Source organism: Kaistella carnis, from assembly GCF_003860585.1.
Lineage (GTDB): Bacteria > Bacteroidota > Bacteroidia > Flavobacteriales > Weeksellaceae > Kaistella > Kaistella carnis.
This window is the reverse complement of sequence record NZ_CP034159.1, coordinates 288,358-403,700: the sequence shown is the minus strand read 5'-3', so window position 1 is coordinate 403,700 and position 115,343 is coordinate 288,358. Positions and strand designations below refer to the sequence as shown.

Sequence of the window (115,343 nt, the reverse complement as noted above, 5' to 3'; positions counted from 1 at the left end):
GGAGGTTCCGGATGAAGGGTGTTTTAAAGATATCCGCGTTATGAAAGTTGATGACGAACAAAAAGCCTTGGAACGCGTGTTCAGCATTGGGGGAAAAACAGGTTGGTATTACGCCGATTTTCTTTGGAGAATTCGGGGATTTCTCGATAAACTTTTCGGAGGCGTGGGATTACGACGAGGCCGTAGAAATATGAATAATCTGGAAGCAGGCGATTCAGTCGATTTTTGGCGCGTACTCTATGCAAACAAAGAAGAAAAACGTCTTTTACTTTTTGCAGAAATGAAACTACCAGGTGAGGCGTGGCTGGAATTTAAAATAAAAAATGGCGTCCTTCATCAGGAAGCCACTTTTCGTCCGCTTGGTTTATCGGGTCGGTTGTATTGGTATTCAGTCTTGCCTTTTCACGGTTTAATTTTCAACGGAATGTTGAAAAAACTGTCCGGAAAATAATTATTCGACAGCTACAGAATCATCTCCTCTCCCATCGGCTACTGCAACTGCATTTCCATCTTCATTGATGAGAATTAATTCGGAACGACCAATTTGGGAATCCCTTTCAACCTTATAATTCTTTTTTTCTAAGTCAGAAATGGTCGATTCAGGAAAGTTCTTTTCAAAAAGAATACTTTCAGGAAGCCACTGATGATGGAATTTAGGAGAATTTACAGCCATATTGGGATTTAATTTAAAATCTATAATATTCACAATTGACTGATAAACAGAAGTTGGAATTGTAGTTCCGCCGGGCGTTCCTACAATAATATAAGGTTTCGAATTCTTCATCACAATTGTTGGCGTCATTGAACTCAACATTCTTTTTCCGGGTTGAATGGAATTGGCTTCACCTCCAACGGCACCAAACATATTGGGAACGCCTGGTTTTACAGAGAAATCATCCATTTCATTATTTAAGAAAAATCCCGCGCCAGAAACGACAACTTTACTTCCGTAAAGCCCATTTAATGTCGTAGTTACTGCAACTGCATTTCCTTCTTTATCAACAATAGAAATATGCGTAGTTTCTGTGGATTCTTTAGGCTGAGGAATAATTTTTCCCACTTCGGAACTTGGTGTCGCACGGTCAAAACTAAAACTTTTCCAACGGTTTTTTAAATATTCGTCAGAGATCAACATCGCTGTTTGATCTTTTATAAATGCAGGATCACCCATATATTCTGCACGATCGGCAAAAGAACGACGTTCCGCTTCTACCATAATTTGTACCGCATTTGTAGAGTTTTGCTGATATTTTTCCAAATTTTCAAAAGCACTCATTTTCAGCATCTGAGCCAGAAGAATTCCGCCGCTTGACGGCAAAGGCATGGAAACGATTTCAGTTCCTTTATAATTAAAGGTAATGGGTTTTCTTTCGACTACTTTATAAGTTTTTAAATCATTTAAAGTTATAATTCCATTACCACGTTTCATTTCCTGTACGATAAGACCCGCGGTTTTGCCTTCGTAGAAACCTTTGGCACCATTTTTCTGAATTAGTCTTAAAGTTTCTGCAAGTTCTTTCTGAATTAAAAGATCACCTTGTTTCCAGGGGATTGCTTTTTGAAAAACCGTTTTACTTTTGTTGTGCTGATGAAAATAATCCATTTGATTATTTAGCAAGTTTGCTTCTTTTTGAGTAAGGGCAAAACCCTGTTCAGCCAAATCAATTGCAGGTTGAATGAGTTTTTCCATCGGAAGTTTTGCATGTTTAAGCGTCGCATAAAATCCCGCAATAGAACCTGGAACTCCCACCGCCAATCTGCCGTTTTGCGAAAGATCGGTGTTGGCTTTTCCGTTTTTATCGAGGTACATATCTCGACTCGCTTTCTGTGGTGCAGTTTCCCGAAAATCGATGGTAAATTTCTCTCCGTTCTTTTTTACACCAACCAAAAAACCACCACCTCCAATATTCCCGGCTTGCGGATAAACCACTGCCAACGCATATTGTGTAGCAATTACAGCGTCGTAAGCGTTGCCACCCATTTTCAAAATTTTAGCGCCGGCTTCACTGGCTAACGGGTGTGCAGAAACAACCAAACCTTTATCTTTGGTGTGTATTTCCTTTACAATATTGATGTCGGTGAATTGCGCAAAGGCAAATTGCGAAAGGAAAAGAAATGATAAAAGTATTTTCTTCATGACGGTATATTTCCTCAAAAATAAGGAAAATGAATAAACATTTGCAGTTTTTTAAAGTAATAAAAACTAAGATCTAAAATAATTTTAAGTTAAAAAATGCATTTGAGATTTATGTAATTCCTAAAATAACAGAATTACGAAGATTTATACACACATTATTAAAAACTATTCAATAAATAAGATTATAGCTTGACAAAACATTAACACATCTAAATAATTTATATATATTTGATAATAAATTAATAAATTATGAAGAAAAATTACTTTCAAGCCTTAATTCTGGGCTCACTCTTAACAATTACGTCTGGCTATGCTTACGGTCAGGAAAAAGACACCATCCGCTCTCAATCCATTGACGAAGTGAATTTAACCGTGGGATCACGAAATAAAAACCGTGTAGCAACAGACACTCCCGTTCCCATCGATGTAATTAATATTGCAGCACAGGGAATTCTAAGCCCGCAAACGGATCTAAACCAAATTTTAAATTTCGCCGCACCTTCTTTTACGTCGAATACAACAACGGTTGCTGATGGAACTGACCATATCGATCCTGCACAATTAAGAGGTTTAGGACCCGATCAGGTTTTGGTACTTTTAAATGGAAAAAGACGGCACACAACTGCTTTAGTCAACATTAACGGAACGCCGGGAAGAGGTTCAGTTGGAACGGATTTAAATGCAATTCCCGCTTTTGCGATCGAACGTTTGGAAGTTTTGAGAGATGGCGCTTCTGCGCAATATGGTTCCGATGCCATCGCAGGGGTGATAAACGTCGTAATGAAACGTGCGACTAATAATTTAACCGCAGCGCTTACTTTAGGAAGTTTTAACTCCAAAGCTGCAAATGATCACAACGGCGGCTGGGATGGTGGAAAATATCAGGTGGATTTAAATTATGGGACAAAAATTGGGTCCAATGGATTTATCAATTTCACAGGAAGTTTAATGTCCCGCGATGATACGCAACGTGCAAAACCTAGAACAGGAACTATTTTCAATGCATATAATGCGATAGAACAACGCGCTTTGCAAAATGGTGTTAATATTTCTTCTTTATTTGAAAACATTAATAATACTCCAAATTCGCAGCAAATTATTGATTACATTCATCAATATGCAGCTGGAGTTGACTATTTCACGGCTCAGCAACAACTTGACATACAAAATGCTACAACGATTGGTGGTCCAAATGGTCTTCAGGCTAAACTTGGTTTTGATGTTACAGAAAATGAACTTGCTTATCGCGGTTTATCCAGAGAGGATTTTAACATGCGAGTTGGTCAATCTAAATTAACAAGTGGGCAATTGTATATGAATTCAGAATTTGATTTAACCGATAAAATTAAAGGATACGCTTTCGGAGGATATTCCTACAGAGATGGAAATGCTGCAGGATTTTACAGATTGCCAAATCAATCCAGAACATCAACTTCTATCTATCCGAATGGATTCTTACCAGAAATTGCCTCAGATGTTATTGATCTTTCTTTCGCTGCAGGATTTAAAGGAAAAATGGGAAGATTTAATTATGATGTGAGCAATACTTTCGGTAGAAACTCTTTCGATTACACCATTAAAAATACAGCGAATACCAGTATGGCATATCCGAGCAAAACGGAATTTGACGCGGGAGCACTTGCTTTTTCGCAAAATACCATCAATGCAGATTTTGATACTCAAGTTGATGTTTTGCAGGGATTAAATTTAGCATTTGGTGCGGAAGGAAGATTTGAAAATTTCAAAATTACGCAAGGCGAAGATTCTTCTTACGCATTGTATGATATCAACGGAAATATTCAAGGTCCTACAACACCAGGAAACTTAAAACCCACCGATTTTTTTGGCAGTACAAGGCCAGGAGGAGCACAAGTTTTCCCAGGATTTAGACCAGAAAATGCTTTAACTAAAGACCGAACTTCTTTTGCTTTATATTCTGACAATGAGTTAGACGTTACAGAAAAATGGTTGGTAAGTGCGGCGCTTCGGTATGAGAATTTCTCTGATTTTGGATCAACTTTTAATTACAAATTAGCGACGAGATACAAAATTACCGATAATATTAATCTTCGTGGTGCGCATTCTACCGGATTCAGAGCTCCTTCACTTCATCAAATCTCCTTTAATTCTACGTCCACACAATTTGTAGGCGGAACTGCTTTTGAAGTTGGAATTTTTACCAATGATTCTGCGCTTGCGAAATTATTAGGAATCACCAAATTGAAACAGGAAAAATCCACCAGTTATTCCGCCGGTTTTACTGCCAAAATCCCAGCTGCAAAGTTATCTTTAACGGTCGATGGATACTACATTAAAATTAAAGACCGTATTACGCTAACCGATCAATTCTCCCCTACTGCAACGACAAAACCTCTTTTCGATGCAGCCGGAGCAACTGCAGCGGCATTTTTCGCGAACTCAATTGATACGCAAACCAGAGGAATTGAGGGTGTTATTTCCCAAAAACTTGTCTTTACTAAATTTAAATTAAGCAACGATTTAGCTTTAACCGTCTCTAAAACAAGCAGAATTGGAGATATTCACTCCTCTGATATTCTAAAAAATTCCGGACAGGAATCCAGATATTTTTCCGAAACAAGTCGCGTTTACCTTCAGGAAGCAGTGCCAAGATTTAAGGCTTCATTAATTAATACTCTTGAATTTGACAAGCTAAGTTTCTTAATGAAGAATGTGTATTTCGGGAAAGTTACGGACCCGAATACGGTTGATGTTAATGGTAACGGACAAATTGATGCGATTGTTGTTAATGGACAGGCGGTAGAAAATGAACATCCTATCTGGTCCGGAAAATTAATCACGGATTTTTCAGTGGCTTATAAATTCACGAAGCAAGTTAGTTTGACTTTGGGAGCAAATAATTTATTTGATATTTATCCGGATCTAAATTACGGACCGATTTCCGCAAAAAGACCAACAAATGTTGATGCGAACGGAAATGTAGTTTACAGCGCAAATCCATCCATTGTGGATTTATCTAATGCCAACCAGTTTGTTTATTCCAGAAATACATCTCAATTCGGAATGAACGGAAGATTTCTTTTCGCACGTGTAAATCTTAGTTTCTAAATTCTTAATAGCCTTTTTTTACAGTGCTGTCTGCACGGACAGCACTTTTTTTATATTTAGACCAATGTTCATGATGATAACCAATTTGCGACCCGACTTGAATGAAGCTCTTTTTAACTGATGGCGAAGCCAGCACTTAAAAAAGCGGGAATGGAAGGCGGAAATGTTCGCCCAAAAAATATTTAATGAAACCTATTTCTTTTGCTAACCTATTTTCTTAAATTTGTGCGAATCTAAAACGTAAAAATGGAATCCAAAACGGAAAAAATATTAATTACAGGTGCCCTGGGACAAATCGGTACCGAATTGACCAATAAGTTAGTTGAAATACATGGCGCCGAAAATGTAGTTGCCTCCGGCCTGGACCGTTGGGACAAAAATCTGACCTCTGCGGGTTACTACGAAAGAATGGATGTGACCAATACGCAGCTGGTTCGCCAGGTGATTAAAGATTATCAAATCACCACGGTTTATCACTTAGCTTCACTCCTTTCGGGAACTTCGGAAAAACAACCATTGTTTGCCTGGAAACTAAACATTGAACCGTTACTTCAGTTTTGCGAAATGGCAAAAGAAGGTTTGATTCAGAAAATTTTCTGGCCCAGTTCTATCGCCGTCTTTGGAACAGGAATTCCGAAAGAAAATGTAGGTCAGGATGTTGTTCTAAATCCGACAACCGTGTACGGAATCTCTAAAATGGCAGGCGAAAAATGGTGTGAATATTACCATACCAAATTTGGAGTTGATGTTCGAAGCATCCGTTATCCCGGTTTGATTTCCTGGAAAACACCTGCGGGTGGCGGAACCACAGATTATGCAGTAGAGATTTTCTATGAAGCGATTGAGGAAGGGAAATACACGAGCTTTATTTCGGAGAATACGGGAATGCCAATGTTATATATGGATGATGCGATTAAAGCAACCTTAGCTTTAATGGAAGCACCAAAAGAAGATTTAACCGTGCATACTTCTTACAATTTGGGAGGAATGTCTTTTACTCCAAAAGAATTAGCGGAAGAAATCAAGAAAGAAATTCCTGAGTTTACGATTGATTACAAACCCGATTTCCGACAGGAAATTGCCGACTCCTGGCCCGCTTCCATTGATGATTCTGTGGCGAAAAAAGATTGGGGACTTTCCTACGACTTTGGAATCACAGAAATGACAAAAGATATGCTAAAGAACCTGAAGGTAAAATTGGGAAAAAACTAATCTTGTCCGAAACAGTTTAAGATTCATTCGTGAATTAGAATACTTCTTCAATTAAAACAATCTGCAACTTCAAAAGGATATTCCTGAAGATTTTGCAGATTTTTTTTATACATTCACCTCCTATCAAATTCCAAAAATGATTTTATTGACATTTAACATTGTTGATTCTGATTCTTCTTTTAAAAAAAGAGAGGCTTTTAGTGCTGCAGAAAAGTTAGAAATAACCATACAGAATACGAATTCGATCTTACGAAGTCTGGAAAACGCAGAAATTCTGGCGACCTTTTTTATCGAAATTTCTTTGGTATCCCGATTAGAAAAACTAATCAAAAAGATCGTGACGAAGGGTCATGAAATCGCTTTGTTAAGCATTGATTCGCCAATAGAAAAAATTGAGGAGGCTAAAATGATGACCGAAGACTGGATTGGCAAACAAATACGTGGCATCAGACTTCCCGATCATATGATCAGTTTTAGTGACTTACACCATTTGCGTTTTACCTACGCTTCTCTGAACGAAGACACCGCACTGATTTTTCCCCTTCGCCGTTTTGAAAGGAAAGCGCCTTTTACAGAACAGAGTGGTTTAACTATTTTTCACGAAAGTATTTCAAGATATTCACAAATTCCGTACAGTGATTATATTTTTCAGATCATGCCACTCGCCTTCTATCAAACGATGGTCATTGAAACCATTAAAAAAGATGAGTTTGTTCTTATTTATCTGAATTCATGGCAGTTCACCGATTTTGAAAAATATAATTTCGCACTTCCTTTTCATAAAAAATACAAAACCGGTAAAAAACTTCATGACCGTCTGGAGCATTTTCTGGATTGGATGAATGAACAGGAAATTGCGTTTTCCCGAATTAAAGATTTTGCGCTGTAACCGCATCTATCAAACATTTCCTAATATTCTAATTTTACATTATATTCAGTGATATTATATATTAAATAAAGAATATTAAATATTTATACGTTTTCTTTGTTTAATTCATTTCGATTTTCTAATTTTGAGGTAAGTTTAATTAAAAACCTTATCATTATGAAAAAAATTTTACTGGTTGCCTCATTTTTGGCAATACCCCTGTTTGGAACCGCTCAGGTTTTCCAAGAAAATTTTGATGGAGCCAGCCCCGGATTCGCGGCCTGGACTTTAATTGATGTAGACGGTCTTACTCACGATCCTACTGTGGGAGAGTTTAACGCAGGAGCCTAGATTAGAAAAGATCGCGGTGGTGCCATTCCAAACTATGGCGGGCCCGACGGCAATTTTGCCGCAATGAGCTCTTCCTGGTACAGTCCTGCCGGAACATCAAATGACTGGCTAATTTCTCCCCAGATTACTTTACCCGCCGATAACACATTTATTCAGTGGGATGCTAAAGCACAAGATCCCGATTTCAGCGATGGCTACAAAGTAATGTTATCGCCTAACGGCGGAAATGCTGTTTCAGATTTCACCGTTGAACTTTATAATACCGCGTCTGAAAATTCTACATGGGTTACGAGAGAAGCAAATCTGAACGCCTATGCCGGGACTACGGTCCGTATCGCTTTCGTTAATAATTCAAGTGACAAATTTGTCTTATTAATCGATAATATCCTTGTTAACCTTGCGCCTACTGCACCACCTGAATGCCCTACTCTTGTCGCACCAGCAAATGCAGCAACCGCAGTTCCCTATTTAACTCCGGTAACTTTATCTTGGACTGTAGCAGCAACAGGAACTGCAGCAAGCAGTTACGATGTATATTTAGACACTTCTGCAAATCCTACCACCTTAATAGGAAACGTAACAGGACTTAGCACTACCGCTACAGGCTTATTACCTTTAACAACCTATTACTGGAAAGTAGTTGCGAAAAATGGCGCAGGTGAAGCCACCGGCTGCAGTGTATTTTCATTTACAACGGAGGCAAATCCGTACGCTCCATACTGTGGACCGCTTGTAATGTCACTTACTACAGAACCAATTACCTCTGTTAAGTTCGCAGGAATAAACAATACAAGTCCGGCCAGCACAACTGGCACTCCAGGTCATGAAAACTTTATTTCCACTACGGGAACTGTAAATCAGGGCGGCTCTTACCTCATGGAGTTACAAGGAAACACCAGTGGACCTTATACCAACAGATTTGTGGTATTCATTGACTGGAATCAAAACGGAGTATTGAATGACGCCGGTGAAGTTTATGAAATTACAGAATTGCTGATTAATTCAACTGGAACAGATGGTAAAACAGTATCACAAACGCTTGCAGTACCTGCCGATGCTTTACTTGGAACTACCAGAATGAGAGTGAAAAAGATCTTCGGATCCACAAACTTTCTTGATCCTTGTGCAGGCGCTTCATTCGGTCAGGCAGAAGATTACTCTATTTCTGTAGGTGGATTAGCAGTTTCAGATGTGAAAAGATCTGAAGTTAAAGTTTATCCTAATCCTGTTGTAGATATCGTGAATATCGAAGCAGCTGATAAAGTAAAATCTGTTCAGGTATATGATCTTACAGGTAAAGTAGTTGCTTCTCAAACTTTGAATGCCGTTAAAAACCAAGTTAATTTAAGCAAATTAACTCCTGGAGTTTATGTAGTAAACATTCAAACTGAAAAAGGAACACAATCTGTGAAAATTGTTAAAAAATAATCATTTCAAATTTTTTATAAAAAGAAAGGTCTGCAGATTTGCAGGCCTTTTTTGATGATTAAAAATAACGTCAAATTACCATCATTTCTTTTTAAAAATGATAATTTTGCAAAATGCACCGACTTTATCTTTTACTTCGTGGATCAATCAAAGCTTCTTTCGATAACATACGAAACGAAAAACTGAAACTTAATCTACTTCAGGCAATCCCATTTTGGATCGGTTCATTTATAACCGGGATTTTCGCAGTCCTTTATGCGCAGATCTTTCAATGGGGAGAAAACCTCATGCACGCTATGATGAAGTGGCACAGCTGGCTGATTTTTATCGTAGCACCTGTCGCATTTGTTCTGTCCTGGTGGTTGGTCAAAAGATTTTCTCCTTATGCTAAAGGTAGCGGAATACCGCAGGTAATGGCCGCTGTAGAATTAGCAAATCCTAAAGAACACCGCAAAATATCTCATTTGCTCAGTATTAAAATAATGATTTTCAAAGTCCTTTCCTCCGTAATCCTCGTTATCGGTGGTGGTGCAGTCGGGCGCGAAGGTCCAACCATACAGATCGCAGGTTCGGTTTTTAGAAAAGTGAACGAATTTCTGCCGGAATGGTGGCCTAAAATCTCAAAGAAAAACATGATTATGACAGGTGCTGCCGCGGGACTCTCCGCTGCATTTAATACCCCGCTGGGCGGAATTGTATTTGCCGTGGAAGAACTTTCAAAAACTCATATCAACTATTTTAAGACTGCTTTGTTTACGGCGGTTATTATTGCGGGATTAACAGCCCAAACGTTTGCCGGATCCTATTTATATCTGGGCTATCCGAAAACCAGCGACATTAGCATTCTGATTATCTTTCCTGTGATTCTGGTTTCTGCTGTTTCCGGAATTTTCGCCAGTCAACTCTCCCGAATAATGCTTTCCATCAGTGCCTGGAAAAAAAATCTAAAAACAGATCGCGCCAATATTATCTTTCTCGTCATTTCAGCTTTGATTATTGCTTTTTTAGCATACTTCATCAACGAGGAAATTTTGGGTTCCGGAAAAGGAATTATGGAACGCATTCTCTTTAGCGACAATAAAAATGAAGACTGGTATATGCCACTTTTCAGAATGTTGGGTCCGGCACTTTCCTTTACCTCAGGTGGCGCAGGTGGAATTTTTGCGCCTGCACTTTCTGCCGGTGCAAGTATCGGTTCGGTAATTGCGGGCTGGATCAGTTTGACACCTCACGAAACCAACGTCGTCATCTTAACGGGCATGGTCGCCTTTCTTACGGGGATCACGCGCGCACCTTTCACCTCGTCTATCATTGTGCTGGAAATGACCGATCGCCACAGTCTGATTTTTTATCTGATGCTGGCCGGAATGGTATCCTCCTTAATTTCCCTTTTGGTGAGCCGTCACTCCCTATATGACCAGCTAAAAGACCTATATTTGGAAGAGGTTCGAAAAGAATAAGGAGCACGAAAACCTGATTTTCTGCCACACGCAGACCCGTTTTCCGCTATATCCCCGACCAGTCGGGGGATGCCGCTTCAACCGTGGCTAAAATAAAGTTCCCGATTTATTTTCACTTATTCTTGAAATAATCTTAAAAAAGAGGCTTTAATAGGTTCATTATCTTGCATGTTACAAAAAGAAGTTATATTTTTGCACCTCGAAATAATTAACAAAATTCATTAACATTATGAACAATTACGAAACTGTTTTCATTTTAACTCCCGTTCTATCTGATGCTCAGGTGGAGGAAGCAGTGAAAAAATTTGAAGATTTACTAAAATCTAACAATTGCGAAATCGTTGCCAAAGAAAATTGGGGACTGAAAAAATTAGCTTATCCTATTCAATTAAAAAAGAATGGATTTTACACTTTGATCGAATTCAAAGGTGAAGGAACTGTAGTTGCAGATTTAGAACTTGCGTACAAGCGTGACGAGAGAGTGATCCGTTACCTTACTACAAAACTTGACAAACATGCGATCGAGTATGCAGTAACAAGAAGAACAAAAGTGAAAACTGCGAAAGTTTAATTTTTAACCCTAAAAAACAAAAAAAGTTATGGCAATAGATGATATGGCTAAACAAGCCTCAGCAGGTGGAGAATCAGAAGTAAGATTCTTAACTCCAGTAGACATCAATACAAAATCTGACAAAAAATACTGTCGATTCAAAAAATACGGAATTAAGCATGTTGATTATAAAGATGCTAACTTCCTTCTTCAGTTCGTAAACGAACAAGGTAAAATTTTACCAAGAAGATACACCGGAACTTCTTTAAAGTACCAAAGAAAAGTTTCTGCTGCAATCAAAAGAGCAAGACACTTGGCAATGATGCCTTATGTTGCGGATCTTTTAAAATAAAAATGCGGTAAGCAATAAGCTTTGTGCCTGTGCAGATCGCTATAACAGTTGCTGAATAATTATTAATTCTAACGATTTTTAGAGAACAGATCAATCATCTTTTTTCTGAAATTAAAAACGGACAACAACAATGGATATTATCTTAAAAAAAGACGTAGAGAACTTAGGACTTGAGTTCGACGTAGTAAGTGTAAAACCTGGATACGCAAGAAACTACTTGTTACCAAAAGGAATTGCACTTTTGGCTACGCCAAAAAATAAAGCAAACTTAGCGGAGACTTTAGAAGCTAGAAAAGAGGAAGAAGCTAAATTAGTTGCTGCTGCAAATGCGGTAGTTGATCAATTGAAGAAAACAAACATTACTATTGCAACCAAAGTTGGTTCAGGTGATAAATTGTTTGGTTCTATCAACAATGCAAACCTTTCTGAAGAACTATCTAAAGTAGGAGTACAAGTTGATAAAAAATACATCAAAATTCCTGGAAACAATATCAAAAGAACTGGTAAGTTTTCAGCTTTGGTTAGACTTCACAGAGATGTTGAGTATAACTATGAGTTCGAAATCGTTTCTGATGCACCACCGGTTGTAGAAGCTCCTAAACCAGCTCCAAAACCAAAAGCAGTTGAAGAAACTGAAACTCCGGCTGAAGAAGCATAATAGTTTTTCAATTATAATAAATCCGATATCATTTAGTTGATATTGGATTTTTTTTGCGCAGTTCTCTCCTGGTAATATCATTAAAGGGAAATTTAGAGTTGTTATTTTGTACGTTTCAACAGACTTCCATTCCTTTTATTCTCTCGGGCTTAAGTAATGCTTTAAACGTCACATTTTAAGATAATAGAACTAGATGTGAACTATCGAAGTTATAATAGAAATATGTTATATCATTAACGCTGTCCAGATCTAAAACCTTGACACGATTTTTCAAAGCAAAGACATCCGAATAAGACCCTCTAAAGTTTTTTAGCAACCATGAATTCCGTTTTCCCGGATTGGAACACGTTCATCGTCAGACAAGAAAGATAACGTCAAATACACCGATCAAAAAAATTAAGATCAATTCAATTTTGCACGGAAATAAATTCCATTCGATAACGAGAAAGGATGTCGTCTAAATAATGCTACAAAAAGCTAAAATTAAATTTCCTTCCAGCGAAATTATAACTCGCTTAATTAAGGGAAAAGAAGAGTTCAAAAACGAGTCACAAAAAAAAGAACTTCAGGAATCTCCTGAAGTTCTTTTCAAATAATCTAAAAATTTTAATAGCGACTTGCCGGTGTTTTTACATTTCCTAAAATGTCTGGGAAATAAAAATCAGCCAAGTGTTCAAATTCATCACCACGCATAAACATACTCGCGTCAACTTCATCATAAGAAGATCTTCCTGCAGCTGCAATAAGCTCATTACACGTACGCAAAGTATTCTTGTGGAAATGATATACTCTTTCACTCTTATCGGTCACATCCAGTCCTTTAATCAGCATTTTATCCTGTGTTGCTACACCGGTTGGACATGTATTGGTATTACAACGCAAAGCCTGAATACAACCCAGTGCAAACATAAATCCTCTCGCATTATTACACATATCTGCTCCCATTGAAATAGCACGCAGAATATCTAAGGACGTAAGGACTTTACCACTTGCGATCACTTTCAGTTTGTCACGCACATTGAAATTAAGCAAAGTTCTGTTCACAAAAATCAATGCAGGTTCCAAAGGCATTCCTACTCCATCAGAAAACTCTGGTGGCGCAGCTCCGGTTCCCCCTTCCGCACCATCTACGGTAATAAAATCCGGATAGATTTTCAACACATTCATTTGCGCACAGATATCTTCAAACTCTTTTGTATCTCCAATACATAATTTAAAACCAACAGGTTTCCCATCAGATAATTCACGTAATTGCTGTACAAACTTCAGTAAACCTGCAGCATCTGAAAAAGCAGAATGTGAAGGCGGCGAAATAATCGTCAGTCCTGGTTGTACGTGTCGGATAGCAGCAATCTCCGGGGTGTTTTTAGAGGCAGGTAAAACTCCACCATGACCAGGTTTTGCACCTTGTGAAACTTTAATCTCGATCATCTTTACACTTGGTAAAGCCACATTCTTTTTAAAGATCTCGGGAGAAAAGAATCCGTGGTCATCTCGACAACCAAAATATCCAGTCCCAATCTGCCAGCACAGATCACCACCCTGCAAGTGATACGGTGAAATTCCACCCTCGCCGGTATTGTGATAGAAACCTCCTTTTTTAGCTCCTTTGTTTAAAGCAATTTGAGCGCGGTCACTTAATGATCCGAAACTCATCGCGGAGATATTAAATAAAGAAGCTTCATACTTTTGCGTACATTGATGGTTCCCCACCAATACTTTTGGCAAATGCTCAGAAGGCGATTTCGCATAGATTGAATGCTTAATTCCTTCATATCTTCTGTTATTGATATCTAATTGTGTCCCAAAAGGCACAGTGTCGCTCAGGTTTTTTGCACGTCTGTAAGCTGCAGATCTTTCGTTTCTTGGAAAAGGCTTACCATCTGTTTCTCTTTCAATAAAATACTGCTGCATTTCTGGAGAAATCTCTTCGAAAAAATAACGGAAATAACCCAATACCGGAAAATTCCGAAGAATGGCATGTTTCGTTTGAAAAGTGTTGTAGAGGCCAAGCGCGTAAATACAACTTAATAAAATAGGGATCCAATAATGGGTCTTGATTAATATCGAAATCGCCCATGTAACTACCAAAAGTACGATTCCCCAACTAATGAATTTTTCTCTCATTATAAAATATATTATTTACGCACAAAATTAGCGATAATAAACCGACAAAAAAAACCACTTTCGAGGGAAAATGGTTTTTTATAGATCTTTTTTTTGAAGCTTTCAATTGTACCAAAATTCATCATTTTTCTACCTTTCTTTTGTCAAAGGATTTAATATAACTATAGGTTTTAATTTTTATGTCCTATAACCACACCAAAATTTTTGGCGTACAATTTGACTACATAAAAAATATCCAAATAATTTAAGAATGAGAACAAATACTATATTATTGGCAACCATGGCGGTTGCAACCATCGGGACTACAGCACAATCATGCGTTGCACTTGCAACTTCAACCGTTGGAATTGCTGTTTTAAAACAGGTTTTGCTTGGTGGAATCAATAAAGGACTCAATATTTTTAGCAACAAAGACAGTTTTTTAGCAAATCAACTGATTGATGCTGCACTACCGAAACAACTGCGTGACATCAACAGCACTTTACAAAAGGTGGGTTTAAATAATTTAGTGGTAAAAGAAAAAGAATATATTGCGCAGGCAGCAGCCTTTACGGTCGATACGTCGCGTCCTATATTAATAAATGCAGTTAATTCTTTGACCGCAGAAGATGCAGCGAGAATAGTACAAGGCGGTTCCGGAGTTGCCACTCAAATTTTAAGAGAGAAAACTTCTACCCAATTGATGGCAGCAATTGCGCCGAAAGTTGATGCTAAACTAAATGAGTTTGGACTGGTTCAATCTTTAAATTCTGCTTTATCCGGTACTAATCTTTTAGGATCCATTTTAGGAAATCAAAATACAGCAAATATTGCAACGAATGGAATCAGTAAATTTGCCGCACAACAAATGGTGGACGGTCTTTTTAATATTATTGAAAATCATGAACAGCAAAATGCAAACACCATTATGAATTCATTAAAAGCAGCAAAATAAAAAAGTTATTTTTAACTATATTTGAATTCGGATTTCTGATCCGAATTTTTTTAATTTAAATATTACCCCATGTTAAATATTATAGGACAGGAAGACAATAAAAATCCGGAAGAATTTTACGCTTCATTAAAAGAGAAATTAGATAACACTCACAATTTTCCGGAAGAATATCTCTTTAAATTCATTCTTACCACTGAAGAATCAAAACTTACAGAAATCTATCGGGTTTTCGATGATATCAAATTTACCCTTACGACACGTGACAGCAAAAAAGGAAAATATACGGCACTAAGCATCAATGCTTTTGTTTTGGATGCTGATCAAGTGGTGAGTATCTATAAAAAAGTGGGCGCAATCGAAGGAGTAATGATGCTATAAATTTAACGAATGACTATTTTAATAACCGGCGGAACAGGACTTGTTGGACAACTTTTAGTTGAAAAGCTGAGGGAAAGAAGGCATGAAGTTCGAATTCTAACACGCAAAAAGAGTGATGATCCAAAGGAATTTTACTGGAATATTGCAGAAAAGGAGATTGATGACAAGGCTTTTCAAAAACTCGACGCCATTATTCACTTAGCAGGTGCCACCATCAGTGAACGCTGGAGCGACGCGTACAAAAAAGAAATGTATTCCAGTCGTGTCGATACGGCGAATTTGCTATTGGAACGGTGTAAAAAAAATAACGTTCATTTAGAGTCATTTATTTCCGCGTCAGGCATTAATTATTATGGAACTTTTACTTCAGATCAAATACTGAAAGAAAGCGATGGTGTTGTGCAGAAAGATTTTTTAGCAGAATTGTGTGTATCTTGGGAAAATGCAGCAAACAAGTTCTCCACTGTTGCAGACAGGGTTGTTTGTTTGAGAACGGCTATGGTTTTGGCAAAAAATGGTGGTGCTTTTCCTTTATTAAAGAAATTGGTCAATTTAAATATGGGTTCCGGTGTAGGTTCAGGCAATCAGTGGATGAACTGGATCCATGTGGATGATTTGGTCAATATGTACGTTTTTGCAATCGAAAACCAAAAGATGAATGGAATTTACAATGCTGTGGCAGATGATGTTCCGACGAATAAAACCTTTATGAAAGATTTAGCGAACGCTTCAGACAAATTTTTTCTTCCCTTTAATGTTCCGAAATTTGTTTTAAAATCGGTCTTGGGAGAAATGAGTTCCATCATTTTGGAAGGGACACGAGCAAATAACAAAAAAATCAAATCGCTGGGATTTGATTTTAAATATAATCATGTGAAAGAAGCTTTTAAATCGCTTATTTAACTTTCAATAAAAAACTTAGCAACTTCGACCGGGCGACCAATCATAGCAACTGAATCCTTAATTAAAATCGGACGCTGTATCAGCGATGGATTTTTTAGCATCACCTGAATCCATTCATCTTCGCTATATTCTTTGTCATAATAGAGATCTTTGAATTTTTTTTCATTCTTGCGGATCAGATCTTTCGCGGCCATTCTAAGTTTTTTCAGAACTGTTCTCAATTCCATTTCACTTAACGGGTTCTGAATAAAATCAATGATTTCAAAGGGCACCCCATTTTCATCAAGATATTCCAGAATTCCGCGACTTTTGGAACACGAATTATTATAAAGAATTTTAATCATTTTTTTTGAACTAAAGAAGTTAGAGGTGAATATGTTTCATTCATTGGACTATTTTTTTCACCACTCTTTAATGGTAAATTTTAAAATAATCCGTGCAGTTCTGTTTCAATTCTTTCCAGAATTAATCCGAAATCTTCCGGTCTTTCCACGAAATCTAAATCATCAACTTCTATGATTAAAAGTTTTCCCTCATTATAATCTGAGATCCACTTTTCGTACTTCTGATTGAGTTTAGAGAGGTATTCGATGGAAATCGAAGCTTCGTAATCACGTCCGCGTTTGTAAATTTTCTTCACTAAATTGGGAACATCTGATTTTAAATAGATGAGCAAATCCGGTGCCGAAACAAAACTCTTCATCAGATTAAAAACGGAAGAATAATTCTGAAAATCCCGGTCCGTCAGCAAACTCATATCATTTAAATTCTCTGCAAAAATATGAGCATCTTCATAAATAGTACGATCCTGAATAATATTTTTGCCACTTTCACGGATCTCTTTTACCTGTTTAAAACGGCTTCCCAAAAAATAAATCTGCAAGGCAAAACTCCATTTGCCCATGTCGGCATAAAAATCTTCTAAATAAGGGTTATGATCTACATCTTCAAACTGCGCTTCCCAACCGTAATGTTTTGATAACATTTTAGTTAGAGTTGTTTTGCCAGCGCCAATATTTCCTGTAACAGCAATATGCATTCTTAAAAGTGAATTATAAAGTGAATGAATAAAAGGTAATTAAAAAGGAACTTGTCCGCCTTTAATCAATCTTTTTTTGAATGGGGTAAAGATAAAGTTTGTTGTCTTTGATAACAAAATAAGCAGCCGAGTTTTTATCCACAATTTGGGAATTATCTTCCTTAAATATTGTTTCTAATTTATTTTCTGAAATTTTCTGAATTTGATTTAAGGAAATAACCATAACAATACCGTTCTCACGACGAAGCTTTCGCACATTTTCAAGAATAAGATCGACCTTTTTTTCCGCATTTAAATTATAGATGAGCAGCTGATTTCTGTAGAGTAAGTAGACGTTTTTTTCATATACCAAAAGATCCAGGAGCTGATCAACATCTACTCTAAAAGGGAAAGAATTTACTATTTTATCATCCCGAAAATTATATTGAATTAGATTTTTCGTACTTTCATCCAACAACCAGGCTTGCTGTAAATCTTCTACATACGCGGCCTTAATAAATCCAAACTTCTGGCGAAAATTTATGGTTTGTATTTCATTTAGATTTTGATCAAAAAACCGAAGCTCTTGCGCATTTTGAGAAAATGACGGAACATTTAAAGGATTTTGAACATTCTGAATCTTAAACGGCAAAGGGAGCATCAACTTGGCTTTTTGATGACCAAGTGAATCATATTTCGCAAAACTGAAATCCTTCTTTTGCTGCAGGTAAATGTTACCGTAATCGTCTGCAAACAAATCATTAGCCGTTCCTAACTTTAAGGTATCAAATGGGAGAACCTTCTGCGCAGAAGCCGTACAGAAAATGAATAAGACTAAAATATTAAATAAATTTTTCAATGACTTACATATTTTTCAAATGACCGGCTCGGCTATATAAAAATTAATACTATTTCTAAAAATACTCCATTTTTAGTACGAAACAATATTTCTCCCCACCCTTTTAACTTAAAATTATTTTATAGCCACTTCGTAAATTTTTGGCCATAACTTCCCGGTGATGAGCATATTTTCTCCTTTAAAGGCAATTCCGTTTAAAACATCATCGTTATCAGTGGTATGTAGTTTTGCAATTTCGGTAAAATCAAATTTGCCAACTACTTCACCATTAGCAGGATTAATTTTTAAGATAATTGGTTTCTGCCACACATTGGCATAAATAAATCCGTTGTGATATTCCAGTTCGTTCAATTGATCATAAGCTTCTGTATTTCCTGCAACCGAAATATAACGCACCATTTTCGAAGGATTGTTCGGATCTAAGAAATAAATGTTCTTTGTTCCATCAGATGCGATCAAATTTTTACCATCATAAGTTAAACCCCAGCCTTCACCCATTACGTTCGGGTAATCAAACTGTCTAAGAAGTTTCAAAGTGCTTTTATCATAAACAAAACCGATCTTATTTTGCCAGGTTAACTGATAAATTTTATCACCAACTATGGCGCAACCCTCAGAAAAAATATCTCCTCCCTGTGGCGTTTCTGCAACCGGAGTTGTGGTTCCCAATTGATATTTCATAATTCGGGACTGGCCGATCTGACCTTCAGATTCATAAATCATATTCCCTTCAATTTGAAATCCTTGCACGAAATTTTTGGGATCATGTGGGTACTCTTTTATAATTTCATAAGTTAAATTGGCTTCTGGATTTTTTGCAAATACATTAATGGTCGCATCCTGCGTTAAAATTTCGCCGCCTTTTTTCTTGATATTAAAAGTAACTGCATTATCTCCCAACGTGAAAAACTGGGGATCAACAACTAACTTGGAAGTCTCTTTGTCGCCAAAACTAATGGTGATACTTTCTGCATTGTCCATCACTTCTTTCGGAAGTTCTAAGGCATCGCCGAAATGATACCCTTTACTTTCCATAGAAAGATTGTAGTCATTTAAGGTATTAAGAATTTCTTTGTCTTTATTACATGAAATAAGTAAAACAAAGCAAAAAAGCGTGGAAATAATTCTGAGTTTCATTCAATAAATTTTGTCAAAAATACTGAATTTTAATAATACCTCACGAGTGGAATTTTAAAGAGAAAAAATGTGAGGTAAATAATAATTATATTTGTTTCTCTTATTCTATATAATATGAAAAAAACAATAGCTGCCTTCCTGTTAATTTCAGGATTTTACTCTGCCCAGGTTTTTACAAAAGCCGACACCCTGAAAGGAGCCAATACAAACTATAGGAATTTTTGGGATGTAAAAAAATATGAAATTTCAGTGGAGGCAAAGTTTGAAGATCAATCGGTTTCCGGGAGTAATAAAATCACCTTTGAAATTACAAAGAACGTCACAAATCCAGTTTTTCAAATTGATTTGCAGCAACCCATGACTTACCATATCGTCGATTCTGACGAAAAACTGTGTTCTTCAAAACGCGACGGCGATTTCATCTTTATTGAAACAAACAGGACCTACAAAAAAGGCGAAATTCATCATTTTACGGTTCAGTTTTCCGGAACACCTATCATTGCTAAGAATGCACCGTGGGATGGTGGATGGGTTTTCAAGAAAGATAAAAACGGGAATCCCTGGATGTCTGTCGCACAAGAAGGAATTGGCGCCTCGGTTTGGTTGCCAATTAAAGATATTTGGAGTGATGAACCCGATAATGGAATGATCATGAAAATTATTACGCCAAAAGATTTAGTAGGTATCGCAAACGGTCGATTGATCGATGAGGCTTTTATTAACGACAAAAAAATCTATACTTGGGAAGTTAAAAACCCCATTAATGCCTACTCTATTGTTCCTAATGTGGGGAAATATGTCAATTTTAAAGAAACATATGAGGGTGAAAAAGGACCCTTGGATTTAGATTACTGGGTTTTAGATTACAATTTAGAGAAAGCTAAAAAGCAATTTCAGCAAGTTAAACCGATGATCAAAGCTTTTGAATATTGGTTTGGGCCTTATCCTTTTTATGAAGATTCTTATAAACTTGTTGAAAGTCCTTATCTCGGCATGGAACACCAAAGCTCAGTGGCTTACGGTAACAATTTCGAAAACGGGTATTTAGGTCGGGATCTTTCCGGAACAGGTGTCGGCCTGAACTGGGATTTCATCATTATCCATGAAAGTGGTCATGAATGGTTTGCCAATAATGTTACCGCGAAGGATCAAGCTGATATGTGGATTCATGAAAGTTTTACCAATTATTCCGAAACATTGTTCACCGAGAATTACATGGATAAAAATTCAGCTGAAAAATACGTTATTGGTATCAGAAACAACATTGAAAATAAAAGTCCGATTATTGGTAAATATGGTGTGAGAAACGAAGGAAGCGGTGACATGTATTATAAAGGCGCAAACATGATTCATACCATCCGCCAGATTATCAATAATGATGAAAAATTTCGACAGATCCTAAGGGGTTTGAACAAAGAATTTTATCACAAAACCGTTACCACAAAACAAATTGAGAATTATATCAGCGAAAAATCTGGAATTGATTTTTCCACTGTTTTTGATCAATACTTAAGAACCATTCAAATCCCGACTTTAGAATATTCTCAAACAGGAAAAATTTTTAAATATCGATATGCCAATGGTGTAAAAAACTTAAAACTACCAATCAGAATTAATGGAAATCAGGAAATTAGTCCGACAGAAAAGTGGCAAACTGCTACTCTTTCTTCCGAACAACCCGTTCAGTTTGATGCAAATTATTATATCTTTTATTCTGAAAAATAAGTTGTAGATCCGCTTTATTTGCTATTTAAAAGCCACTTTAATTGAAGTGGCTTTTTGAGTAGATTTCTAGTTACAATTCAGAACATCTGAAACCTTTAATCTCTGACTTCCCGTATTTGCAGGGACTGCGACATCATCAGACGGGATATAAGATACAGAGGTCATGGTATTTGGAACATATATTCTCACGGTCATCTGTCGGTAACCGTGCGGTTGGTATGAAGTCCAATATCCCTTTGGATGTAGACCCCAAGTTCCGTAAGAAATTTCAGAAGTTATAGGATTTACGCCGGTTAACAAGGCTAATTTTTAAAACTCTGAATAACTTGAAGAAGAAGAAGAAGAACTGAAAAAACTTCTGATCTTATTTTCTGCCTCCAGAACCATTTGAACCGATTGTGGTAAGTTACTTTTGGCTTTATACATTACGCTTGCAGGAACAAAATCTAAACCCATTTTTGATAAGCTAAGCAACTCACTTTTACTTAAAAGTCTGGTGGCAGCTAACTGTAGATCCGGACTCATATTTTTAAAGCTTGATTTTGCGATAATGCCCCAAACCAAGGCCTGTACTTTTTCCTGAGGAATATCCTGATTTTGATACCAGTTTTTGATTAAAGAAGCAACAAGGTCTTTTTTCTGACCTTTCAGCGGTGCATACAAATAGCCATCTCCTTTACTGGGCGCGTACGTTCCCGCGTGTAAACAAAAACTTTTAAGTTCAATGGTATAAAAGCCAGGTTTTAAAAGATAACCTTCCGAGGGAGAAAAGGCAACATTACAAAGCTTGGTATAATTTTCATTCTTCCCGAAGTCAGGACTTTTAATGTCGACTTTATTGCAATCTTTAAAATTGGTGGTAATTGCTTCTGTCGTTATGGCTCCGATTGCTTTGTCACCTATCAGATGTGTGGCTTGATCTTTTACTTTATCTTTTAAAATATCAAAAATTTGGGCGTTGGTAAAAGAAGTGCTGAGCAAAAAAAGAAAGACTAAATTCTTCATGATCAATTGGTTATTAGTTATTGAAGACTAAATTATGCAATAAAATCAAGAATAATTAAAAATACTAACCCGTATTTTCACCCAAAAACCAAAGCACTCTCATCAAATACTGCTAATCTTAAGAACTTCTCATCGAGATACGAAAAGTAGTTCCCGCGCCGACTTCTGTAAGTGCAATCTTAATATCGCCTTTATGATATTCCTTTATCACGCGTTTCGCCAAAGACAAACCTAATCCCCAACCTCTTTTCTTGGTAGAATATCCAGCTTTGAAAGCATTTCGTGCTTGATAATTCGTCATACCGGAACCCGAATCTTTAATATCGATAATAATATTTTTATTCTTTTCGTAGAGTTCTATTTCAAGTCTGCCTTCACCTTTCATCGCGTCTACAGCATTTTTAACAATATTTTCAATAACCCAACTTAAAAGAATTCTACTGTGCGGAATCAAAACCTGCTCTTTCGGTAAAACCAACATAAATTTTACCTTTTTAGAAATTCTTGATTTAAGGTAATCATAATTTTGCTGCACCGTTTCATTGATATTTAAATCATTGAGTTCGGGAACAGAGCCTATTTTCGAAAAACGTTCAGAAATCGTTTTGAGGCGGTTAATGTCATTTTCAATTTCCTTTACGCCTTCACTGTTTTCATTTTCCATCCGCAGAATTTCGATCCAGCCGATCATTGATGATAAAGGAGTTCCGATCTGGTGGGCGGTTTCTTTTGCCAGCCCGGCCCAAACATAACCTTCATCTGTCTTTTTAATGGTCCGCAGAAACCAGAATGAAAAGGAAATATACGCCAGAATCAGCAATCCTAAAATATAGGGCGAATACCGCAAATTATTAAGTAAATTGGAGTTGGTATAATAAACATACTGGTTATTGTCATCGGGCATTTGTAACTCAATAGGCTTATAAGAATTTTCCATTTTTCTCAGAAGCGCCTGCATTTTTTTTGGATCATTCTGAATATGTTCGGGAATATTTCGTTGAAAATCGTACCCCAGCGGTTTTTTGTTTTTGTCTGTAACGATAACCGGAATGGTATTATTGGTATTGTTGATCTGGAGGATTAAATCCCAGGTCATAGGATCGTTAATCACTTCTTCCTGTTGATATTTCATGGCCGTTGCGAAAAGTTCAATCCTTTTGATCTCCTCTTTACGCAAATAATCAATTAAAACAATCGAGGCTATCACAACGCCGGCCACTGCTGCAGTAAGCAAAAAATAAATGATCCAGTTATTGAGTTTGGAGAAAACGCTTCTTCTTTTCATACAGTTTAATCCGGAATTATTTTAATTCGTTCAACACTTCGAATAAAGCATTGCTGATATTTCCCCCCTGATAATTATTGATGATAATCGCAAAAACATATTTTTTACCATTTTTTGCCGTATGATATCCCGCGAAAGATTTTGTGTCTTTCATGGTGCCACTCTTCATTTTCATGCCGTTTGCCTGGGTAGGAAAACCCTCAAAAAACTCTTTGAACCAAGGCTGTTTTTGGCTCCACAACAGCGATTGAACTTCGGCTCTGGCGGCGACATAATTCTGCGGAGACAATCCGCTTCCATCTGCAAAATTAATCATCGCAGCGTTGATTCCTCTGGACTTCCAGAATTCTTTTAGATAAGAAATTCCTGCTTCAAAACTCCCTTCATTTTTCTTTTCCTTGCCTAAAGTTTTAATTAAAGTCTCGCCATATAAATTCACACTTTTTCGCATAAACCAAAACACAATCTTATCTAAAGTTGGGGATTTATATTCCATAAGGAGATTGTTTTTCGGAGAAAAGGTGATCTTTTGTCCTTCAATTTTCTGCTGAGAAGTAGCCGTGATTTTCCCCTTGAATTCTATTCCTGCTTCTTTCAGCCATATCTTTATTTCTTCTCCCAAAGTTAATGGTGGATTAGGTGTGGCTCCCGAAACCGTTACTGCTTTTGAAGGCAAAGTACCATTAATAAGCGCCACATCGGAATGCGGTGCGGTAAAGATGAGACTCTGATCAGAACTTCCGCCGGTTCTCACTTCATTTACCCATTTCACATTTGGCAAATCGATATTCGATTTTTTAATATCTCCATTTGCCATCTGCAAATCGAATTGGTTCTCTCGCCAATTTACTCCCCAAACTCCAGCTCCGTAATAGTTTCCAAGGTCATTCCACGGCCATCCACCGGGAACGGTTTGAAAATCAAAATATAAATCGTCAATAATTAAATCCCCCGATATTGAAGAAATTCCTCTGTCCTTTAAAGATTTAATAAGTTTCTGCTTGAAATTTTCCGGCTTATAACCTTCATATCTCCAACTCCCCAAAGTAGGATCACCCGTGGAAGTAATGAACAAATCACCGTTTAAATTCCCGCCGGACAGTGTTCCGGAAAAATTCACAGTTGTTACGTATTGAAAGTCTTTTCCTAAAGTTTCCAAAGCCGCAGCGGCGGTAAAAATCTTCTGAGTTGAAGCCGTAGACAATCCTTTGTTTCCATTATTTTCATAGACAAAATTTCCATTTTCATCTGCCACATAAATCGAGACGTTTGAAGAATATGCAGGACTTGAAGACAGCAACTTTTTAGTGGCAGTTTCTAAACTTTGAGCCACATTTTGAGCAAAATATAATTGAGAAAACAATAGGATAAAGGGAATCAACTTCTTCATAAAAAAAATTTGTTTTCAAATATAAAGAAATATAATTTTTAAAAAGTTAAAAAATTTAACGGTAAAACCACCCAATTTAAAAGAACTGATAAGTAGTTGCCATTTCTCTTGCTTATTTCACAAAAATTTAGTAAACTTTGTACAACTACTTTAAAATACAAACCTATGGCATCTATTATCACCGGTTTATTTAAAAACCAAAGTCAATCAAAAGCAATCGCGCAGGACTTGGAAAGTAAAGGTTTTCAAGACTCCGATTACATAATTTATCTTCACGACGAAAAAATTAGCAAAGAAGTAAAAACTTCCATCTGGCAATCATTCTTTAAAGACAAAACAAAATTGGAAGATGAGAGTTTGGTGGTCAGCGTAAAAGTAAAATCTCCCGAACAAATTGAAATTGTAAATGAGGTTTTTACGAAAAACAATTCTATTCATCAAAATTACTTTGAAAACATAAAATTTCGGGATGCCAAATCCCTACATTATTTAAAAAGAATTGTTTCATTACGCGCAAAATCAGAGATTTATAACTCTCCAAATATGAAGCACCGAGAGTCATTAACAGGAATTAACTCTGAAGTTCTGTTTGGCAAATCCTAAACCGCGAATCTCTGGTGTTACCAAAACAAAGATCCGCACTTTATTATTTCTCTTTTTAGGAAAATATTCGCCGTTTTTTTCTTATTTTCGTGTCTTAATTGGCTCACGCAAATGGTTTACGATTTAGAACAGGAAAATAAAGAGATTCTCGCGAGGTATAAAGATTTAATTACCAATACCTATCGCAATCTGGATGAAGAACAGAACAAACTCATCCGGAAAGCTTTTGATATAGCGCTTGATGCTCACAAAGATCAGCGTAGAAAAACGGGTGAACCTTATATCTATCACCCCATCGAAGTGGCAAAAATTGTTGCCAATGAAATTGGATTGGGTGCAACCTCCATCGCATGTGCACTGTTACATGATGTAATTGAAGATTCTGACTACACTTACGAAGATTTAAATAAAATTTTTGGAAAAAAAATTGCAGATATTGTTAATGGTTTGACCAAAATATCGGTCATGAACCATCAAAACATTTCCATTCAATCTGAAAATTACCGTAAACTCCTCCTAACTTTATCTGAAGATTTCCGGGTTATTTTAATAAAAATTGCAGACCGGCTGCATAACATGCGAACGCTAGACAGCATGACACCGGAAAAACAGAAAAAAATCGCCTCGGAAACGGTTTACATTTACGCTCCACTCGCCCATCGTTTGGGATTATATAACATAAAATCAGAGCTGGAAGACCTTTCGTTAAAATTTAATAATCCCGAAGTCTATTTCGATATTTCAGAAAAATTGAAACTGGCCAAAGAAAGCAGGGAAATCTATATTGAAGAATTTAAAAAAGAAGTTTCGGAACAACTTGAAGACGAAGGTCTCAATTTTTCCATAAAAGGCCGGGCGAAAGCCATTTCTTCCATTTACAGAAAGATGCTGAAACAAGGCGTGACTTTCGATGAAGTTTTTGATAACTATGCCATCCGGATTATTTATAAATCCGACGCCAAAAACGAAAAATTTCTTGCCTGGAAGATTTATTCTATTGTGACTGACCTTTATCACAGTAATCCGCAGAGGATGCGCGACTGGATTTCGCAACCACGTTCTACAGGGTACGAAAGTTTACATCTCACGATTTTAGGACCAGATAAAAAATGGATCGAAGTTCAGATCAGATCAGAGAGAATGGATGATATTGCCGAAAAAGGCGTTGCTGCTCATTATAAATACAAGGAAGGTTTCAGGCAAAACTCAGATGAAAAGAACTTTGAAAACTGGGTAACTGAGATTCGGGAAGTGTTGGAAAATCAGCAATCTTTGACCACAACGGAACTTTTAGATGATATTAAACTTAATCTTTACTCTAAAGAAGTTTTCGTTTTTACGCCAAAAGGAGAAATAAAAATTCTGCCGATTGGTTCTACAGCGCTTGATTTTGCATTTTCTGTGCATTCCGATCTGGGTATGAAATGTTTAGGGGCTAAAGTTAACGGGAAACTGGTTCCGATTTCTTACGTGCTACAGAATGGTGATCAGGTCGATATTCTTTCTTCGCAAAACCAAAAACCAAAAACCGACTGGCTGGATTTCGTTGTTACTTCCAAGGCGAAATCAAAAATTAAAGGAATTCTGAATTCTGAAAAAAATAATTTGGCAGAAGAAGGAAAAGAAATTCTACAGCGAAAAATGCGACATGCTAAACTTAATTTCAACGACGAAGAAATTAATAAGATGCAAAAGTTTTTCGGCTTAAAAACTTCACAGGAGCTATTTCTTAAATTTCAAAACGGCCAGCTTGACATCAGCGACATTAAAAAATATACGGAAGGAAAAGGAATCTTAGGAAATATTCTTCAGCGTTTCCGCAAATCACCCCTGAAAAACGACGTATTTACAGAAGCACCGGAAACGAATCTGGATATGATTGTTTTTGGAAAAGATGAAGAAAAATTAAATTATACTTATGCTAAATGCTGCACCGTGATTCCAGGTGACCGAATTTTTGGATTTATCACCATTTCAGACGGTATAAAAGTTCATAATGATGGCTGCCCGAACGCCATCAATTTGAGAGCACAATATGATTATCGCGTTTTACCTGCTAAATGGGTGAATGAGGAAAGCTTCAAAAACAGAATCAAAATTGAAATCGAAGGTCTTGACCGTATGGGAATGATCAACGATATCACTGCAGTTATCAGTAATAATATGAATATGGACATGAAAAGCATGTCGATTGAATCAAACAATGGAATATTTATCGGCAATATCAATCTGGAAGTAAGAAATCGTACCCAGCTTGATGAAACCTTTAAACAACTAAAAAATATTAATGGTGTTTCGCGCATTAAGCGTCTTTAACCTCTACTTATTAAAAAAAAAACTATGCTCATTACCGACTATTTTAAAAAATTTCTAAACAGTTCTCAGTCTTCCGGAATCGTCCTTATCGTTTGTGTTTTGATTTCGCTTCTTGTTGCGAACTCTTCTGCCGGAGCGGCTTTCCAAAATTTACTGGATACTAAAATAGGAACAGAACTCTTTCATCTTAATTACTCCGTAAGTATTTGGATTAATGATGGATTGATGGCTATTTTCTTTTTATTGGTCGGTCTGGAAATTAAACGTGAAATCGTAGAAGGAGAACTTTCCTCTTTTAAATCTGCCTCCCTCCCAATTGTTGCGGCAGTTGGTGGAATGGTCGTCCCGGGCCTTATTTATTTCTTCTTTAACCACGGCTCAGAATACGCAGGAGGTTGGGCTATTCCCATGGCGACAGATATTGCATTTTCGTTAGCTATTATTTCCATGTTGGGGAAACGAGCGCCTCTTTCTCTAAAGATATTTTTAGCAGCTTTGGCAATTGTTGATGATTTAGGAGCTATTCTCGTCATCGCTATTTTTTACACCGACCAAATTGAATGGGTTTATTTAGGTTTAAGCGCATTGATGGTTGCTATTTTAGTTACTTTCAACCTGTTAAAATTCACCAAACATATCTGGTACATTATCCCGGGAATTTTCCTTTGGTATTTCATGCATCATTCCGGTATTCACGCTACAATTGCGGGCGTATTGCTGGCACTTACTATTCCGACTAATATCTCAACTACAGAGATTTCTCCTTTAGAAAAAATGGAGCAGAAATTACATTTGCCGGTCAACTTTTTAATCATGCCAATTTTTGCTTTGGCAAACACCAATATTTTATTTAAAGAAGGAATGGTCGATGACCTGTTCAGCAATTTTGGTTATGGAATTATCTTCGGACTGGTCTTGGGGAAAGTAATTGGGATCAACTTGTTTTCCTATATTTTTATTAAGTTAAAAATAAGCAGCTTACCCGATCAGGTTTCTTGGTCACAAATGTTGGGAGCCGGTCTTTTGGCGGGAATTGGTTTTACCATGTCCATCTTCATCGCTTTACTGTCCTTCAAAGGTCACCCGGAAATACAGGATGAGGCGAAATTTGCCATTTTAATAGCGTCTGTAATATCAGGTTTTGCTGGTTTTTCTTTATTAAAATATATAGGAAAAAAACGGGAACATTCTGAAGATTAATCAATAATATTTTTCTTTATTCTTCATATTTAATGTGATGATCTTCATTGCGGTCATCATTAGAAGAATCATGTTCGTTCCCAAATTCTAAGTTACTTGCGGTCATTTCATCGGCGATCATTTTCTCCACGCGAACTTTCTTGATGGCTATATTCAATTCATTTCCTAACAGGATGAGAATGATATTAATATTAACCCAAACCATAACCAGAATTATGGTGCCAATGGACCCGTAAAGAACATTATACCGCGCAAAATTACGCACATAAATCGCAAAGAAGTAAGTGACGAGAACGAATAAAATTGTGGTCAGAATTGCCCCGGGAATGGCTTGTTTAAAGGTGGTGATTTTTAAACATCCAACCCAATAGAACAGCGCCAATAATATAAAATAGAAGATAGGAAAAGAAATAAAACCAATGATCTTCGACATATTATCGACGAGCCAGGAAATATTAATTTCGGGGGTAAAAAGTTTCAAAACCACCTCACTATAATAAATACCCAATAAAGAAGCGATAATTAGGAAGATAAATGCAATCGTAATGACGAAGGCGACCAGATATTCTTTTATAACACCGCGTCGGAGATTCGTATTAATATTAAAGCCGTTAATTAAAGAGTGTGTTCCGTTGATGGCAACAATCATGGCAAAAGCAATAGTCATGGTGCTGATATTCTTCATATTCGGAATAATAAAAGTCTGAATATATCCGGTAACATCTTTTTGTATATGAGACGGGAAAATATTGTACATGAGCACCTCGAAGATGTAAAACTGCAGTTTATCGTAATGTGGCAGGTACGGAAGAAGCGATAAGAGGAACAGAACAAAAGGGAAAAGACTTAGGAAAAAACTCCAGGAAATGCTGGCTGCGCTGCGGCCAATCTGCATTTTGAAAACGCCTTGTCCATAAACTTCAAACATTTTCCAAAGAGAAATTCCTAAAAAAGGAATATGAATCTTATCCAGAAAATCTTTTATTTTGATGATGAATTGAGGAGTTTTAATACCCATTAATTTATATTTGCAAAACAAAGATAAGAAATGCGAATTAATTTAGTCTGTATGGGCAAAACCGATGATAAGGGAATTACAAATCTTATTACTTATTATCAAAAACGACTTCCTAAATACTGGAATTTTGAAATCATCGAAATTCCGGATGTTAAAAATGCTAAAAACCTAAGTCCAGATTTATTGAAAAAAGAGGAAGGAAAGTTATTTCTGAATCACATCGATAATTCTGACACTGTTGTTTTAATGGATGAAAAAGGAAAACAGTTTACCAGCCGCGAATTTGCCCATAAAATTGAAAACTGGATGAGCAGTTCGGTTAAAAGAGTTTCTTTTATTATTGGGGGCGCTTATGGTTTTTCAGATGAAATATATGAAAGAGCCAATGAAAAAATGTCTCTTTCAAAAATGACTTTTACCCATCAAATGATTCGTTTATTTTTTATTGAACAGATTTATCGCTCAGACCAAATCTTGCAGGGAAAACCCTATCACAATGATTAAATTTGTTTGATGGTTGATATTTGATATTTGATATTTGATCAAATTAAAAGTATTAATTATCAAATCAACACCTTATCAAATTATCACCTAAATTTTTATGTATTTTTGCAATATGGATCAAGATTTATCACTTCGAACAGTTACGGTCATGCGGTATATTCTGCCCTTAAGAGAAGGCGGTTCTTTGCCTGCGCTTGCAGAAGCCGACGATGATTTTAAATATGTTTTAAAATTTCGAGGCGCAGGTCACGGTGTGAAAATGTTGATTTCAGAACTTTTAGGTGGACTGATCGCAAAGGTTTTAGAATTGCCAATTCCGGAGTTGGTTTTCGCTAATCTGGATGTCGATTTCGGCAGAACAGAAGCTGATGAAGAAATTCAGGATCTACTGAAGTTTTCTGAAGGTCTTAATTTAGGACTCCACTTTTTATCCGGTGCAATTGCGTACGATCCCTCTGTTAAAGTTGATCCACTTTTGGCTTCAAAAATTGTTTGGTTAGATGGTTATATTACCAATATCGACCGTACTTTTAAGAACACCAATCTTCTCATGTGGAAGAAGGAATTGTGGCTCATTGACAATGGTGCATCTTTATATTTCCACCATTCCTGGATGAATTTTGATAAACATGCTTTAAGTCCATTTTCTTATATAAAAGACCACGTTTTGCTTTCCCAAGCCACAATGCTCCACGAAGCAGATCAGTTTGCAAAAACCGTTCTGAATGATGAAATTCTAAAAAAAATAGTTGAAATGATTCCGTTGGAATGGCTTAACTGGAACGATACCGACGATTCTCCGGAGCAAATTAAAGAGGTGTATTTCAATTTCCTGAAAACACGCCGCGATCATTCTGTTAACTTTGTAAAAGAAGCTCAAAATGCAAGAGGATAAAATTTACGAATACGCGGTGATTCGCCTTGTTCCAAAGGTCGAAAGAGAAGAATTCTTCAATATCGGACTTATTATGTTTTCGAAAAGGGAAAAATATATCCGTTTTGAGTTTCATCTTTGTAACGAAAAATTTCAGTCTATGAAAAGCAAACTCGATTACGAAGATATCGCTCAAAATCTGGAGAATTTTAAAAATGTAGCAAATGGCCAGAAAGAAGGCGGACCGATTGCTGTGCTGGAAATTCCGGAACGGTTTCGTTGGTTAACGGCAGTTCGAAGTTCTGTAATTCAAACATCGCGACCCCATCCTGGGAAAACAAAAGATCTGGATGCAACTTTTGACCGGTTGTTTGATGAGTTGGTGAAATAAGTATTTTAAATTTTCCGTCATAAATATACCTCGATGAATAATCATCGAAGCTTAATATTTTAGTTTGTTTTAAAATATTTCGGAAATTTAAATCTTGGTCAGTTTCGCAAACTTCAGGATCAAATTCTTTTCACCTTCATGCTGAAATTTCACCTTCGCTTTGATGTTCTGCGGATCAGTTCCGTCCAGGAATATGACTTCTCCAACGCCGAAACGGTCATGACGCACGCGATCTCCCACTTCGATATCCTGAGACGAATTTCCACTTGGATTAATAATTCTCGCAGTAGCAACAGGTTTTAAATTTTGCGGGATAGGAAGCGGCTCATCTCTTTGAATGGTTTTCTTCGGATCTTTCTTTTTAAAGAATCTTGGTTCAGCAGGTTCATCATCAAATATATTTGATTTTAAACCGGAGTGATTTACGAAACGGCTTTCTGTAGCCGGATTGATGAATTCTAAATATTGGGAATCGACCTCACTTAAAAACCTAGAAGGTTCTGCATCCGTGATTTTCCCCCACTGAAAACGCGAAATAGCATACGTAAAATATGCTTCTTTTTCCGCGCGGGTTAAAGCCACATAGAACAAACGGCGTTCTTCCTCTAATTCCTCCCGCGTAGATGAACTCATAAAGCTCGGGAATAAATTTTCTTCCAGACCAACAACATGAACTACAGGAAATTCGAGTCCTTTTGAAAGGTGAATGGTCATTAATGAAACTTTATCGGTATCATCATTTTTATCAGTTTGCGTATCAGCCGAAAGCGCAATATTCTCCAGGAAGTTGGCCAAAGACGGATCGCCATCATCCAGCTGTTGCTGTTCCTCTATAAAACCTTGCATGGAGTTCATCAATTCCTGTACGTTTTCAACCCGTGAAATTCCTTCCGGGGTCTGATCATCTTTCAGAAATTTAATCATGCCGGTTCGTTTCGCAACTTCCATCGCTACATTGTACGCATTTTCAGTTTTTAGCATGACCTGAAAAGCTTTGATCATGGACCAAAAATCGGAAAGCTTCGTTAGAATTCCGTTATTTAAACCCAAATTTGGTGCATAAAAGCCCAGATTATCCAGAACCTGACTCACTGTAATATTTTGACTGTCCGCAAAAACAATTAGTTTATTTTGGGTGGTTTCTCCAATACCTCTTGCCGGATAATTGATAATTCTTGATAAAGCTTCAGAATCACTTTCATTAATTAAAAGACGAAGATAACCCACAAGATCTTTTACTTCCTTTCTTTGGTAAAAGGATAAGCCACCAAAGACACGATAAGGAATATTCTTTCTTCTTAAAGCATCCTCAAAGGCCCGTGTTTGAGAATTTGTTCGGTATAAAATGGCAAAATCCGTAAATTTTCTCTGTAATGAATTATGCTGTTCCCAAATATTAGACGCGACAAAATTGGCTTCGTCGGCATCAGATAAAGCGCGGTAAACTTTAATCTTCTCCCCTTCTTCATTATCACTGAAGACATTTTTCTTAAACTGTTGCACGTTTTTTGAAATGACAACATTTGCGGCATTCACGATATTTTGAGTAGACCGATAATTCTGTTCCAAAGAGACCGTCACCGCCTCCGGATAATCTTTTTTGAAATTTAAAATATTGTAAATATTTGCACCCCGGAAAGAGTAAATAGATTGCGCATCATCTCCTACTACACAGATATTTTCAAATTTTGAAGCCAGGGCTTTTACAATTAAATACTGTGAGTGATTCGTATCCTGATACTCATCAACCAAAATATAACGGAAGCGATCCTGATACTTTGCAAGAACTTCCGGGAATCTCGTTAATAATTCATTGGTTCTTAAAAGCAAATCATCAAAATCCATAGCACCGTTTCGGAAACAGACATCCACATATTTCTGATAAATCGCTCCGATATGTTTCATATTGGCACGCTCATCCGCTTCAAGCAGTTCGGGATTATTGAAATAGGCTTTTACCGTGATCAGATTATTTTTATAGGAAGAAATTCGGGCCTGAACTTTTTTGGGTTTGTACAAATCCCCGTCGATATTCAGTTCTTTAATGACCTTTCTAATGACATTTAAAGAATCCTGAGAATCGTAAATTGTGAAATTGGACGGATACCCGAGATAATGCGCTTCAGAACGTAGAATTCGCGCAAAAACGGAGTGAAATGTTCCCATCCAAAGAGATCGGGCTTCACTTTGTCCGACGACTTTTGCAATACGCTCTTTCATTTCTTTGGCGGCTTTATTGGTAAAGGTCAAAGCCAGAATATTAAAAGGATCCACCAAATTGATAATCAAATGTGCGATACGCATTGTGAGCACACGAGTTTTACCGGAACCGGCACCGGCAAGAACCATCAGTGGTCCTTCCAGGGTAGTTACAGCTTCATATTGCGGTTCATTCAATCCTTTTAAATACTCCATTTTCATAAAAATTTGACAGACAAAGGTACGTTTTTTATAGCCTTTTTAAAAGTATGAAAAGTTGAATTTACAAAAATGACACTTCCTTAAAAGGTGTAATATGTTTTAATAATCTTAACCTATTTTTAAAAAATTAATAGTTCAAGTATTCTGTTATCTTATCATTTAAAATAAAATACACGATTATTCCGCACTACTGTGCATTATTTATAAAAAAACACTTATATTTGCACACTAAATTTCAGGACAAAAAATGAGCACAATATTTACATTATTCATGATTCTCATCATGATTTTAAGTATCTTACTTATCATTATCGTTATGGCGCAGAACCCAAAAGGAGGCGGTCTTTCCGGTACTTTTGGAGGAACATCTTCCGCACAGTTTGGCGTACAGCGTACCAATGATTTCATGGAAAAAGCAACATGGTCTTTGGGGATTATGATTGTTGTTTTAATTTTGTTGAGCGTTATTTTAACGGCAAAACCAACTCAAAGTTTCCAGCAGGCTCCTGTTAAAAAAGAAGGTGCAGCTCCACAAACGGCTCCCGGAACAAATAATGCAGCGAAGCTTCCAGCTCAGTCTGAACCAGCTCCGGCAGGAAAATAAAAATTAAGTTTAAAAAATATAATAAATAAAGAGATATTCGAATGAGTATCTCTTTATTTTATTTTTATTTTCTCCATCCTATGACGTAGTTTCAATCCGGCCGAAATAATCCGGTGCTGAAACGGCTTCTGATCTTTATAGTACTTGTCTACAAAAATCTGCATCGCACCGTAGAATCTCTCCAGATATTTTAAATCTTTTACTGTGCTCTCTCCTTTGTGGTGAAGAATTGAATATTTTCCATAATACCAATTTTTATATTCTCTCCTCAATAATGTGAAACATAAATCAATATCTTCTCCATACATAAAATAATTTTCATCCAGTCCTCCGACTTCTATATAAAGCGCTTTTTTCATCAAAAGAAAAGCTCCAGTAACTACTTCTACTTCGGATATTTCAAATTCACTAATATCATTTCTGTAATAAGATTTAGAATTATTTTTCCTGAAGTTGGTGAAGAGTTTTTCAAAGGAATTAAACATATCAGGAACTGAACGTTTACTTTCCGGAAGAAAGTTTCCGGCAGCATCGTGCATATGAATTCCCAAACAACCAAAATCTTTATTTTTATCAGCAAATTCAAGAATCTCGTTTATGTAAAAACCCTCGAATTCGGTATCGGGATTCAAAAGTAACACATATTCACCCCGAGCTGTGTTCACTGCTTTGTTATTAGCAATCGCAAATCCTTCGTTTTTCTCCGAAGCGATAAACTGCACTCTAGGAAATTCAGTCATCAGATTTTTCCAGGAGGAATCAGGAGAGTTATTATCAATGACTACAACTTCAAAATTAATGTCTTGCACAAATTTTTCTATTGAAGTGAGGCAGTTTCTTAGTAATTCCGTTACGTTATAATTAACAATAATAATTGATAATTTCATTTGCCCTGCAATTTTAAATATATATTACGACTTATCCTTACCATATATTTTAATTTATAAAAAATAAAATAGAGAGAATATTCTAAGCCGGTAATTCTTTTTGAAAGCAACATCTCTCTAAGATTTTTCTGAAAACCCTTTTCCATTTCTTTTAAATTTGCAGATAGTCCAGCAACACCAAAAGTCCTTTTCCCATCACCAGCCAAAACCAGTTCTTCATCTAAAATATACATTTTATTATTTTCTGAAATTTTTAACCAGTAGTTTAAATCTTCAGCATATTTCTGTTCTCCATCAAAATAACCTGTATTTTCCAGAATTTTTCTTTTAAAAATAACAGTAGATGGTTGGGTTTCATTTCTGAACATTAATCTACGGAAAGAGATGAGAGCAAGCTTGTTTTTATCGGCTTTGTAAGGATAAAGAATTTCATGATTTTTTCTGCGAGAACCTAGAAAATCGACCTCTAAATCACCACTTTCAAAAACACTAATTTGCCTTTCTGTTTTCTTCGGATACCATTCATCATCAGAATCTAACAATGCAATGTAATCACCTGTAGCAGTTTTCATCGCTGCATTTCTGGCCTTAGAAACACCGCCATTCTCTTGGTTTATTAAGGCAATATTTTGATCAGGATTTTTATTGATGTAATTCTCAATGATACTTCTGCTTTCATCTGTAGATCCATCATTCACCATAATAATTTCAAAATCTCCTTTCCAGGTTTGATTTTTTATTGAAATTAAGGCTTTTTCAATACTGTTTTCGGAATTGTAAACTGGAATAATTACAGAAATCACACGTTATAACTCTTTAAAATTAAAATACCAATCGCTAAAATAAACAATAAGTTTTAATCTTGTTCATTATAAGGCAATCTATTCTGTATCGATCTTCCCAAAGAGATCTCGTCGGCATATTCCAATTCATCACCTACCGAAATTCCACGGGCGATCGTAGAAAACCGAACGGAGGAATTTTTGAATTTTTTATAGATATAATAGGCGGTCGTATCTCCTTCCATTGTGGCACTCAAAGCGAAAATCAACTCTGTAGTTATGCCGTTTTCCAACTTTTTTTCTATCGAGGAAATATTGAGTTTGTTTGGACCAATTCCTTCCATGGGAGATATTTTACCGCCCAGAACGAGATATTTCCCGCGAAATTTTCCGGTATTTTCGATGGCCATCACATCGCGAACATCTTCTACAACGCAAAGCAGTTCATTAGATCTTTTGGGATTTGAACAGATCTCACAAATTTCAGAATCAGAGAAATTGTGACATTCTTTGCAGTATTGAATATCGGTCACCAATTTCTTCAGAGAATCGCCCAAAGCAGTCGCTTGACTCGCAGGCTGTTTCAGAAGATGTAAAGCCAAACGCAAAGCTGACTTTTTTCCTATTCCGGGTAAACCGGAAATTTCCTCTACTGCTTTCGCTAAAACTTTGCTCGGATAATCCATTTCACAAAAATAAAGTTTAATCACAGAAGTTCCAAGTTTCGGAGTTTTTATTATCTTTAAAAAAAAATAAGAATGGTCCTGAAAAATTTAAACTATCCCCTTGATTTTAAATTTAAAATTACAACGCTCTCGAGCGACTTTAATATCACCGATAAAAACGGAAATTATGTGGCGTATGTGCGTCAGAAAATGTTTAAATTAAAAGAAGATGTCATCGTTTTTAATGATGAGTCAAAATCTGAGGAACTTTTTAGAATTAAAGCAGATCGGTGGCTGGATTTTAATGCGAGCTACGCCATAAACGATTTGGTAAATGAAAAAAGTTATGGCCGACTTGCCCGCAAAGGAATGCGGTCTTTCTGGAAATCACACTACGAAATCCTGGATGAAAAAGATGAACTTAAATTCCTCATCAGCGAAGATAACGCCTGGGTGAAAATATTTGATGGTATGGTAAGCGAAATACCAATAGTTGGGATGTTCACCGGATATTTTCTAAATCCATCTTACACCGTGAAAGATCCAAAGGGAAATGAATATTTCAAATTGAGGAAAATGCCCTCTTTGGTCGGAAGAAGATTTCAACTGGATCGCCTAAAAGATATTGATGATGAAGATGAATCCCTGGTTGTTTTGTCATTTTTAATGATGGTATTGCTCGAAAGAACTCGCGGTTAGAAAAACAAACTTTAAAATAAAATAAGGAATGAAAAAAGCAATGATTGTTACCTCTTTGCTGATGCTATTCTCGTGTCAGAAAGAAGGAAAAATTTCAGAATCTATTGGAGCTGATACAGACTCTGCGTCTATAGAAATTGATTCTACAAATGTACAGGCGGTAGGGAATTTTAACCAGATCAATCTGGAAACATTTAAGTTTCCGGCAGAAGTTAGTGGTTGTTCGTGCTACTTTGCGAAAACAAAAGAGGATTTTGAGAATGAAAAATATATTTATATCGATGATTATGGAAATACGGCTTTCTTGAAAATCGATGGTAAAGATGTTAAAATACCAATGAAGGAAGGTGATTTTGATCCGGAAAACTTTGGCAAAGTCATTAAAAACGATGACATTACCGTTACCATTCAAGGTAAAAAAATAAAAGAACTGGAAGAAGTGATGATGTTTGAAGGAACCATGACGGTCGAAAATAAAAAAGGAGAAAAAACAGTTACGCCGATTTACGGAGAATGTGGCTGTTAAATAGTCTTAAAATTAAGATTTTGCGCTTTTGAAAATTTCAAAGGCGTTTTTTTATTCGTATTTTTGAGGTTACTAAACTTTAAATATTTAAACAGATATACAATGGAATTATCACAACTTGAACCGCAAATCATATGGAAGAATTTTGCAGCTTTGAATTCGGTTCCGCGTCCTTCAAAAAAGGAAGAAAAAGTAATCGAATTTATAAAAAACTTTGGGGAGAAACTCAACTTAGAAACTACCGTTGATGAAGTTGGAAATGTGATCATTAAGAAACCTGCAACTGCAGGTATGGAAGATCGTAAACCTATTGTGATGCAATCTCACCTTGACATGGTTTGTCAGAAAAACAGTGATGTAAATTTCGATTTTGAAACGCAGGGAATTGAGATGGAGGTTGACGGCGACTGGGTAAAAGCAAAAGGAACCACTTTAGGTGCGGACAATGGATTAGGCGTGGCTTCGATTATGAGCGTTTTAGAGAGTAATGATATTGCACATCCCGCATTGGAAGCTCTTTTCACGATAGATGAAGAAACAGGAATGACCGGTGCAATTGGTTTGAAACCTGGACAGCTGCACGGCGAAATATTATTAAACCTAGATACGGAGGAAGATGACGAAATCGATATCGGTTGCGCAGGCGGAATTGATGTTACGGCTTCTCAGGAGTACGGCTTAGAAGATGCAAAAGGGCAGATTGTAAAAATTATCGTGAAAGGTTTGCAGGGGGGACATTCCGGAATGGATATTCACAAAGGTTTCGGAAACTCAAATGTACTTTTAGGACGCCTTTTGTACACTGGTATAGAGAACCAAAACATCCAGTTGATCTCAATAGACAGCGGCGGTTTGCGAAATGCGATTCCGCGGGAAGGGAATGTGGTTTTATCCGTAAGAAATTCGGTAGAGTTTATTGATCATGCCAATACCTTAAAAGCTGAGTTACTGGAAGAGTTTGCTTCTATTGAAAAGGATTTGCACATCAATATAGAAACTTTTTCAACTGAGGAAAGAGCGATTTCTGAAGAAGATTCCAAGAAAATAATTTTAGCTTTAAAAGCTGCACACAACGGAGTTTACAGAATGTCGCCGGATGTAAAAGATTTGGTAGAAACATCAAATAACATCGCAAGAGTGGAATTGAAAAACGGAAAATTACAGATATTAAATCTCTCCAGATCTTCGGTTGATTCTTCTAAAGCTGCAGTTGCTGAACAATTGAAATCTGTTTATGAACTTGCAGGAATGAAGATTGAATTCAGCGGTTCTTATCCGGGCTGGAAACCTAAACCAGGTTCTGAAATTGTACAGGTCATGGAAAAAATCTACGAGAAGAATTTCGGTGAAAAACCACAGGTTGTGGCTTGCCACGCCGGTTTAGAATGTGGGATTATCGGTGCGAATTATCCTAATATGGAAATGGTGAGTTTCGGTCCGACGATTAGAGGTGCGCACTCTCCGGAAGAGAAAGCAAGTATTCCTTCAGTTCAGAAATATTGGGGATTCTTAAAAGAAATTTTAGCGAATATTCCGAAGAAATAAGACTTAAAATCACAGATAAAAAAAGCAAAATACGCGCGTCGTATTTTGCTTTTTTTAATTTCAAGTAAATCTGAATTCTATTTTGAAGAGTAAACTAAGGTAAATATAATGAACCTATGAGCATTAGTTTTGGTCGCGAACATGTACCACTCTTTGAGGAAACGGAACTTCGATTCCATTTTGTTGAAAGGCTTCAAAATATTGAATGCGTAAGTCACTTTTTAAATTTTCGACCCGAAAAACATCTGGAGTCCAGAAATAAACATCAAAAATAAGTGCTGATTCGGCATATTCTGTCAAACGGACGAAAGGTTTTGGAAGATCTGACACGCCTGTATTTTTTTCTGTTGTTTGCTGCAAAACTTCAATTACTTTTTTCACATCACTGTTGTAAGAAACCCTTATGTTTACTTCGAAGCGGGAGTTCATCTGGCTGTGCGTCCAGTTATTCAGACTGTTTTTTGTCAGCATCGAATTGGGTACGATAATGTATTTATCGTCGCGGGTTAAAACCGTAGTCGTTCTTAAATTAATTTCTTTTACCTGACAGACCAAACCATCAAATTCGATGATATCCCCAATTTTCACAGAGGAATCCAGAAGCAAAACAATACCTGAAACAAAATCGCTGAAGATGCTTTGAAGTCCCAGACCAACACCCACCAATAAAGCCGCTGAAGCTCCTAAAAGTACAGAAACATTAATTCCCACCATATTCATCCCCAAAATAAAAGATACCACGTAGGTGATATATTTGGTCAAAGAGAAAAAGGTATATTTCTTTGATTCATCTAATTTATTGGAACGGTAAATGAGTTTTCTTACAAATCTTAACAATGCAGAAACCGCCACGATAAAGACCACCAAAAAGATGATCGAGGTTAAATTAATACTGGCATCTCCAATTTTAAAAAGCTGATAGCTCAATATATCTTTTACATTTTCTTTCATAAAGATATTTTTCTTACATGATTAAACGGACTCCGCCCAAATCGGCCACCCGATAACTGAAACGGTCACTTGGTGAAGCAATAAACATAAAATTCATGGGAATATTCCATTGTTGAGAAAGCTCCTCAATTAATTGCGGCGTAAATTCTCCCACCATTTCAATAAATTCAATATCAATGTCAGGATACGCACGGTCTAAAACTTCGATATCAACTTTCAATTTTTCATTGTCATCACCAGGTTTCATCACGTTTACAATCTTCAACTTCTTCGTAGTCTCATTCGCCTGAACGTACTGCATAACTTTATTTAAAATGGAAACATCATCTCTTTTTGTCAAGAACACAAACTCCTGAGAATGTACTTTATGGTACATCTGTCTTAATTTCCGGTTAGAAATAACGGACATTTTTCTTAAAGGTCGGAATACAGAATCTACGGCGACGAGCATTGCTGAAATAATCGAGGATCTATTCAACATAAATAAGACCACCATAAATGCAGGAATCAAATAATATATAAATGTTTTAAAGGAACTCGGATTCAATATTAAATTTCCCCAAAAACCAATGATTATAAAACTGATGGCCACCAAAACCGCAAAAACCGGAGCGTACTCAGGTCGCGGCAATTTTTTTCGTTTTACTTTTAACAGCAAATTACCAATTCCGAAAAGCGCCATTACCGAAAGGAAAGAAAAAGTATAAACTCCCGCCAGCGAAGTCAAAACTCCATTGGTTGCCACTAAAACCGATACACAAAGCAGTAAAAACGCGATAGCGATGCGGTAATGTGAACCTCTTTTATTTTGTTTCAGAAAGTAGTTGGGCAATATACGGTCAAGCGTCATTCTGTTTACCAATCCTGAAACTCCCACAAAAGAAGTCAGAACAGCACCGCAAAGGACCAAAACCGCATCTACAGAAATTAAATAAGCCAACCATTTACCGCCGGTTATTTCGCCAACATAGGCCAATAATGATTCCTGATGTTCGCCCACGGATGCTAAAGGCAAGACGAATATAATGATCATTGCAATTAAAGGATTAAAGAAACTGACTACCGCCCACATATTGCGAAGCGTTTTTGCAAAAACCCCAGGTTCCTGTTCTTCGACAAAGTTGGCGGAACTTTCGAAACCTGAAATTCCTAACATGGCAGCGGAAAACCCTAAAAATAGTGCGGTCAAAATACCACCCGATTTCACGGGAGTTGGCCAGTTTAGATGCAAAGTGTCAAATCCTGTGTTTGCGATGAACCAAATTCCGGCGATCACTAAAACAGATAAAGAAACCAGATGAACCAAAAAAATGATAACAGCCACAATCGCCGATTCTCCAATCCCTGCAATGGTCAACATCGTAAAAATGCCTAATACTACAATAGTGGCAATCATTACATTCAGACTTGGGATCAGTTGATTTAAATAATGCATGGCTTCGGACCCCGAAAGTACAGCTGTTGCCATATAAGACAAGACCGTTAATGTAGCTGCCAATGAGGCGACTCTTTTTGAGGACGTATTTAGCAAAACATTATACGCTCCGCCATTGAGCGGAAGCGCACCTACAACTTCGCCATAAATTTTCCGGAAAAGAAAAAGTACCATGGCGACCACCAAAAGTGAAATCCAGGCGTACTGGCCTGCATACATAATTGTGAGTGCCGAAACGTATAAACAGGAAGACGTAATATCGTTGCCCGAAATTGCAGTAGACTGCAACTCGTTGAGCTTTTTATGGACGGACTTTTCCATTTCGCATATTCTTTATTTTTGTTTTTTCATCCATGATTTGGCGGTTACTTAAAATATTAATTTTGCCAATGGGTCGGTCAATCTGCGTCTTGACGCCGGTAAAAAAAGTAATAGAAGGTTTATTCATATGGTTTAGTTTAAAAGTGATTATTAATATTATTTGTGTAATTAAAGGGAAGTATTACTCTGAAATTTTTTTCTAAAGTTATTTGGACTTTCTTCACTGATTTTTTTAAAATATTTCCCAAAATGGGACTTGTCTGAAAATCCAAGTTCGAATGATATTTCAGTCACGGACAAGTCGGTATTCAGCAACAATCGTTCCGCCTCCAGAATCACCCGATTTTGAATATAAGTCTCCGCAGAGATGTCTAATTTCTCTTTAATTAATGAATTCAGATAGTTTGCAGAAATGGCGAGTTTTTTCGAATAATCGGAGGTTCTTTTCAACTCTTTAAAATTAATCTCGACAAGGTTTTTAAATTCTTCGATATAGGAATTTTTCCTGTTGGTCTTAAAATCAATATATTCCGGATTATCAGTTTTTCTAATATATTTCAACATCGAAACTTTCAGGAGTAAACAAATAATTTCCTTGTTTAGATGCGACGATGTTTTAAATTCCTTTTTAATATCTACAATACCCGACCGGAAGCTGGCAATATCACTTTTAGTAAAATCGATAAAAGAAGGAAGATGCGAAAAAGCAGTATCACTTTTAATCTTTCGGTTGCCTGTATAAATCAAATTATAAAAAGATTTTGTAAAAAGTACAGCTTCTCCACTAAAGTTATCAATCTCCAAAAAACGAAAAACCTGATTATAATCGATAAAAAACACCCTTCCTCTTTTGAGCTCATGAATTACATGATCGATTTGAACTTTCCCCGAACCGCTGTCTACAAGCAATAATGTATAGAATTTTGTCTTAAACGAATTCTGAAAAGAAAATAGATCCAGCAGATCTGAGACCGTTAAAACGACAAACTCGCCATCCAAAGAAAAAGGACGCTTTAAGGAATTGATCGTAATTGCTTTGATGTGTGCCGACGACATAAGAAGTCTGTTTTATTGATTATACGAAGATAAAACAAACCTTTTTAATACCGCGTAAAACAATGAAGATCATTTACCATCCATTTTTAATGTGGAGGTTTTAAACGAATTAAAATCAGTTTAAGCAAACAAATTCATCGTTGCTCAATCCGGAAGTTATAATGTCGGTATCTACTTTTTTATCTACGTAATCCGAATTCATGGCGCGTAAAACCGCCATATAATTCATGCTGAAATTGATGGTATCACCGACCTCCAGATTTTCAGAATTTTCACCTAAATCCAAAATAAGCATGTCGGAACTTGCACCGATAATTTCGATTCCGGGAATTAAAGCCATAATATCTTTATGATCAATATCCAATAAACCGATGTCGACAATCGCTCTGAGAGAAGATTTCCCTTTCTCTTCCTCCGAAAATGTTGGGGTTTCACCGGTTAAATTCGTCCCCGCATTACCAGATGGAATCGTGGGTTTTTCCTGCATTTCGATAATTTCCGCCGTCAAGGTGAAAACATCCTGATACATTCCCGCCATTACTGAATCTTTATAGACATTTGTACCGAAGAACAAAGTTTCCCCAACTCGGAAATGATTAATTCCCAAAGGAACTTCATTCTTAAAAATTAACGGTATGGTCACTGAAGATCCACCGGAAATGTAAGGAATTTTTTCACCCGAGTTTTCTTCTACAATCTCTTTAAACCGGTTCAGTTTTATAAGTTTTTTTTCATCGGGTAAAATACCGTTCAGACAATTTAAATTGGTTCCTAAACCTACTACTTCAATATTGGGCAATTGTAGAACCTCATCATAAAAACTCATGAGGTTACGCGCCATAATTCCTTCGCGCAGCTCCCCCATTTCGACCATGAGCACAACGCGATGGATTTTATCTTGTTTCACAGCTTCTTCTGAAAGTAACTCTAATGTTCCTAACTCCGTGTTAAAACTAACATCTGCAAATTTCACAATGCTTTTTGCCAAACGCTTTGCAGGAGGTTTAATATAAATGGTCTGTTTATCTGGCGAGAGTTTCTTAATGGTTTTTAAATTACTCAGTCGCGAATCACAAATCTCTTTATCTGTAATATCCAGCAGCACCTGCAGGAATTTTGTATTCCCGCACAATAATTTTGCAACAATCGCCCACTCAATCTTATTTTCTTTGAATAATTGATCGAGTACTTTGTAATTATGACGAAGTTTTGTTGAATGTAAGGTAATGTATGACATGTTATTTTTTTAATCTCATTTCGAGATATTTACTGGTAAAGCCCAGTTTTTCATAAAGAAATTTCGCAGGATTATCGGGTTCACAGTGCAACGCTACATCACCTTCTGTGGCATCAATAGCAGTTTGCATCAATTGTTTACCTACGCCTTTTCCACGCAAATCTTTGTCGGTCGCAATGTAGACCAGAATATTTTCCGGAATATAGCTCGCCATTCCTGTTTTATTGACCACAACTGCTCCTGCAATTTTTCCACTTTCCGAATCATGGGCAGAAAGAACGACACCGCCAGGTTTCTGGTCTTTGCCAAAAGCATAATCGATGGCTTTTTCGATATCATCTTTCGGGTCTCCGTATTGCTCAAGACTTTCAAAAAGAAAATTAACAATCTCTTTTTTTATATCTTCGGAAGGAATATTTTTTTCTGAGTAGGTATTTATTTTTATCATCGGTTTTTGTTTATCCCGGAATTGGCAGTGTTAAATCATAACCTGCAACTGATTCCGAATTGTTTTTAATATTTTTAAGTTTAGCTTTTACAATCATCAAGGGAACGTCGGTTCCATTGATCATTTTTTTAAAGAAATTGTCACCCATAAATGATTTCCAGGAATTTTCATCCTGATCGGCCAGCAAAATAATATCACAATCTTTTTCATTTGCTGTTCCGGCGATCAATTCTGCATTATCATGAGACAATTTAAATTCTGAAAGATAATCGGTGGATTTCAAGAACAGATTTTTCTTCATATCGATGTATGCTTTTTTCACCGACACAATATTTTCCGGATCACCAACGCCCAGTAAATTAATTCCACCAGCGTTTTTATTGGCCAATAAAATTGAAAGACTGGCTTTCTGATCAAGTTCAGTTTGAACCCGTACCGGGAAAAGAATTTTCTTAAAGGTGATTTTCTTAAAACTTTCCGGAATCAGTAAAACGGAGCAATTAGCGTGCAAAAGTACATTGTAGGAATTTGAGCCTAAAATAAACTGCTTCATCTTTTGACGGCCAGATGTTCCCATCACTACGACATCAACTTGATCACTTTCGACTACTTCATTAACACAATCGACCATATTTTGAGTACTGATGCGCGTTTCAATATCAATATTATATTTTACTACAACAGCGCTTTTCAGTCGTTCCAGTTTTGTTAAGGCACGATCAATATTATGTTGAATGGTTTCTGAGCCCAATATTTGTTTTCCTCCACGATCAATAAGATGATAAGCATAAATCCTGTGAATCACGATTAATTTTGCTTCGTGACGCAGTGCCATTTTCGTAGCGACTTTCAGTGCATTTTTTGATTTTGCAGAAAAATCGGTCGGAAATAATATTGTTTTAATTTCGCTTTCCATTATTGTGTTTTGAGTACTTGATTATTTTCTGTACAAAATTACGAAACGATGGAGGAAAACCGTGGCAGAAAAAACCGCAACCGTGGTACTAATTACTTATTTTTAAACTATATTTCATACAACTACTCAATCGAGATTTGGATTGGCGATAAATTTTCAAATAAAAAAGGCCAGAAGAAACCTCTTCTGACCTTTACAATTTTATAAATGCTAAACTGCGTAATCTAACTATTAATCGACAATGATCTTTGCAGATTGAGTTTTTGTCGTTACAAAATAAACTCCTTTCGGTAAATTATTTAGACTAACTTTTTCCTTATTATTAACATTATTAATAGTTTTCAGTAATTGTCCGTTTAAGTTATAAACCTTAATCGTTTCATTTTTAGAAATACCACTAATGAAAAACTCACTGTTTTTTACCGGATTAGGGTAAACTGCTATTTTTTGGTTCGCAGTTTCTACCTCATCATTTGATAACTGAGAATAACAAGTCCAGGTAAGATTGTCAAAAGAAACTCTGTTGCTCGTTGTTTCATCAATTAGCTCAATAACCACATCACCCGCTACATTAATATTATTGATAGTCTGCGTTTGCTTGGTTTTAGAATAAGGAATCTGACCTTTCACAACACCATTTATTTTAAGGATATAATTCCCACTGCTATCAGAAAAAGGCAGATATGTTTTAACCGTTAATGTTCCGATTCCACCCGAAATTACAGAGGACTTTAAAGTTCCCTTTTTCATACAAATTGCTTTGTTAGCATCGCCATCAATATAAATCTGCTTATCGGTTCGTGCATTGGTTGCAGTCCACACAATCCCATTGGAGGACCAGGTTCTGTCAGCATAAGATGACGCTGGAGGATTACTGCCAGTAGATGGAATATTTTCAAAATCTTCTGTACCACAAGAAGTTCCGTCGCCGGTTCCTGTACCCGCTTCAGTCGTTCCCATAACCGTTGCGCTTGCGGCAGATTTGTTTCCGGCAGCATCTTTGGCCAAGATATAGAATGAATAAGTTGTCGCTGGAGACAATCCCGTAATGGTTGTATTAGGTGATGCCGCTGTTGAATGGTAAGCTCCATTCACGTACACTTCATATCCGCTCACTGCAACATTATCACTAGCCGCATTCCAATTGAGTGTAATACTGGAAGCAGTTGCGCCGGAAACTTCCAAGCCTGCAGGAACAGTAGGTGCTTCTGTATCTGCAGTAGTTCCGCCGCCGTTAAAGGTATCCGGCCAGGTATTCTGTGCTGCAGGACCTCCCCATATTACCGTTGCCAAATATGGATTATCGATAAAAGGATTTCTGTTTTTCTGCTTGTTCGCTACAATTTCATTTCGCTGTTTTTCAAAATTAGAAACAGGATCTTCAATATTCCATTTTAATAAAATATCCGGAAAATCAGATGAATAGGTACTCGGATTCATGGTAATATTTAAAGGCAGACATCTGGTGTTGTACCGCACATACATGTACATCAAAATTCTTGCTACGTCACCTTTCCATTCGTCACCTGGATACCAACCACCACGACTCGTTTTGTAAGCCAAAGCACCAGTACCGTCATCAAACAAAAGGCTTCCACGATTGCTGTTCAACTGGATATCTGCGGGACGAAGATGGTGACCATCTGCACCAGGACCTGATGTTCCTAAATTAGGAGTTCCCTTTGACTTTGCGTAAACGTGCTCGCGGTTCCAGCTTCCATTGGCAGAACGGCTTCTTTCATGAATTCCGGAACTTTGCGAACCGTAAATTAAAAGAATATTTCCCGGTTTCTCCGGGTCTGCATCACTTGTTGCCAAAAGAGTCTTCAACTCACTATAAGAAATTACTGTCGTATGAGTTGTTGTAATTAAGGCAGCCAATTCATTTTTTAATTCATTTTGGGTTTTATTAAAATTGACACCCGAATAATACGCCGGCGCTGACTGGGCGTAAATGAAAAATGATAAAATGCTGGCTAAAAAAGATAGTTTTAGTTTCATGCTTTATATATTTAATTATTTTATATCTGCTATATGACTATTGTTATGCATTAATTCAATGTCGTGGTCTTTTAAAATTAATACGGTAGGTTTTGCAAATTCTAAAAAGACTGCATTGCTAAAAGAGTATAGTTTTGCAGTGAGTTCTTCATCAAAAATCGGAGATACGACCTGAACTGCAATTCCGCTTTCTAAATCCTCATTATTAAAAATACCGTCGGTTTTCCAATGAAGATTGTTTTGATTAAAAGAAAAAACCTCAGTCCACAACCCGGGATGATTTTCACCTGCTCCCACGAAAAGGCGATTTTCATTTTCATCAATTGCGATGACATAGAGCGGTTCTTTTTTCCCACCTACCTTAATTCCTTTTCGCTGACCGATTTTGAAATGTTCCACACCGGAATGTTCGCCTACCAAAAAACCATCAAATAAAGAATAAGTGCTCTTCTGAGATTTCAAACTTAAAAGTTCTTTCTTGTTTGCGACTGCGGGAATCACTCTATTATAAAGAGAAGAAGTTGCCGGGATTTCAACGATCTGTCCTTTATTGACCATTTAAAAATATTAATATTACAAAAACCTTGTGGGATCTAGGAGATTTATTCTCATCGCAAAGGGGCGGCTAAAGTAATTATTTTAAATGAAATGAAAAACACATCAATGTCAATTATTATTAATACTGTAAAAAATCATACGGTTTACCAACTATAATTGGTTTCTATGAATGAAAATCGGTCAAATTTCCGAATTTCAGTTGTTAATTAAGGGAAGTGAATACATCGATAACTAAAGCACTTATCGTTAATTTCTTTCTCAACATCAAATAAATCTCACAAAATTCTCTGCAAAAAAAAACGCCAATATTGTTTTTAAACAAATTGGCCGTTGTACTTACTTTGCGTTATTCTATTTGAAATACTACACTTTCAGTCCGCCTTCAATTCCGCCATCTTCATTGCTAGAACCTGTTACAGCTGCAAATACCATTTTTGCCATGGCAAAAACTTTATTGTCTTTGGTTTCGTAGTAATATCCATCCTGAGCTTTTACGCTAATAACGGTAACACTAGGATCATCTTTTCCCTCAAACCAAGCATTAGCAAAATCGGTCCAATATTTATCGATGAGGTTTTTATCTTTTGAAACAGTAGCATTTCCTTTAATAAATACGTATTCATAGGAAGAATTGTTCATGAAATATAACTGAACTTTCGGATCCTCCATTATATTACTGTTGTGCTCACTTTCAGAAGAGCTGATGAACCATAAATTGCCTTCTTCGTCTACTTCCTGCAAACTCATTGGAATGCTGTGTGCTTCTGTTCCAATCTTTGTCGTGAAAAAGCAAGTTCGTGCTTCTTCGGCCAGTTCTTTGATTTTCTTAATAGCAGAATTTCCTGACAAATTCTGATGTGGTGATTGTGCTTGTCCCATAATTTAAACTTTTAATGTTGGTGATTTGTTTAAGTTTTGAATTATCATTATTGAAAAATGAGTAATCAAAACGAGGTAAAAGCTTTAACAATTTTTAGTCCAAAACTATACTAAATATTTAATTTTATGATATTTTAATGCTAATTTGCAGAAAGTCAATAACAGCGAAACTTTCAACGTCATCATATTAATTTCCAATAAATTAAAGCAGGATTATTAAAAATACTTGCGTTCCCCCAAATATTATATATCTTTAGAAGACCATAATATTTTAAGACATTTTGCATATGAAAATATTTTTTACTTTGATGATGATCTTGTGTCAAACAGTTGTGTTTGCACAAAGTCCGCAAGTAGACGAATTATTACGCAGTGCAGACAATGCCTATGAAGAGAACGATTACGCTAAAGCCGCGGCCGCTTATGAAAAAGTTTTACTGGTAGAACATAAAGATCACAAAATTCTCAACAGAGCCGGAATTTCTTATTTCAAATTAGAAAATTTTGCCAAGGCAAAAGATAAGTTCAGACTTGCTGCACTTTACGGTCCTGTAAATGATGATGTGACCATGTCAAGCTATTACAGCAATCTTTCTGCGTGCTATACGTACTTAAATGAAGACAGTAAAGCCTTCGAATATGCACTTAAGGGCTATAATCTGGACAAGTCATCCTCTTTTGCCTTTTGGAATGCAGCCTCAAATGCCCAAAATGTTGGCAGATATACTGATTGTATCAAAATAATGACTGAATCCAGCCTGCCTAAACTTAATGTTTTAAATACACTTTATGCCCGTTCGTATCTTGGATTGAAAGAATACGATAAGAGCATTAAACATTATGAGGATTTTTTTGCCAACTACATTCCGGATGAGATGGATGTTAATATCAACCTTGATGACGAGCGTTACTTTTATTTTAAAGCACTTTTGTATGGAGGCAATCAAGACAATCTTAATCCAAAGATAAAAAAGAAATACCAAGAAAGACAAATAGCGCTGTTTGAGAAGCTGAAAAACACAAAATGGGCGCCTAAAATCCTTGAACTGATGTTGCAGGAAAAGAACTCGTCGGATGAAGGTAAAAAAATGAGTGAAAAAACTTTAGAGCAAATTTACTCGAAGGATAATTTATCTGACCTCGAGAAAATTCAGGTCGAAAACCGGTTGGGAAATTTTAAGGGAGCTTACAAAACAGGAACTGATTATTTAAAAAGTCATTCCGATAAAACAACTGCCGTTTATAAGAAGATGAAACTCTATCAATACGTTGCAAGTATGAGTTTATTACTGAACCATTTCAAAAAGAATAAGTCCGAAGATCCACAGTTATTAAAACAAACCATCAGTCATTTGAAGGCCTTTTATGAGCCGAATAAAAATTATTTACATACTGAAATAGAAGGCAATACCGAACTTTTGGAGCCGATTCAATATTCATTCAGTGCTCTGCGACAATTATATCCTGATGAGGAGGAAAAGAAAGAAACAGCGGAATTATTTTACAAAGTATTAGAAAACATTCCCAGCAGCGAGGCACGTACTTTCTTTGGAAAGATGAAAGAACTAAAAGTATTTACAAATTAAATGTTTAAATAATATGGAAAACAACAACAATCTTCAGAATAAACCCAACAATGATGAGGTGAAAATCTCAAAAAAAACTTTATATCTAATAGGTGGTATTATTGGTGCTCTACTGCTGATCACGGGAATTTATTTTGCTTTTTTCAAAAATAAAAAAGATCAGAAAGAAGTAGTTACTGTTTCTGCCTCAGCGAACGATTCTTTAAATAAAATTAAAAAAGATTCAGCCGACATCCTGAAAGATTCTGTACAAATCGTAAAAGACGGTAATGATGAAGATTATGGAGAAGAAGGATCTCCATACAGCGAGTATCGGTTGATTGCACAGAGTCTTCCAATCGCTTCCCAAAAATTAAATTTTGGTGACAAAGTCTATATTGATGATGTTAAATCAACAGAAGATTCAAAATTAGTTTATCTACAAAATCCAGAAATCATAAAAGATGCGACGCCCTATACCATAAGTGCTGCTTATTTTATCAACGATTACCGTTTTGACGAATATAAAAAGAATTTTTCCCTTCCACCCTTTTCTGATCTTGCACCGGCGGTAAAAAAAATATTGCTAGACAAGAACTACAGCGATGGGAACCGTTATGAAATTACACAGAATGCAGATCGTGCTAAATCTTCGGTTGCCTTTGGCGATTATGATGGCGATGGATTAAGAGATGTTGCGGTAATTCAGGATAATAATGAAAAACAGATTTCTCATCTTCTCATCATCTGTACCAACAAAGCCACCAAAATGCCTTACGTTGCGTTTGAAGAAAATTATTCTGACAAGATGAAAATCAACAGCTTCTCAAAAGGAGCATCGGTATTTATGAATTCAGATGAGTTTACAAACTCGCCTTTAGACGGCGTTATTTTGAAGGGTGAAGATGTAAAGATCGCCCTCATCTACGATAAAGATCTACAGAAATTCAAAACTTATCATCAGGAATAAAATTGAAAATAAAAGGTACATTACAATTCTTGGCGCTACTCATTTTGTATATGATGAGCACTAAAGCCTGCACAACAACTTCCACCGAACCACTTAAAAGAAGTGAAAATAAGGTGGGAATTGGTTTGTTACACTGCAGCCCCGAAAGCGTGATCAAATTCTACCAAGATTATGATTCAAAATCACCTTATGATTCGTTGAAAACAGAAAAAGTTCGTTTTGGTTTAAATAAAGGAAAAGCCAATTTTAAAACTTCATCTTTAGGATCAATTACAACCTTATGTTTTAGTGGAAGGAGATTCTGATCTGGAGGGGAAAAGTAATATCAATGTGGGTCTTATACGGTTTTCGCCGGAAATCATCTTTCGCGTACTTGAAAAAAAAGGAGATGAATTTACTGTTCTTATCAATGAAAAAAGTGGGTATACAAGCGTGATAAAACTCCATAAAAAGAACGATTACAGAACTACTCAAGAATACAGGGAAGATTTTTTCTTTGATCCGAACTTTGTCGATACAGCAGATGCTGATTGGTATTTATATGAATCTTGGGAACAGGCTCTCAAAGGAGCATGGTCTATTGAAGTTCCGAAGAACACCCTATTCTTCAAGGAACCTAATGGTGAACAAACGTACATGCCGACGAACGATTATGGATTTGGAATAGATTCTCTCTCTGGAGACTGGGCAAGATTTTACAGAAAATTCCCAGACGATGATTCCGAGAAAAATAGCAAATACTGGGCAAAATGGAAAAATAAAGACGGTATTATTGTTAATATTATTTTACATGGAGGCTATGAATAAATAATCTAAACATTATAGCAAAAATTTAAAATATGGCATTATTCATAATTACCGTAAATTGCAACTACATAAAAACCTCATCATGAAATTTAATAAAATTATTCTTCTTCTCTTTTTAAGTTCTGTACTGACTTCCTGCCTTGTTTCTACGGCTGCGAAGGTTGTTACAACAACGGCCAAAATTGGGATTTCTGCTGTTAAAGGAACCGTAAAGGGCGTAAGTTGGGCCGTAAAAAAAGCAGAAGGTAAAATTGATGAAGACCGACTCAACGGAACATGGAAAGTGATTGCCGTGTACAACGGAACTTACGAGCAGTTTGTGCAAGACAGCGATCCGGCAAATAATTTTAAAAGTGAATGTGGTGAAACATTTGAAGTAATCGAATTCAAGTCGAAAAAGGGAAAATTTCAGCCCGTTCACTGTCAATCTGAAAAGGAAGACTGGGTAAAATATAAATTTGAATTTGGTAAAAATCCACAAACGAAGAACAAAGAGAATTATTTAAAATACAATTCCTCCAACTACATTTCTATTATTGATGTGACCAGTAAGACAATGGTTCTGGAAGGTAACTTGATGCAGACCTACGCATTTTCTGGTGGAAAATTATATATGTTCGAGAAAGTGAAATAAAATCTTCTGCTTTTTCAATATTATGTTGGAGAACCTTAGAAAATTTCTACTTGAAAAATAATTGTAATTTCATGATAATCTTATATTAATATAAAGTAAAACAGCAGTTATATTTTGTAACTTTGCCACACGAAATTAATAATATTATCAATTTTAATTGCTTTGTATTAATTTATTTTGTACCTTATCAGATAATCTAAAAACAACAAAAATTTATGGCGGATTCTTTCTCCAAAAAAGAAAACTTTAAGAAAAAACTTCAGAAACAAAAGGAAAAAGCGATGCGACGTGAAGAGCGCAAAGAAAGTAATGATAAAGGAAAAGGCCTTGACGACATGATCATGTACGTGGATGCCAATGGCCAATTTACAAGCACGCCTCCGGACAAAAGGAATGAAGAGGATTTTGATCTGGATAATATTCAGTTAGGTGCAGCTCCAATTGAAGCTGAAGATCCTATTAAATCCGGTATCGTTACTTTTTTCAGTGAAAAAGGTTACGGTTTTATTACTGAAGACAAAAGCAAAGAAAACATTTTCTTTCACAGCAACAACTGCGAAGAGATGATCAAAAAAGGAAATAAGGTCTCGTTTGAGGTCGAAAAATCCCCGAAAGGATTATCTGCAATCAATATCAAACTGGTTAAATAGTTTAGAAAAAGCTTCTTTCGAAGCTTTTTTTTTGTTTTAAATCTCGTTCGTCCTTAATTAAAATTCAGCATTACAAGCCCTCAAGTTGGTACTCAAAAATACCATTCTGTTTTCGCCATGAAATAAGGCAGGTTTGTTTCTAATTTTTATGAAGGCAACTAATAACTTGCTTATCGTATAATTCAAAACCTATTTAATGAATTACGCTCTTTCTTTGGATTCCTAGCAAGGTCAAATTGATCATTAGCGGTTTGACCTTTGAAAAAGTAAAACATAAGTTTTGCTGATTTTTCTTTAAGAAGTTCCATATTAAGTTTATTTCATTTTCTATAATAATGATGATGACTTCCCCGAATTAACGTAATCTGTTTTGCTTTTGGGATAAGACATAAATTTTTATCAACAAAAATGGTATTTATATCTTTGTTTTTGATAAAAATAAATTTGATCAAGCTGAAACATTTGTTCTCTACTCGATCTGTAATCCACAAAAACTATTTTTATGTTTAAATCTACTTTGAACAAGGGAATATTTATACCAAGTATGGTTTTTATATTACTTGTTTCCATTGTATCTGTACTTTATCCTGACATCACTGATAAAGTACTGAACGTTGTGAAAAACTTCATTTTTGTAAACCTGAACTGGGTCTATGTTTGGTCAGTCACTTGTTTTGTTATTTTCCTGGTGTATTTGCTGTTCAGTAAATATGGGAACATTCGTCTCGGTGATAATGAAAGCAGACCGGAACATTCTTTCTTTTCCTGGATCGCCATGCTCTTTTCAGCGGGAATGGGAATTGGACTCATGTATTTTGGAGTGGCAGAGCCCATGCAGCATTATACTTCTGAAGTCTTTGGACTGGAACATTATGTAAATAAAGCAAAAAATGCTCAACTCTATACTTTTTTTCACTGGGGGATTCATGCATGGGCCATTTATGGATTGGTAGGTTTGGCACTTTCTTATTTTACCTATCGTCTCAAACTACCATTGTCATTAAGAAGTTGCTTCTACCCTCTTTTAAAAGATAAAACCAACGGCACGTGGGGAAATGTGATCGATGTATTTGCGCTTTGCAGTACTTTTTTCGGAATTACGACTACCTTAGGTTTTGGGGTGGTTCAAATCAATTCCGGTCTTCAGTTTTTAAATATCGTTCCAGACACCAGTTTTATTTACCAAATTCTCATTGTTGGAATCCTGGTGTCTTTGGCGGTGATTTCTGCGCTGACCGGAGTAGATAAAGGAATAAAAATATTAAGCAATATTAATGTTACTTTAGTCGTGTGCCTGCTTTTATTTGTCCTGATATTAGGACCGACCGTATTAGCACCTTACCGAGGTTTTGCAAATCCTTACATTACGCCCGTAAAAGATACGAGTGGACAGGTGACTGATTATATTTTAAAATATCCTAAAACCTTTTCGGAACAGATGCTGGAGTACGCCAAAGAGTACAGTTTCTTACCGGATAATAATTAAAGAGGAAGCCGTCTCAAAATAAAATTTGAGGCGGTTTTTTTATTTTCTTTTGTAAAGCGTTAAATTTTGATTATTTGTGATTTTTGCACATTAGGATAAAAAGGTGCTCTTACTTAAGCACTCTTTTTTCTTAGATTGTGTGCTAAAGCGTGTAATCCGAACTCTAATTCCACTTTTTCTATTCCAGTGTGTGTAAAACGCTTGAAGTTCCGATTGGATTTGATATGTGCAAAGACGGGTTCTACATCCGCCGTGCGTTGTTTGCGTTTTATTTCACCGATTTCACTCAAGAGGTTTTCCCGAACTCTCTCCTTATGCCGTTCTAAATTTTGGTTGCGTTCTATTATTCTGTTTCCCTGGGCTTTATGGCAAGCCCCTCGCAGCGGACAACCGTTGCAGTTTTGAGCCTGGTACAGTGAACTTGTCTGAGCATAACCGCTTTTGGTTTTTCGATTTCGGTTGGTGATTTTATTCATCGGTTGCCCCATCGGACAGATATACTGATCTTTCTCTTCGTTATAATAAAGTTTATCGCGGTGAAAGTCTTCGTTGATTTTCTTTCTTTTCGATTTTAAAATACCCTGTTCCTTATCGAAGGTGTTGTATTTTACGAAGGTTTCTATATTTTTCTCTTCCAGAAAATCATAATTTTCTTCACTGCCGTAACCAGCATCAGCAGTAAGTTCTTCCGGCAAAAACTGATAAAGTTCTTCAAAAGTATTGAGGTGTGGTTGAAGCGTATTTAAATCATTGGTGGTTTGGTGTAAAGTATAATGAATAACAAACTGGGACTGCGAACTTACCTGCACGTTGTAGGCGGGTTTAAGTTGCCCATTCTGCATATGATCATCTTTCATGCGCATAAATGTGGCATCGGGATCGGTCTTACTATAACTGCCACGTCCGTCCAAAAGTTTTTCCTGCTCCTCGTACTTATCCAGGTTCTGAGAAAAATTCTTTTGAATGTATCTTAATTTTGCCTTTGCTTTGGTGGATGCCTGCGGGTTTTTGCTGATGATCTCTTCTATTTTCTTGGCGGTCTTCTCTATTTTATCTCTATCGATGGTTTTAAACTCCGGTGGTGTAGGATCGCTGTCTTCTTCCTCAGCAATGCTTTGGGCATAGTTCCACATTTGTTCAAGTTGTTCTGCCATCTTCTCTTTTCTGGTTTTAATGGCATTGCCCCAAACGAAGGTATATCTCCCGGCAATAGACTCTATCTTAGTTCCATCGGTAAAAACTTCTTTCAAGCTAACGAGTCCTTCCTCTGCTAATAACAGGACGACCTGTTTGAAAATGTCTTTGAAAATAGTCTTGAGTTTCTTGCTCCGAAAACGTGCGATGGTGTTATGGTCTGCGACCTGTTGAGCGGACAACCACATAAAATTAATATTCTCACGCATCGCTTTTTCAATCTTCCTGCTGGAATACGTATTATCCATATAAGCGTAAACCATCACCTTAAGCATCATCTTGGGATGAAAGCTCGGTTTGCCATCTTTACTATACTCTTCAATGAGCAATCGTAAATCCAGTTGTTCAATAATTCCATTAACGACCCGAACGGGATGATTTTCTGGAATCAATTCCTCGATTGATGGTGGGAATAACCAATTTTGTTGCTGGTTATAATCTTTAAATTTAATACTCATATAATTGATTATCAATACTTAAAGATAGTAAAACCCTTTAAAACTGACAAATGTTAAACACAGAAAAAACCGCCTCAGTATTGAGACGGCTTCTTTTTATGGTGGCTGAGATTATCAAATGCATCACTTACATTTTCCTCAGATAATTCTCTCGCAGAAATTCCTTAAAGCCACGCACCTCATCTTCAATAGCACAAGAACCACTCGACCAGTGCGTGTACCTATTATAAAGCAAGGCTTTTAACGAAAGCGGAATGCCATCTTCCTCATTATAAAAGGGCAAAACATATCTTTTATACTCACGAACTCGTGGATGGTCCTCTGCTCTTTCCTCTTCATTTTCGACCCATATTTGTTCGTAGTAACAAAAGATAGGGTGCAAACATGAATTTGGACAATCTGGTTCTCCTTTGTAGTACTGTGTAAATTTGAGAAGTGGATTTGTTTGAGACATAACGATTTAGTTTAATCCAGAAGCACTAAACGTATATTTAGTGAGGAACTAGTACAAACGGAAAAAGAGGCATGTAGCCCCTTAAATAATATTTTATACAATTCCTTTTATTCCGGGAGTTTTGGTTTTACAATGGGTAAAATAAAATCTGAGAAAACATTATCACTTAACTTGACCAATAATATTCCACGTGCAGTTGAGTGAGAGATTGCAGATACTGCAAAACCTAAATTCGCATCTATCTCTGCGGCATCTTTTTGCTGCGCCTTCGCTAACTCTTCCATGTTATCACATTTAAATATAAAAACAAATTTCAAATTAGTCTTAGCTTCTTTTTCGTTAGCCGAAATCGTAGCAACCTCAATATCAAACTGAGCTCTAATCAATTTCTGCTCAATATTAAATGCGATATCTACTTTATTTGTGGTGTCAAACTCGTTGATGAGATTTTCATTAAAAAATTCAGGAACGGAAACATTTTCTTCAATTGTTTTAAAACTAAGAAAATGGAGTTTATCCGCATCGAACTTATTTACATCAATCTTTTTCATGGTGAAAAATTTAAACTGCAAGTTCCGTCTGTTGCCATTTTACTTTCGCTGTATCAATATTCTTTTTCTTTTCAACTTTTCTTTCTACGCAAAAAGTATGATAGGTCATTTCCCAGTCTTCTTTAAATTGAGAAGACAACATTTTAGTAGGAATTTCAATTAAAGTTTCTCCCAATTCCGCTTCCAGTTTTGCGATACTTCTTAAAGTAATATTTTGATTTCCACTCAACCATCGGCTAATCTCTGATGGTTTTTTATCCATGTTTTCAGCCAACTCTTTCTGTGAAATACCTTTATCTCTAAGAATTTGATTAATTCTTAGAATCAGGTCAGAATATTTATCTACAAAAATTTTGGTCTCCAAAGGAGTTTCCTCTAATATTTGTTTATATAATTTACTTTTCATTAAAATAATTCTAAATAAGGTTGTGACGTGTAATAATCTAAAATTTGGCGTTCTTTTGAACAGCGTTTAATTTGCTTCTGATTAAGCGCTTCTAAAATCTTCTTTGCGAATTCGTTTGCTTGTCTAAATGGAATACTTGTTTCTCCATCTTGTGCACTATCGCTCGTTTTTTCTCCGCCATTAAATAAAACCAGACAAGAGCGCGACAATCTTAAACAATAGAGCCGCAGCGGAAAGTCTCTTCCAAAATCTACTTCTTCAATTTCTATTCTCAATGGCGGTGGCAAAGCCTGCGCCTGTTGTTCTTCTCTAAAAAAATCATTCAATGCGCCTCTTTTTGTGCCAATAGTTACAGATAAAAAAGTAGCCAACTCCAACGCTTCATTTTATAATCTTCATTCTCAAAAAACCTTTTGAAAAATAGATCTGTTTCAGATAACTCTTGACCTTCCACCACTACGGTGTAGAACATACATTTAGGACTTTCGTCGTCAAATATTTCTAATGCAAAGTTAGCCATCAATATTTTATTCCCAAATATAAATTAACATATATGTTATTTTTAACATTTTCAGATAAACGAGTTAATTACTTTACTTAACCTCTCCCGCAACTTCCTTTACTTCCAATGCTTCTCTTAAAACCTGTTGCAACAATTGTTCATTATAATTTTGGCTTTCTTTTACCGAAGTTTCCAGGTCGTCACAATAGGTCATGAGTTCTTCTAATTTGGAAACAATGCGGTTTTGGATTTCGAGCGGTGGAAGTGGAATTTCCAATTTAGAAAGCATCACATTACTTAACATTGGTTGTAATCCACCGTTTACAAAAAATTCAACAATGGATTGTCTTTGAAAGATTATGAAATAGTAAATATATTTTGAAGATATTAAATGATTGACGAAGCCTATTAATCCAGCATTTTGAAAACTAAATTCATAATCAACATCAATTATCGCTGGAGTTCCGCATCCAGCTCCTCTATTTGTAATAATAATATCATCTCTTTTTGGTTTTGCTTTCTTGAAAAGTTCTCTATGGTCTTTTTCAGGAACAAAAATTCCATTATCCCATTTTATAGAATTTTCTCTAATATGCATTGCAGAAATGTAGGGATAACCTTCAGAAACTTTTTGCACCGAATGATGAAAACCATCAGTAATTTTAATGCAAATATTTTCCAATCTACACCAAACCCAATTTTCAGGAATATCAAAAGGGATTTCTTCTTCAGAAATTGGTGGTAACGGTTTTCCTTTTTTAATCTTTTTTTCCTTTATTAATTTTTCTTTTTCAGTCTGTATTTCTGCTAAAAGATCGGCGCCGGTTTTACCATCAGAAGTTTCGTTGCTGACTAATTTCCCCTGCATTGCTTCTTTTAAAAATGCTTGTCGTAATTGAGAAATTAAAGAAAGTTGGTTTTTGAGTTCAAAAGAAATTATTTCTACATTATTTTTACTATGAAATACCGAATTAACTTTGTCTTGAAATTGCACAGGAATTAAATTGATATCAAGTTTATCATTTTTTTCAATATCAAAAAACAATAAAGCGAGTTCTCTCTGTAAAGAAATATGTGGCAAAGGAACCAAAGTGTCATTTATAACCTTTTGGCTAATGTTTGGTTGAGCTCCACCTTTACTTATTTCTATAAATTTGTAACGGTGTTGTCTTAAAAACCAATAAAGAAAATCTTTATCTAATTTTCCCTCATCTGGAAATATTGCACATACGGCTTGATTAGTTGATGCCTCAAAATCTAAAATTCCCACTCTTCCTGCAGTTGCACCATACATTGCTAATAAAATTGAGCCTTTTGGTTGCAATTTTGCAGAAGAATTTTTTAATCCTAATTCTGTTATAAACTCATTACATTTTGTAATTAATCCGTCATTTAATTCACCAGACTTTAACCACGGAATATCTCCATCATAAAATTCTATCCTAGACCGTAAAGGCGTTCCTCCACTTGATGTTTTACATATTTTTGAAAGTTTATATAATTTACAGCTAGAAGACAAATCAGAAAAAATTGATTCTGCTACCAATGTGCTGACTGGTAATTTTTTTAAGTATTCTGAATATTCAATTTTTGCCATTACCCAATCGCTTCTTTTAATTCAGACAACAATTTATTAGTTTTAGTTAACGAACAAGAAAGTTTCTCAATCAATTCCGCCGAAGAAAATTCCTGAACTTCTTCTACTTTATGAGGATTTTTAATATCCAAATCAAAATTTCTTTGTCTTAAAGTATCTATATCTACTTTCCAGCAAACTTCGCTTTCTTCTCGGTTATTCCACCATTCTTTAATAGGATCAAACTCGGCTTCTTTAATTGTTTTGGTTTTGCTGTACGATTTTTGTCCTTCGGGTAATCGGTGTTCGTAATACCAAACTTCTTGGGTGGCAAAATCTGAAGTTTCGTTGTTGTGATGCATTTTATCAAAAAACAAAAGATTCGTCGCCACCGTTGCATACGGCTGAAACACAGAATTCGGTAAACGGATTATGGTGTGTAATCTGCAATCTTTCAAAAGTTTTTCCCGAACGCGCTGTTTTACACCATCGCCGGTAAGCGAACCATCGGGTAAAACGATTCCGGCTCTACCGCCAATTTTTAAAAGGTGAATCATTAAAATCAGAAACAGATCTGCAGATTCTTTGGTGCGGTAATTTTGGGGGAAATTGTTTTCGTTGTTATTTGCTACAATTCCACCAAACGGCGGATTGGCTTCTATGACATCTACACGATCTTTCTCTCGATATTCCGAAAGCGGTTTATCCAAAGAATCCCGAAAGGTAATATTTGGGATTTCTATATCGTGTAAAATTAAATTGGTGGTCGCCAACAAATACGGCAATGGTTTGTATTCCCACCCGATAATATTTTGCTGCAACAGTTTAAGATCTTCTACGGAAGAAACATTTTTCTTAATATTTTCTATGACGGCAGTTAAATACCCACCCGTTCCACACGCAGGATCCAGAATTTTCTCTCCCAATTTGGGATCTAAAATATGAGTGATAAATTGGGTAATTGCACGTGGCGTATAAAACTCACCCGATTTTCCGGCAGACTGTAAATCCTTGAGTAAACTTTCGTACACATCGCCAAAAGAATGTCGGTCTTTGGTAGAATTAAAATCGATTTCATTCAGTTTGTTCAACACTTTGCGGATGTTGATTCCGCTTTTCATGTAATTATTATTGCCATCGAAAACTTCGTGTACAATAACTGCACGCTGGTTTCCGGTACTTAAATCTAAATTACGGAGCGCAGGAAAAAGTTCACGGTCTACGAAATTGAGCAATTCATCGCCCGTCATTCCTTCATCATCTGAAGCCCAGTTTTCCCAGCGGAACCGTTCGGGAATTGGTGATTCGTAAGCTTCGTCCATCAATTCCATTTCCTGATCTTTGTCGCAGAATACTTTGAAGAAGAGCATCCAACCCAATTGTTCCAAACGTTGTGCATCACCGTTCAGTCCGGAATCCTGCCACATTATTTTTCTAATACTTTCTATAACTCCTGATATACTCATGTTTTGTTTTAATCTTTTATTTGTCTTAATTAATGTCCGCTTCTTCCCAGAATTGGTTTGTATTTTTTGTGAAGCGCAGTTTCTAGTAACTCCAGAATGTCGTAATCATTATCTTCCGGATTTAAATCGATTTGCGCGTAATAAAGGTCCAATTCCAATTCATTTAATATTGGATTATTTTTCCAATATTCTAAATGCAAACCATAAACACTTGGACTGTTGCTCGTTAAATGAGAGATAAAGCGACCTTTTATTTTTCCTTTTGATTTTCCAACATAAAGAATTTTATTTTCTGAATTTTCAGCACAGTTATTAACTTTTGGAAATTTTATATTCACATTGCCATCACCTTTAAAACCATTAATTGCAGTACAAATGGTTTCAGCTTTTACATTACAATCGTCTTTAATTTTAATGATGTAAATTACATTTTCTAAATTTTCAATTTGTGAATGAAGGATTTTATTGTTTTTAAAATCTAAAGCAACTTTTTTAAATTTGATTGATTTAGAATATTCTGCCGCTTTTTGTAATTCTATAATCATGCTTTCTGAAAACTCTTTATTTGCCAATTCAATATCAATCATTTTTTTCTACTTAGTGCATTTTTAATTTTACCTTCCTTAATTTCGACGTGTTCACTTTTCCAATCGAAAAAATCAAATTCGAGTATTTTCCATTTTCCATTTTTGTATTCGAAACCAAAATCGGTTGCGTATTCATTCTCTTTGAAATGAATTGAAATTTGCAAACGGTCTTTTCCTTTAAATTCTAAAGGTTGATCAAAGAGATTTTCAGTATTTAATTTATCAAGTAAGAAAGCAGTATTCTTCGGATTTTCAGCTTGTAAAAACTCGTAAAGTCCAAGCGGTTCCCCAACGAAAAGTTCTCCTTGTTCTGGATCATACCGAAATAGAATCCAGTAATGTTTAAGATTATCGACATTTTTAATCTCGCAGGTGCAAAGAATAATTTTCTCTGAAATAGTACACATATTTAAAATTTAGGCAAGTGAATAAATTTCGTTTTCCAATTCTTTCAGAGCGTCTAAATATTGTTTTTTTCCGCCAAAAGTTTTTACGATTTCTACGGGAGAACCAAAGTCAGAAATAGGATTAAGTTTGAGAACTTCCATCGATTCTAATGTATCTAAACCTTCGTCGGCATATTTATCAACCAAAGCGGTAAGAACGTTTCTCGCCTGTTCGCCATATTTTGCAAAGTAATTTCTCTTCTTTACATTATTCACTCTTTCCTTTCTTGTTAAAGGTTTTTGGTCAAATGCAACGTGACAAATAATATCGAATAGATCACACTCTTTGTTCACCGATTCCAAGAGTTCATTTACCATAATTCCCTGGTCTTCCAATTCTTTTACAATGGCTTCTTTACGGTCAGAGTTTTTCCAGAGGTAAAGAAACTGATCCAATGATTCATATTTTTCGCTCAATAAATCTTTAGTGTAATCTTTCAAACTCAAAGTAATGGGTTTTCCATTTTTATCGAAATACAATTCTCTTGTATTTAAAATCGTAACGTCTACGCCATTAATGTAAATTTTTTCTGGTTTTGTTTTCTTCTCATCAAATGGACTGGGTTTAGTGTAATCTTTCTGACCTTCTTTCACGCTTGGTACAACCGCAGGTTTATCATCCTCAGGATTACTATCTTCTTCCTCAAAATGATCATCTGCAGGTGTATCTTCATCAATTACTTTAATTCTAACAGGATCACCATCAAAGGTTGGATCGGCAAAATTATCGGTCGCATTTCTAAAATCAATGATGGTAAAATAAAGTTTGCCGAATTCTTCATTTACCCGCGTTCCGCGTCCAATAATTTGTTTGAATTTTGTCATTGAACCAATCTCGGTATCCAAAACAATTAACTTACAGGTTTGCGCATCAACGCCGGTTGTCATTAATTCAGAAGTTGTAGCAATTACTGGATAGGTTTGTTCGGGATCAATAAAATTATCGAGTTCCCTTTTTCCTTCATCGTTATCTCCAGTAATTCGCATAACATATTTGTGATTCTGCAACACCAAATCTGAATTCAAATTCGCTAAAGCCGACCTCATTCTTTCGGCATGATCAATGTCTCTGCAGAAAACTATTGTTTTATTGAAGCGACTGGTATTCTTTAAGAACTCAGTTACTTTTCTGGCAACAGTTTGTGTTCTTTCATCGATTACCAGATTTCTGTCAAAATCTTTACGGTTATAAATTCGGTCTTCAACAAGGTTTCCATCTTTATCTTTTTTCTCCTTTTCCGGTCGCCATCCTTCCACATCTAGATCCATGCTTACACGAATCACCTGATACGGCGCCAAAAAACCATCATCGATTCCCTGTTTTAAACTATAGGTATAAATAGGATCACCAAAATATTCTGAATTGCTGACAGTATCTGTCTCTTTGGGAGTAGCGGTTAAACCAATCTGAGTGGCAGACTTAAAATACGTAAGAACTTCACGCCAGGCAGAATCTTCTTTGGCGCTTCCACGATGACACTCATCAATAATAATAAGATCAAAAAAATCCGGACTGAACTGTTTAAAGATATTTTTTTCTTCCTCATTTCCGGTAAGACCTTGATAAATTGCTAAATATATTTCGTAAGATTTATCGACTTGTCTTTTCTGAACAATTGTCATTTTATCACGGAAATGCTTGAAATCACCTCTCTTCGTTTGATCAATTAATGAGTTTCGATCTGCGAGAAATAAGATTCTTTTTTTTGTTCTTGATTTCCAAAGACGATGTACAATTTGAAATGCGGTATATGTTTTTCCAGTTCCCGTTGCCATGACCAGCAAAATTCGGTTTTGACCTTTTGCTATTGCTTCAAGAGTTAAATTGATAGCATTCTGCTGGTAATATCGTGGTGCTCTTCCGGATCCATCAAAGAAATAATCCTGTTCCACAATCTGTTTAGACTGTTCATTTGCAAGTCCTTTAAACTGTAAATATTTTTCCCATAAAATTTCAGGAGAAGGAAAGTTGTCCAATTCTATTTCATTTTCAATAGTGTTTGGATTTGTTTTATCGTGAAATAGGAAGCGATCCCCGTTGGTTGAAAACACGAAAGGCAACTGTAAAACATCTGCATATTCTAAACCCTGTTGCATGCCTGCACCAACTTCATGGTTGTTTTCCTTCACCTCAATAATTCCAATGGGAATATTGGGTTTATAATATAGAATATAATCTGCTCTTTTCTTTTTTCCACGGGTAGATAACTTGCCACGAACAATTATCCTACCATCAGTAAAACTCACTTCTTCACGAAATTGTTTGATTTTATCCCAACCAGCGCTTTCCAAGGCGGGTGTAATAAACTTGGTACAAATATCTCTTTCCGAAAATAATTTTTTACTCATATTTTGAAATTTGGGAAACAAAAATAGTGGGAAAAATATTATTCTCTTCTATTCTTTGCTGGTCTTTAAATGGAATATATTGATAACCCAGTCGCATCAAATGCAGAATTGCCGGGATTTTAACTCATGAATCTTCAGTAAATATCATTTCATACATTATAGTCTGTTGTAAATATATGAAAAGTTCTTAGTCATAAAAATTAAAATTTTTAAAAAAACTCCACTTTCAAAACCAGAGTTTCAATTTAAAAAAGGGTGATTACCCCAATGTAAGAACTGTTACATCATCATTAAAATCCACCCTACTTCATTACTTTATATTTCACCTTCAAAACCCCATCGTTCAAATTCCCTATTTTTTTGAAAGCCCCCTGGCTCAGATCGAAGGCTCTGCCTGCTTTTAATGGACCTCTGTCATTCACGATTACAATTACTTTTTTTGAATTTTCGGGATTGATGATTTCCACTTTGGTACCAAAAGCCAGGCTTTTGTGCGCAGCCGTCATTTTAGAATGTTTGTAAACTTCTCCGCTGGCCGTTTTGTTACCATTAAATTTGTTGGCGTAATAAGAAACCGTGGTCGATTGATAGGAAGAGGACGCGTTGCCTCTGTTGGCGGAACAGGAATATAATGCAATACTTAGGAGGACTAAAAATAGTAGATTGTGGGGTTTATAGTGCAAAGAGGTTATTTTCATGTTTCGTTTTATGATTTTAAAGTTTGTAAAAATACTTTTTTAAAATTCAGGAAAAAAGAACTTAGATGAAGCTTCTTACCATTTTGTTTTTTTATTAATTAGCCGCGCATTAAAAGACTTCTTATCTCTTTTTTTACCTCAGTTAAAATTCTGAGCACGATCTATGCTGACAAATTTTACGATGATCTGGGTGCTGCATAGAAGAAAAACGGGACTTAAGTCCGAACGCAAATGTGATAACTATAAAGTTAATACTCCGCAATCGGCAGGGGGCAATATTTTTTCCGCCCGCAGTTGGTGCATTGGGAACCGTTCCACACTTCGTCGAACTGGGAAATAGCCGGCTCCACGAGTTCCGGAAGATCGGTGAGTATGCCAGCTTCAAAATTGCGGCTCTGTTCGCCTTTCATTCCTATGCCGGCGCCCGTGAGATTAGCGGAACCGATATAAACTTCGCACGAATCAAAAACGAAAATTTTGAAATGAACGCGTGGACAATGTGCCTGCTCCAAGTGTTTGGCGAGCAAAGGATATTTATCAAAATCTTCTCTAAAATTCGGACCGGGATCTTTAGCGTAGAGCAAACGGATCTCTACTCCACTTTTCAATAGATCGTTCAGCACACTCAAGAAAGGTTTCGACCCCGAAAGCCCATCCTTCACATAAACATCTTTAATATCAGCTGTTCCAATCCATAACGTGCGTTTAACGGTTTTGCACTTCTGCAGAACTTCGGTGTAATGGGTTTTATTCTGAATGTATTTGATCAATGCTTAATTTGAAATTAGATACGGTGATAATTTGGCGTCATGATATTAGCTCATGTTAACAAAAGAACGAATTTATTGAGAGTCTAATGTAGTACCTATTTTTTTTGTAAACACCATAATGTTGCGGTAGGTGTTAATCTTGTGGAATGAAAGAAACTTGGCACCAATCCTAAAAAAAAAATCCCTACAAGTATTAACTTATAGGGATTTAAGCGGAGGAACAGGGATTCGAACCCCGGGACCTGTTACAGTCAACAGTTTTCAAGACTGCCGCAATCGACCACTCTGCCATTCCTCCTTTAAAAATGATCTCTCATTTTCAGTGGTGCAAATATAAAACACTTTTACATCTTGACCAAATTATTTTAGAATTTTTTTTTTAAACGCTTCATTATCAAAATAAAAATTAATTTTTAGCGACTTGTAATCCCAGATAAACCGCAATTAAACCCACTATAATGCTTAATAAAACATAAAGCAGAAGGACGGGATAGTTTCCGTTTTGCCATAAAGAAAAGTTTTCCGCGGAAAAAGTTGAAAAGGTCGTAAAGCCTCCACAAAATCCCGTGATCAAGAGAAACTTCAGATAATTGTCCACTTTGAGGAAATAAGAAGTGAGCACGCCGATTAAAAAACACCCTATGATATTCACCACAAAAGTCCCCATAGGAAAGGAATTCACATTCCACAACTTCTGGGTATAGTTGGAGATCAGGAAACGCAGTACGCTTCCTAATCCGCCGCCTATAAATATGTAGAATATATTTCTGATGAGTGGAAATTGTTAGATGTTAGGTGTTGGGTTTTAGGTATTAGGTTGTAGAAAGTTAGGCAAACAAATTCACCGGGGTTTTCTACAATTTTTACCTGGCTCTTTTTACCTGGCTCTTTTTACTTGGCTCTTTTTACCTGGCTCTTTTTACTTTGTTCTTCTCACTTATGCATTCTTCGTTACACCAATTCTCCCAAATATTTCTCAGCATCCATAGCGCCCATACAACCACTTCCTGCAGCGGTAATCGCCTGGCGGTAATGACTGTCCTGAACATCTCCTACCGCAAAAACTCCGGGCAAGTTGGTTTTAGAGGTTCCTGGAATGGTATTGATATATCCGTTTTCATCCAAATCGATCTGGCCTTTGAAAATCTCAGTATTTGGTTTATGTCCGATGGCAATAAAAATTCCGTGAACATCGATCGTTGATTTTTCCTGAGTTAGATTATTGATGACGACTCCCCTTTCCACAAGATTGTTTTCTCCTTCAATGCCGATCAACTCGTGATTAAATTTCACTTCAATATTGGGCGTATTGCTCACGCGGTGAAGCATGGCTTTTGAAGCTCTCATGTAATCTTTGCGCACCAACATGGTCACTTTATTCACCAATTTTGCCAAATAGGTTGCTTCTTCTGCAGCCGTATCTCCGGCACCAACGACAATAACATCTTTGCCTTTGTAGAAAAATCCGTCACACGTAGCACACGCAGAAACACCACCGCCCATGTATTTTTTTTCGTCGTCTAAACCTAAATATTTTGCAGTGGCACCCGTAGAAATAATCACGGTTCTTGCCAAGATCTCTCTGTTTCCTGCCCATAATTTATGAACACCGCCAACTTCTGTAGAGAATTCAGCTTTTGTGATCATTTCATAATGAACTTTGGTTTCAAATCGTTCGGCTTGTTTTTGCAGATCCATCATCATTTCCGGACCTGTAATTCCGCTCGGATAGCCCGGGAAATTATCGACTTCAGTAGTTGTTGTTAATTGTCCGCCCGGTTCCAGGCCTGTAAATAATTCTGGTTTTAAGTCTGCTCTGGCAGCGTAAATTGCGGCTGTAAATCCCGCAGGTCCGGAGCCAATAATAACACAGTCTAAAATATTTTCTTCCATTAAAAAAAGTTAAGGTTGAGTTTAAGGTTTTGAGTTTTCAAAAATCGGGATTTATTTTGGGGTAAGGAAGCTTTTGGTGATGAATTTTGTCAATGACTAAAAATACCGTATTCATTTTATTAAAAGTTCGACGGTATATTCTATAATCAATATGAAGCGATGAAAGAGTTTTGATATGACGATATTTATCACTGTAAAAATGCCCGAAATGTCATTTTATAAAAAGTGCGTGAAAGAAAATCCCCCCTGCGACCCGACTTGAATGGAGCTCTTTTTGTGGAAAGAGGTGGAACAAAAAAGCGGGAATGGAAGGCGGAAAATTGTCGCCCAAAAAATAAAAATTTAGAGCTTTACCTTGTATTGATCAATGTGCAAAATTTTATACACCATCTCTTTTAAAAGCTCCCCGTCCGTCATATTAATTGCGCCTAAACCCTTGCTTTTCATGTCGATTTCCCGTAAAATAGAAATGGCTCGCGTACAATTTTTGAGGTTATAAAATCGGGCTGCTTCGGCATAATCTTTTAAGAAATAAGGATTAATCCCCATCGCTGTAGCTTGATTTTGAGGCGACTGTCCGACCATCGTGTGAAAGATAATGAGGTTGGAAAAGAAGGTGTACAAATTTCCGGTCGTCATCACAAAAGGGTTTGCTTTTGGCGATTTCCCGATAAAATGCGCGATTTTAAAGGCGTTGACTTCATCCTTTTTCCCGAGTGCTTTAATCAATTCGAACACGTTGAAATCTTTGCTGATTCCGATATTTGTTTCAATGATTTTAGCATCTAGAACTTCGCCTTCCTTTAGAATCATTTTCAGTTTCTGAAGTTCGTTGGAAATACGGGACAGATCGGTGCCTAAATACTGAGAAAGCAAGGGTGGAATATTGGGCTGGGCTTTAATTCCGAGGTTTCTGATCTCGTTTTCAATCCATTTCGGTACGTTGTATTCTTTTACTTTTTCGCTTAGAAAAAGCATCTTTTTTTGGCTGAGCGTTTTGATGAATGCTTTGCGCGAATCTACCTTCTTATATTTATAAGCGATGACTAAAAGCGTAGATTCTATGGGGTTATCGACATACTGTTTTAAGGCGGCAGACTCCGCTTCTGTAAGAATAATGTCTTGCGCTTCTTTGACAATAATGACTTGCTTGTCGCCCATCATGGGGAACTGTCGCGCTAAAGAAAGGACTTCGGAAAACGTGGTATCTTTTCCGTAAACCACCGTTTGATTAAAGGCTTTTTCATCTTCCTCCAGTACTTCATTTTCAAAAGCTTTTAAAGCTACATCCATAAAATAAGGTTCTTCGCCATGGAAAAAATAAATAGGCAGAAACTCTTTATTTTTAATATTTTTGAGGATTAAATCTAATTCTTTCATAAATGGAACTTCCGAAACTGAATTTTAATGAGGATTTTGACTTTCAAATCAAGAGAGACAAAGATAAGTTTTTTATTTATGATTTGGTTCGAAAGTCCTGGTTCCTGCTTACGCCCGAAGAATGGGTACGCCAACATTGGGTGCATTATTTTCACTTCATTAAAGGTCGAAATCTGTCCTCCTTAATTTTAGAAAAAAAGTTGGTTTTAAACGGAACGACAAAGAGAATTGATCTGTTGGTCACCGAAAAAACGGTGGCTAAAATTTTGGTCGAATGCAAAGCGCCACACATCAAACTGACTGAAAAAACGTTTGAACAAACTGCCCGATATAATTCTATTTTAAATGCAGAAGAAATTATTCTGAGTAATGGTCTGCACCATATTTCCGCCAAATTCATTGATGGAAAATACGAATTTTACAAGGGTGAATTTTAATCAAAATTTATATTGCGTTCTAGTCTAACAATCTTTATTGATTATTCCTTTCACCAACAGTTGCTTTTTGATATTTTGAGCCTTAGTTTTGCACCATGACTAAAACGAACGGCTCTTTTACTGCCATCATTCCTTTACTGATCTTCGTATTTGTTTTCTTGGGAGCAGGTATTTACAATAATGATTTCTACGCTTTGCCCTCTCCTGTCGCCGCCTTAATTGGAATTGTCTCCGCGTTTATTTTACTCAAAGGTAAAGTGAATGAAAAAATCGATACTTTTTTAAAAGGTTGTGGCGATGGTAAAATATTGACCATGTGCATCATTTACCTTTTAGCCGGCGCATTTGCCACCGTTTCAAAAGCCACCGGAAGTGTAGATACCATCGTTAATCTCGGTTTAAATTATATTTCGGCAGCGTATTTTCCGGTTGGGATTTTTGTGATTGCGTCTTTTCTGTCTTTCGCTTCCGGGACGTCGGTTGGCTCGATTGTTACTTTGGGACCGATTGTTATTGATCTGGCAGAAAAAAGTGGTTCTCCGCTCGGTTTAATTGGCGCGGCTTTGCTTTCGGGAGCGATATTTGGAGATAATCTTTCCGTGATTTCCGATACCACGATTGCAGCCACTCAAAGTATGGGCTGTGACATGAAAGATAAATTCAGAGCCAATTTTAAACTCGCGCTTCCGGCGGCGTTAGTTGCCATTCTCATTTTTGTTTTGATAGGATTCAATCAGGAACCGACTTCCGTTATTATGGAACAAAAGGATTTCAATTTCATGCTGATCCTTCCCTACTTACTGGTTATTGCGCTTTCTATCATCGGCATTAATGTTTTCGTAGTCCTATTTTCAGGATTGCTTTTCGCCGGAGTTTTAGGAATGGGTTATGGAACGTTTGGTTTAATGGAGTTCGCAAAAAACACTTATGAAGGATTTACGAGCATGACCGAAATATTTTTACTGTCGCTTCTTACAGGCGGTCTAGCAGCCTTGGTTGAAAAGGCGGGCGGAATTAATTTCCTACTCAGAAATATCAATAAAATAATCAGTTCAAAGAAAACCGCTTTATTAGGAATCGGCGGTTTGGTAAGTGTGGCCAATTTTTGCGTTGCCAATAACACCATTGCCATTTTAATCTCCGGAAAAGTCTCAAAAGAAATCACCGACAAGTATGAATTAAAACCACAGGAAAGCGCATCGGTGCTTGATATATTTGCATGTTATGTTCAGGGGATTATTCCTTACGGCGCCCAAATATTGATTTTGATTTCTTTAAGTAATTTTAAAATGAGTTACACCGATTTGGTTCTGAATTCTTTCTACCTGCATCTTCTTTTGGTGATTACTTTGGGTTCAATCATATTTAAAAACACTAAAAAATTAACGTTAAGCAAAACAAAAATTTAAAGTAAAATTAATGAGCATTAAAAATATTATTTTCGATTTCGGCGGCGTGGTAATGGATTGGAATCCGCGCTATTTTTTTAAAGATCATTTTAACGATGATGAAAAGATGGAGCATTTCCTGAAAAACATTGCGACAGATGAATGGAATGCAGAACAGGATCGCGGCAGAACTTTAGCAGAAGGCACAGAAATTCAGGTCGCAAAACATCCGGAATGGGAAAAAGAAATTCGGGCATATTACGACAACTGGACGACGATGTTGAAGTCTGATATTCCTCATAATGTTGAAGTTCTGCGAAAATTAGAACATTCAAAATATGAGCTTTTCGGATTGACGAACTGGTCGGCAGAAACTTTTCCGTACGCTTTGGAAAACTATGATTTCTTTAACATATTCGAAGGTAAAATTGTGGTTTCCGGAACTGAAAAACTCATTAAACCAGATCCAGCGATTTGGGAAGTTTTATTGGAACGTTATCAGATCAAAGCCGAAGAATCAGTCTTTATTGATGATAACGCCAAAAATATTGAAGTCGCTAAAAGCTTAGGATTTATCTGTATTCATATTAAAGAAGATACGGATTTGGAAAAGGAAATGAGAGATTTAGGAATTCAGTTTTAAAAAATAAAATGCCAAAGTTGATGAACCTTGGCATTTTTGATAAACTTATTTAATTTTTAATGAATCGATGAACGAGTTCTCCTTTTTTCGTTTGTAATTTCAAAAGATAAAACCCTTTTTCTAAAGTAGAAACCTCAAGAGATTTTACATCTAGTGCATTTTCACTTCTCACCACTTTGCCTTCTACATTCAGAATCTGATAATTTTCGATCTCCAAATTTTCCGAAAAATAAATTTGATCAGTCACTGGATTTGGATAAAACTTGACAGAATTTAATATTTCACTCTTAGTTCCTAAAATACAGTTGTCCTGAATTGGTACTGAAACATTGGACGGCAAAGTATCATTACAATCTTTAATTATTTTAGAGAAAGTTGCATTTCCGGTCAGATTGATTAGCGTTAAACCATTTGTAAAACCATCTTGAAAGTTTAGGGTTTCAATGTTGTTATTTTGGGCCAGAATCGTTTTCAACACAGGATTGTTGCGAAAAGTTATATTTGTCAATAAGTTATCATTAACAGACATCCAGTTCAGTTTTGTAAGATTAGTCAAATCTAAATTTGTTACTTTATTTTTGTCGATATGAAGACGTTCTAAAGTAGTGTTCTGTGACAGATCCAAAACAGTAATTTGATTATTTACTAAAAATAACCTCTTCAGATTAGGGAGTGTTCTAACGTCAATTTCCGTGAGTTTATTCTCATTAATATAAAGCGTTTCAATATTCCCATTAAGCGGCAGCACAACTTCAACCAGAGCATTTGAATTCAATTCTAAAGTTTTCAATGCAGATAATGAACTAACATCTAATGTTCCTGCCAATTTGTTCTCGCGTAGGTTTAAAGTGGTAAGTTTGGTATTTTTAGAAACATCAATGGTTTTAAAATCCTTTTGAGTCAAACTGAGTTCAGTTAGATTGATAAAAGCTTCAATACCTTTTACATTGGTAATCAACGGATAACTTGCAAGGTTTCTCATTGAAGTCAAAGTTTTTGCTTCTTCAAAAGAAATCTGGTGGTCTATGTTGGCATCAACAGCCGGATAGGCTTTGATGATGGCATTTTTAAAATTGATGTCAGTAAACTCCACATTTTGCGCCGAAAAGAAACCTCCGACGAATAAAAACAATAATGCTTTTTTCATATTTCTAAATTTAATTATTCAATAAAAAGGAGAAAAAAGAAATATTGAAATCGTCTTACATAAAAACGACGACGAGAAAAAACAAGAATGTTTTCCCAGTTCAACATCTCTTTTTTCCCGAAGAGATTATTAATAAAAATAAGGCAGGTCTCCTGGCTTGCTGGTAATTGTCGGCCTTCCCAATGTAGAATCAGTGGCACGAAATGACAATACTTTTTATAGCATACAGTTGCGGGTACAGCTCAAGATTTTAACTTGATTCCCTATTAATGTGATCTGAATTTTTCAGATTACAACCTTATTTTATCAGTCGCAAAGATAAATTTTAAACTTAGGAACTGAAACTGACATTTATCAGCCAAAAAAAATCCCTATTTCTAAGAACAGAGATCATATGAAATTGTATTTAATACTAATCTTCTCGATTTACCAAATCCATAGAAAATGCAGGCAGGCAAATCGCCAGATAATCACAAGGATTTTCAAACGGATTGCTGTACCGAACTCTTGCTCCTTTTTCAATGAGAATGCTTTGTCCCGTTTCTAAAACTACGATTTCTCCATCGATCTCAAATTGTTTTTTGCCTTTGATGATATACGTGAATTCATCAAATTCAGGAGTTTGAAAAGGTTCACTCCAGTTGGGTGGTGCCACCATATGTGCGATTGAAATACCAGAATTTCCGGTGGAGTTTCCCCAGATTTCTTCGATGAGTTTGCCGTCAGTTGTCGGAACAATGAACGGTGATTTTTGAATTTTATATTTTGACATCTTGATTTATTTTTAAGAAGTTTAAAATTACAAATTAAAATTTTATTTCCGTTTGAATCTCTTTCCGTACATTTAATTAATCTTAAAAAATTTAAAAATATGATACGTTCAATTTTAGCAACTATATTTTTTATGTCAACAACACTCACCTTCAGTCAGACTCTTAAAAAGGTTTCTTATCAGGACGGCGCTCAAAAACTCAGTGGTTTGGTAACTTCGAATGCTGGAAAGAAACTTCCTGGAGTTTTAATTTTACCCGCCTGGAAAGGAATTGATGATGAAGCCAGGAATGCTGCTTTAGATCTTGAGAAACAAGGTTACATTGCTTTTATCGCAGATATTTATGGTGAAGGAAACATCCCCACCGATAACGCTTCGGCTGCGAAAGTTGCAGGTTATTACAAACAAGACTTTAAAGCCTACCAAAAACGAATTTCATTAGCCCTGGAACAATTAAAGAAAAGCGGTGCTAATCCAGAGAAAATCGCAGTAATTGGCTATTGTTTTGGTGGAAGTGGTGCTTTGGAAGCGGCAAGAGGAAAACTTCCTATAGTTGGCGTAGTATCAATTCACGGTGGTTTGGCAAAAGATCCAGCGAGAATGAATGAACCACTTTCTGCAAAAATTCTGGTGGAACATCCAGCGGATGATGCAAGTGTGAAACCTGAAGATTATGCACAGTTGGTAAAAGAAATGAATGACGGGAAAGCCGATTGGCAGATTATTACATATTCAAATTCGAAACATACTTTTACAAATCCTAAATCGCCGGATTATAATGCAGTAATGGCGAAAAGAGCCTGGAATCATACGATGATGTTTTTGAAAGAGATTTTGAAATAATGTTTTTCTTATTCTTTTGTCTTGAAACAAAATAAACAAAAATTGCCTCACTTATTTTTAACTTTTTCTTTGAATCGGCGAATCTGCGATTCAAGGCTTGGAGACTCCGGCTAAAAATAATAATGTAATTCTAAAATCCCCAAAACTCGCGCGATACGTAAATTGGTCATCGATTACAAATTGTGACGCGCTCAAACAATGGGAATTTTTTTACGAATTACATTAGTATTTTCTTAACGCCTACGCTTCCTACGCCAATTGATATTGCAAATTCCTAGTTAGATCTTTTTAGAAAATTTATAAAGAATAAATCCTTTTCATAACTGAAAAGGATTTATTCTTTATTGCAAATGATTTGATTTAAAACTGCATTTCCGGAATTTCTCCGTCGATGATTAAGTCTGCTTCTGTAGATTTCATGATATCTTCAACAGAAACTCCAGGCGCTCTTTCCAAAAGTTTGAAACCGTTGGGCGTTACTTCTAAAACCGCCATTTCAGTCACTACTTTTTTCACACAACCAACTCCGGTTAAAGGAAGCGTACATTTTTTCAGGATTTTACTTTCGCCGGCTTTGTTAACGTGCATCATGGCAACAATAATATTTTCAGCCGAAGCCACTAAATCCATGGCACCGCCCATTCCTTTCACCATTTTACCGGGAATTTTCCAATTGGCAATATCACCTTTTTCAGAAACTTCCATCGCTCCAAGAATCGTTAAATCAACTTTCTTACTTCTGATCATTCCGAAACTGAAAGCAGAATCAAAGAATGATGCTCCGGGAAGTGTGGTGATCGTTTGCTTTCCGGCATTAATTAAGTCCGGATCTTCTTCACCCTCGAAAGGAAACGGTCCCATTCCGAGAACCCCATTTTCACTTTGAAATTCCACAGAAAGATCCGGAGAAACGAAGTTAGCAACCAAAGTCGGAATCCCAATTCCGAGGTTAACGTAATAGCCATCTTTTACTTCTTTGGAGATGCGCTGCGCGATTTGTTCTTTTGTTAGCATAATGTAAACTTGAACTGCAATTTATTGCTTTTTCATTTCCTATACAAATGCTATTGAGACATTCTATGGGATGACCCAAACAAACCAATTAATATCTCTAATTTTGCAGCCAATTATTTTTTTTTTAAATGAAAACACTTTTTAAATATTTAAAACCTCATAAATGGCTTTTGATTTTATCTTTAGTCTTCGCCACCATCAATCAGGTATTTTCGTTGTTTGGTCCCGCGATTACAGGAAAAATTCTGGATCAATTAGTGACTAATCCCAACTTTTTCGACAAAGAAAAACTTTTAAGCAGAAGTCTGGAGGAATATTTATACGGCACCAGCATTTACCACGGCGCCTTTTATTTTATAGGATTATTAATCGGTGTTGCAATGGTGAGCAGGATTGCAAAAGCCTTTCAGGATTATACCTCGAGCGTGATTACGCAAAAATTTGGAGCCAATATTTTCACCGATGGACTGCAACATTCCATGGCCTTACCTTTTCAAGAATTTGAAGATCAAAGAAGTGGTGAAACCTTATCAATCCTCACAAAAGTAAGAGAAGATTCAGTGAAATTCATCAACAATTTCATCAATATTTTCTTTGGGATTTTAGTTAGTATTATTTTCGTTTCTGTTTATGCCATTCAGTTACACTGGGCGATTATGCCGGTTTATGTGGTGGGAATATTTTTCATTGCCTTTATCACCAATTTATTAAGTAAAAGAATTAAAAAAATTCAGAAAAACATTGTGGCTCAGACTACCAGTTTGGCGGGAAGTACCACCGAAAGTCTACGTAATATTGAGATCGTAAAAAGTTTGGGTCTTACGCAGCAGGAAGTTAAAAGGCTCAACAGCAATACCTACAAAATTTTAGGTCTGGAATTGAGAAAGGTGAAAAGCATCCGTTCTTTAAGTTTCATTCAAGGAACCTTGGTGAATTTTCTACAACAGATGATTACGCTGACTTTGCTCTTTTTAATTTTTAAAAACATCGTGACGCCGGGGCAATATCTCTCGTTAATGTTTTATGGATTCTTTATTTTCGGGCCGATGCAGGAAATCGGAAATATCATCATCTCTTATCGCGAAGCCGAGGCCTCCTTATTTAATTTTGATAATTTAATGAAAAAGCCAACCGAAGAAAAACCACTTAATCCGAAAAAAATTGGGGCCATCAATAAATTAAAATTTAAAAATGTTAGTTTCAAATATCAGTCTGCTACTTACAAGGCGCTGAACGATATTTCTTTTGAAGTTAAAAATGGAGAAACGATTGCTTTTGTCGGCCCGAGTGGCGCGGGGAAAAGTACTTTAGTAAAATTACTGGTGGGATTATACCGTCCAAATGAAGGTTCTATTTATTACAATAATATCAATGGTAATGAATTCGATATCGATGAACTGAGAAATCAGATCGGTTTTGTAACGCAGGACACGCAACTTTTTGCCGGAACCATCAAAGAAAATTTACTCTTTGTAAATCCGGAAGCAACAGATCAGGATTTGAGTACGGCATTAAAAAAATCAAGCGCTACGGCTTTGATCGAGCGAGCGGAAGACGGTTTAGATACGGTAATTGGTGAAGGTGGATTTAAATTAAGCGGTGGTGAAAAACAAAGAATCGCCATTGCCAGAGCCTTATTGAGAAAACCGCATTTGCTGATTTTTGATGAAGCAACCTCGGCTTTAGACAGCATTACGGAAGAAGAAATCACGACGACCATTAGAGATATTTCGGAACAGAAAGAACAGATTACTGTCTTGATTGCGCATCGATTATCTACAATTATGCATGCTGATCGAATCTATGTTTTAGAACGTGGAAAAGTAATTGAAACCGGTTCCCATGAAAATTTGCTGGAGGAAAAAGGATTGTATTATGCGATGTGGCGTCAGCAGATTGGGGAACGGAAGATTTAGGGTATCGTAAATTAAAGCAAACAACTGAAGAACGATTATTATTGTAGGAGGAGGTTTATCAGGACTCTTGACGGGTTATCTTTTAAAGAAAGAAGGAATTCCCTTTAAAATTTTAGACTCGAGAAATAGATTTGGCGGAAGAATCAATACCGTTTATAGAGAAAATGAGGCGCCGATCGAAATGGGTGCGACATGGTTTACGAATCAACATGTCAATTTAATCGCGCTCTGGGAGGAATTAGGAATTGAACGTTTTGAACAGTTTATGGACACGAAAGTTTTTTATGAGCCTAATCCAAATTTACACGCTCAAATCTTGGGAATTCCAAAAAATGAACCGAGTTACAGAATTTCTGGCGGAACTTCTGCGCTCATCAATAGACTACTGGAAAAATTAAATCCCGAAGATTTCCTTCTGAATCATACGGTAAGTCAGATTACGTTTACGGAAAATTTAGTTTCGGTAAAAGCAGAAACTATTTTCGAAGGTGATTCTGTAGTTCTCGCGTTACCACCAAAATTGTGGGCGAACCGTATTGATTTTCAACCTTCAATTTCTGAAGATTTAAAAGATATTGCATTGCAAACACTCACTTGGATGGAAGATTCTATTAAGGTTGCCTTAACTTTTGCAAAACCTTTTTGGATGGAAGAACAAATCCCGCGAACGTTATTTAGCAATGTGGGTCCTGTTGTGGAATTTTACGATCAGTCGGATGCGGAAAATTCAAGATATGCATTATGTGGTTTTATTAATTCCGACTTTAAAAAGCTCTCAAAATCTGAACGAAAGCAACTTGTTATCAACCAATTGAAAAATATTTTCGGAAATCCGGTTACTGAATTTGTGACTTATGAAGAACGGGTGTGGAGTGAAGAGGTTGCAACTTTTCAAGAATCCCACTCGCCAATTTATCCACACCAAAATAATGGACATCCCATTTTCAAAACTTATTTTGAGGAAAGACTAATAATTTCGGGCTCGGAAACTTCTTCACAATTTCCCGGATATATGGAAGGAGCGGTAATATCTGCGAAGGAAACGATACGCAGAATTTTAGAATTACAACTAAAATAAATCTTGGGTTATCGTTTAATTTGATTTGAACACCTAAATTTTATAGAGCCAACGTCGTTTTCTGATTCTACTGTTCGTTTGATTTCGCAATGACCTAATTTATATTACGGTAAAATAAAATATTCCATTATGTTTAAAGAAGAAATAAAAAGTCCGAATTTTTGGTTGGTGATCATCAGTATTGTGCTCTATATTTTATCGATGTTTTTTACGCCTTTCTATGTTGCCAATCCAAAAGCAGATATCTATTCCAGTTCCTTTTTTATGCTGCTTGCAGGATGGATGGCCATTTTGGGCGGAGGATTAATTCCAACGATCATCTGGTTAGCAAACCCGCTCTATCTTTTTGGTGGTTTTTTGATACTCAATAAAGAGAAAGTTGGGGTTATACTAGTAGGTTTATCTGTAATTCTTGCCCTCTATTTCACAACACTTGATTCTATTATGGATGGTGAAAGTGGCGCATCGACAGCCATCATAAAACTTGGAGTTGGGTTTTATTTTTGGATTTCAAGTTTTATTGTCTTGTTTATCGCCTCAATTAATCTTTTTATAAAAAATAATAAAATTGTAGAACAGCATTGAATGTCATTTTTTAAGAAAAACACTTATCTAAAAATAGAACTTGCTGAAAGTATCGAATCTGTAAAATCAAATTTGCTTCGTACTTTACTAGGAAAATTTCTTTCAACAATAATCCCAAAAGCAAATCCTGATTTTGAAAATGAAATTGACAAGATCAATACTTGGCTCATCGAATTTGACGCGGGCGGAATTCCAGAAAGAGAAATTGGTTTAGATAAAGATGGCAAAGTAGTAATGATAATGCCTTGGAAAGATAATTATGGATATTGGACAGACAACAATCTTAACCTTACAGATTTTATGAATGGTTTTAAATATTCTGAAATTGAGAATGAATATTTTGAACACCGATGGAAGAATTTTGCCGAGAATAAACTTTAAAAAGGAAGCCGTCTCAAAATAAAATTTGAGGCGGTTTTTTTATTTTCTTTTGTAAAGCGTTAAATTTTGATTATTTGTGATTTTTGCACATTAGGATAAAAAGGTGCTCTTACTTAAGCACTCTTTTTTCTTAGATTGTGTGCTAAAGCGTGTAATCCGAACTCTAATTCCACTTTTTCTATTCCAGTGTGTGTAAAACGCTTGAAGTTCCGATTGGATTTGATATGTGCAAAGACGGGTTCTACATCCGCCGTGCGTTGTTTGCGTTTTATTTCACCGATTTCACTCAAGAGGTTTTCCCGAACTCTCTCCTTATGCCGTTCTAAATTTTGGTTGCGTTCTATTATTCTGTTTCCCTGGGCTTTATGGCAAGCCCCTCGCAGCGGACAACCGTTGCAGTTTTGAGCCTGGTACAGTGAACTTGTCTGAGCATAACCGCTTTTGGTTTTTCGATTTCGGTTGGTGATTTTATTCATCGGTTGCCCCATCGGACAGATATACTGATCTTTCTCTTCGTTATAATAAAGTTTATCGTGGTGAAAGTCTTCGTTGATTTTCTTTCTTTTCGATTTTAAAATACCCTGTTCCTTATCGAAGGTGTTGTATTTTACGAAGGTTTCTATATTTTTCTCTTCCAGAAAATCATAATTTTCTTCACTGCCGTAACCAGCATCAGCAGTAAGTTCTTCCGGCAAAAACTGATAAAGTTCTTCAAAAGTATTGAGGTGTGGTTGAAGCGTATTTAAATCATTGGTGGTTTGGTGTAAAGTATAATGAATAACAAACTGGGACTGCGAACTTACCTGCACGTTGTAGGCGGGTTTAAGTTGCCCATTCTGCATATGATCATCTTTCATGCGCATAAATGTGGCATCGGGATCGGTCTTACTATAACTGCCACGTCCGTCCAAAAGTTTTTCCTGCTCCTCGTACTTATCCAGGTTCTGAGAAAAATTCTTTTGAATGTATCTTAATTTTGCCTTTGCTTTGGTGGATGCCTGCGGGTTTTTGCTGATGATCTCTTCTATTTTCTTGGCGGTCTTCTCTATTTTATCTCTATCGATGGTTTTAAACTCCGGTGGTGTAGGATCGCTGTCTTCTTCCTCAGCAATGCTTTGGGCATAGTTCCACATTTGTTCAAGTTGTTCTGCCATCTTCTCTTTTCTGGTTTTAATGGCATTGCCCCAAACGAAGGTATATCTCCCGGCAATAGACTCTATCTTAGTTCCATCGGTAAAAACTTCTTTCAAGCTAACGAGTCCTTCCTCTGCTAATAACAGGACGACCTGTTTGAAAATGTCTTTGAAAATAGTCTTGAGTTTCTTGCTCCGAAAACGTGCGATGGTGTTATGGTCTGCGACCTGTTGAGCGGACAACCACATAAAATTAATATTCTCACGCATCGCTTTTTCAATCTTCCTGCTGGAATACGTATTATCCATATAAGCGTAAACCATCACCTTAAGCATCATCTTGGGATGAAAGCTCGGTTTGCCATCTTTACTATACTCTTCAATGAGCAATCGTAAATCCAGTTGTTCAATAATTCCATTAACGACCCGAACGGGATGATTTTCTGGAATCAATTCCTCGATTGATGGTGGGAATAACCAATTTTGTTGCTGGTTATAATCTTTAAATTTAATACTCATATAATTGATTATCAATACTTAAAGATAGTAAAACCCTTTAAAACTGACAAATGTTAAACACAGAAAAAACCGCCTCAGTATTGAGACGGCTTCATCATTATTAAAAGTAATTCAACTAAGAATATCTAAGGTCTTTTTCTAACTGTTCTTTGCTCAATTCTTTTCTCAAATTTCTCACCCTGAAAAATTCTTTGAACCATAATTCCTGGAATGTGAATTTCGTTGGGATCGAGTTGTCCCGGTTCTACTAATTCCTCCACTTCAGCGATGGTAATTTTCCCACTTCCCGCCATTGGCGCATTGAAGTTTCTGGCAGTTCCCTTGAAAATTAAATTTCCGGCGTGATCACCTTTCCAGGCTTTTACTATGGAATAATCTGCTTTGAAAGCGTGTTCCAGGATATGCATTTTACCATCGAATTCTTTGGTTTCTTTTCCTTCTGCGACTTCAGTTCCATAACCTGCAGGCGTATAAAAAGCCGGAATTCCATGTTGGGCAGCGCGGCATTTTTCGGCTAAAGTTCCTTGTGGCGTTAATTCTACATCGAGTTCTCCGGAAAGCATCTGTCTTTCGAATTCTGCATTTTCGCCCACGTAAGAAGCGATCATTTTTTTGATTTGTTTTTTCTGTAAAAGCAATCCCAAACCAAAATCATCAACGCCGGCGTTGTTAGAAATACAGGTCAAGTTGGTAACATTGCTTTCTACCAAAGCATTAATTGAATTTTCGGGAATTCCACAAAGGCCGAATCCGCCAACGATTAAAGTCATTCCATCGCTAATTCCAGCGATTGCTTCTTTGGCATTTTTTACTCTTTTATCGATCATCGTCTGATTATAATTTTGTGGTAGAAATTTACGAATTTTTTTGAGAATGAGAATTACAATCCTTTCTAAAGCCAAAATGTAAAAGCGTCTGTTAATAAATGTAGATTAGTAAAAATTTCACTTTTTTGATTCGCTAAATTTTAAGAGACTCATCTGAAAGTTGGATCGAGTTTCGATCAGTGTTCGGGGTTGCGTGAGGGATCGAAGCGGCATCCTTTTTTTGGCCAAGGGAAAAGCAAGGGAAAAAAGATAGAGCGCAGAGCCCGACCTGAGAGAGGGAGTTGGCGCGAGCGAAGCGAGCGCCAATGACCGAGTGAAGGGCACGCCCAAATAATATGGCAGATAAAGTCGTGGATGAAGAGAAGGTTAAGGTTAAGATTAAGGTTGAGGTTTAGGTTGAGGTTAATTTTATGGGTTAAATAATTACGGATTTATTTTTGTAAAGTGTTGGCAGATTGCATTTTTTATCTTATTTTTGCACCCTGTTAATCAACCTCTGACGAAGGGCGTGAACGTTGTTTAGCTTGACAAAACAAATTTTTTTATAAAAAAAATGGATTTATTACAGTACGTACAAGACAAGTACATTGCAAAAAAAGAATTCCCAAAATTCAAAGCTGGTGATACCATCACCGTGTATTACGAAATTAGAGAGGGTGCTAAAACAAGAACTCAGTTCTTTAAAGGAGTAGTACTTCAGTTGAGAGGAACCGGTGCAACTAAAACTTTTACCATCAGAAAAATGAGTGGTGATGTTGGAGTTCAAAGAGTTTTCCCATTGAATATGCCTGCACTACAAAAAATTGAAATCGACAGAAGAGGTAAAGTAAGAAGAGCAAGAATTTTCTACTTCAAAAACCTTAGAGGTAAAAAAGCGAGAATTAAAGACGCTGCTTACAAAAAGTAATTCAGTTTACAATATTAGAAAAACCCATCAATTTATTTTGATGGGTTTTTTATTTTTCAAATAAGATTGGTAAAGTACGATAAAACTACTCGGAACGTTACGCGTACTATTTCACGATGCTTTCAAACGCATATTGATTTAAACCTTTAGCAAAAGGCAACAAATTATTGCCCAAAAAAAACCGTCTTGAATAAACAAGACGGTTTTCATTTAGTATTGAAAAAATTACTTTTTGATCATTAGTTTTGAAGAATACTGAATGCCTAATCCTTCCACTTTTACCACATAAATACCATTTGGTAATGTTTGTGTATTTACAGAATCTGAGGCAGAAATTTTTTGGCTGGAAACCAATTTTCCAGAAGCGTCATAGATCTGAACATTTACTTTGCCCAAGATATTTTTAGCAGACTTGATAAAGAATTCATTCTTCGCAGGGTTTGGATAGAGACTCATTTCTTTACCTGCCACCACGTTGCTTGTCGCAAGGTTTGCACATTCTGCAGGAACTTCGAAATTTTCAACCTGGTCAGTAATGACAAGTTTGGATCCTGCGGAAGCATTTACTCCTAATCCTCTTTTAGCGAACACATCCCAAATCATACACTTGTCTGCTCCACCTGCTGCAGCATCTGCCGCCAGGATTGCATTTCGACCGTCAATGAATGTTGGACTACACGGCTGCAATTTCAAACCATCTGTTACCAATTGTAATACTTTTGTACTTCCGTTGGTTGTGTTAGCCATTACATCAGAAGAATACCCATATTTTTCTGCAAATTTCCAATGAAGATCCCAAAGCATTGTTGCCCAAACAAATCCAATAGAATGCACAGTAGGCGATGCGTTAGTACCCATAGAATTGGTCGCACCATAAGTATAATTATTAACTGCGAAATCCGGAGAATATTTTGCGGGACGAATTCCAAGGCCGGAAATAGGTTCAGACGATGCAAAAGTACCAATTCCTCTCGCTACCTCTTTTGTGTCTCCTGGTTGATTGGTCAGCATTAAAGCAAAGAAATCAGACCAACCCTCTCCCATCTGCTCTTTAGTACTTGTTGTAGATAAACATGAGTATCCGTCTCCCGTTAACCTGTTGGAAATACCATGACCATATTCATGAACTACAATCCCGTTATCCAAACTTCCATCTTTAGTTCTTTGGTTTACGGCGTCATATTTCAACGTAATATTAACATCAGTTGTAGTCAGTAGATTTTTAATATAAACCCCTTCGTTGTTTTCTACCAGGACTGATGGTATTGTGATGGTTGCATCTGCTCCTCCCATTCCTGAAGTAGGTGTAGAATCCGGTAAACTGTAAATAATTGCTGCAACAGCACCGGCGTCTTGAGCATTTTTAACTTTTACGGTAAAACCACAAGTCCCTCTTTCCATGAGACCTATTTTTCCGGCAAGTGACCCTGCTGGAAGCGCGGTACAACCGTCTAGTACAGAAGCCAGCTTAACATCGGCAGTAACACCGGTAGCTGTCAAGGTCGGTCCAAAAGTGGTTGAAACCACGTTAGGCACGATACGTCCTACGGCTTCGGGTGGCGTATTGTAGAAAACTCTGTCTACAACGCTTCCGTCGAAAAGATACATCTGCATTTTTGGTCTACCACCATCTGACGGTGTAGAGAAGTTAGCATTGTTTCTGCCTCCTCCATCTTGCGCTTCGGCACGAACGTAATCGTTCTGTAATCCTCCCTTTCCGAAATTGAATGCCTGAAAATTTCTAGCCGTTTCAGTAAAACCTAAGCGGTAAAATATGTCATGAACTTTATTATTAACGTAAAATAAATTGGTGATGGAAGCATTCAAATTATAATTCGCATTATCTGCAATCATAGGAAAATCAAAAACTCTTGTTGGTCCCCCTTCTGCAAATTGGCCTTCTATATTAAGGTTACTTCTATCTTCATAAGCGAAAACGTTATTTCCTTTGGTGTTCGTATAATTCCCTGCATAGATTCCTCCTGCAACGGTATGCCATCCATCTGGAGATGCATCTGCAAACCACGGATTAGACACTAAAGTACGCGGGCCGTGATTTGGGCTTTCTACAGGAAATGCAAATACGCGATATTGTGCATCTGCCGGCGCCAAAGCATCTGGACCTACCAATTTGTTCTCATTATTGCTAAAGTCTGCGGTAAAACCTGTCGGAAGATGAGCAGAATAGTCATGGCTGTATGCATCATGTGCAAACTGACAGGAAACAGTTAAATTTTCCTTGTTTAAAACCTCTCCCGTGGTCGCATCCGCTAGAATTGCCCAATAATTTGAGGTTCCTTTCTCTTCAAAAATGAATTCATAACATAACCTCAGATCATGGTTTTCTGTTTGAAAATATATTAATCTATTTTTTACGTTTGCAGCAGTATCATTTTCTACATCATTGATTCCTATCAGTTGATATTGATTGGCATTCTTTAAACCTAGGTTCTGCGCAACATTAGCAAAAATCGCTGTATTCGCCGAGGCAACGTTTGGTTTTGAAATATTGGCGTAGTTTTTCGCAAAACTTTGCTCAAAATAGGTGACTTTTTCAGATTTAATTAAAGCAGTACCTGTGGCATTGTAAACTGGAATACCATTCAAAGACTGCTGAATCTTTACCACATCTCCATTCATCGACTTAGAAAAATCTTCATTGATGATTTCAAAATTCTTCAAATCAGATTTGAGAAAACCACTCTGCGTGGACATATGGTTTTTGATAAGGGTTTTAAAATCCTGAGCGTTGGCGTGACCGAACGAAAACAGGAAACAAACCGCAGCAATTTTCAAGGGTAAATTTCTATTTTTCATATAACTTTATTATTAGTCGCCGAATTTATAAAAAAAAGTCTTAAGTATTGAATTTTTAACACGAAAAAAACGAAATTTAACGCAGATCTCTATTTTTAAAGATATTTTAATTCTTTGAAGTTTTAGATTTTCAGATAGTTGCGGAGTGTAAAGTAGAAATAAAAATTTTGCTGATCTGTTTAATTTTTTTGGGGAAAGGTGGTTAATCAAAGCATTTAAGATGACTCAAAAACAAAAAAAATGAGCTGTCTTTCGACAGCTCACATGATATAGTTTGAAAACTAAGGCTTATTTACCTTCCATTTTCTTTTTCAATTCTGCTAATACGTCTAAATCACCAAGAGTTGATTTTTCTTCGTTTTGAGAAGAACCTGTTGATTTGTTAGATGATTGATTAGAAGATTGCTCTCTTACATTTTTCTTTTCTTCGTCTCTGAAGATTCCTGTATGAGAAACTACTACTCTCTTAAATTCTTTGTTGAATTCGATCACTTTGAAATCTGCACTTTCTCCTTTCTTGATTTTAGATCCGTCTTCCTTCTCTAATAATCTTGATGGACAGAATGCTTCAACTTCTGCATCTTCAAACTGAACCTGAGCTCCTTTGTCGAATACTTCAGTTGCAGTTCCTGCATGTACAGTTCCTTCAGCATATTTAGTTTCGAATTTATCCCAAGGATTTTCCTGTAATTGTTTGTGACCTAAAGATAATCTTCTTGCTGCTGTATCTAATTCAAGAACTACAACTTTCAATTGATCTCCAACTGCACAGAATTCTGATGGATGCTTGATTTTCTTTGTCCAAGAAAGATCAGAGATATAGATTAATCCGTCGATACCTTCTTCCAATTCTACGAATACACCGAAGTTTGTAAAGTTTCTTACAATTCCTGTGTGCTCAGAACCTACTGGATATTTAGATTCGATGTTAGACCATGGATCTTGGCTTAATTGCTTCATACCCAAAGAAATCTTACGGTCTTCTCTATCTAAAGTTAAAACTTCTGCTTCAACTTCGTCTCCTACTTTTACGAAATCACCTGCACTTCTTAAGTGAGTTGACCAAGACATTTCTGAAACGTGAATTAGACCTTCAACACCTGGAGCAACTTCTACAAATGCACCATAATCAGCAAGTACAACTACTTTACCTTTTACTCTGTCACCCACTTTCATGTCAGCAGAAAGAGCATCCCAAGGATGAGCTTCCAATTGCTTCATACCTAACTGGATTCTTGTTTTCTCATCATCAAAATCAAGGATTACAACTTTTACAACTTGTCCGTCCTCTAAGATTTCTGATGGGTGATTAACTCTGCTCCAAGAAAGATCTGTAATGTGGATTAATCCATCAACACCACCTAAGTCAACGAATACACCGTAAGACGTAATATTCTTAACCGTACCTTCTAATACCTGACCTTTTTCTAATTGTGCAATGATTTCTTTTTTCTGACCTTCGATATCTGCTTCAATCAATGCTTTGTGAGAAACTACTACGTTTTTAAACTCAGGATTGATTTTAACAACTTTGAATTCCATTGTTTTACCAACGAATTGATCATAATCTTTAATTGGTTTCACGTCGATTTGTGATCCTGGTAAGAATGCTTCAATACCGAGAACATCTACGATCATACCTCCTTTAGTTCTTGATTTAACAAAACCGTTTACGATTTCTCCAGTTTCGTGAAGTTCGTTTACCTTATCCCAAGCTTTAAGTGTTCTGGCTTTTTTATGAGATAATTGTAACTGTCCTGATTTATCTTCTCTTCTGTCAACCATTACTTCAACCTCATCACCTACTGCTAGACCTTGGTTATAACGGAATTCGTTTAAAGAGATTACTCCTTCAGATTTAAAGTTGATGTCAACAATCGCTTCTTTGTCGGTAAGTCTTACAACTTTACCAATAAGAACGTCGTTGTCCTGTAGATTGTTTAGAGATCCGTTATAGATTTCTTCCAGATCACTTTTCTCCTGTCTTGATTCTGCATCAAGACCTGATTCAAATGAATCCCAATCAAACTGTTCTGGAGCTACGTTTTGGTTCAAAAGAACCTCTGCTTTGTCTGTCGTTTCTGACATAAAATAAATAATTTGTATCCTGTAATTTCAATCATTGGCTTAATGTGAACTATCGAAAAATACAGAAGATGTTAATTGTTAATGTTTTAACTTCGCCAAATGCTTGCACAAAAAGTCGTGCAAAGATACTCTTTTTTCTTATTATTTTAATAATATTTTTTACTTCTAATGAATAGGTGGAAAATAAAAAGAGCGATCCGTAGATCGCGCCTGTTAAATACATTATAAAGTACTTTTAGTTTTTAATTAATTTTGTTGCTTTAATGTTTTGTCCGTCATTTACTTTAATTAGGTAAATTCCTTTCTGCAAATCGCTCACATTATACGAATCTGCGATTTTAAAGCTTTTAACTTTTTTACCGGTAACATCATAAATACTTACTTCTGTCTTTGAATTCTTCGAATCAAATGGCAACGACAATTTAAAAGAATCAGTAGTTGGGTTCGGATAAACCACTACTCTGCTGTCTAACTGTAGGGTCTCCGTAGTTCCAAGAGTGGTTGCAACATAAGTAATGATAAAAGGCATGGCTTGTGCTGCGCCAGAACCACCATCAAGAACCGGAGCCCATACTCCTCCATTTGCCTGAATTGCATTTGCATCTGCGGGTCCATTTGAGCCTACGATGGTTACAGGAGGTAAAAACACCGCCCCGCTGTTTGTTGCTTTCAACTGATAGTCGACCCAATAAGTTCCGGGATTCAGCGATTTAGCTACATTTGCTTTTACCTGCCAAATTCTTCTTGTTGTTCCAACCGCAGAAGCAGCCACTCTATACATTTTTGAATCAGTACTACCGGCAACATTAATAATATTGGTTGTAGGATCACCAAATGCTACTGTGCCACCAGCAGCTGGGGAGCCATTCCAAAGCACCAAATTCATTTGACTGATCGGGAATATTGTAGAACCCGTTTGATAAGCAAAAACCTCCACGGAGGAAATCGCCCAACTTTCTCCGGCAGGAACTGTAAAATCATCAGATAATCTGAATACATTCGTTCCGTCTGAATAACCGGCAACGCCATAAGTCGTATTAGCGGCCTGTATTTCGCTCCATGTGTAGCCTGCCGGAGCAGCTACCGAAGTACTTGTGGTTGCACCTGTGCTCAAATTTCCATTTGAATAGGATTGTGCACTCATTAATGATCCGCATAAAATCATTAAAGAAAATAGATTTTGTTTCATAATAAATTATTTTTTTGTTAATCAAATCTATCACCTATTTTTCTTATAAAACAAATATTTTTTAATAATTTTCAATAATAATCTAAAATAAAAGCAAAAAGAGTAATAAAATAATGGGTTGGTGAACCTAATAACAAATAATTTCAATTTTTCTTGAATATTTTTAAAAACAATAATGAGCATCGTCAGGGTTCTATTTACTTTAAATACGTCATTAAATAGTATTAATACACGAGTTCTTGTAACTTTGCAGAATGGAATTACAGAAAATTTATCAGAATTTGCAGATTCAAGACATGAATCAAATGCAGAAATCCGCCTACAAAGCTTCAGAAAACGAGAAAGACCTTCTCCTTTTATCTCCTACAGGTTCAGGAAAAACGCTCGCTTTTCTTTTTCCGGTTTTAAGAAATCTTAAAAAAGAAAATTCAGGAATTCAGGCTATGATTTTGGTTCCTTCAAGAGAATTGGCACTACAAATAGAACAGGTTTTTAAATCAATGGGAACCGATTTTAAAGTGAGTGTTTGCTATGGCGGTCATGATAAAAAAATTGAAGGCAATAATTTAATCGAAGCTCCGGCTTTACTAATAGGAACTCCGGGACGAATCGCGTATCATTTAAAAAATGATAATTTCGATGCGACGACGATCAAAACTTTAGTTTTAGACGAATTTGATAAATCATTAGAATTTGGTTTCCACGATGATATGAGTTTAATCATCAGCGAAATGCCACTTCTTTCTCAAAGAATCCTGACTTCTGCCACAGCGATGACTGAAATTCCCTCATTCACTGGATTAAAGGACGAGGAGAAGGTTGATTTTCTAAAAGTACTGGAAATTAAACCGGATTTTCAACTGCGTAAAGTACTGACAACTTCCGAGGAAAAACTGGAAACTCTTTTTAATTTACTCTGCAAAATCGGAAACAAAAGAACTTTAATTTTCTGTAATCACCGAGATGCAGTTGACCGTATTTCAGCACTACTAAAGGAGAAGGGAATTTCCCGCGAAACTTTTCATGGTGGAATGGAACAAGATGAACGTGAGCGCGCCCTGCTGAAATTTAAGAATGATTCTTCCCGAATTTTAATCACAACCGACTTGGCTTCTAGAGGTTTAGATATTCCAGAAGTAGAATCAATTGTTCATTACCAGTTACCGCCAAAAGAAGATGCTTTCATCCATAGAAATGGAAGAACAGCCAGAATGAACGCTAAAGGTTTTGTTTATCTGATCATGACGGAAGATGAAAATTTTCCTTTCATTAAAAAAAATACGCCGGAAGAGAAACTGACGCAGGATTACAAAATGCCGGCAAGAACTCCCTTTCTCACCATTTACATAAGTGCGGGAAAAAAAGATAAAGTCAATAAAGTAGATATTGTAGGATTTCTCATTAAAAAAGGAGGTCTGGAAAAAGACGATATCGGATTAATTGAGGTAAAAGACACGACTTCTTACGTTGCAGTGAACAGACAAAAAGTTGTCGCGCTACTTAAAACGTTAGGTGATCAGAGATTAAAGAATAAAAAGCTGAAAATTGAAATCGCTTACTAAAGCTAAGAAAACCTCAACCTTTCACCGTTTTAATTTTACGTAATTTTGTCTTATTCACTTATTTAAAATGAAAGTTAATTTACCTGATAAACTCTACTATTCTATTGGCGAAGTTGCAAAAGCTTTTGATGTCAATGCTTCCCTAATTCGTTATTGGGAACAGGAATTCCCGATCATCAAACCCAAAAAAAATAAAAAAGGAAATCGCTATTTCACGCCGGAGGATATTAAAAATCTAAAGATTATTTATCATTTGGTTAAAGAAAAAGGCTACACTTTGGATGGAGCGAGAATTGCGTTGACCACAAATTCGAAAATCTCTGAAACCGTTTCTATGATTGACCGTTTGGAGTTCGTAAAAGCCGAATTGATTAAATTAAAAGATTCCCTGGTAGAAAAACCCGAATAAAAAGGGCGTAGTACGCAGGCACATTTAGGTGTTTAGCTTTAGTCAAAATTATTTTTTGGATCTAGTTTTATCAAAAATATAAATGATGAAAAACACGATTCAAATCTCCGCCGCAAAAAATTATTTTTTAGGATTCGCGACTTCCGGGCTCTTTTTAGTTTTGGGATTATATTACTTTAATTCTACCAAAAATGTAGAGGAATCTGCGCCTTCATTTACAGAAATTTTAAAAGCTGAAAATGCGCCTATACAGGAATTTAATCCCAATGATTTAACTGAATCTGAATGGGTACAACTGGGCTTTTCGGAACGACAGGTTGCAACAATTTTAAAATATAAATCGGTTGTTGGCGGTCAATTCACTTCCAAAGAACAACTTAAAAAATGTTACTCTATTTCTGCGGAAAAGTATGCGGAACTGGAACCTTATATTTTACTTGCCGACCATGCAGGAAAATCTTTTAGTTCGACCAAAAATTATTCTAACAATTACCGGCAAAACACAACTTCTTATCAATATAAAAATTACGAAGCCAAAGGTTTAAAAATTCCGGGAAAATTTAATCCTGACACTTATAGTCTCCAAGATTTTATTAATCTGGGATTTACCGAAAAGCAGTCTCAGTCGATTTTGAAATACAAAAATTATTTGGGTGGAAGTTTCATCAGCAAAGAGAAATTTCGGGAATGCTATATGATCAGCGAAGAAAACTACCGCAAATTAGCGCCTTACCTGTTATTGCCTGAAAATGCCCAAAATAATTCCGTGGAAATGAAAACTTTTGCAACGAACAAAACTTCTTCTGAAAAACCCGCCATCTCCTATCAAGCATTCGATCCAAACACTACCGATCTTCAAGGTTGGAGAGATTTAGGATTTTCTGAAAAACAGGCACAGGTTATTATTAATTACAGAGACCGCAACCTTAAAGGAAGTTTCAAATCATTAGATGATATTTCAAGGTGTTTTGTAATTTCTGCGGAGAAATTTGAAAACTTGAAACCTTTTATTATTTTAAACCCGGAAAATATTAAATCAAAAAACTCCGATTACAGCCCTAAAACTTCACAGAAAAATGAAACTTTGCAAAACCAAAATGAAGAAAATTTGAAGACAGATTTTAGAAAAATTAATTTGAATGAAATTACTTTTAAACAATTGTTAGAATATGGTTTTGATGAGAAGAGCGCCGGAAGCTTTATCGGTTTTAGAAATAAATTAGGAGGCTTCGTCAATACAAGCCAGATCATTGAAACGTATAATATTGATAAAGATCTGGCTCAAAAATTAATTGGTACCGCTCCGTTGCTGGTAAACAATGTCCCAAAATATTCTTTGGCCGACGCACCTGAATCGTGGTTAAAAAATCACCCATACTTTAAATATTATGCAGATAAAATAATTTACTACCGAATCACGTATTCAGATGAGAAAAAATTCTTTCGAACCATGAAAATAAAACCGGAAGCTGAACAGAAAATGAGACTCTATTTAAAATAAAAAAATCAGTCTCCGTGGAGACTGATTTTATACGAGATATTGCAGCTATTTTCTAATGAATTTTATAGAAATGTTATCCAATTTTAATAAGTAAACTCCCGGAGGAATTTTTTCAACATCGATCGAGTTTCTATTTTTAAAAGGATCAGTGATTTTCATTACTTGTTTTCCGGAGAAATCATAAATGGAAGCACTTCTCACTTGTTCAATTTGTTTTCCTTTCACAAATAAAGTATTCCCAAACACCGGATTTGGGTAAATGGAATTTGATTCGTTTGCGGTAGTTGATATATCTGAACCAGCCAAAGTTCCTAAATCCTCGCAATAATCGGTAGCATAAGACTGCCACTCCGACAGATCAAATGAGGCATTTGGCTCAGTTACAGAAGATATTCGATAGAGAGAAACGTCACCAAGCGTTGAAAAATTGTTGATACTTTTAGTTCCTATGGCATCAACGGTTTTTGTTTTGTATCGCAACTCCAGGTAATTACTGCCATCGAAGCTCATTTGTGGGGATGCAGAAGGAAACTTTGCGTCGTCATTTGTTACACAGCTTAAGTTTGCTCTTGGATTAAGAATGATGAATGTTTCATTGTTCTGAATAGTTCCTTCGAGCTCATAAGGTGCAGGGAAATAATAATTGGAATTGGCGCTGTTATAAAATTGCGCACCAATACGGTAATTATTTAAATCAACAGCGTGCCCGGTTCTATTGGTAATTTGCAGCGCTTTATTGTTTTCAGTTCCTTCAATATATTTTGTAATCATTAAATCTTTTGCAAAAACGTCTTCATTCAAAGTAGTGACTTCTAAAACAGCACTTTCCGGTGATTCTGTATAATCACGGTAGTACGCTTTTACCGTAAATTGATATAAAGTAGAATTCAAAAGATGATCAACCGTTAAATCTGTATTTTTTGTATAGCCAACGTAAACTCCATTCTGATAAATTTTATATCCTAAGATATTGGGATCTGAAGGCGATGACCAATTTAAAGTTACAAAATAAGCACTGATTTTGGAGGGGCTCAAATTAGCCGGAGCTTGTGGAGTAATGACTGTGAGCGTTTGATTCCATATCAAATTAACCCATTCAGGATGATCGATGAAAGGGTTTCTGTTTCCCTGAATTTCGTATACTTTATTATTCCGCTCGATCTCTCGCTGAGAAACTGGATCTTGCTGGTTCCATTGCAGTAACATTGCGAGATACCAATCTTCAAAGGCTTTCTCTTCCGTTCCATCAAGTGGACTGGTGTCATTTGCAGGTGAGGTTCCATTGTAAAAATTAAAAGCGTTTAGTTTTCCTTCATATCTTACTGCAAAATAAAGTAAACTTCGGGCGATATCTCCTTTAAACTCATCGATCGGTTCATAAACACGTCCTGTGTATCCAGAACCCGGCGTTCCATTTTTGCTAATTTTAGAACCGTTAGTAAAAGTGTAATAATTGGTAGATCCTGCCATGGCGTAAGGATAATTACTGCGTAACTGGTTAATTTTAGCATCGGTAGGAATCACAAAAAACAGATCTGAATACATGGGATAATTACTGTTAAAACTACTTTGTGGCATCATGTGTTCTCTATTATACCCCAAACCTTCCGTAGCCGCAGAACTGATTAACTGTTCTTTGGTGTAATGGTACGCTGTCGTTCCTGTCGGATTGTTGCTGTAGATATCTAAGAGGTAAATATCATTGGTAGCATCATAATCATAATAATGATCTAAATCGGTCACCCCATAAAACTCAGGTAAATCACCATAATTCCAAGAAATTGTTTTTACAGAAATAAGGTCATGTAATCTCGATTTTAGCGCGTAGCCACTGAGGTCCGCCGTTCCATCATAATAGGTGGCTGGCGCTTGTGAAAAGACAAAAAAAGGTAGTAAAAGAACAGAAAATAAAATATGTTTCATCGGGACAATTTTAAACGAAATTACAACTTCTCTTTATGAAATAATAGTGATCTGTATTTTTTAGTATTAATTTTTGGTAATCCATGATAACTATCATCTAATTTTTTCATATAAAACGAAAATAATTTTACCTTTTTATACATTTTCTATATCTTTGAGAACAAATATAAAATATGAACGAAGAGATGACTCACAGCCTTAATATGATTGCAGAAACAGCTAAGGATTTTGCAGAGAAAAATATACGTCCACATATCATGGACTGGGATGAAAGTCAAACTTTTCCCGTTGATCTTTTCCATCAGTTGGGTGATATGGGCTTTATGGGAATTGTTGTTCCTGAAGAATATGGAGGTTCGGGCTTAGGCTACCACGAATATGTAACTATTTTAGATGAAATTTCTCAGGTTGATCCTTCTATTGGACTTTCTGTAGCAGCACATAACTCGCTTTGCACCAACCATATTTATGAGTTTGGAAACGAAGAACAAAGACACAAATGGCTTCCTCAGTTAGCTTCCGGAAAAGTAATTGGTGCTTGGGGATTAACGGAACACAATACAGGATCTGATTCCGGAGGAATGAATACAACCGCGGTAAAAGATGGTGATGACTGGATCATTAATGGGGCAAAAAACTTTATTACCCATGCAATTTCAGGAGATATCGCAGTCGTGATGACAAGAACCGGGGAAAAAGGAGCCAGAAATAATTCCACTGCTTTTGTTCTGGAAAAAGGAATGGCAGGGTTTACCTCAGGTAAAAAAGAAAACAAACTGGGAATGCGGGCTTCTGAAACTGCAGAACTTATTTTTGACAGCGTAACAGTGCCGGATGCCAACCGCTTAGGAGAAGTAGGATCCGGATTTAAGCAAGCCATGAAAATTTTAGATGGCGGTCGAATTTCTATCGCAGCTTTAAGTTTAGGAATTGCAAAAGGTGCTTACAAAGCAGCTCTAAAATATTCCAAAGAAAGACATCAGTTTGGGAAAGCAATTAATGAATTCCAGGCCATCAACTTTATGCTTGCTGATATGGCAACAGAAATTGATGCTGCTGAATTATTGATTCAACGTGCATCAACATTGAAAAATGCAAAAAAACCAATGACCAAAGAAGGTGCTATGGCAAAATTGTATGCCTCGGAAGCTTGTGTACGTATAGCAAACAATGCCGTTCAAATCTTTGGAGGTTATGGTTATACCAAAGACTTTCCAGCGGAAAAATACTATCGTGATTCAAAATTATGCACCATTGGTGAAGGAACTTCTGAAATCCAGAGATTGGTTATCGGAAGAGAAATATCAAAATAAAAACATTACGATTATTTAATGAAAAGCACCGAAAATTCGGTGCTTTTTTAATTTTTAAACTCGTGAGCTGGACCAATAATAAGGTCAAATAAAATCTCTAAAAATGAATTATAAAATTTGAAATTCCGGATTGAACTGAAAGCGAATCACATCAGGCGAAGTATATTAAACCATTAAATGTAAGAAATCTGTCAATAGGAATTTAGATTATTCAAATTGGCAAATATCAATAAGATTAATCAAAGATTATTTATAAGAATCTTCTGTAAACCGTCTTAATTTTTATTGAGGCGGTTTTTTATATAATTAAACTGAATGTTTATCTTTGTTAAAAGTTTAATTTTAATGGAAAAAATAGATCCCCTGAATCAGGTTGCAGAATTTCACAAAACATTTAATGCTCCTATCTTAGATCAACCCCAAATTCCCTCTAAAGAAAGATGTGAATTAAGAGTTTCTCTGCTACAGGAAGAACTGAACGAATTAAAAGAAGCCATTGCAGATCGGGAATTGGTTGAAATAGCAGATGCTTTATGTGACTTGCAATATGTTCTCAGCGGTGCAGTTTTAGAATTTGGACTGGGAGATAAATTTCCTGCACTTTTTGATGAGGTTCAAAGATCCAATATGTCAAAGGCCTGCAACAATCAAAAGGAGGCAGATGAAACAATCGCTTTTTATAAAGAAAAAGGCGAAGATGCTTTTTCACAGCCGTCTGGTGATAAAATAAACGTTCACCGCACCTCTGATCATAAAGTTCTAAAAAATAAATACTATTCACCTGCGGATCTTAAATCCATTCTTGAAAACTAATTTCTTCCTCAAATCCAAATTCACCAATTTTTAATAATGAAAAATTTCACTAAAATATTCATCACTGCTTCTACCTTACTTTTGACTGTACAGTCGTGTCAATCTCAAAAAGTGGTTGTCAACCGTGAAGTAGAAACAACAAACGACGGAAAAATGCTGTTAGGACACCAAACAAAAGACCAGCTTTTAAAAGCACCGTACAGCGAGTGGTATTCACCACAACACTCTGATTATGCGATCGATCAAAAAGCACTCGCGGAACTAAAAAAAGAAAAACTCAATTCCTATAATATGGTGTTGGTCATGGGAACCTGGTGTGAAGACAGTCACCGGGAAGTTCCCCGCCTATTCAAAATTCTGGAAGCCACGGGATTTCCTGATGCTAAATTAACGATGATTGCAGTCAATAGAAAATACGAAGCACCGGGCGGTGAAGAAGGACCATACAACATTCAAAGAGTTCCAACCATCATCGTTCAGAAATACGGCAAAGAAATCGGCAGGATTATTGAAACTCCTACTTCGGGATATCTGGAAAGAGATCTCTTAGAAATTATTAAAAAGGACAACAGCTCCATTAAAGACCTATTAAAATAAATTGAAAAATAAGAACATCATTCTGTCCTTTGTGGGCGGAGCAATTGCAATGCTTTTTATCTTCTTGCTATGGAATTCTCTGACCAAAAAAGCAGAAGATAAAGTTCAAAATGACTATTACATCATCACCAATCAAATCAGAAAAATGAATAAAATGGTGGTTATGGAACAGGACTTTTCAAGCATGCAAAAAACGAAGATTACCTCTCAAATTTTGGGCAGTACTCTTTTGCCTTCAACAGAAAAAGAAATCATCACGTTTACAAAAACAAATGCACAGGTTTCTTACGATTTAAATAAAATGAAAATAGAGGTTGATTCCATTAATAAAAAATTAATTATTAAAGAACTTCCCAATGCAGATATCCGAATTATTCCTAGTGTAGAAATACAGTCCATGGACGATTCTTTTTTTAACCGTTTTTCCGATAAAGATTTTCAGAAAATCACCAAATCTGCAAAAGAAAATGCATATAAAACCGTCAACCAAAACAGATTACGCGCCGAGGGCCGCAAACAGCTTACCGAAAATCTAGACCAGATTTTCGTTTTGGCAAAGGCTTTGAACTATACTATTGAAGACCAAACCGGTCAAATCAATCTAACCAACCTTTAATTATAAACAAATGGATTCCGATAAAAATAAAAAACCAAAAGAAGCAGAAATCAAAAAAGAAAATCAAGATTTTCCCAATATTCCTGCGGCATCCGAGAAGGTGAAACACGAAGAAACTTTGAAAAAAGAAATCAAAAAAACTTCCGAGCTTCATCCCGATGGTAAAACAGACAATACAGATCACAACAGCGAAAATTAATTTTTCGCTTTTTTTTGTCATGAGTTAAAATACTCTTAAACTCCGGGAAATACTTTGGAATGTCACGTTTTTTGCTTATGTTATGAAAAGCATAGTATTTTTTTTTAACTTATAAAATTTAAGCAATGAACTATAATATTATTGGAGTTTTCCCTACAGTTGACGCGGCTATTTCAGCTTCATCTAAACTTTTGAAGGCTGGATATATTAAAGAATTTGTCGGATATACAGCAAACACTAACGTCCAACCTGAATCATTAGTTGAAGATCACTTTGTCGATCATAATGAAATAGCAGTCTACACGCCCAATCTCAACCGCGCGTACAAGGCTAAAAACATACTTGAAAAATTCGGAGCAGCTATTATAAAAGCAACTATGATTAAAGAGGAAGAACTTCAGAAAAAGGAAAAATGGCATATTTCTACTCCTCGCATTAGAGGTAGAAAACGTAGACAGAACAATTCGCAAAGTTAATTTTTAAAGTTCTTTAGGAAAGAACAACCACCTTAAACCTTTCTTTAAATATGAGAGGTTTTTTTATTTCCAGATAAATTTATTCTTTATTATTATTCTGTAACAATAGAACGGCTTTGAATATCTTAAATAAAAAGTTTTTAAAAATTTACCAAGAATCACATAATATACGTTAGAATTAATTATTATTTTTATAAAAATTTTAAATAATACTTATGAAAAAACAATTACTAACGCTTGGTTTACTCGGTATTCTTACTAATTTCAGTGCTTTAGCTCATGCTCAGGATTTTGTACAAAAGAAAATAACTAATGAAAATGGGGGAATTAGTTTGGTTGTATTTAAAGAAAATTCAGGCTTAAATAATGAAAAGGCAAACAATCTTTTTAAAGATATTCTGAAATTAAAACCCAATGAGGAGCTGAGACTGGTAAAAACAGAGTTAGACTCTTCTTCCAAAATGAGTGATGAGAAATACCAACTTTACACCAATAATATAAAGGTTGAAGGCGGCGTGTATTATCTTCACTACAAAAATGGCAAACTAATCAGTATGAATGGCGAAATTTTTCAGGATAAAAATAGTGTCCTCCGTCCGGAAATCTCCGCAGTTACAGCCTTCAGCTCTGCAGTTAAAAGCGTAGGTGCGCAAAAATATATGTGGGAAGATGCAGATTACATTGCTGAAAATGACTACCGGAAACCAACTGGTGAACTCGTATATATTCCCGTTTCGCAAGGAAATGGAAAATACAGTTTAATCTTGGCTTATAAATTCGACATCTATGCGGCCCAGCCTTTAAGCAGAGCAAACATATATGTTGATGCAACAACCGGCAGAATCGCCGCCACTGACTTAATTCTGAAACATGCTAAAATTAAGGAAACGTCAAGCAACCTGAATTTAACACTGCAACCTGAGGAAAACAGTACTGCTGTTTTTCCAACGAGGGTTGCAGGTACAGCTTCCACCAGATATAGTGGCAACCAGAACATCGAAACAACTTTATCCAACAGCAATAAATATATTCTTCACGATACGACCAGAGGAAATGGTGTGCGAACATATAACCTGAATAAAAGCCAGACGTTAAGCACCAGAGTGGATTTTGAAGATGATGACAATAACTGGACTAAAGCTGAATTTGACAATGTAGCTTTTGATGATGCAGCTTTAGATGCACATTGGGGTGTTGAAAAAACATACGATTATTTTAAAAACACCTTCAACAGAGATTCGTACGATGGTTTAGGAACACTTTTGAAAAGTTACGTTCATTATGGTAACCAGTATGAAAATGCGGGGTGGACTGGATCTGAAATGGTTTATGGAGACGGTAAAAATAATTTCAAACCATTAACAGCTTTCGATGTAACTGCTCATGAATTAGGACATGGAGTTTGCTCAAGTTCTGCTAACTTGATCTACAGCCGGGAATCCGGTGCCTTAAATGAGGCATTATCAGACATCTGGGCAGCTGCTGTAGAATATACTTATGCACCTGAAAAAGAAACTTGGCTCATCGGGGAAGACATTACCAAAATTGCTCCGGGGTATCTAAGATCTATGAGTAATCCGAAGTCGGGTCTCAGTCCACAGCCTGACACGTACCGCGGCATTAACTGGTATCCTGCAACAGTGGAAGAAGGATGTGCGAGTCCTAATAGCAATACCAATGATAACTGTGGAGTCCATTACAACAGTGGTGTGATTAATTTTTGGTTTTACATTCTTTCTGTCGGTAAAACTGGAACAAACGATTTCGGCAGAAATTATAACGTAACCGGAATTGGAATTGAAAAAGCGGCTAAAATAGTGTATCGTTTAGAAACAGCTTACCTTACCGCTAATTCGGACTTTAAGACCGCCAGAAATTTTGGAGTGCAAGCTGCAATTGATTTGTTCGGAGCAGATTCTCCAGAAGCGATTGCTACTCAAGACGCCTTTTATGCAGTCGGAATCGGACCTAAATATCTGTCTACTCCAGATACTACTCCTCCAACGACACCTACTAATTTGGCAGCGAGCAATACGACGGGAAATCAAACGCTTTTAACCTGGAACGCCTCTACAGATGAAAATGAAATAGAAAACTATATTATTTTCAAAAATGGAGTTCAGTTAGCCACTGTGCCGGCCACCAAACTAAGCTATATCGCAAGTGGACTCAGCGCTAACACGACTTATAATTTCTATATTAAAGCTGAAGATCCGTATGCCAACAGTTCTGAACAAAGTAATACCGTTTCTGTTACTACTTTAAATGTGCCTAACTACTGCGCAGCAAATTCCAACAGCACGACTGATGAAAGAATTAAAAGAGTGCAATTCGGCAATATTGACAATACAACTAGTGGAACTGCCGGATACGAAGATTTCTCTTACCTGTCAACAGATGTAGTAAAAAATACAACCTATGACATAACCATTACTCCGGAATGGAAAGGAACCCAATTTAATGAAGGGTACGGAGTATTTGTAGATTGGAATAATGATGGGGATTTCGAGGATGCTGATGAAATCGTTTTCACTAAAGCACCATCCAAAACAACGCCCGTAGTTGGCAGTATAAAAGTCCCGGAAACCTATACTTATACCGGACCTGTAAGAATGAGAGTAATCTTAAAATTCAACTCAATTCCTTCAGCATGTGGCACCATTAATTATGGACAGATTGAAGATTACACATTAAATGTGATGAATTCAACCCTGGCAGTTGCAAATACCGATGCCACTAAAACATCTGTTTATCCAAATCCAGTAAGGGATATAATCAGTATTCAATCTAAAGTTAATTCAGAATTCTCTTATAAAATGTTTAATACAGTCGGACAAGTCGTATTGACGGGTAATTCTGCAGGGAAAAAAATTAATGTCTCTAAACTCACTGTAGGAAACTATATTATAGAACTAACCGATAAAGACGGAAAGGTTACTACGACCAAGATAATTAAACAATAGACAAATTGTGCCAAATGCAAAGCCGTCTCCAAAGCAATTTTGGAGACGGCTTTTTTTTAATCTCCTTTGACTTCTAATGCTAATGTTCCACTCTATTTTGGTGGCTTTATTTTCCTTCTTGTAGCACTTCTCAAGTTAAAGCCGAAGAAATTCCCAAGCCTTATCAAAACTTAGTTCCACTTTCTAATGAATACAGACCCTGCAAATCATCCAATTTTTAATAAAAATTTAATATTTACTTAAAAAAACATGATAATATCCCATAAAGTAAAAGACTCTTTCATAGAAAATCCTTATTTTTGTTCCTTAAAATTTTTAGTTCAAAATGATTAAAATCACTCTTCCCGATGGAAGCATCAAAGAATTTGAAGGAGCGGTAACTCCGCTAGAGGTAGCACAATCAATCAGTGAAGGTTTGGCCAGAAATACCATTTCCGCTCTTGTCGACGGAACGCAGGTAGAAATTACCACGCCCATAACCACCGATTCTACGGTTCAACTTCTTACCTGGAATGATGATTTGGGCAAGAAAGCGTTCTGGCATTCTTCTGCCCACCTTTTGGCGCAGGCCATTATGGGTTTCTATCCTGACGCGAAATTAACGATTGGTCCAGCCATTGAACAAGGATTTTATTATGATGTAGATTTCGGTGATGAAACATTATCGGAGAAAGAATTTGAAAAAATCGAAAAGAAAATGCTGGAGAATGCAAAGAAAAATGCAACCTTCAGTGTATATCCTGTTTCAAAAGCAGACGCACTAAAAGAGTATGCCGACAATACTTATAAAACAGAATTGATCTCTAATCTTAATGATGGAGAAATTACGTTCTGCACCCATGATAACTTTACCGACTTATGTCGTGGAGGTCATATTCCGGCAACAGGGATTGTAAAAGCAGCTAAAATTTTAAATGCAGCCGGTGCCTACTGGCGAGGCGACGAAAAAAACAAACAGTTGACCAGAGTTTACGGAATAACATTCCCTAAACAAAAAGATTTAACTGAATATTTAGAACGTCTGGAAGAAGCCAAAAGACGTGACCATAGAAAATTAGGAAAAGAACTAGGAATTTTTGCATTCTCCGAAAAAGTGGGTGCAGGATTACCACTATGGTTACCAAAAGGTACGGCTTTGCGTAAAAAATTAGAAGAATTTTTATCCGCTGCGCAGAAAAAATCCGGGTACGAATTTGTGATGACCCCGCATATTGGGGCCAAAGAACTGTATGTAACTTCCGGGCATTGGGATAAATATGGTGCTGACAGTTTTCAGCCCATAAAAACTCCAAATGAAGGAGAAGAGTTTATGCTAAAGCCAATGAACTGTCCACACCACTGCGAAATCTACAAAGTTGGACAATGGTCATACAAAGACTTGCCGAAACGCTTTGCAGAGTTTGGTACGGTTTACCGTTACGAACAGTCCGGAGAACTGCATGGTTTGACACGAGTTCGTGGATTTACTCAGGATGATGCCCACATTTTCTGTACACCTGATCAACTCCTGGCTGAATTTGAAAATGTCATTGACTTAACGCTTTACGTATTTAAATCTTTAGGATTTGAAGATTTTGTTACTCAGGTTTCTTTAAGAGATCCGGAGAACACAGAAAAATATATCGGTTCTGATGAAAACTGGAAGAAAGCAGAAGATGCGATCATTCAGGCGACTCAAAAGAAAGGTTTAAATTATGTTGTTGAAACAGGAGAAGCTGCATTCTACGGACCTAAATTAGATTTCATGGTGAAAGATGCGCTTGGTCGTAAGTGGCAGTTGGGAACCATTCAGGTTGATTATAACTTACCGGAAAGGTTTGATCTGTGGTACACCGGAAGCGATGGTGAGAAACACAGACCTGTGATGATCCACCGGGCGCCATTCGGTTCTATGGAAAGGTTTATCGCCATTTTATTAGAGAATACGGCAGGAGATTTCCCACTTTGGTTGGCACCTGATCAGTTTATCATCTTACCGATTAGTGAAAAATATGCGGATTATGCAAAAAAAGTTTCACAATTGCTGGAAAATCACGATATTTGTGGTCTGATTGATGAGCGAAATGAGAAGACCGGTAGAAAAATCCGCGATGCAGAGTTGAATAAACTCCCATTTATGCTTATTGTCGGTGAGAATGAAGAAGTTGACGGTACGGTTTCTGTCCGAAGAAGAGGGGAAGGTGACTTAGGCGCGATGAGCGTAGAAGACTTTATAACCTACTTTAAAAAAGAAGCAAAAATTTAGAGAATTAGAATTTAACCAATTAAAATAAGACACCATAGCACAAAAATTTCATTACAGAGGTAGAGGTCCACAGAGACGGGTTCAGGAAGATTTGCACCAGATCAATCAAAAGATCCGTGCGAGAGAAGTTCGTTTAGTAGGTGATAATGTGGAACCCGGCGTTTATCCGCTAGAAAAAGCTCTTGAAATAGCAAAAGATCAGGAATTGGATTTGGTGGTTATTTCAGATAAAGCAGAACCGTATATTTCCAGAATTCTGGATTATAAAAAGTTCCTTTATGAGCAAAAGAAAAAGCAGAAAGAACTAAAAGCCAAACAAGTAAAAGTAACGGTAAAAGAAATTCGATTCGGGCCGCAGACCGATGAGCACGATTACGAATTCAAAAAGAAACATGCCGAAAAATTCTTGGAAGAAGGTTCAAAACTGAAAACTTATGTTTTCTTTAAAGGACGTTCGATCATATTTAAAGATCAGGGAGAGATCCTTCTTCTTAAATTAGCACAGGAGTTAGAGCACGTCGGAAAAGTTGATCAATTGCCTAAATTAGAAGGTAAGAGAATGATTATGATGATGAGCCCAAAAAAACCGGCCAAATAATTTTGACGATAAATTGAGTTTCCGCTTTAAATCGGAATAATTCAATTTTTAAAAATAGGAAGCCGTCTCAAAATAAAATTTGAGGCGGTTTTTTTATTTTCTTTTGTAAAGCGTTAAATTTTGATTATTTGTGATTTTTGCACATTAGGATAAAAAGGTGCTCTTACTTAAGCACTCTTTTTTCTTAGATTGTGTGCTAAAGCGTGTAATCCGAACTCTAATTCCACTTTTTCTATTCCAGTGTGTGTAAAACGCTTGAAGTTCCGATTGGATTTGATATGTGCAAAGACGGGTTCTACATCCGCCGTGCGTTGTTTGCGTTTTATTTCACCGATTTCACTCAAGAGGTTTTCCCGAACTCTCTCCTTATGCCGTTCTAAATTTTGGTTGCGTTCTATTATTCTGTTTCCCTGGGCTTTATGGCAAGCCCCTCGCAGCGGACAACCGTTGCAGTTTTGAGCCTGGTACAGTGAACTTGTCTGAGCATAACCGCTTTTGGTTTTTCGATTTCGGTTGGTGATTTTATTCATCGGTTGCCCCATCGGACAGATATACTGATCTTTCTCTTCGTTATAATAAAGTTTATCGCGGTGAAAGTCTTCGTTGATTTTCTTTCTTTTCGATTTTAAAATACCCTGTTCCTTATCGAAGGTGTTGTATTTTACGAAGGTTTCTATATTTTTCTCTTCCAGAAAATCATAATTTTCTTCACTGCCGTAACCAGCATCAGCAGTAAGTTCTTCCGGCAAAAACTGATAAAGTTCTTCAAAAGTATTGAGGTGTGGTTGAAGCGTATTTAAATCATTGGTGGTTTGGTGTAAAGTATAATGAATAACAAACTGGGACTGCGAACTTACCTGCACGTTGTAGGCGGGTTTAAGTTGCCCATTCTGCATATGATCATCTTTCATGCGCATAAATGTGGCATCGGGATCGGTCTTACTATAACTGCCACGTCCGTCCAAAAGTTTTTCCTGCTCCTCGTACTTATCCAGGTTCTGAGAAAAATTCTTTTGAATGTATCTTAATTTTGCCTTTGCTTTGGTGGATGCCTGCGGGTTTTTGCTGATGATCTCTTCTATTTTCTTGGCGGTCTTCTCTATTTTATCTCTATCGATGGTTTTAAACTCCGGTGGTGTAGGATCGCTGTCTTCTTCCTCAGCAATGCTTTGGGCATAGTTCCACATTTGTTCAAGTTGTTCTGCCATCTTCTCTTTTCTGGTTTTAATGGCATTGCCCCAAACGAAGGTATATCTCCCGGCAATAGACTCTATCTTAGTTCCATCGGTAAAAACTTCTTTCAAGCTAACGAGTCCTTCCTCTGCTAATAACAGGACGACCTGTTTGAAAATGTCTTTGAAAATAGTCTTGAGTTTCTTGCTCCGAAAACGTGCGATGGTGTTATGGTCTGCGACCTGTTGAGCGGACAACCACATAAAATTAATATTCTCACGCATCGCTTTTTCAATCTTCCTGCTGGAATACGTATTATCCATATAAGCGTAAACCATCACCTTAAGCATCATCTTGGGATGAAAGCTCGGTTTGCCATCTTTACTATACTCTTCAATGAGCAATCGTAAATCCAGTTGTTCAATAATTCCATTAACGACCCGAACGGGATGATTTTCTGGAATCAATTCCTCGATTGATGGTGGGAATAACCAATTTTGTTGCTGGTTATAATCTTTAAATTTAATACTCATATAATTGATTATCAATACTTAAAGATAGTAAAACCCTTTAAAACTGACAAATGTTAAACACAGAAAAAACCGCCTCAGTATTGAGACGGCTTCTTTTTGTAATATTTAGTAAATATTAGCCAAATCACAGCGCTAAAGTATCAGTCTGAAAACGACCTTTTTCATGCAGATACCAATATCTCAAACTAAAGAGCAGTCCAATAAATGTCATTCCTACTCCGACCAGTGCGGGATAATTGAAATCATATCCTTTTTCCAATGGAATTCCACCTAAAAAAGCACCAAGCGCATTTGCCCCGTTGAATCCGGCCTGCATAAAAGCGGCTGCCATCATTTCACTATTCGGCGCTGCTTTCATCATAATAATATTAATCGGTGCCGCCAGCGCCATCGACAGTGCGCCACATAAAAAAGTAAGGATCAAAGAAACAGTTTTATTTTCCGACAGAAAAAATACACCGACCAGCGAAATCATCATTAAAAATAATAAAAGAGAACACGTTTTCTCAGGTCCTAAGCGATCCGATAAAAACCCACCGGCCAAGTTTCCGACGACCATACCCGCACCCGCAAGCACCATTACATAGGCCATGTAAGCGCTGTCTATTTTTGACACTTCAGTCATCAAAGGCGTGATATAACTGAACCAAGTAAATAATCCGCCAAAGCCGATCGCGGTAATTAGTAAAACCAACCAGGACTGTCTGTATTTCAAAAATTTTAATTCTTCCAAAAAATGAGTCTCTCCTTTTCTTTCGATATCCGGCAGCCAAAATTTTAGAGAAACTAACGTTACTATTCCAATAATTCCGACAATTACAAAATACCAGCGCCAGTTAAAAGTATGACCAATATACGTAACGAAGGGAACCATTGCCAGATTCGCGACGGTGAGTCCAGTAAACATCAGTGAAATATTAAAGGCTTCCTTCCCTTTTTTTGCCATTCTTGCTGCGACCACTGTTCCTACGCCGAAGAAAGCACCATGCGGCAAACCGGAAAGAAATCTGATAATCAACATGGTCGAATAATCCGGCGCAAGAGCCGAAAGTCCGTTCAATAAAGTAAATATTACCATTAAAGCGATCAACACTTTTTTAGGTGGAAATTTTACGGCATATCCTATAATTAAAGGTGCGCCAATAACCACACCCAAAGCATATGCTGAAATTAAATGACCAGCCTGCGGAATGGTAATCGCTAAAGTTTTTGCGATGTCTGGCAATAAACCCATGACCGCAAATTCTGTGGTTCCGATACCCAAACCTCCGAGTGCCAGTGGTATTATTCTTTTATCTAAGTTCATTCTTCTATTGTTGAAGGTGCAAAAATGAGAAAAATATTTCACGATCACCTCTATTTCTGTTTTTAAAAAGTGATTTCTACCATGGACCGCATCTTTATCCAATTCAAATACATGAGTCGATAAAAAAGTTAGAAGTCCATTAAATTAAAAAGGTGAAGCCAAATCTTATTAGATTTAAAAAAAAGATTATGATGATAAGAAGGATTCTTCCTATATTTTAAATGAGTTTTTATTCCGTAGTACTTGCAATGTTTTAAGAGTTGATTTATAATCGGCACGCACTCCCACTCTTTTAGTAAGCAGCGAAAAAGACCAATGTGAATCGGTAGATTTCCTCTTTTGTACATAAAATTTTATTTAACAGCATAAAGATGCTAATTGCGAATATCACAAAAAATTCTCATCTTAATCTGAAAAATAAAAACGATGAGCAAACTAAATTTACCACCAAAATCTGAGAGTTTCCCGTGGCTGATCATGTTACTAATGTCGTCGGTAACTTTTGTAGGAATACTTTCGGAGTTAATGCCTTCGGGCGTACTGCCTCAAATGATGGATGATTTAAAAATCACGGAAGGGCAAACCGGTAACCTCGTCGGCTATTACGCGATCGCCTCTGCAATATTTGCCATTCCCCTCATTTCTATGACGATGCAGTTCAACCGTAAAATGCTTTTGCTGATTTTATTAGGTGGTTTTCGATCTCGAATATTGTGGCCGGACTGCTGCATGATTATTCCCTGATTACTATTTTACGAGTAATCGGTGGAATATGTGCGGGCGTAATGTGGCCAATGATTGCTGCGTATGGAATGCGACTCGTAAAAGAGAACCATCACGGGAAATCCATCGCTGTAATTATGGCTGGAAATACTTTAGGAATCAGCGTCGGAATGCCAGTCATGACTTTCATCGCAAATGAATACGGCTGGCGAACAGAATTTATTGGACTGGGCGTAGTCATTTTAGGAATCGCACTAATCAGTTTCTTCACTTTGCCCTCTACTCCCGGCGAAAAACTGACTAAAAGTTCCTCACCTTTTGCGCTTCTTAAAATTCCTGAAGTTTTAATAGTATTGCTGCTGACTTTGCTGGCCGTGATCGCTCATTACGGTGTATACGTATACATTACAGGCCTTGTAGAGGAAATTCAACTCTCAGGCGGAATAGAAAGTGCTTTGCTTCTTTTCGGCATCGGTTCCTTAATTTCTGTGTTGCTCGCCATCAAATACACCGACCAACATTTAAGATTGCTTACAGTCTCGATGTTTGGTTTGCTGATTATTTCGATGGGCTTGTTTTTGGTGTTCGGAAGTATTACGGGAATCGGTCATATCGCTTTCTTTTTATGGGGACTTTCCTTTGGCCCGCTGGTTACTTTATTACAAGCCGCCGTAAGCAGGCAGGTAGAAAGCGCAAAAGATGTTTCGACTTCCGTGCAGTCGTCGGTATTTAATTTATCGATTATGATCGCTACTTCACTGGGAGGAATCTTACTTGCCCAGTTTTCACCAATGAGTTTAATTCATTTAGCCATCGGTTTATCAGTACCGGGCTTGGTCATTTCTTATTTATCTAAGAGAAGTTTAGGTTCTGCCTTGTAATTTTATTCGACTCAAAACAAAAAAGAAGCCGTCTCAATACTGAGGCGGTTTTTTCTGTGTTTAACATTTGTCAGTTTTAAAGGGTTTTACTATCTTTAAGTATTGATAATCAATTATATGAGTATTAAATTTAAAGATTATAACCAGCAACAAAATTGGTTATTCCCACCATCAATCGAGGAATTGATTCCAGAAAATCATCCCGTTCGGGTCGTTAATGGAATTATTGAACAACTGGATTTACGATTGCTCATTGAAGAGTATAGTAAAGATGGCAAACCGAGCTTTCATCCCAAGATGATGCTTAAGGTGATGGTTTACGCTTATATGGATAATACGTATTCCAGCAGGAAGATTGAAAAAGCGATGCGTGAGAATATTAATTTTATGTGGTTGTCCGCTCAACAGGTCGCAGACCATAACACCATCGCACGTTTTCGGAGCAAGAAACTCAAGACTATTTTCAAAGACATTTTCAAACAGGTCGTCCTGTTATTAGCAGAGGAAGGACTCGTTAGCTTGAAAGAAGTTTTTACCGATGGAACTAAGATAGAGTCTATTGCCGGGAGATATACCTTCGTTTGGGGCAATGCCATTAAAACCAGAAAAGAGAAGATGGCAGAACAACTTGAACAAATGTGGAACTATGCCCAAAGCATTGCTGAGGAAGAAGACAGCGATCCTACACCACCGGAGTTTAAAACCATCGATAGAGATAAAATAGAGAAGACCGCCAAGAAAATAGAAGAGATCATCAGCAAAAACCCGCAGGCATCCACCAAAGCAAAGGCAAAATTAAGATACATTCAAAAGAATTTTTCTCAGAACCTGGATAAGTACGAGGAGCAGGAAAAACTTTTGGACGGACGTGGCAGTTATAGTAAGACCGATCCCGATGCCACATTTATGCGCATGAAAGATGATCATATGCAGAATGGGCAACTTAAACCCGCCTACAACGTGCAGGTAAGTTCGCAGTCCCAGTTTGTTATTCATTATACTTTACACCAAACCACCAATGATTTAAATACGCTTCAACCACACCTCAATACTTTTGAAGAACTTTATCAGTTTTTGCCGGAAGAACTTACTGCTGATGCTGGTTACGGCAGTGAAGAAAATTATGATTTTCTGGAAGAGAAAAATATAGAAACCTTCGTAAAATACAACACCTTCGATAAGGAACAGGGTATTTTAAAATCGAAAAGAAAGAAAATCAACGAAGACTTTCACCGCGATAAACTTTATTATAACGAAGAGAAAGATCAGTATATCTGTCCGATGGGGCAACCGATGAATAAAATCACCAACCGAAATCGAAAAACCAAAAGCGGTTATGCTCAGACAAGTTCACTGTACCAGGCTCAAAACTGCAACGGTTGTCCGCTGCGAGGGGCTTGCCATAAAGCCCAGGGAAACAGAATAATAGAACGCAACCAAAATTTAGAACGGCATAAGGAGAGAGTTCGGGAAAACCTCTTGAGTGAAATCGGTGAAATAAAACGCAAACAACGCACGGCGGATGTAGAACCCGTCTTTGCACATATCAAATCCAATCGGAACTTCAAGCGTTTTACACACACTGGAATAGAAAAAGTGGAATTAGAGTTCGGATTACACGCTTTAGCACACAATCTAAGAAAAAAGAGTGCTTAAGTAAGAGCACCTTTTTATCCTAATGTGCAAAAATCACAAATAATCAAAATTTAACGCTTTACAAAAGAAAATAAAAAAACCGCCTCAAATTTTATTTTGAGACGGCTTCTTTTTTATTTAAGTTTTTGTTGATGTAAGAATCGCTAATTTTAGATTTCATTTGAAGAAATAATGTTATTCTTGTGCTTTCCTGAACCGCAACAAGTATACTTTATTAAAGATCTAAAGCAATGTTGAATTCCTGTTCTTTTTTGCGAAAAAGGAAGTCGCCGTTTCGGACGGAAGCAAGCACCTCTACTCTTTTTCGAATGGCTTCATATACCGAAGTTTCATTAAGAACAATAAAGTTCGCAGGTTTACCAACATCTAAACCATAATGATCCTGAATGTTTAAACACGTTGCACCGCTATAAGTAATCAAATCAAAATTACTTGCTATTTCGGCGGGTGACATAATCTGGGCCAGGTGAATTCCATTGTCCAGGATGTTCATCATATTTCCATTTCCCATCGGGTACCAAGGATCGTTGATAGAATCCTGTGCAAAAGCCACATTAATTCCTTCTTCAATAAATTCCTTAACTCGTGTTAGACCCCGGCGTTTCGGATACGTGTCCTGACGTCCCTGTAGATAGGCATTCTCGGTTGGGCAGGAAATAAAGTTCATCTTACTTTTCTTGAAAAGATCCATCATTCGGAAAGCATAGGAATTATCGGCCGAACCAAAAGAACAGGTATGACTCGCGGTTGTTCTCGTTCCATAGTCTTCCATGAGCACCTGTGCATTGAGCAATTCTACGAAACGGGAATTGGGATCATCGGTTTCATCACAGTGAACGTCGATCTGTTTGTCATATTTTAAAGCCAGGTCTATAATGTCATGAATGGATTTTTCACCAAATTCCCGGGCAGGTTCATAATGTGGAATTCCACCTACGACATCAGCGCCCATTTTTAGGGCTTCTTCCACTAAATCCCGTCCACCTTTGTAGGTGTACATTCCCTGCTGAGGAAAAGCAACAATCTGAATATCGACGGTATCTTTCAGATCCTGTTTCATTTCGAGCATGGATTTAAGCGCAGTGAAATTTGGATCGGTAACATCAATATGCGCTCGGATGTGCTGAACTCCCTGAGAAACCTCGTCCTTAATTCCTTTCATCGCCAGTTTTTTCACACTTTCTACGGTCAGCGTTTCTTTAAATTTTGGCCAAAGTTCAATCGCTTCGAAAAGGGTTCCGGAACCTGCGCCTTCCTGGCCCAGTTCAGACAAGGTATATACATAATCCAAATGCAGATGCGGATCTACATAAGGCGGCAATACAAGCTTACCGTTCAAATCGATTTCTTCTTCACAAGATGGAAGGTCATTTCCGATGTGCGTAATTTTCCATTTTCTACAATCATCTCTGTAGCATCGGGATTGCAATAAATTTTCGCATTAAAAAATTTCTTTTTCATATTAGATAATTTTAATGTTTCTGATGAATCTCTCTTTGATCTGTATCTTGAAATATCCTGAATTTTAAGGATAAATTAAGTGAAGTCAAGAGTTTGATATCCAGATCATAAGCCTTACTAATATAGTAAAAATAAACCTCAATTCCAAATATGAATTTCTGAAAATAGAATGCTACAACGAGAATTAAAGTAGAATAATTTTACTTAAAGATAAACTTTGATCGTTTACTTTCCCTCTGCGCGAGGGATAGAAACGGTTACCCCACAGCAAGCGTTGGTAAAAGCTGTGGCGCGAGGAGTATGAGTGGATAGCCCGACCTGAAGGAGTGAATGGTTGCGCGAGCGAAGCGAGCGCAATAATGAACGACTGAAGGGCACGCCCAAATTATGAAACATGGAATAATATATTCGGTTTGAATCTTTCCTCATATTAGGCAACAATATGTTTTTGTAATTCGCTGAAAGTTCGTACTTTTGCAGTCTGAAAAATGTGTAGAATGCTGTAAAGTAAGTTCACATGCGAAGAAAAAGATATTGATAACAAATAGATAAAATTAAGCAAAATGCCAAAATTAAAAACTAAATCAGGTGCTAAGAAGCGTTTTAAGCTGACCGGAACCGGAAAGATTAAAAGAAAAGGTGCTTATAAAAGCCACATCCTGACCAAAAAAGAAACGAAGCAAAAGAGAAATCTTACGCAAACTTCTTATGTTGCAGAGGTGGACAAAAAGAGCGTTTTACGTCAATTAGCTTTAAAATAGTTTTTATAAATCAACCGGTTTATAAGAATTAACAAATTCAGAAAATTTAACCCTGAAACGGTGCAAGAAAGTGTAATGAAATAATTTGCCGCCCTTTTCAAAAAAACAAATTTAATTATGCCAAGATCAGTAAATGCAGTAGCTTCCAGAGCTCGCAGAAAAAAAGTTATTAAACTGGCCAAAGGTTATTTCGGTAGAAGAAAGAACGTTTGGACTGTTGCAAAAAATGCCGTACAAAAAGCAATGCAATATGCTTACCGCGGTAGAAAAGAAAAGAAAAGAAGTTTCCGAAGCTTATGGATCATGCGTATTAACGCAGGTGCCAGAGAACACGGAATGTCTTACTCTCAATTTATGGGAGCTCTTAAAACGAACAACATCGAATTGAATAGAAAAGTTTTAGCTGATTTAGCAATGAACCACCCTGAAGCTTTCAAAGCGATCGTAGATCAAGTAAAATAAATGTAGAATTATTTGTTATCAATTATAAGATCCTTCAATTTTTTGAAGGATTTTTTTTATATTTGAAAATAATTTAACGTATGATAAAAAAAGTCCTTCTGTTGGGAGCTGTCGTAAGCTCTTTTCTGTATAATTCCCAAACATTTATTCAATCTTATCAAGATCGTGCAAACTTGATAACACAGTCAAATATCAATACCAATCTTACAGAATTTGCCTCTTTCGGTGTTAAAAAAACCGGCTCCGTAGCGAACTCAAACGCCTTAAACTGGCTAAAAAGCAAATACTTATCCTTTGGGTATTCTGCTTCTGACATTGTAGAAGATCCCTGGACCGGCGGCGGTTACACTTCGAAAAACTTAGTGGTAACAAAAACAGGAACTTTATATCCAAACAAATACGTTATTGTTTGTGGACATTTTGATACCATTGCAGGACCGGGAGTAAATGATAATGGAAGTGGTGTTTCTATTATTTTAGAAATAGCAAGAATTCTGAAGGATATTCCTACCGATTATTCAATCCGATTTATCAACTTTTCCGGTGAAGAGCAAGGACTATATGGCAGCCAGCATTATGTAGATAATGTGGTAAATTCTACGAATCCGAAAATGGATATTAAAGTGGTCTTCAACATTGACGAAGTTGGTGGTATTGCCGGTCTTCTTAATGATACTGTTTTTTGTGACAGGGATCAAAGTTGGCCTTCAGGTAATAATGCCGCTTCAGCACAGATCACCCAGGAACTGGCCAATTGTACGGCTCTATATTCTCCTTTGATGACGGAATTTGATCCAGCTTACGCTTCAGACTATGTTCCTTTTCAAGAAAATGGCGAAATAATTACGGGTTTCTATGAACATAATATCAGTAATTACCCGCACACGCCAAATGATACTTACGCAAATATGGATCCTGTGTATGTCCTGAATGTTGGCAAAGCAG

111 protein-coding genes, 1 tRNA gene and 1 riboswitch (2 of these 113 only partly in view) are annotated in these 115,343 nt (G+C 36.6%); of the genes, 58 read left to right on the top strand and 54 right to left on the bottom strand.

Annotated elements, in window-relative coordinates:
* Positions 1–451: the 3' portion of an SDR family oxidoreductase gene (locus EIB73_RS01770; RefSeq protein ID WP_125022064.1), read on the top strand. It extends 977 nt beyond the left edge of the window; only the last 451 of its 1,428 coding nucleotides appear in the window; its start codon lies off the left edge, out of view; the stop codon is at positions 449–451.
* Here EIB73_RS01770 and ggt read toward each other — a convergent pair whose 3' ends face one another.
* Complete coding sequence (gene ggt / locus EIB73_RS01765; protein ID WP_125022062.1) at positions 452–2,137, bottom strand: gamma-glutamyltransferase; 1,686 nt, start codon at positions 2,135–2,137, stop codon at positions 452–454. It abuts the gene before it with no gap.
* Positions 2,138–2,386: 249 nt separating this feature from the next.
* On the opposite strand from ggt, the gene EIB73_RS01760 reads away from it, so the two are divergent.
* The 9 genes from EIB73_RS01760 (at position 2,387) to rplI (ending at position 12,103) form a co-directional block, all read left to right on the top strand.
* Positions 2,387–5,224, top strand: a complete 2,838-nt coding sequence (locus EIB73_RS01760; protein ID WP_125022060.1) for a TonB-dependent receptor plug domain-containing protein — start codon at positions 2,387–2,389, stop codon at positions 5,222–5,224.
* 246 nt (positions 5,225–5,470) lie between these two features.
* Positions 5,471–6,436, top strand: a complete 966-nt coding sequence (locus EIB73_RS01755) for an NAD-dependent epimerase/dehydratase family protein (protein WP_125022058.1) — start codon at positions 5,471–5,473, stop codon at positions 6,434–6,436.
* A 136-nt stretch (positions 6,437–6,572) separates the two neighbouring features.
* Entirely contained in the window at positions 6,573–7,325 is a 753-nt protein-coding gene (locus EIB73_RS01750) for a polysaccharide deacetylase family protein (protein WP_125022056.1), read from the top strand.
* Positions 7,326–7,481: 156 nt separating this feature from the next.
* Positions 7,482–7,655: a hypothetical protein gene (locus EIB73_RS15000; RefSeq protein ID WP_164467844.1), complete on the top strand. Its 174-nt coding sequence runs from the start codon at positions 7,482–7,484 to the stop codon at positions 7,653–7,655.
* 63 nt (positions 7,656–7,718) lie between these two features.
* Positions 7,719–9,083 carry a T9SS-dependent choice-of-anchor J family protein gene (locus EIB73_RS01745; protein ID WP_125022054.1) on the top strand — a complete coding sequence of 455 codons (1,365 nt, stop codon included), beginning with the start codon at positions 7,719–7,721 and terminating at the stop codon, positions 9,081–9,083.
* 113 nt (positions 9,084–9,196) lie between these two features.
* Entirely contained in the window at positions 9,197–10,543 is a 1,347-nt protein-coding gene (locus tag EIB73_RS01740) for a chloride channel protein (RefSeq protein WP_125022052.1), read from the top strand.
* Between the two features lie 229 nt (positions 10,544–10,772).
* Entirely contained in the window at positions 10,773–11,114 is a 342-nt protein-coding gene (gene rpsF / locus EIB73_RS01735) for a 30S ribosomal protein S6 (RefSeq protein ID WP_125022046.1), read from the top strand.
* Positions 11,115–11,142: 28 nt separating this feature from the next.
* Positions 11,143–11,445, top strand: coding sequence for a 30S ribosomal protein S18 (rpsR, locus tag EIB73_RS01730; RefSeq protein ID WP_125022044.1), 303 nt, complete (start codon positions 11,143–11,145; stop codon positions 11,443–11,445).
* 130 nt (positions 11,446–11,575) lie between these two features.
* A complete protein-coding gene (gene rplI, locus EIB73_RS01725) occupies positions 11,576–12,103 on the top strand; it encodes a 50S ribosomal protein L9 (RefSeq protein ID WP_125022042.1) in 528 nt (175 codons plus the stop codon).
* Between the two features lie 606 nt (positions 12,104–12,709).
* Here rplI and EIB73_RS01720 read toward each other — a convergent pair.
* Positions 12,710–14,230 (bottom strand): FMN-binding glutamate synthase family protein, encoded by a 1,521-nt coding sequence (locus EIB73_RS01720; protein ID WP_125022040.1) that lies wholly within the window; start codon positions 14,228–14,230, stop codon positions 12,710–12,712.
* Between the two features lie 250 nt (positions 14,231–14,480).
* On the opposite strand from EIB73_RS01720, the gene EIB73_RS01715 reads away from it, so the two are divergent.
* The 3 genes from EIB73_RS01715 (at position 14,481) to EIB73_RS01705 (ending at position 16,445) form a co-directional block, all read left to right on the top strand.
* On the top strand, positions 14,481–15,164 hold the full coding sequence (locus EIB73_RS01715) for a DUF4197 family protein (protein ID WP_125022038.1): 684 nt from the start codon (positions 14,481–14,483) through the stop codon (positions 15,162–15,164).
* A gap of 69 nt (positions 15,165–15,233) precedes the next feature.
* Complete coding sequence (locus EIB73_RS01710) at positions 15,234–15,542, top strand: DUF493 family protein (RefSeq protein WP_125022036.1); 309 nt, start codon at positions 15,234–15,236, stop codon at positions 15,540–15,542.
* Between the two features lie 9 nt (positions 15,543–15,551).
* Positions 15,552–16,445, top strand: a complete 894-nt coding sequence (locus tag EIB73_RS01705) for a TIGR01777 family oxidoreductase (protein ID WP_125022034.1) — start codon at positions 15,552–15,554, stop codon at positions 16,443–16,445.
* On the opposite strand, the gene EIB73_RS01700 is transcribed toward EIB73_RS01705, so the two are convergent.
* The 4 genes from EIB73_RS01700 to EIB73_RS01685 form a co-directional block, all read right to left on the bottom strand.
* Positions 16,442–16,789, bottom strand: a complete 348-nt coding sequence (locus EIB73_RS01700) for an ArsC/Spx/MgsR family protein (protein WP_125022032.1) — start codon at positions 16,787–16,789, stop codon at positions 16,442–16,444. The genes EIB73_RS01705 and EIB73_RS01700 overlap by 4 nt on opposite strands.
* Positions 16,790–16,869: 80 nt before the next feature.
* The gene (locus tag EIB73_RS01695) at positions 16,870–17,484 is read right to left on the bottom strand and encodes a deoxynucleoside kinase (protein WP_125022030.1); all 615 of its coding nucleotides are present in this window, start codon (positions 17,482–17,484) and stop codon (positions 16,870–16,872) included.
* 61 nt (positions 17,485–17,545) lie between these two features.
* Entirely contained in the window at positions 17,546–18,322 is a 777-nt protein-coding gene (locus EIB73_RS01690; protein ID WP_125022028.1) for a hypothetical protein, read from the bottom strand.
* A gap of 114 nt (positions 18,323–18,436) precedes the next feature.
* The gene (locus EIB73_RS01685) at positions 18,437–19,459 is read right to left on the bottom strand and encodes a glutaminyl-peptide cyclotransferase (protein ID WP_125022025.1); all 1,023 of its coding nucleotides are present in this window, start codon (positions 19,457–19,459) and stop codon (positions 18,437–18,439) included.
* 114 nt (positions 19,460–19,573) lie between these two features.
* Between EIB73_RS01685 and EIB73_RS01680 the strand changes: the two genes are divergently transcribed.
* Positions 19,574–21,184, top strand: a complete 1,611-nt coding sequence (locus EIB73_RS01680; RefSeq protein ID WP_125022023.1) for a M1 family metallopeptidase — start codon at positions 19,574–19,576, stop codon at positions 21,182–21,184.
* A gap of 66 nt (positions 21,185–21,250) precedes the next feature.
* Here EIB73_RS01680 and EIB73_RS01675 read toward each other — a convergent pair whose 3' ends face one another.
* The 4 genes from EIB73_RS01675 to dacB form a co-directional block, all read right to left on the bottom strand.
* Positions 21,251–21,484: a hypothetical protein gene (locus EIB73_RS01675; RefSeq protein ID WP_125022021.1), complete on the bottom strand. Its 234-nt coding sequence runs from the start codon at positions 21,482–21,484 to the stop codon at positions 21,251–21,253.
* Between the two features lie 9 nt (positions 21,485–21,493).
* Positions 21,494–22,189: a hypothetical protein gene (locus EIB73_RS01670; protein ID WP_125022019.1), complete on the bottom strand. Its 696-nt coding sequence runs from the start codon at positions 22,187–22,189 to the stop codon at positions 21,494–21,496.
* Positions 22,190–22,307: 118 nt separating this feature from the next.
* Complete coding sequence (locus tag EIB73_RS01665; protein WP_125022017.1) at positions 22,308–23,474, bottom strand: sensor histidine kinase; 1,167 nt, start codon at positions 23,472–23,474, stop codon at positions 22,308–22,310.
* A gap of 16 nt (positions 23,475–23,490) precedes the next feature.
* Positions 23,491–24,864, bottom strand: coding sequence for a D-alanyl-D-alanine carboxypeptidase/D-alanyl-D-alanine endopeptidase (dacB, locus tag EIB73_RS01660; RefSeq protein ID WP_125022015.1), 1,374 nt, complete (start codon positions 24,862–24,864; stop codon positions 23,491–23,493).
* A 165-nt stretch (positions 24,865–25,029) separates the two neighbouring features.
* On the opposite strand from dacB, the gene EIB73_RS01655 reads away from it, so the two are divergent.
* From EIB73_RS01655 to nhaA, 3 genes are all read left to right on the top strand, one after another.
* Positions 25,030–25,467, top strand: a complete 438-nt coding sequence (locus EIB73_RS01655; RefSeq protein WP_125022013.1) for a hypothetical protein — start codon at positions 25,030–25,032, stop codon at positions 25,465–25,467.
* 111 nt (positions 25,468–25,578) lie between these two features.
* Positions 25,579–27,783, top strand: a complete 2,205-nt coding sequence (locus EIB73_RS01650) for a RelA/SpoT family protein (RefSeq protein ID WP_125022011.1) — start codon at positions 25,579–25,581, stop codon at positions 27,781–27,783.
* 24 nt (positions 27,784–27,807) lie between these two features.
* Positions 27,808–28,983: a Na+/H+ antiporter NhaA gene (nhaA, locus tag EIB73_RS01645; RefSeq protein WP_125022009.1), complete on the top strand. Its 1,176-nt coding sequence runs from the start codon at positions 27,808–27,810 to the stop codon at positions 28,981–28,983.
* A 16-nt stretch (positions 28,984–28,999) separates the two neighbouring features.
* Here the strand turns inward: nhaA and EIB73_RS01640 are convergent, their stop codons facing one another.
* Entirely contained in the window at positions 29,000–30,001 is a 1,002-nt protein-coding gene (locus EIB73_RS01640; protein WP_125022007.1) for a YihY/virulence factor BrkB family protein, read from the bottom strand.
* Between the two features lie 30 nt (positions 30,002–30,031).
* Here EIB73_RS01640 and rlmH point away from each other — a divergent pair, with 30 nt between their 5' ends.
* The 3 genes from rlmH to EIB73_RS01625 all read left to right on the top strand — a co-directional run bounded on the left by rlmH (position 30,032) and on the right by EIB73_RS01625 (position 31,770).
* Positions 30,032–30,505 (top strand): 23S rRNA (pseudouridine(1915)-N(3))-methyltransferase RlmH, encoded by a 474-nt coding sequence (gene rlmH, locus EIB73_RS01635; protein WP_125022005.1) that lies wholly within the window; start codon positions 30,032–30,034, stop codon positions 30,503–30,505.
* 112 nt (positions 30,506–30,617) lie between these two features.
* The gene (locus EIB73_RS01630) at positions 30,618–31,400 is read left to right on the top strand and encodes a HipA family kinase (protein ID WP_125022004.1); all 783 of its coding nucleotides are present in this window, start codon (positions 30,618–30,620) and stop codon (positions 31,398–31,400) included.
* Positions 31,387–31,770 carry a DUF3037 domain-containing protein gene (locus EIB73_RS01625; RefSeq protein WP_125022002.1) on the top strand — a complete coding sequence of 128 codons (384 nt, stop codon included), beginning with the start codon at positions 31,387–31,389 and terminating at the stop codon, positions 31,768–31,770. The genes EIB73_RS01630 and EIB73_RS01625 overlap by 14 nt, the downstream gene beginning before the upstream one ends.
* A gap of 87 nt (positions 31,771–31,857) precedes the next feature.
* Here the strand turns inward: EIB73_RS01625 and EIB73_RS01620 are convergent, their stop codons facing one another.
* On the bottom strand, positions 31,858–34,185 hold the full coding sequence (locus EIB73_RS01620) for an ATP-dependent helicase (protein ID WP_125022000.1): 2,328 nt from the start codon (positions 34,183–34,185) through the stop codon (positions 31,858–31,860).
* Positions 34,186–34,438: 253 nt separating this feature from the next.
* On the opposite strand from EIB73_RS01620, the gene secG reads away from it, so the two are divergent.
* Positions 34,439–34,795 (top strand): preprotein translocase subunit SecG, encoded by a 357-nt coding sequence (secG, locus tag EIB73_RS01615; RefSeq protein ID WP_125021998.1) that lies wholly within the window; start codon positions 34,439–34,441, stop codon positions 34,793–34,795.
* Between the two features lie 53 nt (positions 34,796–34,848).
* Here secG and EIB73_RS01610 read toward each other — a convergent pair whose 3' ends face one another.
* From EIB73_RS01610 to recR, 3 genes are read right to left on the bottom strand one after another with little or no spacing between them, the layout of a single operon-like run.
* Positions 34,849–35,682: a glycosyltransferase family 2 protein gene (locus tag EIB73_RS01610; protein WP_125021996.1), complete on the bottom strand. Its 834-nt coding sequence runs from the start codon at positions 35,680–35,682 to the stop codon at positions 34,849–34,851.
* On the bottom strand, positions 35,679–36,485 hold the full coding sequence (locus EIB73_RS01605; protein ID WP_125021994.1) for a glycosyltransferase family 2 protein: 807 nt from the start codon (positions 36,483–36,485) through the stop codon (positions 35,679–35,681). The genes EIB73_RS01610 and EIB73_RS01605 overlap by 4 nt, the downstream gene beginning before the upstream one ends.
* A gap of 53 nt (positions 36,486–36,538) precedes the next feature.
* Positions 36,539–37,150 carry a recombination mediator RecR gene (recR, locus tag EIB73_RS01600; protein WP_125021991.1) on the bottom strand — a complete coding sequence of 204 codons (612 nt, stop codon included), beginning with the start codon at positions 37,148–37,150 and terminating at the stop codon, positions 36,539–36,541.
* Between the two features lie 72 nt (positions 37,151–37,222).
* On the opposite strand from recR, the gene EIB73_RS01595 reads away from it, so the two are divergent.
* The 3 genes from EIB73_RS01595 (at position 37,223) to EIB73_RS01585 (ending at position 39,899) form a co-directional block, all read left to right on the top strand.
* Positions 37,223–37,828 (top strand): LURP-one-related/scramblase family protein, encoded by a 606-nt coding sequence (locus EIB73_RS01595; RefSeq protein ID WP_125021989.1) that lies wholly within the window; start codon positions 37,223–37,225, stop codon positions 37,826–37,828.
* Between the two features lie 28 nt (positions 37,829–37,856).
* Positions 37,857–38,354, top strand: coding sequence for a hypothetical protein (locus EIB73_RS01590; protein WP_125021987.1), 498 nt, complete (start codon positions 37,857–37,859; stop codon positions 38,352–38,354).
* A 102-nt stretch (positions 38,355–38,456) separates the two neighbouring features.
* Positions 38,457–39,899 (top strand): aminoacyl-histidine dipeptidase, encoded by a 1,443-nt coding sequence (locus EIB73_RS01585; protein ID WP_125021985.1) that lies wholly within the window; start codon positions 38,457–38,459, stop codon positions 39,897–39,899.
* Positions 39,900–40,022: 123 nt separating this feature from the next.
* Here EIB73_RS01585 and EIB73_RS01580 read toward each other — a convergent pair whose 3' ends face one another.
* The 10 genes from EIB73_RS01580 to EIB73_RS01540 form a co-directional block, all read right to left on the bottom strand.
* Entirely contained in the window at positions 40,023–40,850 is an 828-nt protein-coding gene (locus tag EIB73_RS01580) for a mechanosensitive ion channel family protein (protein WP_125021983.1), read from the bottom strand.
* 13 nt (positions 40,851–40,863) lie between these two features.
* On the bottom strand, positions 40,864–42,606 hold the full coding sequence (locus EIB73_RS01575; RefSeq protein WP_125021981.1) for an APC family permease: 1,743 nt from the start codon (positions 42,604–42,606) through the stop codon (positions 40,864–40,866).
* Entirely contained in the window at positions 42,587–42,733 is a 147-nt protein-coding gene (locus tag EIB73_RS14995; protein WP_164467843.1) for a hypothetical protein, read from the bottom strand. The genes EIB73_RS01575 and EIB73_RS14995 overlap by 20 nt, the downstream gene beginning before the upstream one ends.
* Before the next feature lie 41 nt (positions 42,734–42,774).
* The gene (locus EIB73_RS01570; protein ID WP_125021979.1) at positions 42,775–43,662 is read right to left on the bottom strand and encodes an AraC family transcriptional regulator; all 888 of its coding nucleotides are present in this window, start codon (positions 43,660–43,662) and stop codon (positions 42,775–42,777) included.
* 115 nt (positions 43,663–43,777) lie between these two features.
* On the bottom strand, positions 43,778–44,899 hold the full coding sequence (locus EIB73_RS01565) for an alanine racemase (RefSeq protein ID WP_125021977.1): 1,122 nt from the start codon (positions 44,897–44,899) through the stop codon (positions 43,778–43,780).
* A gap of 1 nt (position 44,900) precedes the next feature.
* Positions 44,901–45,347, bottom strand: coding sequence for a GNAT family N-acetyltransferase (locus EIB73_RS01560; protein WP_125021975.1), 447 nt, complete (start codon positions 45,345–45,347; stop codon positions 44,901–44,903).
* A gap of 10 nt (positions 45,348–45,357) precedes the next feature.
* Entirely contained in the window at positions 45,358–46,263 is a 906-nt protein-coding gene (locus EIB73_RS01555; protein WP_125021973.1) for a universal stress protein, read from the bottom strand.
* Between the two features lie 231 nt (positions 46,264–46,494).
* Positions 46,495–48,264, bottom strand: coding sequence for an endonuclease (locus EIB73_RS01550; protein ID WP_125021971.1), 1,770 nt, complete (start codon positions 48,262–48,264; stop codon positions 46,495–46,497).
* A 15-nt stretch (positions 48,265–48,279) separates the two neighbouring features.
* Positions 48,280–48,822: a tRNA methyl transferase PRC-barrel domain-containing protein gene (locus EIB73_RS01545; protein WP_125021969.1), complete on the bottom strand. Its 543-nt coding sequence runs from the start codon at positions 48,820–48,822 to the stop codon at positions 48,280–48,282.
* Positions 48,823–49,185: 363 nt separating this feature from the next.
* On the bottom strand, positions 49,186–49,701 hold the full coding sequence (locus tag EIB73_RS01540) for a pyridoxamine 5'-phosphate oxidase family protein (RefSeq protein WP_125021966.1): 516 nt from the start codon (positions 49,699–49,701) through the stop codon (positions 49,186–49,188).
* A 287-nt stretch (positions 49,702–49,988) separates the two neighbouring features.
* Here EIB73_RS01540 and EIB73_RS01535 point away from each other — a divergent pair, with 287 nt between their 5' ends.
* The 7 genes from EIB73_RS01535 to EIB73_RS01505 all read left to right on the top strand — a co-directional run bounded on the left by EIB73_RS01535 (position 49,989) and on the right by EIB73_RS01505 (position 55,813).
* The gene (locus tag EIB73_RS01535) at positions 49,989–51,287 is read left to right on the top strand and encodes a tetratricopeptide repeat protein (RefSeq protein WP_125021964.1); all 1,299 of its coding nucleotides are present in this window, start codon (positions 49,989–49,991) and stop codon (positions 51,285–51,287) included.
* 13 nt (positions 51,288–51,300) lie between these two features.
* Positions 51,301–52,236: a hypothetical protein gene (locus EIB73_RS01530; RefSeq protein WP_125021962.1), complete on the top strand. Its 936-nt coding sequence runs from the start codon at positions 51,301–51,303 to the stop codon at positions 52,234–52,236.
* 29 nt (positions 52,237–52,265) lie between these two features.
* A complete protein-coding gene (locus EIB73_RS01525) occupies positions 52,266–52,541 on the top strand; it encodes a hypothetical protein (protein ID WP_164467842.1) in 276 nt (91 codons plus the stop codon).
* The gene (locus tag EIB73_RS01520) at positions 52,525–53,043 is read left to right on the top strand and encodes a hypothetical protein (RefSeq protein WP_125021958.1); all 519 of its coding nucleotides are present in this window, start codon (positions 52,525–52,527) and stop codon (positions 53,041–53,043) included. The genes EIB73_RS01525 and EIB73_RS01520 overlap by 17 nt, the downstream gene beginning before the upstream one ends.
* A gap of 82 nt (positions 53,044–53,125) precedes the next feature.
* A complete protein-coding gene (locus EIB73_RS01515) occupies positions 53,126–53,677 on the top strand; it encodes a hypothetical protein (protein WP_125021956.1) in 552 nt (183 codons plus the stop codon).
* Between the two features lie 215 nt (positions 53,678–53,892).
* Positions 53,893–54,327: a cold-shock protein gene (locus EIB73_RS01510; RefSeq protein ID WP_125021954.1), complete on the top strand. Its 435-nt coding sequence runs from the start codon at positions 53,893–53,895 to the stop codon at positions 54,325–54,327.
* Positions 54,328–54,829: 502 nt separating this feature from the next.
* Positions 54,830–55,813, top strand: coding sequence for a BCCT family transporter (locus tag EIB73_RS01505; RefSeq protein WP_125021952.1), 984 nt, complete (start codon positions 54,830–54,832; stop codon positions 55,811–55,813).
* Positions 55,814–55,926: 113 nt separating this feature from the next.
* Here EIB73_RS01505 and EIB73_RS01500 read toward each other — a convergent pair whose 3' ends face one another.
* The 17 genes from EIB73_RS01500 to holA form a co-directional block, all read right to left on the bottom strand.
* The gene (locus tag EIB73_RS01500; RefSeq protein WP_125026038.1) at positions 55,927–57,474 is read right to left on the bottom strand and encodes an IS1182 family transposase; all 1,548 of its coding nucleotides are present in this window, start codon (positions 57,472–57,474) and stop codon (positions 55,927–55,929) included.
* A 118-nt stretch (positions 57,475–57,592) separates the two neighbouring features.
* Positions 57,593–57,847, bottom strand: a complete 255-nt coding sequence (locus EIB73_RS01495) for a hypothetical protein (RefSeq protein WP_125021950.1) — start codon at positions 57,845–57,847, stop codon at positions 57,593–57,595.
* A 179-nt stretch (positions 57,848–58,026) separates the two neighbouring features.
* Positions 58,027–58,470 carry a hypothetical protein gene (locus EIB73_RS01490; RefSeq protein WP_125021948.1) on the bottom strand — a complete coding sequence of 148 codons (444 nt, stop codon included), beginning with the start codon at positions 58,468–58,470 and terminating at the stop codon, positions 58,027–58,029.
* Between the two features lie 10 nt (positions 58,471–58,480).
* On the bottom strand, positions 58,481–58,876 hold the full coding sequence (locus EIB73_RS01485) for a helix-turn-helix domain-containing protein (protein WP_125021946.1): 396 nt from the start codon (positions 58,874–58,876) through the stop codon (positions 58,481–58,483).
* The gene (locus EIB73_RS01480; RefSeq protein ID WP_125021944.1) at positions 58,876–59,247 is read right to left on the bottom strand and encodes a hypothetical protein; all 372 of its coding nucleotides are present in this window, start codon (positions 59,245–59,247) and stop codon (positions 58,876–58,878) included. Before EIB73_RS01480 ends, EIB73_RS01485 begins: the two co-directional genes overlap by 1 nt.
* Positions 59,226–59,396, bottom strand: coding sequence for a hypothetical protein (locus EIB73_RS14990; protein WP_164467841.1), 171 nt, complete (start codon positions 59,394–59,396; stop codon positions 59,226–59,228). The genes EIB73_RS01480 and EIB73_RS14990 overlap by 22 nt, the downstream gene beginning before the upstream one ends.
* Positions 59,397–59,469: 73 nt before the next feature.
* Positions 59,470–60,975 (bottom strand): restriction endonuclease subunit S, encoded by a 1,506-nt coding sequence (locus tag EIB73_RS01475; RefSeq protein ID WP_125021942.1) that lies wholly within the window; start codon positions 60,973–60,975, stop codon positions 59,470–59,472.
* Positions 60,975–62,420 (bottom strand): class I SAM-dependent DNA methyltransferase, encoded by a 1,446-nt coding sequence (locus EIB73_RS01470; RefSeq protein ID WP_125021940.1) that lies wholly within the window; start codon positions 62,418–62,420, stop codon positions 60,975–60,977. Before EIB73_RS01470 ends, EIB73_RS01475 begins: the two co-directional genes overlap by 1 nt.
* Before the next feature lie 29 nt (positions 62,421–62,449).
* Positions 62,450–63,007, bottom strand: a complete 558-nt coding sequence (locus EIB73_RS01465) for a hypothetical protein (RefSeq protein ID WP_125021937.1) — start codon at positions 63,005–63,007, stop codon at positions 62,450–62,452.
* Complete coding sequence (locus tag EIB73_RS01460) at positions 63,004–63,414, bottom strand: hypothetical protein (protein ID WP_125021935.1); 411 nt, start codon at positions 63,412–63,414, stop codon at positions 63,004–63,006. The genes EIB73_RS01465 and EIB73_RS01460 overlap by 4 nt, the downstream gene beginning before the upstream one ends.
* Positions 63,415–63,423: 9 nt before the next feature.
* A complete protein-coding gene (hsdR, locus tag EIB73_RS01455) occupies positions 63,424–65,802 on the bottom strand; it encodes an EcoAI/FtnUII family type I restriction enzme subunit R (RefSeq protein ID WP_125021933.1) in 2,379 nt (792 codons plus the stop codon).
* A 302-nt stretch (positions 65,803–66,104) separates the two neighbouring features.
* Entirely contained in the window at positions 66,105–66,500 is a 396-nt protein-coding gene (locus EIB73_RS01450; RefSeq protein ID WP_125021931.1) for a septal ring lytic transglycosylase RlpA family protein, read from the bottom strand.
* 248 nt (positions 66,501–66,748) lie between these two features.
* Positions 66,749–67,270, bottom strand: coding sequence for a phospholipase D-like domain-containing protein (locus tag EIB73_RS01445; RefSeq protein WP_125021929.1), 522 nt, complete (start codon positions 67,268–67,270; stop codon positions 66,749–66,751).
* Positions 67,271–67,483: 213 nt separating this feature from the next.
* Positions 67,484–67,568: transfer RNA gene (locus EIB73_RS01440), tRNA-Ser, on the bottom strand.
* Positions 67,569–67,676: 108 nt separating this feature from the next.
* The gene (gene crcB / locus EIB73_RS01435; RefSeq protein ID WP_262706737.1) at positions 67,677–67,982 is read right to left on the bottom strand and encodes a fluoride efflux transporter CrcB; all 306 of its coding nucleotides are present in this window, start codon (positions 67,980–67,982) and stop codon (positions 67,677–67,679) included.
* Positions 67,983–68,221: 239 nt separating this feature from the next.
* Complete coding sequence (trxB, locus tag EIB73_RS01430; protein ID WP_125021927.1) at positions 68,222–69,163, bottom strand: thioredoxin-disulfide reductase; 942 nt, start codon at positions 69,161–69,163, stop codon at positions 68,222–68,224.
* 342 nt (positions 69,164–69,505) lie between these two features.
* The gene (gene holA / locus EIB73_RS01425) at positions 69,506–70,543 is read right to left on the bottom strand and encodes a DNA polymerase III subunit delta (protein ID WP_125021925.1); all 1,038 of its coding nucleotides are present in this window, start codon (positions 70,541–70,543) and stop codon (positions 69,506–69,508) included.
* 2 nt (positions 70,544–70,545) lie between these two features.
* Between holA and EIB73_RS01420 the strand changes: the two genes are divergently transcribed.
* From EIB73_RS01420 to EIB73_RS01410, 3 genes are all read left to right on the top strand, one after another.
* On the top strand, positions 70,546–70,980 hold the full coding sequence (locus EIB73_RS01420) for a type I restriction enzyme HsdR N-terminal domain-containing protein (RefSeq protein ID WP_125021923.1): 435 nt from the start codon (positions 70,546–70,548) through the stop codon (positions 70,978–70,980).
* A 95-nt stretch (positions 70,981–71,075) separates the two neighbouring features.
* Complete coding sequence (locus tag EIB73_RS01415) at positions 71,076–72,389, top strand: Na+/H+ antiporter NhaC family protein (protein ID WP_125021921.1); 1,314 nt, start codon at positions 71,076–71,078, stop codon at positions 72,387–72,389.
* Positions 72,390–72,399: 10 nt separating this feature from the next.
* Positions 72,400–73,011 carry an HAD family hydrolase gene (locus EIB73_RS01410; protein ID WP_125021919.1) on the top strand — a complete coding sequence of 204 codons (612 nt, stop codon included), beginning with the start codon at positions 72,400–72,402 and terminating at the stop codon, positions 73,009–73,011.
* A 49-nt stretch (positions 73,012–73,060) separates the two neighbouring features.
* Here EIB73_RS01410 and EIB73_RS01405 read toward each other — a convergent pair whose 3' ends face one another.
* Complete coding sequence (locus EIB73_RS01405; RefSeq protein WP_125021917.1) at positions 73,061–74,158, bottom strand: T9SS type A sorting domain-containing protein; 1,098 nt, start codon at positions 74,156–74,158, stop codon at positions 73,061–73,063.
* A gap of 125 nt (positions 74,159–74,283) precedes the next feature.
* A riboswitch (cobalamin riboswitch) is annotated at positions 74,284–74,474 on the bottom strand.
* Between the two features lie 96 nt (positions 74,475–74,570).
* Positions 74,571–74,930, bottom strand: coding sequence for a cupin domain-containing protein (locus EIB73_RS01400; RefSeq protein WP_125021915.1), 360 nt, complete (start codon positions 74,928–74,930; stop codon positions 74,571–74,573).
* A 132-nt stretch (positions 74,931–75,062) separates the two neighbouring features.
* Between EIB73_RS01400 and EIB73_RS01395 the strand changes: the two genes are divergently transcribed.
* Positions 75,063–75,773 (top strand): dienelactone hydrolase family protein, encoded by a 711-nt coding sequence (locus EIB73_RS01395; protein WP_228411262.1) that lies wholly within the window; start codon positions 75,063–75,065, stop codon positions 75,771–75,773.
* 360 nt (positions 75,774–76,133) lie between these two features.
* On the opposite strand, the gene EIB73_RS01390 is transcribed toward EIB73_RS01395, so the two are convergent.
* Positions 76,134–76,787, bottom strand: a complete 654-nt coding sequence (locus tag EIB73_RS01390) for a CoA transferase subunit B (protein WP_125021911.1) — start codon at positions 76,785–76,787, stop codon at positions 76,134–76,136.
* Positions 76,788–76,915: 128 nt separating this feature from the next.
* Here EIB73_RS01390 and EIB73_RS01385 point away from each other — a divergent pair, with 128 nt between their 5' ends.
* The 4 genes from EIB73_RS01385 (at position 76,916) to EIB73_RS01370 (ending at position 80,747) form a co-directional block, all read left to right on the top strand.
* Positions 76,916–78,703: an ABC transporter ATP-binding protein gene (locus EIB73_RS01385; protein WP_125021909.1), complete on the top strand. Its 1,788-nt coding sequence runs from the start codon at positions 76,916–76,918 to the stop codon at positions 78,701–78,703.
* A 67-nt stretch (positions 78,704–78,770) separates the two neighbouring features.
* Entirely contained in the window at positions 78,771–79,781 is a 1,011-nt protein-coding gene (locus tag EIB73_RS01380; RefSeq protein ID WP_262706710.1) for a flavin monoamine oxidase family protein, read from the top strand.
* Positions 79,782–79,910: 129 nt separating this feature from the next.
* Positions 79,911–80,366: a hypothetical protein gene (locus tag EIB73_RS01375; RefSeq protein ID WP_125021905.1), complete on the top strand. Its 456-nt coding sequence runs from the start codon at positions 79,911–79,913 to the stop codon at positions 80,364–80,366.
* Entirely contained in the window at positions 80,367–80,747 is a 381-nt protein-coding gene (locus tag EIB73_RS01370; RefSeq protein ID WP_125021903.1) for a hypothetical protein, read from the top strand. It abuts the gene before it with no gap.
* A gap of 113 nt (positions 80,748–80,860) precedes the next feature.
* Here the strand turns inward: EIB73_RS01370 and EIB73_RS01365 are convergent, their stop codons facing one another.
* On the bottom strand, positions 80,861–82,408 hold the full coding sequence (locus tag EIB73_RS01365; RefSeq protein ID WP_125026042.1) for an IS1182 family transposase: 1,548 nt from the start codon (positions 82,406–82,408) through the stop codon (positions 80,861–80,863).
* 116 nt (positions 82,409–82,524) lie between these two features.
* Positions 82,525–83,226: a CoA transferase subunit A gene (locus EIB73_RS01360; RefSeq protein WP_125021901.1), complete on the bottom strand. Its 702-nt coding sequence runs from the start codon at positions 83,224–83,226 to the stop codon at positions 82,525–82,527.
* A gap of 553 nt (positions 83,227–83,779) precedes the next feature.
* Here EIB73_RS01360 and rplS point away from each other — a divergent pair.
* Positions 83,780–84,133, top strand: a complete 354-nt coding sequence (gene rplS, locus EIB73_RS01355) for a 50S ribosomal protein L19 (RefSeq protein WP_125021899.1) — start codon at positions 83,780–83,782, stop codon at positions 84,131–84,133.
* Between the two features lie 225 nt (positions 84,134–84,358).
* On the opposite strand, the gene EIB73_RS01350 is transcribed toward rplS, so the two are convergent.
* The 3 genes from EIB73_RS01350 to EIB73_RS01340 form a co-directional block, all read right to left on the bottom strand.
* A complete protein-coding gene (locus EIB73_RS01350) occupies positions 84,359–86,950 on the bottom strand; it encodes a T9SS-dependent M36 family metallopeptidase (protein WP_125021897.1) in 2,592 nt (863 codons plus the stop codon).
* Positions 86,951–87,238: 288 nt separating this feature from the next.
* Entirely contained in the window at positions 87,239–89,038 is a 1,800-nt protein-coding gene (gene rpsA / locus EIB73_RS01345; protein WP_125021895.1) for a 30S ribosomal protein S1, read from the bottom strand.
* A 235-nt stretch (positions 89,039–89,273) separates the two neighbouring features.
* A complete protein-coding gene (locus tag EIB73_RS01340) occupies positions 89,274–90,227 on the bottom strand; it encodes a T9SS type A sorting domain-containing protein (RefSeq protein ID WP_125021893.1) in 954 nt (317 codons plus the stop codon).
* A gap of 254 nt (positions 90,228–90,481) precedes the next feature.
* Between EIB73_RS01340 and EIB73_RS01335 the strand changes: the two genes are divergently transcribed.
* The 3 genes from EIB73_RS01335 to EIB73_RS01325 all read left to right on the top strand — a co-directional run bounded on the left by EIB73_RS01335 (position 90,482) and on the right by EIB73_RS01325 (position 93,699).
* Positions 90,482–91,789, top strand: a complete 1,308-nt coding sequence (locus EIB73_RS01335; protein WP_125021891.1) for a DEAD/DEAH box helicase — start codon at positions 90,482–90,484, stop codon at positions 91,787–91,789.
* 67 nt (positions 91,790–91,856) lie between these two features.
* On the top strand, positions 91,857–92,198 hold the full coding sequence (locus EIB73_RS01330) for a MerR family transcriptional regulator (protein WP_125021889.1): 342 nt from the start codon (positions 91,857–91,859) through the stop codon (positions 92,196–92,198).
* Between the two features lie 85 nt (positions 92,199–92,283).
* A complete protein-coding gene (locus EIB73_RS01325; RefSeq protein WP_125021887.1) occupies positions 92,284–93,699 on the top strand; it encodes a helix-hairpin-helix domain-containing protein in 1,416 nt (471 codons plus the stop codon).
* 45 nt (positions 93,700–93,744) lie between these two features.
* Here EIB73_RS01325 and EIB73_RS01320 read toward each other — a convergent pair whose 3' ends face one another.
* Complete coding sequence (locus EIB73_RS01320; protein WP_125021885.1) at positions 93,745–95,622, bottom strand: endonuclease; 1,878 nt, start codon at positions 95,620–95,622, stop codon at positions 93,745–93,747.
* Between the two features lie 173 nt (positions 95,623–95,795).
* Between EIB73_RS01320 and EIB73_RS01315 the strand changes: the two genes are divergently transcribed.
* From EIB73_RS01315 to infC, 9 genes are all read left to right on the top strand, one after another.
* Positions 95,796–96,935, top strand: coding sequence for an acyl-CoA dehydrogenase family protein (locus EIB73_RS01315; protein WP_125021883.1), 1,140 nt, complete (start codon positions 95,796–95,798; stop codon positions 96,933–96,935).
* A 345-nt stretch (positions 96,936–97,280) separates the two neighbouring features.
* The gene (locus EIB73_RS01310) at positions 97,281–97,748 is read left to right on the top strand and encodes a pyrophosphohydrolase domain-containing protein (protein ID WP_125021881.1); all 468 of its coding nucleotides are present in this window, start codon (positions 97,281–97,283) and stop codon (positions 97,746–97,748) included.
* Between the two features lie 36 nt (positions 97,749–97,784).
* On the top strand, positions 97,785–98,345 hold the full coding sequence (locus EIB73_RS01305) for a TlpA family protein disulfide reductase (protein WP_125021879.1): 561 nt from the start codon (positions 97,785–97,787) through the stop codon (positions 98,343–98,345).
* A 1-nt stretch (position 98,346) separates the two neighbouring features.
* Positions 98,347–98,961, top strand: coding sequence for a DUF4230 domain-containing protein (locus EIB73_RS01300; RefSeq protein ID WP_125021877.1), 615 nt, complete (start codon positions 98,347–98,349; stop codon positions 98,959–98,961).
* Positions 98,962–98,971: 10 nt separating this feature from the next.
* Positions 98,972–99,160: a hypothetical protein gene (locus EIB73_RS01295; protein ID WP_125021875.1), complete on the top strand. Its 189-nt coding sequence runs from the start codon at positions 98,972–98,974 to the stop codon at positions 99,158–99,160.
* Positions 99,161–99,285: 125 nt separating this feature from the next.
* A complete protein-coding gene (locus EIB73_RS01290; RefSeq protein ID WP_125021873.1) occupies positions 99,286–99,636 on the top strand; it encodes a hypothetical protein in 351 nt (116 codons plus the stop codon).
* Between the two features lie 215 nt (positions 99,637–99,851).
* On the top strand, positions 99,852–102,599 hold the full coding sequence (locus EIB73_RS01285) for a M4 family metallopeptidase (RefSeq protein WP_125021871.1): 2,748 nt from the start codon (positions 99,852–99,854) through the stop codon (positions 102,597–102,599).
* 325 nt (positions 102,600–102,924) lie between these two features.
* Complete coding sequence (gene thrS, locus EIB73_RS01280) at positions 102,925–104,844, top strand: threonine--tRNA ligase (protein ID WP_125021869.1); 1,920 nt, start codon at positions 102,925–102,927, stop codon at positions 104,842–104,844.
* Between the two features lie 91 nt (positions 104,845–104,935).
* A complete protein-coding gene (gene infC, locus EIB73_RS01275; RefSeq protein ID WP_125021866.1) occupies positions 104,936–105,442 on the top strand; it encodes a translation initiation factor IF-3 in 507 nt (168 codons plus the stop codon).
* A 167-nt stretch (positions 105,443–105,609) separates the two neighbouring features.
* On the opposite strand, the gene EIB73_RS01270 is transcribed toward infC, so the two are convergent.
* A complete protein-coding gene (locus tag EIB73_RS01270) occupies positions 105,610–107,157 on the bottom strand; it encodes an IS1182 family transposase (protein ID WP_125026038.1) in 1,548 nt (515 codons plus the stop codon).
* A gap of 115 nt (positions 107,158–107,272) precedes the next feature.
* On the bottom strand, positions 107,273–108,454 hold the full coding sequence (locus EIB73_RS01265; protein WP_125021865.1) for an MFS transporter: 1,182 nt from the start codon (positions 108,452–108,454) through the stop codon (positions 107,273–107,275).
* Between the two features lie 426 nt (positions 108,455–108,880).
* Between EIB73_RS01265 and EIB73_RS15110 the strand changes: the two genes are divergently transcribed.
* The 3 genes from EIB73_RS15110 (at position 108,881) to EIB73_RS01255 (ending at position 111,714) form a co-directional block, all read left to right on the top strand.
* Complete coding sequence (locus EIB73_RS15110; protein ID WP_228411261.1) at positions 108,881–109,198, top strand: hypothetical protein; 318 nt, start codon at positions 108,881–108,883, stop codon at positions 109,196–109,198.
* Entirely contained in the window at positions 109,168–110,058 is an 891-nt protein-coding gene (locus tag EIB73_RS01260) for an MFS transporter (protein ID WP_262706709.1), read from the top strand. Before EIB73_RS15110 ends, EIB73_RS01260 begins: the two co-directional genes overlap by 31 nt.
* 108 nt (positions 110,059–110,166) lie before the next feature.
* Entirely contained in the window at positions 110,167–111,714 is a 1,548-nt protein-coding gene (locus EIB73_RS01255; protein ID WP_125026038.1) for an IS1182 family transposase, read from the top strand.
* A 214-nt stretch (positions 111,715–111,928) separates the two neighbouring features.
* Here EIB73_RS01255 and EIB73_RS01250 read toward each other — a convergent pair whose 3' ends face one another.
* Positions 111,929–113,143: an amidohydrolase family protein gene (locus EIB73_RS01250; protein ID WP_228411260.1), complete on the bottom strand. Its 1,215-nt coding sequence runs from the start codon at positions 113,141–113,143 to the stop codon at positions 111,929–111,931.
* A gap of 595 nt (positions 113,144–113,738) precedes the next feature.
* Here EIB73_RS01250 and rpmI point away from each other — a divergent pair.
* From rpmI to EIB73_RS01235, 3 genes are all read left to right on the top strand, one after another.
* A complete protein-coding gene (gene rpmI, locus EIB73_RS01245) occupies positions 113,739–113,936 on the top strand; it encodes a 50S ribosomal protein L35 (protein ID WP_034716458.1) in 198 nt (65 codons plus the stop codon).
* Between the two features lie 117 nt (positions 113,937–114,053).
* Entirely contained in the window at positions 114,054–114,398 is a 345-nt protein-coding gene (rplT, locus tag EIB73_RS01240; RefSeq protein ID WP_125021863.1) for a 50S ribosomal protein L20, read from the top strand.
* Between the two features lie 80 nt (positions 114,399–114,478).
* A protein-coding gene (locus EIB73_RS01235) for a M28 family peptidase (protein WP_125021861.1) crosses the window boundary here: on the top strand, positions 114,479–115,343 show its 5' portion. The gene runs 302 nt beyond the window's last position; 865 of the gene's 1,167 nt are visible here — the first part of the coding sequence; its start codon is at positions 114,479–114,481; its stop codon lies off the right edge, out of view.

Coding starts and splice junctions, on each gene's coding strand:
- ggt (WP_125022062.1), bottom strand. CDS start 2,137: ATGAAGAAAATACTTTTATCATTTCTTTTCCTTTCGCAATTTGCCTTT.
- EIB73_RS01760 (WP_125022060.1), top strand. CDS start 2,387: ATGAAGAAAAATTACTTTCAAGCCTTAATTCTGGGCTCACTCTTAACA.
- EIB73_RS01755 (WP_125022058.1), top strand. CDS start 5,471: ATGGAATCCAAAACGGAAAAAATATTAATTACAGGTGCCCTGGGACAA.
- EIB73_RS01750 (WP_125022056.1), top strand. CDS start 6,573: ATGATTTTATTGACATTTAACATTGTTGATTCTGATTCTTCTTTTAAA.
- EIB73_RS15000 (WP_164467844.1), top strand. CDS start 7,482: ATGAAAAAAATTTTACTGGTTGCCTCATTTTTGGCAATACCCCTGTTT.
- EIB73_RS01745 (WP_125022054.1), top strand. CDS start 7,719: ATGAGCTCTTCCTGGTACAGTCCTGCCGGAACATCAAATGACTGGCTA.
- EIB73_RS01740 (WP_125022052.1), top strand. CDS start 9,197: ATGCACCGACTTTATCTTTTACTTCGTGGATCAATCAAAGCTTCTTTC.
- rpsF (WP_125022046.1), top strand. CDS start 10,773: ATGAACAATTACGAAACTGTTTTCATTTTAACTCCCGTTCTATCTGAT.
- rpsR (WP_125022044.1), top strand. CDS start 11,143: ATGGCAATAGATGATATGGCTAAACAAGCCTCAGCAGGTGGAGAATCA.
- rplI (WP_125022042.1), top strand. CDS start 11,576: ATGGATATTATCTTAAAAAAAGACGTAGAGAACTTAGGACTTGAGTTC.
- EIB73_RS01720 (WP_125022040.1), bottom strand. CDS start 14,230: ATGAGAGAAAAATTCATTAGTTGGGGAATCGTACTTTTGGTAGTTACA.
- EIB73_RS01715 (WP_125022038.1), top strand. CDS start 14,481: ATGAGAACAAATACTATATTATTGGCAACCATGGCGGTTGCAACCATC.
- EIB73_RS01710 (WP_125022036.1), top strand. CDS start 15,234: ATGTTAAATATTATAGGACAGGAAGACAATAAAAATCCGGAAGAATTT.
- EIB73_RS01705 (WP_125022034.1), top strand. CDS start 15,552: ATGACTATTTTAATAACCGGCGGAACAGGACTTGTTGGACAACTTTTA.
- EIB73_RS01700 (WP_125022032.1), bottom strand. CDS start 16,789: ATGATTAAAATTCTTTATAATAATTCGTGTTCCAAAAGTCGCGGAATT.
- EIB73_RS01695 (WP_125022030.1), bottom strand. CDS start 17,484: ATGCATATTGCTGTTACAGGAAATATTGGCGCTGGCAAAACAACTCTA.
- EIB73_RS01685 (WP_125022025.1), bottom strand. CDS start 19,459: ATGAAACTCAGAATTATTTCCACGCTTTTTTGCTTTGTTTTACTTATT.
- EIB73_RS01680 (WP_125022023.1), top strand. CDS start 19,574: ATGAAAAAAACAATAGCTGCCTTCCTGTTAATTTCAGGATTTTACTCT.
- EIB73_RS01670 (WP_125022019.1), bottom strand. CDS start 22,189: ATGAAGAATTTAGTCTTTCTTTTTTTGCTCAGCACTTCTTTTACCAAC.
- EIB73_RS01665 (WP_125022017.1), bottom strand. CDS start 23,474: ATGAAAAGAAGAAGCGTTTTCTCCAAACTCAATAACTGGATCATTTAT.
- dacB (WP_125022015.1), bottom strand. CDS start 24,864: ATGAAGAAGTTGATTCCCTTTATCCTATTGTTTTCTCAATTATATTTT.
- EIB73_RS01655 (WP_125022013.1), top strand. CDS start 25,030: ATGGCATCTATTATCACCGGTTTATTTAAAAACCAAAGTCAATCAAAA.
- EIB73_RS01650 (WP_125022011.1), top strand. CDS start 25,579: ATGGTTTACGATTTAGAACAGGAAAATAAAGAGATTCTCGCGAGGTAT.
- nhaA (WP_125022009.1), top strand. CDS start 27,808: ATGCTCATTACCGACTATTTTAAAAAATTTCTAAACAGTTCTCAGTCT.
- EIB73_RS01640 (WP_125022007.1), bottom strand. CDS start 30,001: ATGGGTATTAAAACTCCTCAATTCATCATCAAAATAAAAGATTTTCTG.
- rlmH (WP_125022005.1), top strand. CDS start 30,032: ATGCGAATTAATTTAGTCTGTATGGGCAAAACCGATGATAAGGGAATT.
- EIB73_RS01630 (WP_125022004.1), top strand. CDS start 30,618: ATGGATCAAGATTTATCACTTCGAACAGTTACGGTCATGCGGTATATT.
- EIB73_RS01625 (WP_125022002.1), top strand. CDS start 31,387: ATGCAAGAGGATAAAATTTACGAATACGCGGTGATTCGCCTTGTTCCA.
- EIB73_RS01620 (WP_125022000.1), bottom strand. CDS start 34,185: ATGGAGTATTTAAAAGGATTGAATGAACCGCAATATGAAGCTGTAACT.
- secG (WP_125021998.1), top strand. CDS start 34,439: ATGAGCACAATATTTACATTATTCATGATTCTCATCATGATTTTAAGT.
- EIB73_RS01610 (WP_125021996.1), bottom strand. CDS start 35,682: ATGAAATTATCAATTATTATTGTTAATTATAACGTAACGGAATTACTA.
- recR (WP_125021991.1), bottom strand. CDS start 37,150: ATGGATTATCCGAGCAAAGTTTTAGCGAAAGCAGTAGAGGAAATTTCC.
- EIB73_RS01595 (WP_125021989.1), top strand. CDS start 37,223: ATGGTCCTGAAAAATTTAAACTATCCCCTTGATTTTAAATTTAAAATT.
- EIB73_RS01590 (WP_125021987.1), top strand. CDS start 37,857: ATGAAAAAAGCAATGATTGTTACCTCTTTGCTGATGCTATTCTCGTGT.
- EIB73_RS01585 (WP_125021985.1), top strand. CDS start 38,457: ATGGAATTATCACAACTTGAACCGCAAATCATATGGAAGAATTTTGCA.
- EIB73_RS01580 (WP_125021983.1), bottom strand. CDS start 40,850: ATGAAAGAAAATGTAAAAGATATATTGAGCTATCAGCTTTTTAAAATT.
- EIB73_RS01575 (WP_125021981.1), bottom strand. CDS start 42,606: ATGGAAAAGTCCGTCCATAAAAAGCTCAACGAGTTGCAGTCTACTGCA.
- EIB73_RS14995 (WP_164467843.1), bottom strand. CDS start 42,733: ATGAATAAACCTTCTATTACTTTTTTTACCGGCGTCAAGACGCAGATT.
- EIB73_RS01570 (WP_125021979.1), bottom strand. CDS start 43,662: ATGTCGTCGGCACACATCAAAGCAATTACGATCAATTCCTTAAAGCGT.
- EIB73_RS01565 (WP_125021977.1), bottom strand. CDS start 44,899: ATGTCATACATTACCTTACATTCAACAAAACTTCGTCATAATTACAAA.
- EIB73_RS01560 (WP_125021975.1), bottom strand. CDS start 45,347: ATGATAAAAATAAATACCTACTCAGAAAAAAATATTCCTTCCGAAGAT.
- EIB73_RS01555 (WP_125021973.1), bottom strand. CDS start 46,263: ATGGAAAGCGAAATTAAAACAATATTATTTCCGACCGATTTTTCTGCA.
- EIB73_RS01550 (WP_125021971.1), bottom strand. CDS start 48,264: ATGAAACTAAAACTATCTTTTTTAGCCAGCATTTTATCATTTTTCATT.
- EIB73_RS01545 (WP_125021969.1), bottom strand. CDS start 48,822: ATGGTCAATAAAGGACAGATCGTTGAAATCCCGGCAACTTCTTCTCTT.
- EIB73_RS01540 (WP_125021966.1), bottom strand. CDS start 49,701: ATGGGACAAGCACAATCACCACATCAGAATTTGTCAGGAAATTCTGCT.
- EIB73_RS01535 (WP_125021964.1), top strand. CDS start 49,989: ATGAAAATATTTTTTACTTTGATGATGATCTTGTGTCAAACAGTTGTG.
- EIB73_RS01530 (WP_125021962.1), top strand. CDS start 51,301: ATGGAAAACAACAACAATCTTCAGAATAAACCCAACAATGATGAGGTG.
- EIB73_RS01515 (WP_125021956.1), top strand. CDS start 53,126: ATGAAATTTAATAAAATTATTCTTCTTCTCTTTTTAAGTTCTGTACTG.
- EIB73_RS01510 (WP_125021954.1), top strand. CDS start 53,893: ATGGCGGATTCTTTCTCCAAAAAAGAAAACTTTAAGAAAAAACTTCAG.
- EIB73_RS01505 (WP_125021952.1), top strand. CDS start 54,830: ATGTTTAAATCTACTTTGAACAAGGGAATATTTATACCAAGTATGGTT.
- EIB73_RS01490 (WP_125021948.1), bottom strand. CDS start 58,470: ATGAAAAAGATTGATGTAAATAAGTTCGATGCGGATAAACTCCATTTT.
- EIB73_RS01485 (WP_125021946.1), bottom strand. CDS start 58,876: ATGAAAAGTAAATTATATAAACAAATATTAGAGGAAACTCCTTTGGAG.
- EIB73_RS14990 (WP_164467841.1), bottom strand. CDS start 59,396: ATGGCTAACTTTGCATTAGAAATATTTGACGACGAAAGTCCTAAATGT.
- EIB73_RS01475 (WP_125021942.1), bottom strand. CDS start 60,975: ATGGCAAAAATTGAATATTCAGAATACTTAAAAAAATTACCAGTCAGC.
- EIB73_RS01470 (WP_125021940.1), bottom strand. CDS start 62,420: ATGAGTATATCAGGAGTTATAGAAAGTATTAGAAAAATAATGTGGCAG.
- EIB73_RS01465 (WP_125021937.1), bottom strand. CDS start 63,007: ATGATTGATATTGAATTGGCAAATAAAGAGTTTTCAGAAAGCATGATT.
- EIB73_RS01460 (WP_125021935.1), bottom strand. CDS start 63,414: ATGTGTACTATTTCAGAGAAAATTATTCTTTGCACCTGCGAGATTAAA.
- hsdR (WP_125021933.1), bottom strand. CDS start 65,802: ATGAGTAAAAAATTATTTTCGGAAAGAGATATTTGTACCAAGTTTATT.
- EIB73_RS01450 (WP_125021931.1), bottom strand. CDS start 66,500: ATGAAAATAACCTCTTTGCACTATAAACCCCACAATCTACTATTTTTA.
- trxB (WP_125021927.1), bottom strand. CDS start 69,163: ATGGAAGAAAATATTTTAGACTGTGTTATTATTGGCTCCGGACCTGCG.
- holA (WP_125021925.1), bottom strand. CDS start 70,543: ATGAAAGAATTAGATTTAATCCTCAAAAATATTAAAAATAAAGAGTTT.
- EIB73_RS01420 (WP_125021923.1), top strand. CDS start 70,546: ATGGAACTTCCGAAACTGAATTTTAATGAGGATTTTGACTTTCAAATC.
- EIB73_RS01415 (WP_125021921.1), top strand. CDS start 71,076: ATGACTAAAACGAACGGCTCTTTTACTGCCATCATTCCTTTACTGATC.
- EIB73_RS01410 (WP_125021919.1), top strand. CDS start 72,400: ATGAGCATTAAAAATATTATTTTCGATTTCGGCGGCGTGGTAATGGAT.
- EIB73_RS01405 (WP_125021917.1), bottom strand. CDS start 74,158: ATGAAAAAAGCATTATTGTTTTTATTCGTCGGAGGTTTCTTTTCGGCG.
- EIB73_RS01400 (WP_125021915.1), bottom strand. CDS start 74,930: ATGTCAAAATATAAAATTCAAAAATCACCGTTCATTGTTCCGACAACT.
- EIB73_RS01395 (WP_228411262.1), top strand. CDS start 75,063: ATGTCAACAACACTCACCTTCAGTCAGACTCTTAAAAAGGTTTCTTAT.
- EIB73_RS01390 (WP_125021911.1), bottom strand. CDS start 76,787: ATGCTAACAAAAGAACAAATCGCGCAGCGCATCTCCAAAGAAGTAAAA.
- EIB73_RS01385 (WP_125021909.1), top strand. CDS start 76,916: ATGAAAACACTTTTTAAATATTTAAAACCTCATAAATGGCTTTTGATT.
- EIB73_RS01375 (WP_125021905.1), top strand. CDS start 79,911: ATGTTTAAAGAAGAAATAAAAAGTCCGAATTTTTGGTTGGTGATCATC.
- EIB73_RS01370 (WP_125021903.1), top strand. CDS start 80,367: ATGTCATTTTTTAAGAAAAACACTTATCTAAAAATAGAACTTGCTGAA.
- EIB73_RS01360 (WP_125021901.1), bottom strand. CDS start 83,226: ATGATCGATAAAAGAGTAAAAAATGCCAAAGAAGCAATCGCTGGAATT.
- rplS (WP_125021899.1), top strand. CDS start 83,780: ATGGATTTATTACAGTACGTACAAGACAAGTACATTGCAAAAAAAGAA.
- EIB73_RS01350 (WP_125021897.1), bottom strand. CDS start 86,950: ATGAAAAATAGAAATTTACCCTTGAAAATTGCTGCGGTTTGTTTCCTG.
- rpsA (WP_125021895.1), bottom strand. CDS start 89,038: ATGTCAGAAACGACAGACAAAGCAGAGGTTCTTTTGAACCAAAACGTA.
- EIB73_RS01340 (WP_125021893.1), bottom strand. CDS start 90,227: ATGAAACAAAATCTATTTTCTTTAATGATTTTATGCGGATCATTAATG.
- EIB73_RS01335 (WP_125021891.1), top strand. CDS start 90,482: ATGGAATTACAGAAAATTTATCAGAATTTGCAGATTCAAGACATGAAT.
- EIB73_RS01330 (WP_125021889.1), top strand. CDS start 91,857: ATGAAAGTTAATTTACCTGATAAACTCTACTATTCTATTGGCGAAGTT.
- EIB73_RS01325 (WP_125021887.1), top strand. CDS start 92,284: ATGAAAAACACGATTCAAATCTCCGCCGCAAAAAATTATTTTTTAGGA.
- EIB73_RS01320 (WP_125021885.1), bottom strand. CDS start 95,622: ATGAAACATATTTTATTTTCTGTTCTTTTACTACCTTTTTTTGTCTTT.
- EIB73_RS01315 (WP_125021883.1), top strand. CDS start 95,796: ATGAACGAAGAGATGACTCACAGCCTTAATATGATTGCAGAAACAGCT.
- EIB73_RS01310 (WP_125021881.1), top strand. CDS start 97,281: ATGGAAAAAATAGATCCCCTGAATCAGGTTGCAGAATTTCACAAAACA.
- EIB73_RS01305 (WP_125021879.1), top strand. CDS start 97,785: ATGAAAAATTTCACTAAAATATTCATCACTGCTTCTACCTTACTTTTG.
- EIB73_RS01295 (WP_125021875.1), top strand. CDS start 98,972: ATGGATTCCGATAAAAATAAAAAACCAAAAGAAGCAGAAATCAAAAAA.
- EIB73_RS01290 (WP_125021873.1), top strand. CDS start 99,286: ATGAACTATAATATTATTGGAGTTTTCCCTACAGTTGACGCGGCTATT.
- EIB73_RS01285 (WP_125021871.1), top strand. CDS start 99,852: ATGAAAAAACAATTACTAACGCTTGGTTTACTCGGTATTCTTACTAAT.
- thrS (WP_125021869.1), top strand. CDS start 102,925: ATGATTAAAATCACTCTTCCCGATGGAAGCATCAAAGAATTTGAAGGA.
- EIB73_RS01265 (WP_125021865.1), bottom strand. CDS start 108,454: ATGAACTTAGATAAAAGAATAATACCACTGGCACTCGGAGGTTTGGGT.
- EIB73_RS15110 (WP_228411261.1), top strand. CDS start 108,881: ATGAGCAAACTAAATTTACCACCAAAATCTGAGAGTTTCCCGTGGCTG.
- rpmI (WP_034716458.1), top strand. CDS start 113,739: ATGCCAAAATTAAAAACTAAATCAGGTGCTAAGAAGCGTTTTAAGCTG.
- rplT (WP_125021863.1), top strand. CDS start 114,054: ATGCCAAGATCAGTAAATGCAGTAGCTTCCAGAGCTCGCAGAAAAAAA.